At 52.1% G+C, this 115,343-nt stretch carries 111 protein-coding genes, 4 tRNA genes and 2 pseudogenes (2 of these 117 running past the window's edge); 36 read left to right on the top strand and 81 right to left on the bottom strand.

The genetic code is table 11. The annotated features are described in order from the left end of the window. The 4 genes in view from BQ5456_RS01610 to BQ5456_RS01595 are tightly spaced (at most 7 nt apart) and all read left to right on the top strand, a layout consistent with a single transcriptional unit that may run on beyond the window. A protein-coding gene (locus tag BQ5456_RS01610; RefSeq protein WP_235858511.1) for an ABC transporter permease crosses the window boundary here: on the top strand, positions 1–301 show its 3' portion. It extends 863 nt beyond the left edge of the window; only the last 301 of its 1,164 coding nucleotides appear in the window; the start codon falls outside the window, past its left edge; its stop codon occupies positions 299–301. Positions 302–308: 7 nt separating this feature from the next. Then, positions 309–1,049, top strand: a complete 741-nt coding sequence (locus tag BQ5456_RS01605; protein WP_231725803.1) for an ABC transporter ATP-binding protein — start codon at positions 309–311, stop codon at positions 1,047–1,049. Beyond that, on the top strand, positions 1,042–1,470 hold the full coding sequence (locus BQ5456_RS01600; RefSeq protein WP_071128458.1) for an FMN-binding protein: 429 nt from the start codon (positions 1,042–1,044) through the stop codon (positions 1,468–1,470). The genes BQ5456_RS01605 and BQ5456_RS01600 overlap by 8 nt, the downstream gene beginning before the upstream one ends. A gap of 6 nt (positions 1,471–1,476) precedes the next feature. Next, a complete protein-coding gene (locus BQ5456_RS01595) occupies positions 1,477–2,373 on the top strand; it encodes an FAD:protein FMN transferase (RefSeq protein WP_071128457.1) in 897 nt (298 codons plus the stop codon). Between the two features lie 426 nt (positions 2,374–2,799). Here BQ5456_RS01595 and BQ5456_RS01590 read toward each other — a convergent pair. After that, a tRNA-Pro gene (locus BQ5456_RS01590) sits at positions 2,800–2,873 on the bottom strand. A gap of 121 nt (positions 2,874–2,994) precedes the next feature. Here BQ5456_RS01590 and uvrB point away from each other — a divergent pair. From uvrB to BQ5456_RS01570, 4 genes are all read left to right on the top strand, one after another. Then, positions 2,995–5,088 (top strand): excinuclease ABC subunit UvrB, encoded by a 2,094-nt coding sequence (gene uvrB / locus BQ5456_RS01585; protein WP_071128456.1) that lies wholly within the window; start codon positions 2,995–2,997, stop codon positions 5,086–5,088. Beyond that, complete coding sequence (locus BQ5456_RS01580) at positions 5,085–7,628, top strand: HAD-IC family P-type ATPase (RefSeq protein WP_235858510.1); 2,544 nt, start codon at positions 5,085–5,087, stop codon at positions 7,626–7,628. Before uvrB ends, BQ5456_RS01580 begins: the two co-directional genes overlap by 4 nt. Before the next feature lie 123 nt (positions 7,629–7,751). After that, positions 7,752–8,780: a TerC/Alx family metal homeostasis membrane protein gene (locus tag BQ5456_RS01575; RefSeq protein ID WP_071128455.1), complete on the top strand. Its 1,029-nt coding sequence runs from the start codon at positions 7,752–7,754 to the stop codon at positions 8,778–8,780. 199 nt (positions 8,781–8,979) lie between these two features. Further along, positions 8,980–9,054: transfer RNA gene (locus tag BQ5456_RS01570), tRNA-Val, on the top strand. A gap of 7 nt (positions 9,055–9,061) precedes the next feature. Here BQ5456_RS01570 and BQ5456_RS01565 read toward each other — a convergent pair. The 5 genes from BQ5456_RS01565 to BQ5456_RS01545 form a co-directional block, all read right to left on the bottom strand. Continuing rightward, the gene (locus tag BQ5456_RS01565; protein WP_071128454.1) at positions 9,062–10,339 is read right to left on the bottom strand and encodes a M18 family aminopeptidase; all 1,278 of its coding nucleotides are present in this window, start codon (positions 10,337–10,339) and stop codon (positions 9,062–9,064) included. A gap of 95 nt (positions 10,340–10,434) precedes the next feature. Then, entirely contained in the window at positions 10,435–11,481 is a 1,047-nt protein-coding gene (locus BQ5456_RS01560) for a DUF6308 family protein (RefSeq protein WP_071128453.1), read from the bottom strand. A 246-nt stretch (positions 11,482–11,727) separates the two neighbouring features. Next, the gene (cysE, locus tag BQ5456_RS01555) at positions 11,728–12,312 is read right to left on the bottom strand and encodes a serine O-acetyltransferase (protein ID WP_071128452.1); all 585 of its coding nucleotides are present in this window, start codon (positions 12,310–12,312) and stop codon (positions 11,728–11,730) included. Positions 12,313–12,320: 8 nt separating this feature from the next. Then, the gene (gene cysK / locus BQ5456_RS01550) at positions 12,321–13,256 is read right to left on the bottom strand and encodes a cysteine synthase A (protein ID WP_071128451.1); all 936 of its coding nucleotides are present in this window, start codon (positions 13,254–13,256) and stop codon (positions 12,321–12,323) included. 388 nt (positions 13,257–13,644) lie between these two features. After that, positions 13,645–14,274, bottom strand: coding sequence for a YigZ family protein (locus tag BQ5456_RS01545; RefSeq protein ID WP_071128450.1), 630 nt, complete (start codon positions 14,272–14,274; stop codon positions 13,645–13,647). Between the two features lie 217 nt (positions 14,275–14,491). Here BQ5456_RS01545 and rpmF point away from each other — a divergent pair, with 217 nt between their 5' ends. Next, positions 14,492–14,674, top strand: a complete 183-nt coding sequence (gene rpmF / locus BQ5456_RS01540; RefSeq protein WP_071128449.1) for a 50S ribosomal protein L32 — start codon at positions 14,492–14,494, stop codon at positions 14,672–14,674. Between the two features lie 105 nt (positions 14,675–14,779). On the opposite strand, the gene BQ5456_RS01535 is transcribed toward rpmF, so the two are convergent. From BQ5456_RS01535 to BQ5456_RS01505, 7 genes are all read right to left on the bottom strand, one after another. Continuing rightward, positions 14,780–15,637, bottom strand: a complete 858-nt coding sequence (locus BQ5456_RS01535) for a hypothetical protein (RefSeq protein WP_071128448.1) — start codon at positions 15,635–15,637, stop codon at positions 14,780–14,782. After that, the gene (locus tag BQ5456_RS01530; protein WP_071129865.1) at positions 15,634–16,407 is read right to left on the bottom strand and encodes an ABC transporter ATP-binding protein; all 774 of its coding nucleotides are present in this window, start codon (positions 16,405–16,407) and stop codon (positions 15,634–15,636) included. Before BQ5456_RS01530 ends, BQ5456_RS01535 begins: the two co-directional genes overlap by 4 nt. A gap of 61 nt (positions 16,408–16,468) precedes the next feature. Further along, the gene (locus BQ5456_RS01525) at positions 16,469–16,840 is read right to left on the bottom strand and encodes a GntR family transcriptional regulator (protein ID WP_071128447.1); all 372 of its coding nucleotides are present in this window, start codon (positions 16,838–16,840) and stop codon (positions 16,469–16,471) included. Positions 16,841–17,206: 366 nt separating this feature from the next. Beyond that, on the bottom strand, positions 17,207–18,046 hold the full coding sequence (locus BQ5456_RS01520) for a hypothetical protein (protein ID WP_071128446.1): 840 nt from the start codon (positions 18,044–18,046) through the stop codon (positions 17,207–17,209). Beyond that, on the bottom strand, positions 18,043–18,783 hold the full coding sequence (locus tag BQ5456_RS01515; RefSeq protein ID WP_071129864.1) for an ABC transporter ATP-binding protein: 741 nt from the start codon (positions 18,781–18,783) through the stop codon (positions 18,043–18,045). Before BQ5456_RS01515 ends, BQ5456_RS01520 begins: the two co-directional genes overlap by 4 nt. A 61-nt stretch (positions 18,784–18,844) precedes the next feature. Beyond that, complete coding sequence (locus BQ5456_RS01510) at positions 18,845–19,216, bottom strand: GntR family transcriptional regulator (RefSeq protein WP_071128445.1); 372 nt, start codon at positions 19,214–19,216, stop codon at positions 18,845–18,847. A 157-nt stretch (positions 19,217–19,373) separates the two neighbouring features. Beyond that, positions 19,374–19,447 (bottom strand) — tRNA-Pro (locus BQ5456_RS01505). Between the two features lie 75 nt (positions 19,448–19,522). Here BQ5456_RS01505 and BQ5456_RS01500 point away from each other — a divergent pair. After that, positions 19,523–19,596, top strand: a tRNA-Gly gene (locus tag BQ5456_RS01500). Positions 19,597–19,843: 247 nt separating this feature from the next. On the opposite strand, the gene BQ5456_RS01495 is transcribed toward BQ5456_RS01500, so the two are convergent. The 18 genes from BQ5456_RS01495 to BQ5456_RS01405 form a co-directional block, all read right to left on the bottom strand. Next, positions 19,844–21,421, bottom strand: a complete 1,578-nt coding sequence (locus tag BQ5456_RS01495; protein ID WP_071128444.1) for a recombinase family protein — start codon at positions 21,419–21,421, stop codon at positions 19,844–19,846. After that, positions 21,418–22,668, bottom strand: a complete 1,251-nt coding sequence (locus tag BQ5456_RS01490) for a recombinase family protein (protein WP_071128443.1) — start codon at positions 22,666–22,668, stop codon at positions 21,418–21,420. Before BQ5456_RS01490 ends, BQ5456_RS01495 begins: the two co-directional genes overlap by 4 nt. 58 nt (positions 22,669–22,726) lie before the next feature. Then, entirely contained in the window at positions 22,727–22,936 is a 210-nt protein-coding gene (locus BQ5456_RS01485) for a hypothetical protein (protein ID WP_071128442.1), read from the bottom strand. Positions 22,937–23,460: 524 nt separating this feature from the next. Further along, positions 23,461–24,270 (bottom strand): N-acetylmuramoyl-L-alanine amidase, encoded by an 810-nt coding sequence (locus BQ5456_RS01480; protein WP_071128441.1) that lies wholly within the window; start codon positions 24,268–24,270, stop codon positions 23,461–23,463. A gap of 173 nt (positions 24,271–24,443) precedes the next feature. Further along, positions 24,444–24,998 carry a phage holin family protein gene (locus BQ5456_RS01475; protein ID WP_071128440.1) on the bottom strand — a complete coding sequence of 185 codons (555 nt, stop codon included), beginning with the start codon at positions 24,996–24,998 and terminating at the stop codon, positions 24,444–24,446. Positions 24,999–25,272: 274 nt separating this feature from the next. Continuing rightward, positions 25,273–25,710 (bottom strand): DUF1617 family protein, encoded by a 438-nt coding sequence (locus BQ5456_RS01470; protein WP_071128439.1) that lies wholly within the window; start codon positions 25,708–25,710, stop codon positions 25,273–25,275. A gap of 30 nt (positions 25,711–25,740) precedes the next feature. Then, the gene (locus BQ5456_RS01465) at positions 25,741–28,401 is read right to left on the bottom strand and encodes a phage tail spike protein (RefSeq protein ID WP_071128438.1); all 2,661 of its coding nucleotides are present in this window, start codon (positions 28,399–28,401) and stop codon (positions 25,741–25,743) included. 13 nt (positions 28,402–28,414) lie between these two features. Then, positions 28,415–29,101, bottom strand: a complete 687-nt coding sequence (locus BQ5456_RS01460; protein ID WP_071128437.1) for a hypothetical protein — start codon at positions 29,099–29,101, stop codon at positions 28,415–28,417. 4 nt (positions 29,102–29,105) lie between these two features. Beyond that, positions 29,106–31,784, bottom strand: coding sequence for a tape measure protein (locus BQ5456_RS01455; RefSeq protein WP_071128436.1), 2,679 nt, complete (start codon positions 31,782–31,784; stop codon positions 29,106–29,108). A gap of 720 nt (positions 31,785–32,504) precedes the next feature. Further along, positions 32,505–32,933, bottom strand: a complete 429-nt coding sequence (locus BQ5456_RS01445) for a polysaccharide deacetylase family protein (protein WP_071128434.1) — start codon at positions 32,931–32,933, stop codon at positions 32,505–32,507. Positions 32,934–32,948: 15 nt separating this feature from the next. Beyond that, positions 32,949–33,557 (bottom strand): major tail protein, encoded by a 609-nt coding sequence (locus tag BQ5456_RS01440; protein WP_071128433.1) that lies wholly within the window; start codon positions 33,555–33,557, stop codon positions 32,949–32,951. Positions 33,558–33,569: 12 nt separating this feature from the next. Then, positions 33,570–33,917 carry a hypothetical protein gene (locus BQ5456_RS01435; protein WP_071128432.1) on the bottom strand — a complete coding sequence of 116 codons (348 nt, stop codon included), beginning with the start codon at positions 33,915–33,917 and terminating at the stop codon, positions 33,570–33,572. Next, positions 33,914–34,351, bottom strand: coding sequence for an HK97-gp10 family putative phage morphogenesis protein (locus BQ5456_RS01430; protein WP_071128431.1), 438 nt, complete (start codon positions 34,349–34,351; stop codon positions 33,914–33,916). The genes BQ5456_RS01435 and BQ5456_RS01430 overlap by 4 nt, the downstream gene beginning before the upstream one ends. Beyond that, positions 34,351–34,683: a phage head completion protein gene (locus tag BQ5456_RS01425; protein ID WP_071128430.1), complete on the bottom strand. Its 333-nt coding sequence runs from the start codon at positions 34,681–34,683 to the stop codon at positions 34,351–34,353. The genes BQ5456_RS01430 and BQ5456_RS01425 overlap by 1 nt, the downstream gene beginning before the upstream one ends. 15 nt (positions 34,684–34,698) lie before the next feature. Further along, positions 34,699–35,016, bottom strand: a complete 318-nt coding sequence (locus tag BQ5456_RS01420; RefSeq protein WP_071128429.1) for a head-tail connector protein — start codon at positions 35,014–35,016, stop codon at positions 34,699–34,701. A 29-nt stretch (positions 35,017–35,045) separates the two neighbouring features. After that, the gene (locus BQ5456_RS01415) at positions 35,046–36,263 is read right to left on the bottom strand and encodes a phage major capsid protein (protein ID WP_071128428.1); all 1,218 of its coding nucleotides are present in this window, start codon (positions 36,261–36,263) and stop codon (positions 35,046–35,048) included. 22 nt (positions 36,264–36,285) lie between these two features. Beyond that, positions 36,286–37,170, bottom strand: coding sequence for a head maturation protease, ClpP-related (locus BQ5456_RS01410; protein ID WP_022865310.1), 885 nt, complete (start codon positions 37,168–37,170; stop codon positions 36,286–36,288). Then, entirely contained in the window at positions 37,167–38,483 is a 1,317-nt protein-coding gene (locus BQ5456_RS01405; RefSeq protein WP_071128427.1) for a phage portal protein, read from the bottom strand. Before BQ5456_RS01405 ends, BQ5456_RS01410 begins: the two co-directional genes overlap by 4 nt. A gap of 58 nt (positions 38,484–38,541) precedes the next feature. On the opposite strand from BQ5456_RS01405, the gene BQ5456_RS01400 reads away from it, so the two are divergent. Beyond that, positions 38,542–39,009, top strand: a complete 468-nt coding sequence (locus tag BQ5456_RS01400) for an HXXEE domain-containing protein (protein ID WP_022865312.1) — start codon at positions 38,542–38,544, stop codon at positions 39,007–39,009. On the opposite strand, the gene BQ5456_RS01395 is transcribed toward BQ5456_RS01400, so the two are convergent. The 6 genes from BQ5456_RS01395 to BQ5456_RS01370 form a co-directional block, all read right to left on the bottom strand. After that, complete coding sequence (locus tag BQ5456_RS01395) at positions 38,995–40,599, bottom strand: terminase large subunit (RefSeq protein WP_071128426.1); 1,605 nt, start codon at positions 40,597–40,599, stop codon at positions 38,995–38,997. The genes BQ5456_RS01400 and BQ5456_RS01395 overlap by 15 nt on opposite strands. A gap of 75 nt (positions 40,600–40,674) precedes the next feature. Then, the gene (locus BQ5456_RS01390) at positions 40,675–40,968 is read right to left on the bottom strand and encodes an Nmad4 family putative nucleotide modification protein (RefSeq protein WP_022865314.1); all 294 of its coding nucleotides are present in this window, start codon (positions 40,966–40,968) and stop codon (positions 40,675–40,677) included. 178 nt (positions 40,969–41,146) lie between these two features. After that, positions 41,147–41,482 carry a hypothetical protein gene (locus BQ5456_RS01385; RefSeq protein WP_022865315.1) on the bottom strand — a complete coding sequence of 112 codons (336 nt, stop codon included), beginning with the start codon at positions 41,480–41,482 and terminating at the stop codon, positions 41,147–41,149. A 106-nt stretch (positions 41,483–41,588) separates the two neighbouring features. Next, the gene (locus BQ5456_RS01380; RefSeq protein ID WP_071128425.1) at positions 41,589–42,041 is read right to left on the bottom strand and encodes a virulence protein; all 453 of its coding nucleotides are present in this window, start codon (positions 42,039–42,041) and stop codon (positions 41,589–41,591) included. Further along, on the bottom strand, positions 42,035–42,250 hold the full coding sequence (locus BQ5456_RS01375; protein WP_071128424.1) for a hypothetical protein: 216 nt from the start codon (positions 42,248–42,250) through the stop codon (positions 42,035–42,037). The genes BQ5456_RS01380 and BQ5456_RS01375 overlap by 7 nt, the downstream gene beginning before the upstream one ends. Before the next feature lie 88 nt (positions 42,251–42,338). Then, complete coding sequence (locus tag BQ5456_RS01370) at positions 42,339–42,758, bottom strand: DNA cytosine methyltransferase (protein WP_022865318.1); 420 nt, start codon at positions 42,756–42,758, stop codon at positions 42,339–42,341. Between the two features lie 50 nt (positions 42,759–42,808). Here BQ5456_RS01370 and BQ5456_RS01365 point away from each other — a divergent pair. The 4 genes and pseudogenes from BQ5456_RS01365 to BQ5456_RS01350 all read left to right on the top strand — a co-directional run. Then, positions 42,809–43,711, top strand: a pseudogene (locus BQ5456_RS01365) (class I tRNA ligase family protein); the annotation flags it as partial. Positions 43,712–43,800: 89 nt separating this feature from the next. After that, complete coding sequence (locus BQ5456_RS01360; RefSeq protein ID WP_071128423.1) at positions 43,801–44,739, top strand: metal ABC transporter substrate-binding protein; 939 nt, start codon at positions 43,801–43,803, stop codon at positions 44,737–44,739. After that, positions 44,736–45,542, top strand: a complete 807-nt coding sequence (locus tag BQ5456_RS01355; protein WP_022865321.1) for a metal ABC transporter ATP-binding protein — start codon at positions 44,736–44,738, stop codon at positions 45,540–45,542. Before BQ5456_RS01360 ends, BQ5456_RS01355 begins: the two co-directional genes overlap by 4 nt. Beyond that, positions 45,539–46,432, top strand: a complete 894-nt coding sequence (locus BQ5456_RS01350) for a metal ABC transporter permease (protein ID WP_004009096.1) — start codon at positions 45,539–45,541, stop codon at positions 46,430–46,432. Before BQ5456_RS01355 ends, BQ5456_RS01350 begins: the two co-directional genes overlap by 4 nt. Positions 46,433–46,441: 9 nt before the next feature. Here the strand turns inward: BQ5456_RS01350 and BQ5456_RS01345 are convergent, their stop codons facing one another. The 4 genes from BQ5456_RS01345 to metK are packed head-to-tail and all read right to left on the bottom strand — an operon-like array spanning position 46,442 to position 50,554. After that, entirely contained in the window at positions 46,442–47,014 is a 573-nt protein-coding gene (locus BQ5456_RS01345; protein WP_231725828.1) for a hypothetical protein, read from the bottom strand. Further along, positions 46,921–48,132, bottom strand: a complete 1,212-nt coding sequence (locus BQ5456_RS10060; protein WP_235858508.1) for a DNA cytosine methyltransferase — start codon at positions 48,130–48,132, stop codon at positions 46,921–46,923. Before BQ5456_RS10060 ends, BQ5456_RS01345 begins: the two co-directional genes overlap by 94 nt. A gap of 3 nt (positions 48,133–48,135) precedes the next feature. Continuing rightward, positions 48,136–49,392 (bottom strand): site-specific DNA-methyltransferase, encoded by a 1,257-nt coding sequence (locus tag BQ5456_RS01335; RefSeq protein ID WP_071128421.1) that lies wholly within the window; start codon positions 49,390–49,392, stop codon positions 48,136–48,138. After that, entirely contained in the window at positions 49,364–50,554 is a 1,191-nt protein-coding gene (metK, locus tag BQ5456_RS01330; protein WP_071128420.1) for a methionine adenosyltransferase, read from the bottom strand. The genes BQ5456_RS01335 and metK overlap by 29 nt, the downstream gene beginning before the upstream one ends. Positions 50,555–50,669: 115 nt before the next feature. On the opposite strand from metK, the gene BQ5456_RS01325 reads away from it, so the two are divergent. Then, positions 50,670–50,873: a hypothetical protein gene (locus tag BQ5456_RS01325; RefSeq protein WP_235858507.1), complete on the top strand. Its 204-nt coding sequence runs from the start codon at positions 50,670–50,672 to the stop codon at positions 50,871–50,873. A 24-nt stretch (positions 50,874–50,897) separates the two neighbouring features. Here the strand turns inward: BQ5456_RS01325 and BQ5456_RS01320 are convergent, their stop codons facing one another. From BQ5456_RS01320 to BQ5456_RS01275, 11 genes are all read right to left on the bottom strand, one after another. After that, entirely contained in the window at positions 50,898–51,470 is a 573-nt protein-coding gene (locus BQ5456_RS01320) for a P27 family phage terminase small subunit (RefSeq protein WP_071128418.1), read from the bottom strand. 29 nt (positions 51,471–51,499) lie between these two features. Continuing rightward, positions 51,500–52,477 carry a phospholipase D-like domain-containing protein gene (locus BQ5456_RS01315; protein WP_071128417.1) on the bottom strand — a complete coding sequence of 326 codons (978 nt, stop codon included), beginning with the start codon at positions 52,475–52,477 and terminating at the stop codon, positions 51,500–51,502. A 254-nt stretch (positions 52,478–52,731) separates the two neighbouring features. Beyond that, on the bottom strand, positions 52,732–53,109 hold the full coding sequence (locus tag BQ5456_RS10055; RefSeq protein ID WP_083378491.1) for an HNH endonuclease: 378 nt from the start codon (positions 53,107–53,109) through the stop codon (positions 52,732–52,734). A gap of 166 nt (positions 53,110–53,275) precedes the next feature. Then, entirely contained in the window at positions 53,276–53,509 is a 234-nt protein-coding gene (locus BQ5456_RS01310) for a DUF2283 domain-containing protein (RefSeq protein ID WP_071128416.1), read from the bottom strand. A gap of 21 nt (positions 53,510–53,530) precedes the next feature. After that, positions 53,531–53,992 (bottom strand): DUF4258 domain-containing protein, encoded by a 462-nt coding sequence (locus BQ5456_RS01305; RefSeq protein ID WP_071128415.1) that lies wholly within the window; start codon positions 53,990–53,992, stop codon positions 53,531–53,533. A 273-nt stretch (positions 53,993–54,265) separates the two neighbouring features. Continuing rightward, the gene (locus tag BQ5456_RS01300) at positions 54,266–54,730 is read right to left on the bottom strand and encodes a hypothetical protein (protein WP_235858506.1); all 465 of its coding nucleotides are present in this window, start codon (positions 54,728–54,730) and stop codon (positions 54,266–54,268) included. A 9-nt stretch (positions 54,731–54,739) separates the two neighbouring features. After that, a complete protein-coding gene (locus BQ5456_RS01295; RefSeq protein WP_071128414.1) occupies positions 54,740–56,098 on the bottom strand; it encodes a DEAD/DEAH box helicase in 1,359 nt (452 codons plus the stop codon). Further along, a complete protein-coding gene (locus BQ5456_RS01290; RefSeq protein ID WP_328585294.1) occupies positions 56,079–56,465 on the bottom strand; it encodes a VRR-NUC domain-containing protein in 387 nt (128 codons plus the stop codon). The genes BQ5456_RS01295 and BQ5456_RS01290 overlap by 20 nt, the downstream gene beginning before the upstream one ends. Before the next feature lie 19 nt (positions 56,466–56,484). Beyond that, positions 56,485–58,740 carry a phage/plasmid primase, P4 family gene (locus BQ5456_RS01285; RefSeq protein WP_071128412.1) on the bottom strand — a complete coding sequence of 752 codons (2,256 nt, stop codon included), beginning with the start codon at positions 58,738–58,740 and terminating at the stop codon, positions 56,485–56,487. After that, positions 58,740–59,180 (bottom strand): DUF7768 domain-containing protein, encoded by a 441-nt coding sequence (locus tag BQ5456_RS01280; protein ID WP_071128411.1) that lies wholly within the window; start codon positions 59,178–59,180, stop codon positions 58,740–58,742. The genes BQ5456_RS01285 and BQ5456_RS01280 overlap by 1 nt, the downstream gene beginning before the upstream one ends. Continuing rightward, entirely contained in the window at positions 59,180–59,959 is a 780-nt protein-coding gene (locus BQ5456_RS01275; RefSeq protein WP_071128410.1) for a phage antirepressor, read from the bottom strand. Before BQ5456_RS01275 ends, BQ5456_RS01280 begins: the two co-directional genes overlap by 1 nt. A gap of 473 nt (positions 59,960–60,432) precedes the next feature. Here BQ5456_RS01275 and BQ5456_RS01270 point away from each other — a divergent pair, with 473 nt between their 5' ends. Then, positions 60,433–61,386: an Abi family protein gene (locus BQ5456_RS01270; RefSeq protein WP_071128409.1), complete on the top strand. Its 954-nt coding sequence runs from the start codon at positions 60,433–60,435 to the stop codon at positions 61,384–61,386. On the opposite strand, the gene BQ5456_RS01265 is transcribed toward BQ5456_RS01270, so the two are convergent. The 13 genes and pseudogenes from BQ5456_RS01265 to BQ5456_RS01210 form a co-directional block, all read right to left on the bottom strand. Next, the gene (locus BQ5456_RS01265; RefSeq protein WP_071128408.1) at positions 61,383–63,353 is read right to left on the bottom strand and encodes a DNA polymerase; all 1,971 of its coding nucleotides are present in this window, start codon (positions 63,351–63,353) and stop codon (positions 61,383–61,385) included. The genes BQ5456_RS01270 and BQ5456_RS01265 overlap by 4 nt on opposite strands. A 76-nt stretch (positions 63,354–63,429) precedes the next feature. Then, complete coding sequence (locus BQ5456_RS01260; RefSeq protein ID WP_071128407.1) at positions 63,430–63,984, bottom strand: DUF2815 family protein; 555 nt, start codon at positions 63,982–63,984, stop codon at positions 63,430–63,432. Between the two features lie 6 nt (positions 63,985–63,990). Continuing rightward, positions 63,991–65,148, bottom strand: coding sequence for a DUF2800 domain-containing protein (locus tag BQ5456_RS01255; RefSeq protein WP_071128406.1), 1,158 nt, complete (start codon positions 65,146–65,148; stop codon positions 63,991–63,993). Continuing rightward, positions 65,141–65,551, bottom strand: coding sequence for a hypothetical protein (locus BQ5456_RS01250; protein ID WP_071128405.1), 411 nt, complete (start codon positions 65,549–65,551; stop codon positions 65,141–65,143). The genes BQ5456_RS01255 and BQ5456_RS01250 overlap by 8 nt, the downstream gene beginning before the upstream one ends. After that, complete coding sequence (locus BQ5456_RS01245; RefSeq protein WP_071128404.1) at positions 65,548–65,793, bottom strand: hypothetical protein; 246 nt, start codon at positions 65,791–65,793, stop codon at positions 65,548–65,550. Before BQ5456_RS01245 ends, BQ5456_RS01250 begins: the two co-directional genes overlap by 4 nt. Positions 65,794–65,798: 5 nt before the next feature. Continuing rightward, complete coding sequence (locus tag BQ5456_RS01240; protein WP_071128403.1) at positions 65,799–66,539, bottom strand: sigma factor-like helix-turn-helix DNA-binding protein; 741 nt, start codon at positions 66,537–66,539, stop codon at positions 65,799–65,801. A 512-nt stretch (positions 66,540–67,051) separates the two neighbouring features. After that, positions 67,052–68,650: an ImmA/IrrE family metallo-endopeptidase gene (locus tag BQ5456_RS01235; RefSeq protein WP_071128402.1), complete on the bottom strand. Its 1,599-nt coding sequence runs from the start codon at positions 68,648–68,650 to the stop codon at positions 67,052–67,054. Then, complete coding sequence (locus BQ5456_RS01230) at positions 68,613–69,359, bottom strand: M48 family metallopeptidase (RefSeq protein WP_071128401.1); 747 nt, start codon at positions 69,357–69,359, stop codon at positions 68,613–68,615. Before BQ5456_RS01230 ends, BQ5456_RS01235 begins: the two co-directional genes overlap by 38 nt. Next, positions 69,352–72,504: a type I restriction endonuclease subunit R gene (locus BQ5456_RS01225; RefSeq protein WP_071128400.1), complete on the bottom strand. Its 3,153-nt coding sequence runs from the start codon at positions 72,502–72,504 to the stop codon at positions 69,352–69,354. The genes BQ5456_RS01230 and BQ5456_RS01225 overlap by 8 nt, the downstream gene beginning before the upstream one ends. Continuing rightward, positions 72,501–73,466: a restriction endonuclease subunit S gene (locus tag BQ5456_RS01220; protein WP_235858505.1), complete on the bottom strand. Its 966-nt coding sequence runs from the start codon at positions 73,464–73,466 to the stop codon at positions 72,501–72,503. The genes BQ5456_RS01225 and BQ5456_RS01220 overlap by 4 nt, the downstream gene beginning before the upstream one ends. A gap of 93 nt (positions 73,467–73,559) precedes the next feature. Further along, positions 73,560–73,712 (bottom strand): annotated as a pseudogene (locus BQ5456_RS10710) (restriction endonuclease subunit S); the annotation flags it as partial. After that, positions 73,706–76,369, bottom strand: a complete 2,664-nt coding sequence (locus BQ5456_RS01215; RefSeq protein WP_071128398.1) for a type I restriction-modification system subunit M — start codon at positions 76,367–76,369, stop codon at positions 73,706–73,708. The gene BQ5456_RS01215 and the pseudogene BQ5456_RS10710, both read right to left, overlap by 7 nt. 25 nt (positions 76,370–76,394) lie before the next feature. Further along, a complete protein-coding gene (locus BQ5456_RS01210; RefSeq protein ID WP_071128397.1) occupies positions 76,395–76,601 on the bottom strand; it encodes a type II toxin-antitoxin system Phd/YefM family antitoxin in 207 nt (68 codons plus the stop codon). A gap of 683 nt (positions 76,602–77,284) precedes the next feature. Between BQ5456_RS01210 and BQ5456_RS01205 the strand changes: the two genes are divergently transcribed. The 7 genes from BQ5456_RS01205 to BQ5456_RS01180 all read left to right on the top strand — a co-directional run bounded on the left by BQ5456_RS01205 (position 77,285) and on the right by BQ5456_RS01180 (position 83,809). After that, entirely contained in the window at positions 77,285–78,169 is an 885-nt protein-coding gene (locus tag BQ5456_RS01205; RefSeq protein WP_071128396.1) for a D-alanyl-D-alanine carboxypeptidase family protein, read from the top strand. 74 nt (positions 78,170–78,243) lie between these two features. Further along, positions 78,244–79,137 (top strand): ABC transporter ATP-binding protein, encoded by an 894-nt coding sequence (locus BQ5456_RS01200; protein ID WP_328585293.1) that lies wholly within the window; start codon positions 78,244–78,246, stop codon positions 79,135–79,137. Further along, complete coding sequence (locus tag BQ5456_RS01195; RefSeq protein WP_071128395.1) at positions 79,131–80,282, top strand: ABC transporter permease; 1,152 nt, start codon at positions 79,131–79,133, stop codon at positions 80,280–80,282. Before BQ5456_RS01200 ends, BQ5456_RS01195 begins: the two co-directional genes overlap by 7 nt. Positions 80,283–80,318: 36 nt before the next feature. Next, on the top strand, positions 80,319–81,674 hold the full coding sequence (locus BQ5456_RS01190) for a sensor histidine kinase (protein WP_071128394.1): 1,356 nt from the start codon (positions 80,319–80,321) through the stop codon (positions 81,672–81,674). After that, the gene (locus tag BQ5456_RS01185) at positions 81,671–82,354 is read left to right on the top strand and encodes a response regulator (RefSeq protein WP_071128393.1); all 684 of its coding nucleotides are present in this window, start codon (positions 81,671–81,673) and stop codon (positions 82,352–82,354) included. The genes BQ5456_RS01190 and BQ5456_RS01185 overlap by 4 nt, the downstream gene beginning before the upstream one ends. 478 nt (positions 82,355–82,832) lie before the next feature. Beyond that, positions 82,833–83,126 (top strand): hypothetical protein, encoded by a 294-nt coding sequence (locus BQ5456_RS10525; protein ID WP_235858591.1) that lies wholly within the window; start codon positions 82,833–82,835, stop codon positions 83,124–83,126. Beyond that, positions 83,063–83,809 carry an Abi family protein gene (locus BQ5456_RS01180; protein ID WP_235858504.1) on the top strand — a complete coding sequence of 249 codons (747 nt, stop codon included), beginning with the start codon at positions 83,063–83,065 and terminating at the stop codon, positions 83,807–83,809. The genes BQ5456_RS10525 and BQ5456_RS01180 overlap by 64 nt, the downstream gene beginning before the upstream one ends. A 439-nt stretch (positions 83,810–84,248) precedes the next feature. Here BQ5456_RS01180 and BQ5456_RS01175 read toward each other — a convergent pair whose 3' ends face one another. From BQ5456_RS01175 to BQ5456_RS01155, 5 genes are all read right to left on the bottom strand, one after another. After that, positions 84,249–84,761 (bottom strand): hypothetical protein, encoded by a 513-nt coding sequence (locus BQ5456_RS01175; protein WP_205407837.1) that lies wholly within the window; start codon positions 84,759–84,761, stop codon positions 84,249–84,251. 263 nt (positions 84,762–85,024) lie between these two features. Next, entirely contained in the window at positions 85,025–85,858 is an 834-nt protein-coding gene (locus BQ5456_RS01170; protein WP_071128391.1) for an ABC transporter ATP-binding protein, read from the bottom strand. A 2-nt stretch (positions 85,859–85,860) separates the two neighbouring features. Continuing rightward, the gene (locus BQ5456_RS01165) at positions 85,861–86,187 is read right to left on the bottom strand and encodes a PLD nuclease N-terminal domain-containing protein (protein ID WP_071128390.1); all 327 of its coding nucleotides are present in this window, start codon (positions 86,185–86,187) and stop codon (positions 85,861–85,863) included. Beyond that, a complete protein-coding gene (locus BQ5456_RS01160) occupies positions 86,184–86,879 on the bottom strand; it encodes a DUF5808 domain-containing protein (RefSeq protein WP_071128389.1) in 696 nt (231 codons plus the stop codon). The genes BQ5456_RS01165 and BQ5456_RS01160 overlap by 4 nt, the downstream gene beginning before the upstream one ends. Beyond that, complete coding sequence (locus BQ5456_RS01155) at positions 86,879–87,205, bottom strand: PadR family transcriptional regulator (protein ID WP_071128388.1); 327 nt, start codon at positions 87,203–87,205, stop codon at positions 86,879–86,881. Before BQ5456_RS01155 ends, BQ5456_RS01160 begins: the two co-directional genes overlap by 1 nt. 197 nt (positions 87,206–87,402) lie before the next feature. On the opposite strand from BQ5456_RS01155, the gene BQ5456_RS01150 reads away from it, so the two are divergent. The 3 genes from BQ5456_RS01150 (at position 87,403) to BQ5456_RS01140 (ending at position 88,589) form a co-directional block, all read left to right on the top strand. Next, positions 87,403–87,588, top strand: a complete 186-nt coding sequence (locus BQ5456_RS01150; protein ID WP_071128387.1) for a sodium:proton antiporter — start codon at positions 87,403–87,405, stop codon at positions 87,586–87,588. Then, entirely contained in the window at positions 87,585–88,208 is a 624-nt protein-coding gene (locus tag BQ5456_RS01145; RefSeq protein ID WP_071128386.1) for an alpha/beta fold hydrolase, read from the top strand. Before BQ5456_RS01150 ends, BQ5456_RS01145 begins: the two co-directional genes overlap by 4 nt. Before the next feature lie 198 nt (positions 88,209–88,406). Continuing rightward, positions 88,407–88,589: a hypothetical protein gene (locus BQ5456_RS01140; RefSeq protein ID WP_071128385.1), complete on the top strand. Its 183-nt coding sequence runs from the start codon at positions 88,407–88,409 to the stop codon at positions 88,587–88,589. Positions 88,590–88,919: 330 nt separating this feature from the next. On the opposite strand, the gene BQ5456_RS01135 is transcribed toward BQ5456_RS01140, so the two are convergent. Next, positions 88,920–89,621, bottom strand: a complete 702-nt coding sequence (locus BQ5456_RS01135; protein ID WP_071128384.1) for a TetR/AcrR family transcriptional regulator — start codon at positions 89,619–89,621, stop codon at positions 88,920–88,922. A 93-nt stretch (positions 89,622–89,714) separates the two neighbouring features. Here BQ5456_RS01135 and BQ5456_RS01130 point away from each other — a divergent pair, with 93 nt between their 5' ends. From BQ5456_RS01130 to BQ5456_RS01120, 3 genes are all read left to right on the top strand, one after another. Beyond that, a complete protein-coding gene (locus BQ5456_RS01130) occupies positions 89,715–90,938 on the top strand; it encodes an MFS transporter (RefSeq protein ID WP_071128383.1) in 1,224 nt (407 codons plus the stop codon). 161 nt (positions 90,939–91,099) lie between these two features. Beyond that, on the top strand, positions 91,100–91,798 hold the full coding sequence (locus tag BQ5456_RS01125; protein WP_071128382.1) for a GIY-YIG nuclease family protein: 699 nt from the start codon (positions 91,100–91,102) through the stop codon (positions 91,796–91,798). A 20-nt stretch (positions 91,799–91,818) separates the two neighbouring features. Continuing rightward, entirely contained in the window at positions 91,819–92,340 is a 522-nt protein-coding gene (locus BQ5456_RS01120) for a methyltransferase family protein (RefSeq protein WP_205407836.1), read from the top strand. A gap of 9 nt (positions 92,341–92,349) precedes the next feature. Here the strand turns inward: BQ5456_RS01120 and BQ5456_RS01115 are convergent, their stop codons facing one another. From BQ5456_RS01115 to BQ5456_RS01090, 6 genes are all read right to left on the bottom strand, one after another. Beyond that, positions 92,350–94,587 (bottom strand): BspA family leucine-rich repeat surface protein, encoded by a 2,238-nt coding sequence (locus BQ5456_RS01115; RefSeq protein ID WP_071128381.1) that lies wholly within the window; start codon positions 94,585–94,587, stop codon positions 92,350–92,352. Between the two features lie 166 nt (positions 94,588–94,753). Continuing rightward, positions 94,754–96,520 (bottom strand): ABC transporter ATP-binding protein, encoded by a 1,767-nt coding sequence (locus BQ5456_RS01110; RefSeq protein WP_235858503.1) that lies wholly within the window; start codon positions 96,518–96,520, stop codon positions 94,754–94,756. A 1-nt stretch (position 96,521) separates the two neighbouring features. Next, positions 96,522–98,336 carry an ABC transporter ATP-binding protein gene (locus BQ5456_RS01105; protein ID WP_071128379.1) on the bottom strand — a complete coding sequence of 605 codons (1,815 nt, stop codon included), beginning with the start codon at positions 98,334–98,336 and terminating at the stop codon, positions 96,522–96,524. A 13-nt stretch (positions 98,337–98,349) separates the two neighbouring features. Beyond that, a complete protein-coding gene (locus tag BQ5456_RS01100; RefSeq protein ID WP_071128378.1) occupies positions 98,350–99,813 on the bottom strand; it encodes an ABC transporter ATP-binding protein in 1,464 nt (487 codons plus the stop codon). Further along, a complete protein-coding gene (locus BQ5456_RS01095; protein WP_071128377.1) occupies positions 99,810–100,619 on the bottom strand; it encodes an energy-coupling factor transporter transmembrane component T in 810 nt (269 codons plus the stop codon). The genes BQ5456_RS01100 and BQ5456_RS01095 overlap by 4 nt, the downstream gene beginning before the upstream one ends. Beyond that, positions 100,619–101,185, bottom strand: a complete 567-nt coding sequence (locus tag BQ5456_RS01090; protein WP_071128376.1) for an MptD family putative ECF transporter S component — start codon at positions 101,183–101,185, stop codon at positions 100,619–100,621. Before BQ5456_RS01090 ends, BQ5456_RS01095 begins: the two co-directional genes overlap by 1 nt. 304 nt (positions 101,186–101,489) lie before the next feature. On the opposite strand from BQ5456_RS01090, the gene BQ5456_RS01085 reads away from it, so the two are divergent. The 4 genes from BQ5456_RS01085 to BQ5456_RS01070 all read left to right on the top strand — a co-directional run bounded on the left by BQ5456_RS01085 (position 101,490) and on the right by BQ5456_RS01070 (position 106,461). Further along, positions 101,490–103,337 (top strand): phosphoenolpyruvate carboxykinase (GTP), encoded by a 1,848-nt coding sequence (locus BQ5456_RS01085; protein WP_071128375.1) that lies wholly within the window; start codon positions 101,490–101,492, stop codon positions 103,335–103,337. A 149-nt stretch (positions 103,338–103,486) separates the two neighbouring features. After that, positions 103,487–103,870 carry a hypothetical protein gene (locus BQ5456_RS01080; protein WP_071128374.1) on the top strand — a complete coding sequence of 128 codons (384 nt, stop codon included), beginning with the start codon at positions 103,487–103,489 and terminating at the stop codon, positions 103,868–103,870. 97 nt (positions 103,871–103,967) lie between these two features. Then, the gene (locus BQ5456_RS01075) at positions 103,968–104,594 is read left to right on the top strand and encodes a hypothetical protein (protein ID WP_071128373.1); all 627 of its coding nucleotides are present in this window, start codon (positions 103,968–103,970) and stop codon (positions 104,592–104,594) included. Positions 104,595–104,667: 73 nt separating this feature from the next. Next, on the top strand, positions 104,668–106,461 hold the full coding sequence (locus BQ5456_RS01070) for an NTP transferase domain-containing protein (protein ID WP_071128372.1): 1,794 nt from the start codon (positions 104,668–104,670) through the stop codon (positions 106,459–106,461). Positions 106,462–106,479: 18 nt separating this feature from the next. On the opposite strand, the gene BQ5456_RS01065 is transcribed toward BQ5456_RS01070, so the two are convergent. Both BQ5456_RS01065 and BQ5456_RS01060 read right to left on the bottom strand, forming a co-directional pair. Further along, positions 106,480–107,148: a potassium channel family protein gene (locus BQ5456_RS01065; RefSeq protein ID WP_071128371.1), complete on the bottom strand. Its 669-nt coding sequence runs from the start codon at positions 107,146–107,148 to the stop codon at positions 106,480–106,482. Beyond that, positions 107,141–108,475, bottom strand: a complete 1,335-nt coding sequence (locus BQ5456_RS01060) for a TrkH family potassium uptake protein (RefSeq protein WP_205407835.1) — start codon at positions 108,473–108,475, stop codon at positions 107,141–107,143. Before BQ5456_RS01060 ends, BQ5456_RS01065 begins: the two co-directional genes overlap by 8 nt. Before the next feature lie 348 nt (positions 108,476–108,823). On the opposite strand from BQ5456_RS01060, the gene BQ5456_RS01055 reads away from it, so the two are divergent. Then, the gene (locus BQ5456_RS01055; RefSeq protein ID WP_071128369.1) at positions 108,824–110,461 is read left to right on the top strand and encodes an L-lactate permease; all 1,638 of its coding nucleotides are present in this window, start codon (positions 108,824–108,826) and stop codon (positions 110,459–110,461) included. Between the two features lie 133 nt (positions 110,462–110,594). Here BQ5456_RS01055 and BQ5456_RS01050 read toward each other — a convergent pair whose 3' ends face one another. Together BQ5456_RS01050 and BQ5456_RS01045 are read right to left on the bottom strand one after the other, a co-directional pair. Further along, a complete protein-coding gene (locus tag BQ5456_RS01050) occupies positions 110,595–111,485 on the bottom strand; it encodes a DMT family transporter (RefSeq protein ID WP_071128368.1) in 891 nt (296 codons plus the stop codon). Between the two features lie 85 nt (positions 111,486–111,570). Then, positions 111,571–112,140: a nitroreductase family protein gene (locus BQ5456_RS01045; protein ID WP_071128367.1), complete on the bottom strand. Its 570-nt coding sequence runs from the start codon at positions 112,138–112,140 to the stop codon at positions 111,571–111,573. Between the two features lie 404 nt (positions 112,141–112,544). On the opposite strand from BQ5456_RS01045, the gene BQ5456_RS01040 reads away from it, so the two are divergent. After that, positions 112,545–115,343 carry the 5' portion of a Rib/alpha-like domain-containing protein gene (locus tag BQ5456_RS01040; RefSeq protein WP_071128366.1) on the top strand. The gene runs 2,514 nt beyond the window's last position, so the window shows 2,799 of its 5,313 coding nt (coding positions 1–2,799); it begins with the start codon at positions 112,545–112,547; its stop codon lies beyond the right edge, outside the window.

Raw genomic sequence — 115,343 nt, 5'->3', positions numbered from 1 at the left:
GGAACGCGCTCGCGAGATTGGGCTGAAAAAGGCATTGGGGGCTTTGAGCAAGGACGTATTCACGGAACTTATCGGGGAATCGATAATGTTAGGGCTGTTCGGAGGCTTCTTAGGGGTCTTGCTGGGAATCGGTCTGGCCGATTACATATTGCAAAAAGTTTTCCTGGCACGAGTAGAAATTAACTGGATAATTTTAGTCCTCACGATTGTTTTTTCGGTAGCGGTAGCGGTTATCGGTTCTCTGTGGCCGGCTAAACGTATTGCCCGGATTAATCCTATAAATGTTCTTGGTGGAGAGTGAGAATGCTATGGCAGATAATAATGATGAACAATTGATTTATCGAGTTGAGAAGGTGTCTCGAAAATACGGCGAGTTGGCGGCGCTGGATAATGTCAGCCTCGACATAACTCGCGGCGAGTGGCTCTCGGTAGTGGGGCCGTCCGGTTCGGGCAAGTCAACTTTGATGAACATTCTGGGCTGTCTGGATTCCCCCACCGAAGGACTGGTTTACCTGGAGGGCGAGCGTCTGGACAAAATGGGTGAACTGGAATTGGCCGCGGTGCGTCGCCGCAAGATTGGCCTCATCTTTCAACAGTTCCACCTGGTAAAGCACCTCTCGGCGGTAGAAAACGTGATGATGGCCCAGTACTACCATTCCCTCCCCGATGAAGCCGAGGCAATGGAGGCACTAGACCGGGTGGGCATGTCCGCTCGCGCCACCCACCTCCCTCATGAACTGTCTGGAGGGGAGCAGCAGCGCGTGTGCGTGGCTCGTGCCCTCATCAACCACCCCTCCGTCATCCTGGCCGACGAACCGACCGGAAACCTCGACGAGGCAAACGAAAACATCGTTATCGACTTCTTTTCGCAGCTGCATCGGGAGGGCACCACCCTGCTGGTCGTCACCCATGATGCCAACGTTGCTCGGCAAGGGCAGCGCCAAATCATTTTGGAACACGGGAAAATCGTCAGAGAAGTCCACAACCAATCGCAAACCGCAGAAAAATGTGACCCACAAATGCTTGAGACGGGAGGAAATGATGCGTAAAGCGACCGCGGGGGCGCTACTCGCAATCGGCATGGTCGCCCTCAGTGGCTGCGGGTCTTACCCAGCGGCGTCGACCTTGCCGGACGGGCAATACGCGGGCAGCTCGCTGCCCGACGAGGACGGTACAGTCGGTAAAGTTCAGTTTACGATTAAGAACGGTCAGGTGGTTGACGCTGAGTTTCGTCTCTATGACAAAGACGGGACGGCACATGACGAAAATTACGGGAAAACCGCTAGCGGCGGGATAGACACGGAGTTTTACCAGCGCGCCCAAGCCGCTATCAGCGCTGAACAGCGTTATGTGCAGCAGTTCCAGAAGACCGGGGATCAAAATAAGGTCGATAGGGTGTCCGGGGCATCGTTGTCACATCGGCTGTTCCTCGATGCGGTTCAGACGGCTATGGAAGCAGCGCAAAAGTAGGCGTTCGTGTACCTAACGCCGACTCCACCAGGAGAAACCACTATTACCTTTGCGGCGATGGGGACGCTGGTGTCGGCATCGTGGCGCAGCACTCCCCAGGTCGCGGAGGTTCTCCGGGTGAGTCTGCCGCAAAGGGTGGCGCAGTTGGAGGATGACCTGTCGCGGTTTCGGGCGGATTCTCCCGTGAGCCGCTTGGATACCGAGTGGAGGGATGTCGGGCCGCACTGTGCCGCGGTGTTTGGGGCTGCTCAGGAATGGGCGCAGCGTACCGGGGGTTTTTTTAAACTATTTCCGTGCCTGGGCTGGGACGCCGAAACGCTGCAGTTGCGGGGCGAGCAGGCTCGTCTCACCGACGGTGTGGGGGCTGGGGGCCTAGATTTGGGAGGTATCGCGAAAGGTTACGCGGCTGCGCAGCTGGCTTCTCTCATTCAAGAATCAGGGGGTAGCGGCATCTTGGTGTCCTTCGGGGGTTCGTCGATTGTGGCGCCGGACCGCCGAGCCATCATCAGAGTGCAATCTCCCTGGACAGGCCGGGAATTCTTGGGAGACCTGCAGATAGAAAACGAGTCCCTCTCTAATTCAATGCTGCCGCAAACCCAGATTGTCCCCAGTCTGGTGCGCAGCCACATTCGCGGTCTGGACGGGCAGCTCGCGTTTACCGATATTTGTGCGGCACTTGTGGTGGGACCTGACGCGATGAGTTGCGAGGCTCTCTCTACCGCGCTGATTGCGGGAGGAAGCCCCCTGCTGCACGATTTGACTCAGAAGGGCGTTCTGGGTGGGGCGTATCGCGCCCTCGCGATGACTTCCAATGGGAGGGTGTTTGCCGACCCCGCGTTACAGTTGAGTATCACAATGGATTTGCCCGAACCGTTGTCACTGAGCCCCGTGTTGCCGGACTGACGCCGCAACGGGCTTGTGCGACCCGGCGGCGCGGGTAAAACATATGAGCTTCGAACATCAGACCTAAAAATGATCCACGCTTTGCGGTGAAACTTTGATACCTTGCGATTCCAGTCGGGTCGCAATCCGCCCTGTTGAAAACCGCGCAAGCAGCAGAAGCAAGCTCAGCGAGGCGAAGCGTTCACGCTAGAGAAGCAGGAGGTATTAGACGCGATTCGCGCCCGTGCTGCTGTCCAACAGAAGGTGAATGAACTGGAGCTGTAATCACCTCCAAAACCGGGTTAATACCCAAAATCACCCATCCATAACACCCACCATGTGGGAAAAGCATCTTAATTTTTCGGGTAATGAGAGTGGTTTTGAGAGTAGAGTTACTATTTAGCTGGAAATCTTGTTGCCCTAAACAGTATTTTACCAGCGCATTTGTCGGGCTGACAGGATTTGAACCTGCGACCCCTTGACCCCCAGTCAAGTGCGCTACCAAACTGCGCCACAGCCCGTTACCTCCCCGAGTTTATCGGGGGCAGCTAGTTTCCAGCAAATCACCAAGACGTGATTCTTAACGCTTACCGCGTCCTCGCTACCATCCTTAGTGCCTCCGCCCCTAGTAGACTGGGGGACGTGAGTGAGCAACTGGATCTGCGTCGCGCTAAGAAGCCTTTTAAAGTGCAGGCGTCCTATCAGCCGTCTGGGGATCAACCGCAGGCGATTGCCGAGCTCACGCAGCGGATTAACAATGGGGAAAAAGACATTGTTCTGTTGGGGGCAACCGGGACCGGAAAATCGGCGACCTCCGCCTGGCTGGTAGAGCAGGTGCAGCGTCCCACTTTGATAATGGAGCCCAATAAGACTCTGGCTGCCCAAATGGCGGCGGAGTTGCGCGAACTTTTCCCCGATAACGCGGTGGAATACTTCGTTTCCTACTATGACTATTATCAGCCAGAAGCCTACGTACCCCAGTCCGATACCTATATCGAAAAAGATTCTTCTATAAACGACGAGGTCGAGCGGCTGCGGCACTCTGCCACTAACTCTCTGCTGACGCGCCGAGACGTAATCGTGGTGTCTTCGGTTTCCTGTATCTATGGCCTGGGCACTCCCCAAGAATATGTGGCGCGGATGGTGCCCTTAGAAGTGGGGATGCAAATAGAGCGTAATGAATTACTGAAACGCTTTATCACCATGCAATACACGCGCAACGATATGGCGTTTACGCGGGGAACTTTTAGGGTGCGCGGAGACACTATCGATATCATCCCCATGTACGAGGAAATGGCGATCCGGATTGAAATGTTCGGGGATGAAATCGATTCCCTGGCCACCTTGCATCCCATCACCGGGGAAGTAATCGACGAGGAAGACTCGGTGTTTATTTTCCCTGCCTCTCACTATGTGGCCGGCCCAGAACGGATGCAGCGCGCCTTAGACGGAATCGAGGACGAACTCGGCGAGCGGCTGAAATACTTCCATGAACAGGGAAAACTTTTAGAAGAACAGCGCTTGCAGATGCGCACCACCTACGATCTGGAAATGATGCGCGAGATCGGTACCTGCGCCGGTATTGAAAACTATTCCCGCCATATTGATGGGCGCGGACCCGGTAGCCCTCCCAACACCCTCCTCGACTATTTCCCCGAAGACTTCCTGCTGGTAATCGATGAATCCCACGTCACGGTTCCCCAGATTGGAGCCATGTTCCATGGGGATATGTCCCGTAAACGCACCCTGGTCGATTACGGCTTCCGCCTACCCTCGGCGATGGATAACCGTCCTTTGAAATGGGAAGAATTCCAAGAACGGATCGGGCAAACCGTTTATCTATCGGCGACCCCGGGGCCTTATGAATTAGAACGCTCCGATGGGGTAGTAGAACAAATCATTCGACCCACCGGCCTCGTTGACCCGAAGATTGTGGTTAAACCCACCGCGGGGCAAATCGATGACCTGATGGAAGAAATCTTGGTTCGCAGTGAAAAAAACGAGCGGGTGTTGGTCACTACCTTGACCAAGAAAATGGCTGAAGACCTCACCGAATACCTGGCGGAGCGGGGAGTGCTAGTGGAATATCTGCATTCCGATGTGGATACTTTGCGGCGAGTGGAACTGCTGCGAGAACTGCGGCTGGGCAAATTTAACGTGCTAGTAGGGATTAACCTGCTGCGAGAAGGGCTAGACCTGCCGGAAGTGTCGCTAGTTTCAATCCTGGATGCCGATAAGGAAGGGTTTTTACGCTCTACCACCTCCCTGATTCAAACCGTAGGGCGCGCGGCTCGTAACGTATCCGGGGAAGTACATATGTACGCTGACCAGGTCACTGATTCCATGCGGGCGGCGATTGAGGAAACCGAGCGGCGGCGAGAAAAACAGCTGGCCTATAACCGGGAGCACGGGATTGACCCCCAACCGCTGCGTAAGAAAATCGCGGACGTTACCGATATGTTGGCGCGCGAAGAAATTGATACCGAATCTTTGCTCGGTACCGGATATCGGGGGGCAGGGAGCGGACCGGATGCGCAGACCCGCCGGCAGACCGGGCAGGACGTGCGAGAACGGCTGGCGAATCAAAACGAATCTAGCCTAGCAGAGCTAATCGCGGAACTCACCGCGCAAATGCAAGAGGCCGCCCGGCAGTTACAGTTCGAGGTGGCGGCGCGGCTGCGCGATGAAGTACGAGACTTAAAGAAAGAACTGCAACAAATGCGGGAGGCGAATTGAGCGATAGCAATAGACAGTCAGACCCTTCCGCCCCGGGTGATGCGATAAGTGCCCGTCCCCTTCCCGTCTCTGGAAACAGAAAAGGAACGCTAGCGCCCACGCATAGCGGGGAAGCGTGCAGCGAAGAACTGGAAGATCAGCTGCTAGGACTGAGCGAAACCGAGGTCGCGAAATTGAAAGCCGCGGGGCTGGTCAACCAATTCACCCCCCGAGCCAGTCACACTGTGCGACAAATTTTGCGTGCCAATGTGTTTACCTTGTTTAACGCGATTCTCAGTATTTGCATTGTGGTCACATTGATTTTTGGGCATTGGGCAGACGCGGTTTTCGGGATAGTGATGGTGGTTAACGCCCTGACCGGCATTGTTTCTGAACTTCGCGCTAAACGCGTGTTAGAGAAAATCAGTATTTTGCAAGAAAATCCGGTGATGGTGGTGCGCGGCGGGGCAGAAAAAGAAATTTCTCCCCGCCAGATTGTGCAAGGAGACTTGTTGCATTTGCGGCGCGGTGACCAGGTGCCTGCCGATGGGAAAATCATTGCCACCGGTGGAATCTACCTGGACGAATCCAACCTCACCGGGGAGTCAGTTCCGCGCGCCCGGCAAAGGGGAGAAGAAATTTTTTCTGGCGCTGCGGTAGTAGCTGGTGATGGATATGTAAAGGTATCGGCGGTAGGCAGCCAGTCGTGGGCGAATGATATGGCTATCCAGGTTCGCAAATTCAAGATGGCACATTCGGAGCTGGAAGCCGGAATTAATAAGATCTTGAAGGTCATCACCTATTGTTTACCTCTGGTTATCGTCCTACTGGCGGCGGCGCAGGTTCGTAACCTGGGAGGACTAGGGGAAGTTAACTGGGTAAATATTGGCCCGGTAGTGGTGGCGGTAGTTGCCGGAATGGTAGGGATGATACCCCAAGGGCTAGTCTTGCTCACCTCTATTAACTTTGCTGCTGCTTCTTTAAAGCTGGTGCGCCAAGGGGTGCTAATGCAAGAGTTGCCCGCAGTAGAAGTCCTGGCCAGGGTAGATACTCTCTGCTTAGATAAAACTGGTACTCTTACAACCGGTGAGATTGGGGCGCGCGGCTTCGTGCTACCCGGGAAAGAAGAGTTAGTTCCCGGCGGCGCCCTGGATAAAGACGCGCAAGCAGCCCTGGCAGCTTTGACTAAAGAGAGCGATAACGACACGTCGGCAGCCATCTATCAGCGTCTAAATGGCGATCTGGCAACCCTTCCTACAGATATTGAAAACCCGCAGCTAGTGCCGTTTGATTCCGCTCGCAAATGGTCAGCGGTGGTTAGCGGCGCAGATACCTGGGTGCTGGGCGCTCCCGAAATTGTGTTGGCTGCCGATAGTCGAACCCAAGAGCAAACCGGAACCTGGGCGGGGCAAGGCGCGAGGGTACTGGCCTTGGCACACAGTCAAAATGAACAGATTTCGCCAGAGAACCCTGCTTTGCCTGTCGGTTTACAGTTAAGCGCGCTAATAGTGCTGGCCGAACGCCTCCGCGAAGACGCTGCGCAAACCCTGGATTTCTTTAGGGAAGAAGGGGTGGAAGTCCTAATCATTTCCGGGGATAACCCGGTCACGGTCGCGGCTCTAGCGGGAAGGGTCGGGATAGAAACCACCGGGTTTGACGCCCGGAAGCTGCCGGAGGACGCGGAAGGGATTGCCCAGGTACTCAAGGAACACCGGGTATTTGGGCGAGTCACCCCGGAGCAAAAACGCGCCCTGGTGCAAGCCTTGCAGAAAGCAGGGAAAACCGTGGCGATGACCGGGGACGGGGTAAATGATGCCCTGGCGCTCAAAGACGCGGATTTGGGGATTGCGATGGGAAATGCCGCCCAAGCCACCAAGTCCGCGGCGAAAGCCGTCCTCATTGATTCCAAGTTCTCTACTTTGCCGCAGGTACTCCGGGAGGGGCGTCGCGTGCTAGGAAACATGGAACGGGTATCCACCCTGTTTTTATCCAAAACAACCTACGCTGCCCTGTTAGCGCTGGTAGTAGGGGTTCTAGGGATACGTTATCCCTATCTGCCTCGACACTTGACCTTGATATCTTCTACCACCATCGGGATTCCCGCGTTTTTCTTGGCGCTCGCGCCCTCGAATCGACGCTACCGTCCCGGTTTCTTACGTCGGGTGGGGCAACTGGCTTTACCGGCGGGGCTGCTTTGTGGCGCCACCTCGATTGCCGCTTACCTGTGGATAGGGCGTACTGAGGCGGCAACCTCGGTCGCCACCATCGTCTTAGCTATTGGGGCGCTAGGGTTGCTGGCGATTTTATCCCGACCATTACACAGTTGGCGGGGAGGCTTAGTTATCGCCATGATTGCCTTGGTAATCACGGCGATTGCGGTGCCGGTGGTGCGTAACTTCTTCGCCTTAGAGATTCTAAGTTTCGCGCAATGGCTGGTAGTTGTAATTTGTAGCCTGATTTCCCTATCGGGACTGGTAATTATCGGTACCAGATGGGAACGGCGGCATTGGCCAGATCACGGTTCGGGGTTGCGACTAAAACACGTTAGAATAAGAAGGTAATCGCGGAAGGGGAGTACTTCCACTAACAAACCAGCCGTCATCACGGCAAACTTGCCCGGCTGGTTGGGCCGGAAACGGCGGAAGAAGACCTTGGCATAACAGCAACGAAATGGAGAACGCTGCATGGGTCTGGTACCTACGCTCAATGCCACCCCTGGTCACGAGGTAATTCATTGGTGGAACTGGCTGCTGTTAGCAGTCATTATTCTGGCTTTATTGATTATTGATTTTCGCGGACACGTCAGTAAAGCTCACGAACCTACCATTAAAGAGGCCGCCGTATGGTCCGGTATCTATATGGCGATTGCGGCCGCTTTCGGGTTGGTGGTTTGGCTGCAATGGGATCTGAATCTAGCTGCCGAGTACTGGGCAGGTTGGATCACCGAATGGTCACTTTCCCTGGATAACCTATTTGTTTTCATCATTATTCTGAACGGTTTCAAGGTTCCCCGTGCTTACCAGCAAAAAGTAATCATGCTGGGAATCGTAATCTCGATGGTGCTGCGCCTAGCATTTATTCTGATTGGCGCTGCTTTAATCAACGAGTTCGCCTGGATTTTTTACCTTTTTGGGGTGTTCCTGATCTATACCGCCATCAGTCAGGCACGGGAAGGAATCACTAAAGAGGACGAAGGGGAGTCTGCAGAGGGCTACCAGGAAAACAAGTTCACCTCGCTGGTGCGGCGGGTACTGCCAGTTTCGGAAGGTTTCCGGGAAGCTAAACTACTCTACCGTCACCGGGGGAAAACCTACGTGACCCCCATGTTCTTGGTGATTATGGCGATTGGCTCTGCGGATTTAATGTTTGCTTTTGACTCCATTCCCGCAATCTTTGGTCTCACTAAGCACCCCTTTATTGTATTTGCGGCTACTGCCTTCTCTCTAATGGGGCTGCGACAACTATTCTTCCTAGTAGACGGACTGTTGGAGCGCCTGGCATTCTTACATTACGGGCTGGCACTGATTCTAGGATTTATCGGCGTGAAGTTAATCATCCATGCTGCCCACGAGGCTCCCTTCCTGGGGATAGAGAAATGGGCACAGATGGTTCCGGAACCCTCTATCGGTTTTTCCATGGGTTACATCCTGATTGTCCTGGTGGGAACGGCGCTGCTGTCGATCTGGTATTCACGGCGCCAACAGGCTAAATAGTCGCTGCCTTTGGTAGTCGCTGCCAAATTGGTGACCGCCTAGAACTTGTTTTCAGACTAGAAGCTGCCTTTGGCGGTTAGTATTGCAATGAATATGGCTTCTGAATTCGAAAGAAAAATTAGGGTTGGAAAATAATCACAGCAGATACAGCAGATTTGGATTGCACCCGCAAAATCCGGTAACCTGGTCTACGTTCACCGGGCCATTGGCGCAGGGGTAGCGCGCTTCCTTCACACGGAAGAGGTCACTGGTTCGAAACCAGTATGGCCCACCACTAACAGTTATTTCTGCAGGTAGGCCTGCATTATTTTCGCCATCTCCACCTGGTCGCTGAGGGCGCACATTTCTCGGGCAGTATGCATCGACAAAATAGGTACCCCCACATCAATAGTGGTTATCCCCAGGCGGGTAGCAGTCATGGGGGCGATAGTTGACCCGCAGGTGACGGCATTGTTTGAGACGAAGCTTTGGGTTTTAACTTCACTTCGCCGCGCCGCGTCCTCCCAAATATGCCAGCCCTGCGCATCGGTGGCGTACCGCTGCGAAGCATTGAGTTTGAGTACCGGCCCGGCTCCCATTACCGGTCGGGTATCGGGGTCGTGTTTTTCCGGATAGTTGGGGTTTACCGAGTGGGCAACATCTGCTGATAGACACGAGGACGCTGCCAGCATCCGTTCAAAGGCTTCCACTTCACCCGTGGCGAGGGCGCAGCGGCGCAACACCTGTTCTAACAGGGGACCGGCGGCCCCGGTTTCGGTGTGGGAACCGACTTCCTCATGGTCAAATGCCGCGCTGATCAGAATATTTTCTCCCTGAAAGTCCGTTTCTGCCAGGCTTAATAGGGCTTTAGTGGCGCTGTAGACCGATAGCAGGTTATCTTGACGGGCAGAAGCCAGGAACTCTCCGTCAGTTCCCAGCCGCTGCGGGGCGTGGGTATCGAAAGTATAGAGTTCGTGGCTAGTGATTTCATCGGCGCTGCTAAGTCCCGCCTGCTGTGCTATTAGGTCCAGAATCTTCCTCGAGGATCCCCCTACGTACCAGAGGGGACGCAAGTGTTGCTGCCGGTCTAATTGCAGTTTGTTCGCGGAATCCCGATCCAGGTGGGGAGCTAGCTGGGGGATAATGGCGATCGGTCCGGTACGCACCGGGTAGCACCCTTCGGAGCGGTCATAAACGATTCCGGCGATCCCTAGTTCCCGATTTAACCAAGAGTTAGGGAGCATTCCTCCATAAACTTCTACATTGAGCTGCCCCCAGCCATCGGGGCTGAGGCTATCGGGGGTGGGTTTTAGTTTAAAAGCCGGAGAATCAGAATGACTGCCGATGATTCGGAAACCTTTGGGGGAGCCGGCAGGTACAATCCAGGAGATGAGGGCGCCTTTACGGCGTAAGAAGTAACGGCCAGGGTTTTGCGGCCAAGGCTGCGAGGGGTCAACTTGTTTGAACCCCTGGGAGCTGTATAACTCAGCCAGAGTGCGGGCAGCGAAGGTGGCACAGGGAGAAGCAGAAATAAAGTCAGTTAAACCTTGGGTGTAGGTTTCCAAATCAAAACTCGTCATAGCTCCATTTTAGGGGTGAAGGGTTAAAAAGTTCCTGCCCCTTAGCTGCAGGTGCCAGCTAAGGGGCAGGAAAAAGATTAGGGAAGTAGGAAAGCTTATAGAGATACCGGGTCGGTAGAGATGAACCCCTCATCTGCGTCCTTGCCCCGCACGTGGCGTCCCCGCCGGCTGCGGGCTGCGCGGGAGTTACCCAGGTCGGCAGGTTCCTCCCCTCCCAGATGGCGAGCGTTTACCGGACGCTTTGCCTGGTCAACCTCGCTAGTTTCCTCACCTTCCTTGCGCTGAGCTTTTTTCGCCTTAGCCTCGGCAGCTTTTTGCGCCTGACTTTGCGCCTCTTGCTTTTTTGCGAGTTTCTTGCGCTGTTTCTTGGTGCGTTTAGCGAGTTTCTTGCGAAGTTTTTCTTCCTCCCGCTCTTGACGGCGAGCCGCTTTTTCTTGACGGAGCCGTTCTTTTTCCGCCGCGTGATTGGCCTGCCAAGCCGAAAACACTAGCGCTTGCAAAAGCTGTACTTGCGAAACCCATTCGGGCAGCTCCAAGGCTTCCCGCAGGTAATAAAGCTGGTGTGCGAGCCGTCCGCGGTCAGCCAGTAGCAACTCATGGAGATCTTGACAGAACTGCACGTAATCGGTGACGTCCCCCCAGGGACGACGGTCATCCTTAGAAAACAGGGGAAGCGCCGCCGGACGTAGCCGAGCTAAAAGTGCCGCCGCCGCTTTTGGTTTTAACACCAGCGGATCTTTAGTTAATGCTGTCCACAGCTGCGTTAGAGCCCCAGTTTCGCTGTCGAACACCTGGGAAGGAATATCTACCAACTGGGTTTCGGCGGGGATTTGCTCCATTAGTTCAGGCAGCGGTTCAGAGGCAAAAAGCTGATCCAAACCTTCACTGTCGACTGCAAGATCTAGGTTTGCCAGGGCTAGGAGATCGCAATCTCGTAAGCGGCAGGCACCTTCCCAAGAGGAATCATCGGTTTGTGGTTGCAGAGGAAAACTAGGGGAAAACTTGGAGGTGAGCGAAAACAAGGTAATTCGCGGATTGTGTGCTTGACAGTAGTAGTCAGTGAGTAGGAAGCGGGCCTGCTCCCAGGCGTCAGAGTCCCCGCGAGTAACTCCGGTAACGATTTCCGGAACTGTGTTAATCATATTTCCTCCGTACCTAGCTGGTTACCCTTAAATTGTAGTCGAAAATACATCCGGCATGGCGTTTGCGTTCATCAGAAGGACTTTTTTACCTGCTGTTAAACCGATTCTGCCCGGTTAGGAAGGCTTTAAGCCCTGGGGGGAAACTTTTCTCAGGGCGCCTTTCTTGGCTGCAAAGACGCTCTCACTAAAGAAACTCAGCTGCTTTTCCGAGGGCGTGCAGGCTGGCTTTACCAGCGGCTCCGCGTCCTAGATGAACAAAGTGGGGTCGATAATCAGTTCAGCTGTCTTTTGTTGCTTGCAGCCCGGAGAAACTCGCGCCGGTACCCCAATGGCGGAACATCCTGCGGGCACGTCCCGTACTACTACCGCATTGGCGGCAATCCGCGCATCAGAGCCCACGTGGATAGGACCGAGTACTTTGGCGCCGGCTCCCACCATTACCCGATCCCCGAGGGTGGGGTGTCGCTTACCTTTGGTCATTGACACCCCACCTAATGTGACCTGGTGAAACAGCACGCAATCGGTGCCAATTTTGGTGGTTTCCCCGATAACTACTCCGTCCGCATGGTCGATAAACAGACGCCGCCCCAGGCGGGCTCCGGGGTGAATATCCACCCCGGTATAGCTGCGAGCAATCGAAGAAACTATCCTGGCCAGTAGTTTCAAGTTTTTCTTGAACAGCGAATGCGCCAGGCGGTACGCCCAGACTGCATGCACCCCCGGATAGGTTAGTGCCACTTCTAGTTTGTTGCGGGCAGCCGGATCCGAATTAATGGCAGCCGCTAAATCTTCTTTACATAGTTGCACCAAAGTTGGTTCCGGCTTCGCCATTTTTGCTCCTAGTCCATCAAATCTTTAAACAGCGGGGTAGTGAGGTAACGCTCGCCAGTATCGGGTAGCAAAGTCACGATACGTTTACTCTTCATATCAGGGCGCTGCGCCAAACGCAACGCTCCCGCTAAGGCCGCTCCCGCGGAGATTCCCACTAGCAGCCCTTCTTTAGTGGCGGCTTCGCGCGCCATCGCCACTGCATCCTCAGTTTTTATGGTTAGGATTTCGTTCATTACCGCAGAATCTAGAATCTCAGGCACAAAGTTAGCCCCGATTCCTTGAATCCCGTGCGCGCCGGCCTCTCCCGTAGTGAGCAGGGCAGATTCTGCCGGTTCAATCCCAAAAACCTGGATATCGGGATTTAGTTCCTTTAGCCGGCTGCCTACTCCGGTGACGGTACCGCCGGTACCGATTCCGGCGACGAAGGCGTCAACCTGGCCGTCGGCGTCTGCCCAGATTTCCTCGGCGGTGGTTTCAAAATGAGCCTGGGGGTTAGCCGGATTGGTGAACTGGGAAGCTAATATGGCTCCTTCGCGTTCTGCCACCACTTTCTGGGCGGCGTCCACCGTTCCTTGCATGCCTGCTGCTGCCGGGGTCAGAACCAACTCCGCTCCGAAGGCGCGCATCAGGGCGCGGCGCTCTTTCGACATAGATTCGGGCATAGTGATTACCACTTTGTAGCCACGGGCAGCGCCCACCATCGCTAGTGCCACCCCGGTGTTTCCAGAGGTGGACTCCACCAGAGTGCCGCCGGGCTTTAACTTTCCAGAGGCTTCGGCGGCGTTTACCATCGCTAGCGCCACTCGGTCTTTAACTGAGGAGGCGGGGTTGAAGGATTCAACTTTGGCGACTACTTCGCCGTCAAAATCGGCTGGCAGCAGGTGATTGATTCTAACTAGGGGAGTGTGGCCTACTAATTCAGTTACGTCTTTTGCGATATTCATGCTTTTCCTTTAAAGAGTTTTAGTGGTGAGGGATGCTGGGAAGCCAGCTATAAAAGTCGGGAATCGGGGCGAAAATAGTTTGCTGCCCCGAGGGACAACCCGCGCCTGGCGGTCGGCGGGATGCCCCTAGATACATAGCCGACAGCGAGAGATGGCGGGAAAACGCATTTGCCTCTCCGATCTGTCGTTAAAACTTGGTTACTTCAAGTTTTAACATCTTCGGTTTTAGAGCCGCAACTTTTATGCGCTCAGTAAAATTGGGGATAACTGCTGGATGCCCGGGCGCTCCTACCCGGGGCATGCCGGTTGGCTGCCCGATACCGGCGTTAATAGCCGGACTAAGCAAGGTAGCGTCAAGATCTAATAAACCCGCTGGGCAGGGCGGCGATTATTCTCGCACTTCGCAAGTTATCTCCGGCGCCTTCTCTACGCTGATTTCCCGCCCGCTGATGCTCGATAAGTAGCTTTCAATCTGCGACTGGGTAGTTTCCAGGGGGGCAGAAAAGCGCAAGGTGGCATCTTGGGCAAAGTCGCGCGCCAGGATCTGGTAACCGTTTTGGGTAAGTTTTGCCTCGATTTTTCCGGCTTCGCTGATCGGTAGCTGCAGCTGGTAGGAAGGTTGGGTAACCATCCGCACGGTTTGGGCGTCCTCCAATACCGCTTGCACCGCGCCAGAATAGGCGCGCACTAACCCGCCGGTACCCAGTTTGGTACCCCCGAAATAGCGGGTAACAACACAGGTCAGATTGGTTAGCCCCGATTCGGTTAATACCTTTAGCATCGGGTTGCCAGCAGTTCCCGCCGGCTCCCCATCATCACTGCTACGGGCGGTATCGGGGCCAGAATCCTGGTGAATGAGGAAAGCGGTGCAGTGGTGGCGAGCATCGGGGAACTCGCGGCGAATCTGGGCGATAAACTCCCGGGCGGCCTCCTCACTATCGGTACGCGCACAGGAGGCGATAAAGCGGGAACGTTTAATCTCGATATCACTGCGGGCAGGGGCATAGATAGTGCGCATAGCTCGATCCTATCTATTTTGTTAGGAGGGGGAGGGGGAAGCTCTGGCTTTAGAGCCAGCGCGCCCTCGGAAATAAAAATTGCTTTTCTTGCCCCGTTTTTACCCGAAAGAAGGTGCTCGCGGTACAAATCACATGGTTGAAACTGGAATCTTTCCGTCATAAATGGCACAGTTATAGAGGTTATTTTTGTATTTGTATTAGTTAGAGGAGTCCGTGATGGCAGTACCAAAGCGCAAAATGTCTCGTGCGAATACCCGCACTCGGCGGTCTGCTTGGAAAGCCAAGGCACCCCAGCTTACTACGGTCAAAGGCAATGATGGGCGTTCCTATGTGGCACCTCGTCACCTGACCAAAGCGGTAAAGCTGGGACTGTACAGCCCGGCAGACGATTTCGAGTAAAGCTCGAAGTTAAGAAAGCGCCCCTAGCAGTTATCCTGCTAGGGGCTTTTGATTTATTCTTTTATAGTTTCCTACTAGAGGTTATTTGGGTATTAGCCCAGTTATTTAGCGCAGCGAAGTTCCTTTCTTGATGAAGTCGGCGGTGAAACAGCCCATAACGATAGTGGCTAGGATGCTGCCAATAATCGTCCAGATCGAGATAGCTAGATTAGCGTCTGACGAGGGGCTGCCAATACTAAACAGGTTGAGTAGTCCGCCTCCCCAATCAAAGGAAACTATGGGAGAATTTGGCTCGAAAAAGAGTATTTGTCCAGGTGGAATAATCATTATGGCATTGAATATTTGCAAAGCAACGTAGGTTAGTACTGCGACTAGCACCGGGCCGCCGATACGCCCAAAACGATCCAAGAAGGGAGCGTGGTTACCGGTGGTGATCACGAATTGCAGGCCGATAGCGCCGGTGATTGAGGTAAAGATTAAGAACAATGCCACTAGCAGGATAGTTTGCCAAATGGTATTCCAACTATCGCCGCTAAGGCCCCAATCGTCGTCTGTAAACGGGGCAATCAGGTTTACTATCCCCGCGGAGAGCAGAAGGAAACACCCCAACATGACCAGGTGGGACACTATCAGCACTACCGAGTTGAACAGGGTTTTTGCCCAAAATATCTGGTGGGCTTCTGCCGGTATCGACATGGTGAAATATCCGGTTTTCCCGTACATAGAGCGGTAATAATGGATAACTATGAACACCCAGTAAACCACCGGAACGGCGATAACTGTTATGAAGCCCAAGACGGTAAAGGTGGTAGCGGTGGGAATCATGACCCGATTGCTGGCAATGGCCGGCATTAGTAGATCTATTCCCGTTATTACCAGCGAGGTTATCACTGCTACTGCCAGGGTGATTCCTAGCGGTTTACGTAGCGCCAGGAAATCGTGTTTCATTATTTTTTTAATCATCGGTACATCCCTCTAAATAGTCCGTCCAGACTGGTTTGGTAGGTGCTGCGGAGTTGGTCTGCGTCTCCGCTTAAAAATATTTGTCCTGCGGACATAAATACTGCGGTGGAAATCACCGGTTCGATATCACTGATTAGGTGGGTAGATAGCAGCATGATTGCCTGCGGGTTGAAACGAGAGATAACTGCCCGCAAGATTACTTCCCGTGCCGCCGGGTCCACCCCGCTGATGGGCTCGTCTAGCAGGTAGATGCGAGCGTTTCGTGACATTATTAGTGCCACTTGTAGTTTTTCGCGCATCCCCTTGGACATGTCGGAAAGTTTCCGATCAGCAGGTAGGCGGAAGAAATCTACCATTTCCTGTGCTTTGTTGCTGTCAAAATCAGCGAAGAAATCCTGGTATTGGGTAATCGCTGCCCGGGGAGTGAGGTTATCTGCCAGGAGGGAAGTATCCGGCAGGTAGGAAGTGAAGGCCTTGGTTTTGGGTCCGGGGGTTTGTCCGAAAAGGCGCACCTCGCCCTCATAGTCCTGCATTACCCCCGCCAAGATTTTCAGCAGGGTGGTTTTGCCGCAACCATTTGGTCCCATCAACCCCACTATTCCTCCACTGGGTAAAGTTAAGCTCGCATTGGAAAGACCGATTTGGGAACGGTAGAACTTCGATACTCCTTTGATTTCGATAGCGGCCGGTTCTGAAGAGTCACCGCTAGGGGAGTTTACTGCCGGCGCTGGAGTAGCATCGGGGTCGCTAGCTGCGGTGAGGAATTCCATCTGCGCGGGGTTTCCGGCTGTAGGTGTAGACGGAGGGTGTGGGAACTGGTTTAACTGATTTTCAGTCATGAGATTCTCCCTTTTTCCATTGTTTTTCTACGAGGTCGAGTGTTTGGGGCAGGGTAGCCCCAGCTTTTTTCATGGTGGCGGCGAACTGTTCGCTGTGTTCCAGGAATGCTTTCTGGCGAGTAAGCAAGATTTTGTCCTGGTCTTGGGTGACGAACCGTCCTGCGGTACGCTCTGATACCGCCAGACCTTCCCGCTCTAGTTCCGATAGGGCACGCTGCACCGTATTCGGATTAGCCCCTACCATTTGCGCGAGGTCGCGCACACTGGGAATCTTGCTTCCCGGTGACCAGCTTCCAGAAGTGATGCGGCGAGAAAACTCGTCGCGCAGCTGGCTCCAGATCGGAATCGCTGAGTTTAGCTCCATGTCCCCTCCTTTCTGTCCTTTCGGTTACTGTATCAATGTAGTAATACAGTAACTCCGCTGAGGGTGCTGTGTCAAGTGGTTGATACAGATTTCTTTTATGGTCTTTAGGAGGCGGGCACCATAGTTGCCATACCTGGAGTTCAAGCAGGGGCATTGGTTTTCCTCCTGCCCAAAGATAGGGAGTTTTCTCCCGTTTAGTAACCCCGTGCTGGTAGTTTTTTAGAGGCGGGAAAACGAGTTAGTTCCACACGGATTGACCAAGAAAAGCGCGGGGAAGAAGTTTGGGTATTAACCCTAGATTTTGTGCTTCCCGAATGAAGACTACCTCGAGGTCTCCTGAGGGAATCTGCTTTCAATACCTCATTTTTAGCGCAGGGAAGTACCTTTCTTTAGGAAGATAGTAGTGAGATAACCGGCGACTGCCGTGAGGATGGCGGTGATAAACAGCCACCAGATTGAGATCGACGGGGGTTGTACATCTATAGCCCGGGTATCGTCAAAGGGAATCACCTGGTCGAGGACGCAACCTCCCCAATCCAAAGAGATGAAGGGGGCGTCAGGAGCAAAAAATATCACCCGTCCGGGGATGAACAGTAGCAGGAAGCCAATAATTTGCATTCCCACGTAGAGCAGCACCGCCACTAATATCGGGCCGCCAATTTTTCCGAAACGGTCCAGGAAAGGTCTGCCGTTGCCGGCGGTAACTATGAACTGGAAGAAGAAAACACTGGAAATAGAAGATAGTAGCAGGGTCGTCAGAATCAGAAAAGCTACTTGCCAGACTTCTTTGGTTGTGAAGAAGGATTTTAGATCGGCGACAGTGGAATCCGGGTCCCCCCAAATCGCAGCTGTGAGTAACAGTAGCCCTCCGCCAAAAAACAGCAGGGCGGAGAGGCGGAGCGCTGAAAGGTTAAATAGGCTTTTTGCCCAAAACAGCTCGGCGGGACGCGCCGGGATCGACATGGTGAAATACCCAGTTTTGCCGTACATGGAACGGTAATAGTGAACCAAAAGGATTATCGAATACACCAGGTAGGCGGCTATTAGTCCTGGAAAAGCTAGGGTTACTAGGAGGAGTGCTAGGGTGTTACGCAATATCACCATGATTATCGCGGCTAAGATTGCGGTCGACAAGGTCAAACCGATGGTAATACCTAGCGGTTTACGCAGCGCCAGGAAATCGTGTTTCATTATTTTATTAATCATCGGTACATCCCCCTAAATAGTCCGTCCAGACTGGTTTGATAGGTGCTGCGGAGTTGGTCGGCATCTCCGGTTAAAAATACTTGTCCTGCAGACATGAAGACGGCAGTAGATACTACGGGCTCGACATCGCTGATCAGGTGGGTAGACAGCAGCATCACCGCCTGGGGATTGAAGCGGGAAATAACGGCTCGCAAGATTACGTCCCGCGCCGCCGGGTCCACCCCGCTAATGGGCTCATCCAGCAGATAGACGCGCGCATTTCGCGACATAATCAGCGCTACTTGTAGCTTTTCGCGCATGCCTTTGGACATGGCAGATAACTTCCGATCGGCTGGCAGCCGGAAAAAATCTACCATTTCGTAGGCTTTCGCCGAATCAAAATCGGTGAACAAGTCCCGGTATTGGCGGATTGCCGAGCGCGGAGTGAGGTTATCTGCCAGCAAAGAACTATCGGGTAGGTAGGAGGTAAAAGCTTTGGTTTCCGCTCCCGGGGTTTGTCCGAAAAGCCGCACCTCGCCCTCGTAATCTTGCATTACTCCAGCCAAGATTTTCATGAGGGTGGTTTTTCCGCACCCGTTTGGTCCCATCAGGGCGACTATGCCGCCACTGGGCAGGGTTAAGTTGGCGTTAACTAGTCCGATCTGGGAACCATAGAACTTTGATACTCCCTTTATTTCGATAGCGGGAGCAGCCTGCTGGGGAGCGGCGGTAGCGGTTGAAGGGTTCGCCATTGCCATCTGCTCGGGGTATCCGCCTACAGGTGAAGACGGTGGGGGTGGGAACTGGTTTAACTGGTTGTCAGTCATGAGATTCTCCCTTTTTCCATTGTTTTTCTACGAGGTCGAGTGCTTGGGGTAGGGTAGCGCCCGCTTTTTTCATGGTGGCGGCGAACTGTTCGGTGTGCTCCAGGAATGCTTTCTGGCGAGTAAGCAAGATTTTCTCCTGGTCTTGGGTGACAAACCGTCCCGCAGTACGCTCTGATACTGCCAAGCCATCACGCTCAAGTTCGGATAGGGCGCGCTGTACCGTATTGGGATTGGCTCCCACCATTTGCGCTAGGTCGCGCACACTGGGAATTTTGCTTCCCGGTGGCCAGCTTCCAGTAGTAATGCGCCGAGAAAACTCATCCCGCAGCTGGCTCCAGATTGGTATCGCTGAGTTTAGCTCCATGTCCCCTCCTTTCGATTACTGTATCAATGTAGTAATGCAGTAACTCTGCCGGGGTGCTGTGTCAAGTGTTTAATACAGATTTTGGGGCCGTGTATTGGGGTGTGGATAGGAGAAATCCCGCGACATATGCGGACATATGTCGCGGGACATCACATAGTCGGGGCGACAGGATTTGAACCTGCGACCCCCTGCTCCCAAAGCAGGTGCGCTACCAAACTGCGCCACGCCCCGTCAGTTTTAGTTTCTGACCTCTAATAGGTTACACTGTTTCTCGCGCCTTTCGTTAACTCGAAAGGAAAGCTAGTTGCGAGTGTAGCTCAATGGTAGAGCCCCAGCCTTCCAAGCTGGTCATGCGGGTTCGATTCCCGTCACTCGCTCCATTTAGACGTTGGATTTGATAAGTACCCTTTTGCGTTAGCGAGTATCGCTTAGGGGGGTGTGAAAAATCGCTTGCGTTAGCGGGTTTGGGTTTTGCGTTACCTAGTATCGTGTTTTCCCTGTTCAGGTAGGGGTTTGGGGTTTAACTCGCTAACGGAGATGAAAAATGCGCCTCTCTTAGTCGCAAATAACGCTGTTCTAGCGGTGTCGGTTCGAGTCTGGTGCTCTAGCCGCGTTTAGGGTGTGGGATTAGAGATTGACCATGATTTCTTTCCCGGTTCTGAAAATGAACCGGATCTGGTTTGCGCCGATGATGGCGTGGTCGATTAGGGCGTTCCATTGACAGGCCGTGAAGTGTTCGATGGGTTTGTCAGCTAGCTGGGAGTAGGCGGTTTTGATTGCGGTGGCTTTGGCGTTTTTGGCTGTTATCTGTGCGTTAACGGCGTGTTTTTCTGCGAGTGTTTTCTGGTATTTCGCGTCTAGTTGGGTGTATTTGGCGAGGTATTGTTCTTGGTCTTGCGCTAGGCGTTGATTCTCAGCGATCAGCTCCTCGATCTGGTTGGCAAGAGCGCGGATCTTGTCATCTAGGTGGCTGGATTCTGCCTCGAGCTGGTCAGTATTGAACATTTCGGTGATGGCTTGTGGTAGGTGATCTTTCCCGCGATAGTTTTTAGCGAGCTGGTCCAGTGCTGAAAGGAACGCGGTCTGGATTTGCTGATCACGCAAGGTAGCGGTCTGGCAGGGACGGGGATGGTCGTATTTGTGGTTGCATCGCCAGATAGTGTGTTTGTATTTAGTGTTGGATGCCCAGGTTTTGCGTCCGTACCAGGATCCGCAATCTGCGCATTTTAGGCGGCTGGCGAACAGTCCGATTTTGGCGGTGTTGGCCGCGTGGCGGGTGGCGAGTTCGTATTGAACCTGGTCCCAGACTTTCGGGTCGATGATGGGTTCGTGGTTGCTGGTCACGTAGTACTGGGGGAGTTGTCCTTGGTTTTCTTCGATGCGTTTGGTTAAAAAGTCAGCGGTGAACGTCTTTTGTAGTAGCGCATCTCCTTTGTATTTTTCGTTCGATAGGATGGAGCGCACGGTTGAGGTAGACCATTTGGTTTTACCGCGAGGAGTCAAAATGCCACGGTGCTGTAGTTCTTTGCGGATTTCGGTGATGGACAAGCCAGACAAGAATAACCGGTATATAAGGCGCACGGTTGGTGCCTGGGTTTCGTCGATGACTAGGTTGCCGTCCGCGCCTTTCTTGTATCCGAGCAGTGAGGAGTATGGCACCATGACTTTTCCGTTTTGAAAGCGTTTGCGGTGTCCCCAGGTGACGTTCTCGCTGATGGAGCGGGATTCTTCTTGGGCGAGGCTGGACATGATGGTGATGAGTAGTTCGCCTTTAGAGTCAAGAGTCCAGATGTTTTCTTTCTCGAAATATACCTCCACCCCGGCGTCTTTTAGCTGGCGGACGGTGGTGAGGGAATCGACGGTGTTACGAGCAAACCGTGATACGGACTTGGTGAGGATGAGGTCGATCTTGCCGTTCAAGGCGTCAGTGATCATGTTTTGGAAGCCTTGGCGGTGTTTGGTGGAGGTGGCGGAAATACCTTCATCGGTGTAGATGCCAGCAAATTCCCAATCGGAGCGGGATTGAATATGGGTGGTGTAATAGTTGATTTGAGTCTGGTAGCTGGTGGCTTGTTCTTCCAGGTCTGTAGAGACTCGAGCGTAAGCTGCGACCTTCCGTTTGAACAGTGGGTTACAGGCGGTAAGGTTGTGGCCTGGTTTTTTGGTAGCGGGTATAGCGGTAACGCTGCGCGCTAGGGTGTTCATGTAAGTCTTCCTTGCTTATCTAGAGCAATCTTTATGCTCCTAGCACCGCGAAGATGGATCATAAGGTGGTCAGGGAATGCTTCGATAGTGACGATGTGGTTTTCAACAGCGTGCTCGTCAAATTCTTCTAGGTTGAGGGTCGTGGCACATATGGACTGGAGCATGGTTTCGCGTAGATTATGCCCACCACACGGGTTTCCCTGCCCCTTACAGGCGCTCCAGCAGCGCCAATAGTGGTAATAGTTTCCTGAAGCATATCGGCGGGTTTTCCGTTGATAGTTACGCCTGCATGTCCCGCAGCGAATACGGCCTGTAAACACTCCGGTGTTAAGCGATGGTGTCGCGGCAGGTCCGATCTGGCGGCGGCGAGCAATTTCTTGTTGTACCTTGTCGAAAAGGGCTGGTTCGATGATTACTGGTAGTGCCTTTTCAACCCAATATTTTGTCAGAACCCCGTCGTTGGGAGTGCGGGAGGTGGATCTGATGGTCTTGTTGAAGGTCTTCTGTAATAACTGGCATCCCTTATAACGCTCATTTTCAAGCATCCGACGAAGCACTGATCCGTGAAACACCCCACCGCCACGAGAGCGCAAACCCTCATTGTTTAGCTGATTAGCCGTCTTTTCAGGACTAATCCCTGCTAGATAATTGGAAAATAATCGTTGCACTATCTGGGCTTCATCATGATTGATAACGAACTTTACTTGTGTCCAAACATATCCATAGATAAAGAACGAATTAGTGCCACCATCCTTGTAGCGATTACGGATAGCCCATTTCACGTTCGCTGATAGTGAGGCTGATTCTTCTTGAGCAAACGAGGCCAGCAACGTCAAGAGCAGCTCACCATCATTGGTGGAGGTATCGATGTTTTCGCGTTCGAAACGAATAGAAACATTGAGGTTTTTAAGGTCTCGCACTATCTGCAACAGGTCAACAGTGTTACGGGCAAGCCTGGAAATCGATTTACACAACACAATATCCACACCGCCACCATGAGCTAGCGCCATGAGATCAGCTAGTCCTTGACGACCACGCATTTTCGTTCCTGTGGTTCCCTCGTCGATAAACACGCCTGCATAGTCCCATCCGGGTGTGGACTGGATCAGGCGCGAGTAATAAGAAACTTGCGCCGATATTGAGGAGAGCTGGCGGCGGGTACTGGTAGAAACCCGCGCGTATGCCGCGACTTTCACTAGTTTTGGTCTGGAAACAGATAGCCGTGTTATCTGCTTGATTTTCGCCACTATTCCTCCTAGTCTCACCTGATTAGCCTCATGTCTATACACGCTCTAAACGCCTGATTTATCCAGTTAGAAACCCAAGGGTGCGTGGCTGATAAACCGGGCAGTAAACAGCAGATAGATCCGCGTATAGGTCGGCGTGTTCTCTGGTAGTAATCATTCCGCTAGCTTCAAGGGCTGCCAGTATCTCGATCTCGCGAATAAAGCCGAGTTCGCGAGCAAATATCGCGTTGTCTGATAGCTGGTCAACCAAGGGTGGGGGTGGGCTCATTTGCGTCCACCTTTAGTGCCGAAACGAGCCCGGATATAACAAGCGTGCGTGCAATATTGTTGGCCGGGCTTATCGAATGCGTTGAAGGTTTGCCCGCATCCCTGACAGGTTTTTATTCGGTGCAGACCTGATCGCCAGGATTCGTGCCTGCACGCGCCGCTACAAAACCTGGCACGCGAATCAATACTTGTTAATGCGCGCCCGCACCATGAGCAAACCCGCTCCATGATTGGTGGTGCTGCAGCTTCGAGGCCGTGTTTTACGCAATAGGTGCGCACCTGGTCGCGTGATAGCCCGCAATACTCCGAAATCTTCTTATAACCCCACCCGCAGGCTCGAAGATTAGCGACGCGTTGTTGGTCTAGTTGGTTCAAAGAAACTCACCATCCTTTCAACCAACTGCCGACCATCAGATGTTTGTTAAATCCGAAATCACCCTAAAAATGACAAAAAGCCCCGCTATCACCTCAAATGTGAGGCGGTAGCGGGGCTATTTAGCTGAGGATGAATAGGTGGGGGAATCGTTAACAGCCGAGCTTTTGGTTTACTCGGGCTTGTACCTGGTTGTAAAGATTTCCCAGACGTGCCCGGCGGGTAGCGCCGTTGCCGTATTCTCCTCGAATCACGGCGTCTGCCAAGGCATCGATATTTGGCGCGGCCGGCGCAGATCCTGCCGCGAGTTTTTCGTTGACTCTGCGTTGCACAGCGTCGTAGAGTCCGCCCAGGCGTGCGCGTCGCTGGTCTCCGTTGCCGTATTCGCCGCGGATAACTGCGTTGGCTAGTGCTTCAATATCTGGTTTACCGGCAGATGGCGGGTTGGGTTTGTTTCCGCTGATTTGGTCGTACCAGTAGCCGGCTCTGGCCATGTAAGCGGCGTGTTGGGATCCGGCTATGGAGGCGGGGCATTCGGTTGCGGAAAAGTCGCGGTGTCCGAATATGTTTTTGCCCCAACAGGGTCTGCCTAGCTTGTAGTAGTGACACAGGGCGGCGAGAAGGTGCGCCCCGTTTTCTAGGCAGGCATCGGAGATACGGTAGGGGTGGGTGGATGCGTCTGCGTGTTCGATTCCAATCGAGGTGGTGTTGGCTACCCAATTTCCCGCGTGCCAGGCAGTGTCCCGATCCCAGACGAGTTGGCCGATACGGCCACTGGTTTCTACTTGGTAGTGCGCGGAGGCGGGTCGGGTTTGCCATACGTTCCAGCATCCTTGTATGGAAAGGTTTCCATCGTTGTGGTGCAGGATTATTTTGTTGATGGATCGGCCTTGTCTGCCTTTGGTGAAGTGTTTGTTCATTAGCAGGTTCAGGTCAGCTTCTAGAGTGTTCCAGTTCTTCATTTTGGGTTCTCCGTTTCTTTGTTGGTTGGTTTAGCCGGTGGCCAGGATAAAAAGTGCGAGCAGGTAGATAAGCGGGGTCAGTATCCATGAAAGGAATATGGCGAAAAGGAGCCAGATCCCGGCGGTAAGTAGCGTTAAGACTGCTAGGAGTGCCAGGAATTTAAGAATTGTTTTCATGGTTTTTCTATTTCGTCGGGGAGGGCGTGTTGGGGCAGATATTTGCCCGGGCTGGTCTGGCCTGCCTGAGGGATGGGAGGGGAGTATTTATCTGGACTGCTCGCCTTAGCGGGCGGGGTTGAGCTGGTTTTTAAGGCGGGCTGGTTTTGACCGGTTTGCTTGATTGTGTCTAATGCTTGTTTTAGTCCGCCCGGGATCGGCAGACCTAACAGTGCAGAGTTTTCCAGGACGGAGATGCCCTCGTTAGATAGGTAGAAGAAGATGGTGGCGGTGCGTAGCACTCCGGGGGTGCCAAGAACATGCACGTCTAATAAGTGGGCTAGTCCGATGAGGGCGAAGATTAGGATTTTGCGGGCGATACCGCGAAACCCTACCGAGCTGGATAGTTTGTGGGCGTTGATTGCGGCTAGTATTCCGGTGGCGTAGTCGATGATGGTGAAGGCTACGATGGCGTAGAGCAGGGAGTCGGTTCCACCGAGGAAGGCTCCTAGCCAAGCACCTATAGCGGTGATTACGCCTTGGAATAGCGTCCAAATGGTTTTGATAGACAAAATTCTTGCTGTCCTTTCAAAATAGTTAACGGGTTAGCACAAGCCTGGGTGCTTGCGGATACAGGAAATGCCTGCACAAGGCAGGCATTGAAACTTCAAACAAGGCGGTGCTATTCGGTTTGTATATATGGGCGCTTTAGGGCTTGCAGTGCCAGGCGGGTGATATCCATAGTGTTTTTTCTGGGTATCACCATTACGGGATTGTCTGTGTTTTTTGCTTTTCCTGGCGGGGCTGGTTTTGGGTCAGAGGGGATCGGGATTATCGCTTGCTCAATCATGAGTTTTCTCCTTTGCTTATGGCTTGTTCTACTGCTTCGCTTAACGCACAGAATGCTTCTGCTTGTTGCCCGGATAGCTCACCGTCATAGGTTTCTATTAGGCTTTTTACTTCTTGGAGATGGTTTTGGTAGGTAGGGCCAGATACTTCGGCCAGGGAATCGAATAGGCTTTGACGAGCGGCGAAGAATTCTTGGGCTTTTTCTGGGCATGCCAGGGTGAATGTTCCCCCAGCATCGATGCGGGGTTTGCCGTTTTCGTTTAGGGACGCGTATTGGGTTACCAGTTCGTATTCGTCATCGCTAAAACGCTTGGTGGCCTGCCGTACTAGCTCTAGCAGTTTGGTTCTAGCTCTAGAAGGGCCAGGTTTAAGACTCATAGCGGCTAATAGTTCTGTTAGTCCGGTTAGGTGCTTGTTAGCTATCCAAATTTTCATCACGTATTCCTTTCTTGAATACAGCCTGGTTTAGGCAGTGTTGGTAGACATTTGCTGATACCCGGTGTTATGGAAGTAGGTCCAGGAGATGGTGCCATCCGGTTTGGAGGTTATGGTGCTGATCCATCCCTGGTTAAGCAGCCCGATGAGCCCGTTTACCCGGCTCATAAGGTCTGATAGCCGGTCGAAAAGTCGGGTCATGTTATAGAACGTGCCGTTGGTGACGATCATGACGTCATAGGTGTGGAATACTACTTTGGCTAGCTTTGTCGGCCCGACCCATCCTGGATGCGTGCCCCTATCTGTTAGTACACAATCTTCCAAGGTGACCGATCTGTTTTCGGTGGTATAGAACTTGTAACCATTCGTGCGCAGATCAGCCCCAAGATGGATGCCAGCCGAATCATAAAACCTGCCCTTTGGGTCTAGGGTCAAACACGTGAAATAGTCCCCGTTTGGAGCGTCTTGGTAGGTCCAGGCAACATAGTCCCCCTCGTTAGCTAGCGACGTGGAGATACCCTCTATTTCCTCATGATCCTTTTTATGGCCCCTGCCTAACTGTCCGATATATCGATTCCCGTACCAAAACTGCATCCCGGTACTAGCGATTTTCCCTTCCAGTTCCGAACCGTTATACCAGGAGATTTCAGTGGGGTTGATGCGAATATTACTTGTCCACCCGGCAAGACCAACCTGGATAGCGTTAGCGGAAAGCTTATCTGCCGTAATGGATGCCGCTCCGATCCGGTTGGCATCAAGCAGACCAGTGGTGATCTTGCTGGCATCTATGTAAGCAATCTTCGCCGAGGTTATAGCAGCGTCGCGGATCATTACTGTTTGTATATATCCGTTAGCAATCGTGAGCTTATCGCTAGTGATGCTCCCGGCAGCAATCCGCGCGGACGCTAGGGTACCGGTGGTTATTTTATCGGCGGACAGCTCACCGATTTTAGCGTTAGTGATAGCCGCATCGGCAATCATTGCGGTACCGATTACGGCGTCATCTATTGAGGTTTGCCCACTGATGTGTACTTTTGCTGCATCAATCAGCACGGTTTCATTCGACAGATTGATTTGGGTAATAATCTCGGCTCTTTTAACTCTCAGGTTCACGTTGTCTGAAACCATCGTCAAGGAGGCGTTAATGTTTTTGGTTTCATCTGCTACCTGCACTTTGAACGCTTCTAGAGCATTTTGAGTGCTGGTAGCATCCTTGAGAGCTTTTTCGGCTTGAGCTTTTGCAGTCGCTGTATCGGTACTAGTTTTTATTAGCTCGCCTTGGGTTTGTTTAAGGCTTGCTTGGACTTGCTCAACGCTAGCGTTTGCTTGCGCGATCTGGGTTTTAGCTGCTTGCAGGTTCGCCGCGAGTTGGGCCCCGTTCAAATCGGTGGCAAGACTGACCCATCCGGGCTGACCAGTATCGGTGAGCTTATATATCCAGATTCCTACTTGCTCACCATTGTCTTTAAACCACACATCCCCAAGCCTGGCAGATACCGGTTGGTTGGTGCCATAGTGGTTGGTGTTTTTCCCATCCGCGCTAGCTAGCGCAATACTTGCAACCTGCTGGGCTTGGCTAGCCTCGCTGCGGGCAGCGGTGATGGTGTGGGTGATGTCGGTGAATTTACCGGCGGTGCTACCTAGCTCAATGCTTATATATTCTTGGCCAAGCGGGTTGTACTCATAGGCCAGGACCCGCGAGGTTAACTCCATGCCCGAGTCGCTATGACGTACGGTCACGCTATCACCCAAGGATAGGGTTTCTACCTCGCGCAGATCTGCGTATTCTTTAGTGGAGGCAAGGTCAACAAATGAAATCTTGTAGGAACAAGATGGCTGATCAACCAGGCCTAGTGCGTACTCGCTTTTGGCTAGGTCGCGCAGCCATGCGTGTGCTTGCTCTAGGGGCAGTTCGTCCTCACGTGGCTTGTTCGGGTCTTTGATTGCCTTGACCTGCCCATAGCGGATGACCTTGATACGCGGGCAGATATAGTCGCTGATGCGAGGGCTGTCCACATACAGTTCAGGTAGGAGCAGACCGTCGTAACCAACCGGCAAAATCCGGGTAACTATCGTGGTGTAGTCCAGGCTCGATTCGTACCCGGACAGGTTTTTACGATCCCTTATAACCACGCCATGATTAGCGCCTATGCGGGGCGCGTGGTGGATGTGCCAGTTATCGAAAGTAAGCTCTCCGCCCCAACGGGAAATAAAACTGTTGTCGCTGTCACCTAACAGAGCCGCGCTGAGTGGGGTTCTAACTATGCGTGCAGAGGCTCGACGCGAGTTATCTGAACTACTAGCGCTAAAACCGTGCGGGCTATTGGCTGCCCCTAGCAGCTGATCTAGGGCTGCTTTAGCGGTTTTGTTTACCACATAGGTGTCAGCGATAAGGTTTGCAGAAAGGTCATAAAACACGTGATGGGCAACTACTTCTAGAGTCCCGTCAAGGCTGGTGGTGACCTCGCTGATACGAAATCCTTGCCTACGGCTTATTCCTGGAACCGGGGCGGCCACGATGTTTTCTATTACCAACAGGTTCGCTGCTGGCCCATCAAAGGGGTAGGAAAATGTTAGGGAAAACTTGCCGTTTAGTTCCTGACTTACTACTGGGTCGATAAGGTGGCGATCTAGCACCGCTAACCCACTGGCAGTAAAATCCCTAGCGCTACGATCATGAATCGTAATCATGGGTTATTCCTTTCTACAAGGTACGCCAGTTACCTTGGGCTTCGATTCTTGAAATACCTGTGCCCAGCTCGATGTGGTTAGTGCCAGGAGAAAGTTGCGGGAAGGGCCCTGAAATCCCATCTGTTTGGGTTTTACCTGCAACGTGGGTTACAAGCCGGGGACTATCGATAGTTAATTGCCCGCTAGGAGCAGAAACTATCAAAGCAGTATCGTTTATTTTTAGTTCCAACTCCCCGGTACCAAAAACAGTTATTACCGGATCGGAAGCTAAAAGACCAGGATTACTAATCGTGCCCGAAGCGTTTAAAGTTAGCTGTTTAAGCCCGGTTTCCAGGTAGGTAAACGGCTGGCAGCAAAGCTCGGCTTCAAACATTACCCAAGTGGACAGCGAAGGCACTGCTGGTGATATTTTGACGTGTTTAAGATACCTGAACATGCCAGGCTCACCGCTAAAACCAATCGTGTGGGCCCCAGTCAGCGCGTAGGCGGCTTTGCGGTATGCTTCCAGCCCGCCACGCACCGCTAGTTTCAAAGTTATTTCGCCATCTTGCCACCCTTTAAAGCGGGTAAGGCTGCCGGCCCGCCCTGACACCTCAATATCATCTATCCCCATGGTGGCAGCTGGGATTTCTACGGGTGCGCAAAAACGGATACCCAGGCTTTTAGAGCTAACCTTATGGTCGAGAACAAACCCGTACATTGATTTACACCCCCGCAGCTAGCAGATTTGCTCGCCGAGATAGCCGTGATAGTTGCTGATCAATTTTGGGTGCGAGTTTGCCGACCAGCGTCCCATCGCTTAAAACAACCTTGATATCCAAACCCTTAAGAATCCGGGCAGCTGTAGCATCTGCTACCCCTTGAACATCAACGCCGTGAGTTTTAGTTTCCTTTTCAGTTTGCGATGTTTGCTTAACTGAGGCAGGGGTCAGATCAGTGTTTGGCAATGACAAATCCTCCCTGACCTTGATAGGTACGTTAACCCCGTTAGTTAACCCCTCCATAGCGTCCATGGTGTCTTTAGCCATGTCTTTTGCTGCATCGGCTGCCTTATGGCCGCGCGTGGTTATTGCTCCGGCTAGACCAGCAACTAGCATGTCGCCAACCCACGCCATTTGCTTAGAAGGAGAATGGATACCGAAAAATCCGAGAATCCCATTCCAGATTGAAGACACCCAGTTAGCGACCCGGTTCCACAACCAGCCCGCTAGTGACTGAATACCCTGCCATAACCCAGAAACCAGGGATGCTCCAGCTGAGATCATCTGTCCGACCCCGCCCATCACTGCTCTAACGATGCCGTAAATAATCCTCGGGATAGCCGAAACGATAGTGCCGATAATGGTCGGTAAAGCCCGAACTAGGCTGGTTAATAGTTGGATGCCAGCTTGTACAAGAAGGGGGATAGCCCCACCGATAGCAGACAATATGGCGCAGATGATTTGAGGCAGAGCCGCCACAATCGCGTTAATAATAGTTGGTAAGGCCCCAATAAGAGCCGTCAACAGTTGCACGCCCGCGTTAATCAACTGGGGGATTGCCTGGATGATCGCGTTAAGGATAGCGGTAATAATCAACGGCAAAGCCCCGGTGATAGCTGTAATAATTTCAGGCAAGGCACCAACCAGCGCGGTTAACAGCTCGATACCAGCTTCGATAATCTGGGGGATCGCCCCGATTACGAAAGAAATAATCGCACCAATCAACTCCGGCAGAGCCTCAACAAGCACCGGGATAGCCGCAATCAAACCCTGGGCAAGACCAATAATTAACTGCAGGGCTGCATCCAAAATGAGTGGCAAATTATCGATGAGCCCCTGGATCATGGTCATCAGCATTTCTACCGCCGCCGGGATTAGCTCCGGTAGAGCCTGGCCGATACCAGCTACCAAGGTGGCGATAATCTGGACCGCTGCCTCCAACAGACTCGGAAGTGCCTCAATAATCGCTTCCACCAATGCCACAATCAACGTCACGGCAGTGTCTGCCAAGGAAGGCAGAACAGCGATAATGCCCTCCAACAAAGAGGTGAGGATACTCATCCCGGTATCCACCACTTGCGGAAGCTGGCTAGAAATAAACTCCAGAGCTTCCTTCAAGATCTGTCCCAGGGTATCGATAAAGGCAGGGGCACCCCCGGTCTCGAACGCGCCGGTGAGTTCATCGACCCAACCATTAACCATCGGCATCACCGTGCCAGCCAAAGCCGTGGTCAAACCTCCAGCAAGTAAACCTTTAAGGTTATCGACCCCGTCTTTTAACGTAGCGAGTTGACCAGAGAAGGTTTTGGACTGGGCATCCATCGCCCCATAAAACCGGCCACCCTCACTTGTGGCACTAGCAAACGCATCCGCAACCATATCCGCACTGATCGCGCCCTTAGCCATTTCTTCTTTAAGCTCACCGATACTTTTACCGGTCTTACGGGAAATCTCCTCTAAAGGGTTGAAGCCTGCGTTAATCATCTGGTTCAAATCCTGACCCGTCAGCTTGCCAGTAGAACTCATTTGAGCAAACGCCAACGTGAGGGATTCGAACTTTCCAGCATCCCCCTGGCTGATATCACCTAACTGTTTGAGGCGTACCTGGGATTCTTCAGCGCTCATGCCAAACCCCATCAACGTTTGGGTAGCCTTGGCTAGATCCTCCATCCCAAACGGAGTACGAGCCGCTTCCAACTTGAGGTTATTAACCAGTTTCTGAGCCTTGGCTTGATCACCAAGCATCGTGGTAAACGAGGTGGTGTATTGCTCCATCCGGGCGTTATAGTCCAAACCATCCTTTAAAGCCCCGACCATGCCCCGCCCAATAGAAGAAATAGCATGCCCAATAGCTTTAACCCCACCAACAACAGCTTCCGCTGCCAGACTGGCTTTAAGCACATCACCAAAAATGCGGGTCTTCGAACTGGTACCATCCATCTGCGAACCCAGCTCATCTACAGCATTTTCTAAGTGCCCAGTATCCTTAGCTGCAGTTTTCGCATCATCACCCGCACCATCAGCCTCATCGCCAAACTTAGAAAGAGCAGAATTATTCTCTTTAAGCTCACCCTCAAGACCATTCAAAGTCGCCTGAGCGTTATTGAGCTGAATCTGCCAATTCTTCGTCCGAGAATCATTTTCCCCAAAACTGGTAGCAGAGTTATCAAGAGCACTCTTAAGAGTCTGAATCTTGGATTTTTGCGCCTCAATCTCCTTGCCCAAAACCTGGTTACGAGAAGTCAACGCTGAAGCAGACTTATCGTTCTTATCGAACTGAGAAGCCACCAACTTCATCTCAGATCCCAAAACCCGCATCTCACGATTAATATCCGTGATCGCGCGCTTAAACTCACGCTCACCCTCAAGACCAATCTTCAAACCAAAAGACGAATCAGCCATGAGCGTTTACCTCTTAAAATAGATATGGGAACAGGTATCGTTACAACATGGGGATAAAAAAGAACCCGTTCGGGGTCGGATATTCTGGGGGAGGCAAAATTGAGGAGATTCGAACTTGTCAATGCTGCCAAATCGAGTTCATCTGGACCGGAACAAAAGACATCTATTCACAAATTCCAATCTGTTCTCATTGCAGGAAGCACTCTCTACATTCACCTCAGCAAAAACTCGATGCTCTTTCAGAACACCAGCAACGTCTTGTAGAAGCCGTGCAGCGAGCAAGAAAGATGGCTAGGAACCTGAAACGCGAAAACGAGGAGTTAGAACAAGAGATACAAAACAGAAGACGTCAGACCGCTGCCGCACTCGAGTCTCGAAATCGATACCAGGGAGTGGTGGAGGAACTAGAGGCAATCCATTATGCGAAAGACGGTCACTGTGCTTGCAAAAAAAGACATTGTGACGTGCTTCGAATAATCAAAAAACACTCCGAATCGTATTATTACTAGCCACGCAACGCTGTCCGCTAAACCCCCGCAGGAATAATATCGTCAATAAACCAGATGCGTTTCGGTACGGCTCTACCTGTTTCGATGCGCCAGCAGTCCACCAGATCTAAGAGTTCACCGAATATGGTCAGGTCGATTTGCCTGCGGGTCAGTCCCAGGTGGGCGAGCCCGATATAGGTCAGGCGGGTAAAGATTGCCTCGTCACTATCTATTAGGTGTCCTTTTTCTTGGTTTGCCCTTTTGGGTTAGGGGTCTCGGTCATGATTGCTCGCCGGGTGCCGCGCTGTAATGCCTGGGCGATAGCCTCTCGATAGTCAGCTAAATCTGCAGGCACAGTTAGTAGCTCTACTGCTTCTTCGGTTAGCTCTGGGCGCTTATCGTCTGGATGGGTGAGGTTGTGTATTTGTACGGACTGGTTAGCGAGCAGGGCGATTAGCCAGATTACCTCACCGAGTGACTTATCCATATCTTCGCTAGTTTCCAGGGCTTGACCTAAATGTTCTAGACCTCCGTAACGTTGAGCTATTAGGCGGGTAGCGCGGGTAGTGAGGACGAGTTCGTATTCTTGACCTGCGATAGTGATTGTCGCGCTATTTAAAGTGGGGCTATCGGCCGGGCTTGTTTGGGTTTTTGCTGTCATGGCTTACCTGCTTTTCTAGTTGTTTGTCGGTTTAATGCTGCTTGTAGCGGCAGGCTCATACACCTGGGCGTACCAGCCAGTAATGGTTTCCGGCTTGACGCCGATCGCTCCTTCGGTGACTTCGGCTTTCCACGGGTGCTTGCCGGTAGCGTCGGGTTTGTTACGTCGCAGGATCGTTCCCTCAATAGAAGGCGTAGAGAACGTGATCGAATCAGCTTTGGTTGCCAGCGTGGTTCCCGGCAGAGCAAATTTGACGCGGTAAAGCCAAAAATACTGGTACTTCCCGTTAGAGCGTGCAGCTCTAAAACCAATAGCCACGGGTGTACCACCATCCTCAGAAGTGCTGATAAGTACCCCGTTAGCGTCCAGTCTCGCACCAGTTAAGGCAGCTGCAGCCTCAGCCCCAAGATCATCAACCCCAAGAGTGAGCGTTCCAGATTTGAATTCCTTGACAATCTCGGATGCCCCGTCATCGGCATACAAAATTGCCTCAGCTACCTCCACAGATAATTCTGCGGATATTGCTTTAGCGAGCGGTTTAGGTTTGGCATAGGTTTCCTCACTGCTAGTGGGATCTTCGCTAATGCTCGCGTAGTAGAGCTTGTCTAAACCAATAGTTGCCATGGTGTTTCTCCTTTATAGGTTGTAAGAATGGTAGGTGGCGATGTCGATTGAATAGTGGTGGTAGCCGGTATCGTCCTCGTATCCGATATAGCGCCTGCCTGTGATAACCAGGCGAGCGCTAATTAGAGCTTTCGTGATCTGGTCTCTTAGAGCTAAGTAGTTGGTTTTCGTGAACAGGCTGATTCGGGCTTGTTCTATTTCGACGCCTGGGGTGTTGTCGGCGAAGATCTCGAAATAATCTGTTAACGGGGTGAATACTAGATACGTGTTTGGGGCTGGGGAATCGGTGTAGCAGCTGACTGCATAGGCGAGCCCAAGTTGTTTAGCGATGTGGCTTATGTTTTCTAAAAGCCCGCTCATGGCTTTACCTGCTGGATTCGCGCGGCTAGGGTTTGTTTCATTGCGGTGATTGCGGCTCGCTTGGTTTGTGAACGCGTGGGAGCTAGGAAGGGTCTAGCGGGCTGGTTGGAGCGCCCGTGTTCAAGAACGTTAGCGATTAGTGCGTTAGCTCTACCATCGTCTCGGTTCTCGGCGAAACCAACTTTGACGTTGTAGTCTCCTCGGCTATTGACTTTTACTGGCGCGGTTCCTAGCGCTTTGGCGAGCTGACCGGTAGAGCGGGAGGGCTGTTTCGTTGAGCTGCCGATGGCGGCAGACAGGTTAGAGCGCATACGCGGCTCCACTATGTTAGCCCCGGCTTTAAGTACTTGCTCAGCGGAGTTATCAATGATGTTGCTGGCTGAGTCGAGTGCGTCAATGAAATCGTTGGGAAGCTTGATTTGTACTCTAGCCATCAGGGTGCTCCTTCTGGTTCGATGCGGTGGGCGAGGATCTGGAGGTAGCGGCCGATAGGTTCAACAGCATCAATAACGTACCTGCCACGTGCGGAGCTGATTTGCATGGCCTCGGTTATTTTTATGCCGGGTATTGCTCGGATCCTAAATAACAGGTCTGCTTTGGTGTAGGCGGCGCGGTTGACCCAAGCCGGGGAAGCATGGCGCACCTGCATAAATGCGCGCACCGAAGCAATAACCTCATCACGAGTCGTGGCGAACCCAGCAGCGTCTTTAGTAACCACTGGCCGTATCAAGTCGATATGCTCGCTCATTTTTCCAAGCGTTGCCACAGGGCGCGCCTTTCTTTAGATTTTCCAGTCCCGATCCAGACGAAGCAGGGTGTTAACCGCGTTCCACACGGCGCGGGCAGCATCGGTTTTGTCTGCCCAAAACCCGGCGGTTGCTCCATCTCTGGATTCGTAAAAATGGGTGGCGAGCATGATAATGCCTTGCCGGGTTGCCTGCGACATGGGCTGCGTTTGGTAGTAGCCCTCGGGCAAATGTTGGTAAGCGGTGGCATAGGAGGTGGCAGCCAAAACAAACGAGGCAATCAAAGAATCATCCTCGCTATGGTTGACCAGTAGATTCTGCTTGACTAAAGCCATGAGTTCGTCTGTTTTCATGGCTGCCACCTCCTAACTATTTTTATGGTTTACCCGGCGGTTTTCTGGGTAAGCACCTTGATCGCTTCGGGCAAGACGAGCTTGCCGTCTAGGCGTTGGGATGCGAGGAACCCGATCTGCCCGGTGGTTGCAAATAGCTCGTTTAGGCGTTTGAAGGAGCGGCCTTGCCGGTCAGCAATCCAATAAAAACCGAGGTCACCGAACGCTACTGTGCGCGCCCCCGCTTTAAGCTCAGGTGCAAAAACACTGGTGTAGACGGGGCGGCCAAGGATCATGTCCGGGGTTCCAGCAGTCAGGGCTGGCTGCCACAGGTACTGCCCGTTACCATCCTTGAGCTTGCGCACGGTCTTTACTGTTGCATCGTTCATCAGCCACACCGCACGCGCCCGGTACGGGGAGCGCAAACTATAGTGCAGATCGATGAGTTCATCAGCGCTAATATCGGTAGGCTTGGCGCTGGTCACGCCTAAGTCTGCACCGCCGGTGGGGTTGAAGATACCGGTGGGTTTACCTTTACCATCGCCAACCAGGAAGGCTTCTTCTTCAGCAGCTCCAATACGGCGAGCAAACTCGCTCGCTAGGTATTGTTCAACGTTAAACGCTGCATCGTTGAGCAGTTCTTCACTGATTTTGAGGAAGGTACCCAGCTTGAACGCCGACAGGGAGATTTGGGTGAAGGCTTCATCGGATTCGTTGTATGGTTTGCCTTCATCCAGCCAGGTAGCGGTGCCATGGGTAGACACGACAGGGATTTTACGATCCCCGCTAGTGGTCTGAATAACCTTGGCGAGGATGCGCATGATGTTTTGGTCGGCTAAAGACTGCACTAGGGTGCGTTCGAACTCGTCAGGCACTAGGTATCCGCCCTCAGAATCCACCCCCTCGCTTAGCGCATTCCTTACTTCCATGGGGGAGGTGTTAAGCCGCATCGCATCCCAAAACGCCCGCTTGTAGGAAGCTGTAGCACGGGCAGGCTTGACCTTACTGTCTTCGCCCATGCCGCTTCCAGGAGCGGAAGTGATGGGATTACAGGTCGCCTTGGCAAGAGTGTTTTCTAGGCGTTCGGCTCGCTCACATCGAGCAATCTCGCCGCTAAGTGCCTCAATCTCAGCTTCCATTTTGGCGTAGGCCGCGTCATCTTCGGCGTTTAGACAGCCAGTGTCGCTATCGCGCCGCTCGTCTAGAAACTTCTTAGCCTTATTCCAGGTTTGGGCACGCCGGGTATACAAATCAGTAACAGTAGTCATAATGGAATATTTCCTCTCTTAGTTAATGGGGTTGGTTGGTTAAAAGGGCGTATAAATCAACAACCCGCCGACCACAAGAGACAGCGGGCTTTAGACAAGGATGTTCACTTACAGGAGGCGGCGGCCCGGGAGGGGCAGCACTTTTACCGTGCATAGCTAGTTGGGCGACCAGCCGTTGCTCGGTTACTTTTCTGGAAAACACCACACCACCCTTGTTTTTGGGCGGCAACGGCGGCTTCTTACGGGCAGGGCCTTGCTCGTCATCCCCGCCGGAATCGTCCTCATCCGGCTCGTCTTCACCCGGCTCTTCAGATTCTTCGTCCTCTTTGTCTGGGGTTGGTGCTCGTTTACCAGTCAGCAGCTCGTCGGCGAACCCAAGTTCGATGGCTGCAGTTGCGTCCATCCAGGTCTCGGCATCCATCAACTTCGACAACTTCGCCCTGCTCAACCCAGTCTTGAGCTGGTAAGCATTGATAATCGAGTCCTTGACACTCTCAAGCATGTCGAGGGCACGCGAGAGTTCGGTTTTATCGCCCATCGCCAACGTTGCTGGGTTGTGGATCATCAACATCGACACCGGCGACATCGCCACATGACTTGCTGCCATAGCGATCACGCTCGCTGCGGATGCTGCGATGCCATCAATATTGACTGTCACGGTTCCTGGGTAGTCCAGAAGCATGTTGTAAATCCTGGCTGCCGCAACCACATCACCACCAGGGCTGTTAAGCCAAACAGTGACCGGACCCGAGCCAGCATTTAGTTCAGACTCGAAAACAGCTGGTGTTACATCGTCGTCGAGCCAAGATTCCTCTGCGATAGCCCCGTTAATACGCAAAACCCGAACATCCTCTTGGGTGTCCGGGTTGGTTGTTTCTGGTGGTATCCAGTTCCAAAAACGCTTCACATTCTCCTCCTCAAAACTTGATTCTCTCCAGGTTGTTCTTCCAGCTGCTCATCTTTAGCTTCAACAGCGTCGGCTTGTTTGGTTGCTGCATAAGCGCCTGCCATGGGCAACGGGAGCATGTTGCCGTTGACCAGGTAGAGATCACCGCCATCGTCCTGGTCGATGCGGTCAAGGTTTTCTAGCTCGCGGATATCGTTTGCGCTCATCCAGCCGTTCTGGCGGGCTACCGCATAGCCCTCCATACGCGACTGGTAATCCCCGCGCAGCAGCCCCTCAACATTGAACTTCACAAACAACTGCTGTTTCTCACGAGCGCTTAGCAGTGTTTTGGTGATTGCTTGTTCCCAGCGGATCACCCACGGGTCGAGGGTGTATTTCACAAATTCGAGACTCTGCTGCTCAATATTGCTGAAGCTAGATTTTTCGAGGTCGCCGATCATGTGCGGCGGAATACGAAATATTCGGGCGATCTCGTTGAGCTGAAACTTTCTCGTTTCAAGAAACTGCGCCTGCTCAGGCGACACACTAATCGGCGTGTACTTCATCCCTTCTTCCAAAACAGCGACTTTATTGCCGTTTTTCGCGCCCCCGAAGGTTGCCTGCCAGGACTCACGCACCCGGGAGGGATCTTTTATCGTGCCCGGATGCTCCAACACACCGCCCGGTGCCGCCCCATTAGCAAAAAATGAAGCCCCATAATCCTCAGTGGCTTGTGCCAGGCCGATAGCATTACGAGCCATCGCAATCGGGGAATAACCAACCAACCCATCGAAACCAAGACCTGGAACATGAAGCACATCATTAGGGGTAAGCCGAATGGTTTGGTACTCTCCTGCGGGTTCGTCCCAGCTGGTTTGGTACTCGTAATACAAGCTCTTGGTGTCCAGATCCCTGCCTACGCTCATCCGATTCGGTTGCAACGGATACAGTCCAATGACTTCGCCGAGCCCGTTACGCACTACCTGAGCAAACGCGTTACCCCACAACAACAAATGCGTCATGAGCGTTTCTCTAAACACGAAGCTCGTCATCTCGGGGTTAGGTTCATCGTGAAGCAGGCGGTACAAACCATGATCGACTGCTTTTTCCTTGCCGCCACCGTCCTTGTAACGGTATACGTGCAGTGGTAGGCCGGCTATCGCCTCAGCCAAAATCCGCACGCACGAATACACGGCCGTCATCTGCATCGCCGATCGTTCCGTCACCGTCCGACCCGCCGACGTGGGGCCAAACAGGAACGAATACTGGCTCGTGAGATGGTGGTTCGAGGCGCGGCGAGGGTTGGCGGCGCGTAGCCAGTCGAGGAATCCCATGATGGTGGCTCCTTTCCCTGTGGGATAATTGGGTAACGTTCACACGAGGAGGTGCGTGGTGGGTTGGCCAGTCATTGTGTTTGTGGGTCTATTTTTGTGGCACGAAATCGAGGAATACTTCGTCCTGGTTCCATGGCTAGACGACAACACTGCCCGGTTGCCTGAACCTGTTCGACACATCAACATGACCCGCACACATTTCACAGTGATCGCAACAGAAGAACTCGTTCTGCTCATCGCGGTCGCTATCTGGTGCCAGCCAGTATGGATAGCAGCCATCATGGTCGCCTACACCATCCACCTGGTAATCCACTGCGGCCAGTTGCTCTTTACTTACCTGAAACGAATCCCGCTACGGTTATGGAGCGCCCCCATACAGCTACCCATCATGATCTGGCTCATCACCATCACACCCACCTGCGGAACAGTAGGGCTTCCACTCGCTTCGCTCGTCATGGTGGCAGCCATGGGACTCAACCTTGTAGCCATGCACTGGATCACCAGCAAAACGCTAAAACACCAATAGTCCCCGCGAATCATAAACTGAGCTCGCCTCTGGGGTGTTGCCGCATCTTATTGCTCGATCCAAGGCCATGATGGTGGCGACGACTCCGTCGATTTTTTCCGTGGATTTTTGCTTATCTGGCTTGATGTTTCCTGCTGGGTCGGTGCGTACGTGAATGTTATCGACCATCCAGGCCAGCACCGGGTGCCCGCCATGAGCCAGCTTGCCCTCCAACGCCAGCTTCATCAGTTCTTTGGATGGTGGGGACATGTCTTTGAAGCCTTGCCCGAAAGGCACCACCGTGAAACCAGCATCCTCAAGGTTTTGGCTCATTTGGATCGCACCCCACCGGTCGAAAGCGATCTCTCGGATATTAAACCGGGTGCCAAGATCCTCAATGAACTTCTCGATATACCCGTAGTGCACCACGTTGCCCTCGGTCGTCTCCAAGAAGCCTTGACTGTTCCACAAGTCGTAGGGGACGTGATCCCTAGAAACTCTGAGTTTGAGGTTGTCTTCGGGAATCCAAAACCAGGGCGCGACCGTGTATTTGTCATCGTCATCCGTGGGTCGGAATACGAGAACGAAAGCAGTGATATCGGTGGTGGATGCCAGGTCGAGCCCGCCGTAACAAACCCGGCTCTCCAACTCCGATAAATCTACTGGGGTGTTGTTTTGATTCCAGACGTGCATAGGCATCCACCGCACGCTCTGCTTCACCCACTGATTGAGCCGCAATTGTCTGAAGGTGTTTTCTTCAGCCGGATTCTGCCTGGCACTATTACAAGCGTCCCTAACTTTCTGGATTGGCACCGTCACGTCCAAGGATGGGTTGGCTTTATGCCACACGGCTTCATCGGTCCAATCATCATCTTGCCCCGCCCCATATATGACTGGATAAAAGGTGGGGTCGATCTTTTTGCCATCGAGAATGTCTTGGGCTTTTTGGTGTTGCTCGTAACAAATCGAATGAGTGTCGGTGCCGGCGGTTGTTATCAGGAAGTACAGCGGCTGGGTGCGAGCATCCCCACTGCCTTTGGTCATCACGTCGAAGAGCGCCCGGTTGGGTTGGGTGTGTAGCTCATCGAATACCACTCCGGAAATATTGAATCCGTGTTTGGAATAGGCCTCGGCCGATAGTACCTGGTAGAAGGAATTGGTGGGGGAGTAGATGATACGTTTTTGGCTTCTAAGGATCTTTACCCGCTTGGCTAGTGGGGGACACATTCTCACCATGTCGGCTGCCACTTCGAACACGATGGATGCTTGTTGCCGATCGGCAGCACACCCATAAACTTCAGCGCGTTCCTCGCCATCGGCGCACGTGAGCAACAATGCGACGGCAGCAGCCAGCTCACTCTTGCCTTGCTTCTTCGGAATCTCCACATAAGCAGTCGTGAACTGGCGGTATCCATCGGCTTTGAGGGTGCCGAAAAGGTCGCGAATGATTTGTTCTTGCCAATCAATCAACTTAAAAGGTTTTCCTGACCACCGTCCTTTCGTATGCTTTAAAGCTTCGATAAACGCGACTGCAAAGTCGGCTCGGCGCTTGTCATAGCGCGAGCTTTCAGCCATGAACCGTGTCGGTTGATATTCAGCTAGCTGACGCATACGAATCAGTTACCTTCTATTGGTTAAAAAGTCAGTTACTACCAGCGATAACAGGTACCCTCATACCCGGCGGGGCTAGGCTTCGGGCAGATTAGCTAACGCCCAGGCGATCGCATGTCCGGCGTCAGCGAAAAGGTGGTCTGACTTCGCGATGAGTTCGAGTTCGCATTCTCCGCGGCTCCTCGAGTTAGGCCCGAACCCGCTGACGGGTTCTTCCATCAACCGGTAGATTTGGGCGTTATTGCCAAATCCTTCAGTCTTGGTCCAGGTAGCAAAACTTGCTAGCGTGTAGTTCCCGTAGGCAAGAACCGTCCCGTAGGAATCAACGCGCATCTGGAGGGTTTCGCTGGTGACCTTTGTGCTGTTCATGGCTGGTGCCTTTCTGTTGTGTACCGTTTCGGTATGTATATACAGCCATAGACCCGCCTATTTATCCAGTCATTTTCCGCCTATTTTCAAGAAAACTTAGAGATGTACATCTCTAGGTCATAACGCTTCACGATAAAGGAAAACCCCACGCCAGGTGGGGTTGCCTGTGTGTTTAGTTTTAACGGGTCAGGTGGTAGTTGACAACGTTTCCTGGTGTAGCATGTTCAAGTTCACGCACCATCGCTGCTGCCCGCCCGTATCCCTCGGTGACTTGTTCGATGTTGTCTAGGTTCAACGCTCCGTAGGCGGTGGTTTGCACCCGCCATTGATCGGTTTCAAAGTCTCGGTCAAGCTCCGGGGTGTAGGGGAACAGCGGGGAAGGAACAATAGAAATCGCGACCCGGCCAGGTTCAATCTCAATGCTGGTGATGGTGTATCCCAACCGGTTAGCACGTCCGATAAGGCGTTCGGTGTTTTCTTCCTCGACGCTGCATTCAGCTTCTTTGGTGTTCATGGCTGTTTCCTTATGTGTTGTGTACCGTTTCGGTATGTATATACAGCCATAGACTTCGCTACTTATCCAGTCATTTTGCCGCCTATTTTGCCTAATAAATAGTGGTTTACATCTCTTGGTTAGTGTTTATTAGTGGCGGGGTTTTCCACGCAGAATCACCGCTTAATGGTGCAAGTAAGATCTTGCGTACTTCCTTATGTTCTTTACCAGAAAGTCCGATGCGGTAAAGCAGGGAGCGCAGTTCATACTTCTCATTCACCACCTTGTCACTCGCGGCGCGGTGGGTGGTGAGCCCGATGCGTTTCGCATATGCGACCATTTTGCTTAGGAACTCGGTGTATGCCGTGATCTTCTCGAACTCTGGCAGCTCATCCCACCACGGGAAACTCAGCCCCTCACTACTGGTGGTGATGCTAAGCTGGCTCGCGCCGAGCGCTTTAGCGATCAAGTCTTTCTTGGCAGCGATAAGTTCATGCAGCCTTGCCAGCTCAGTCTCATCAAGCGTGGCGGGCAGGGTGACTACGAGCCCGTAGTTTTCAGCCTTTTTGGTGTTCACCATTGCTCATCCTCCTCACCATCAAATTCGATGCTTTGAACGTCCATCCATGTGCGGATGAGGCGCAGGTAGTTGTCTGGAAAGTTGGAGACGATCATTTCTACGTGCTCGTAGCCGTGGTCTTTGGCCGCATTCCACACCGCACCAATATCGGTGAGGTCGACTCCGAGGTTTTCGATTTCTTCTAGATCGACATATAGCTGTCCGATCATCACCAAACCCTCTCTTTCTTGCTGGTTGTTTGGTCATGTACATACAGCCATAGGAGCGCGTACTTATCCAGTAATTTTTGCCTTAAAATCAAGGAGTTTTAGTGCTCTCGGCGACTATCTGGGAAAGCACGAGTTTGGCGCACGGCAAAGCTATCCCGTTTCCCCACAGCTTGTAGAGTGCCCGGTCGGACGCTGGATTAGCCAGCCATTTGCGTACTTGGTTGCGGGTTTTAGGTTTTTTCAATCCTTGCACCTTGGCCCAGCTAGCCCAGACCTGCCACCAATAATCCAGCACGTCTTCGCTCGGGTTCTCGATGGCGAGTCCGTCTGTCCAAGTATCAGGGAATCCTTGTAGGCGGGCGCATTCGGTGGGGGTTAAGCGTCTCACGCGGTATTTGGGCATGCCAGGGTCAGTGACCAGGGGCGGCTCAGTTGAGTCCGAAGCCAACAGAGCGCCAGCAATATTGACGTTGCCTCGGCAGAAGAAGTCTGCCTTCGAGGCGCTCACAACGTCGGGTTCGACGATGGCGATGCCGCCTTGGTTGCAGGTCGGAGAAACACCTGCTGTACGCGCGTTTTTGGCACAAGGTCCTCTACGACTTGGGATATGTGTCCAGTTCAGAGCCGTTCCATCGCCTGTTCAACCAGGGCATGATTGAGGCTTATGCCTACACGGATTCACGTGGGCAATACGTCCCGGCTGACGAGGTGGAGGGTAGCGAGGAGGACGGCTTTACCTGGCAGGGTCAGCCCGTCAACCGCGAGTTCGGCAAGATGGGCAAGTCGCTCAAGAACATTGTCACCCCTGATCAGATGTGCGCGGATTACGGCGCGGACACGTTCCGGGTTTACGAGATGTCGATGGGACCGCTGGATATGTCCCGTCCGTGGGACACGCGCGCGGTGGTCGGTTCCCAGCGTTTCCTGCAGCGACTGTGGCGCAATATCGTCGATGAGAACACCGGCGCGCTCACCGTGACCGATGACGCCCCGGATTTGGCGACCGCAAAAGTGCTGGCTCGCACCATTCACGATGTCACCGTGGAGTACGACAATCTGCGCGTGAACACGGCTATCGCCAAGATGATTGTGCTGAATAATCACCTCACCGGGTTACCCCAGGTGCCACGTGAGGCCGCAGAAGCGTTGGTCGTGATGGTCGCCCCCATCGCTCCGCACATTGCGGAGGAACTGTGGGAACGTTTGGGTCACCAGGGCGGAATCGCCCGGGCCACGTTCCCGGTCGTGACCGATGAGTCGCTGTTGGCGGCTGAGGAGGTCACTTGCGTGGTGCAGGTGGCGGGCAAGGTGCGCGCGAAAGTGTCGGTGGACCCCGAGATTTCCGAGGCGGATTTGCAGGCGAAGGTCCTGGCGGAACCGGCGGTGGTGAAGTTGCTGGACGGGCGGGAGCCGAAACGGATTATCGTGCGTGCTCCAAAGCTCGTATCCTTGGTTTTTTAGGATTTGTCAGTACAAAAAAATCGCTAAATTACGGGATTTCAACGGTTTCGGGCTTGCAAACTTAGGTATGCCTAACTTAGGTTATACCCATGAAGAGATTTAAAAACAAGCAAATTAAAGAAACCTTGACCGTAGCCGCGCTTTTGTGCCTGGGAGCCTCTCTCAGCGGGTGCGGCGGGACCCCCAGCTCCAGCTCGGATTCAGCCGCACCAGGCAAACCCCTGGTCCTCACCACATTTACCGTGTTGCAGGACATGGCTCAAAACGTTGCCGGAGACCATCTGGAAGTCCGCTCTATCACCAAACCTGGGGCGGAAATCCACGATTACCAACCCACGCCCTCGGACTTGAAGTCGGCGCAGAAAGCGAAACTGATTTTAAATAACGGGCTGGATTTGGAACGCTGGTTCACGAAGTTTACCGCCGATCTGGATGCCAAAAAGGTCAATGTTTCGCAGGGCGTAGAGCCCATTCCGATTACCGAAGGCGACTACAAGGGTAAGCCCAATCCGCACGCTTGGATGAGCCCGAAAAACGGCGCCCTCTACGTGAAGAATATGGCAAAAGCCTTCTGCGATTTAGATGCAAAGAACTGCTCCGAGTACCAGGAAAATGCCAAACAGTATGGTGCCAAGATTGAAAAAGTCGGCGAGGACATCACGTCCACGCTTTCTCAGCTCGACCCGTCACAACGTACTTTGGTCAGCTGTGAGGGAGCATTCTCGTATCTGACTCGCGACTATAACCTCAACGAGAAATTCTTGTGGGGCGTAAATGCCGAAGGAGCCCTCACTCCCTCTCGCGTAGCGGAAGTGGAAGACTACGTGAAGCAAAACCACGTTCCCGCAGTTTTCTGCGAGTCAACCGTGGGAGACAAAATGCGACCCGTTGTGGAAGCCACAGGTGCGAAATTCGGTGGGGAATTGTATGTTGATTCCTTGTCAGACTCAGATGGAGACGTTCCGACCTATCTGGATCTGTTGCGCTACGACGCAGATTTGATTACCCGAGGATTGACTCAGAAATGAGTGATGCTCTCGACAACCGCATAGAGCCAGGCGGGGCTGAAGCTGAGTCCAGCTCAAATTTAGCCCCGCCTATATTAGAAGTCTCAGATTTGCATGTTCGTTACGGAGCTAATGTGGCACTGGAGGGTGCCAGTTTAACCGTGTCGCGCGGTCAAATTTGTGGTCTGGTAGGGATGAACGGTTCGGGAAAATCAACACTGTTCAAATCCATCACCAACAGCGTTTCGTATCAAAAGGGCAGTATTAAAGTTGCCGGAATTGACGCGAACCAAGCCCGCAAACAGCGACTGATTGGTTATGTTGCGCAAAATGAGGAAATCGATTGGGACTTCCCGGTTAACGTAAACCAAGTCGTCATGATGGGACGGTATGGATTTATGGGACCGACCCGTCGTCCCAAATCTGCAGACGTGGCAGCGGTGCAAGCCGCGTTAGAAATGGTGGAGTTGCAAGATTTGCAACAGCGCCAAATTGGGGCGTTGAGCGGCGGTCAAAAGAAAAGGGTGTTTATCGCCCGCGCGATTGCCCAAGGCGCGCCCCTCCTGCTCCTCGATGAACCGTTTGCCGGAGTAGACAAATACTCCGAAACCAATATCGTCGATTTGCTGCGCAAAATCTCGGCAAAAGGCACCACGGTGGTGGTTTCAACCCACGATTTGGCTTCTTTGGAAAAGCTCTGCGATGAAGTGGTTTTGCTGTATCGTCGCGTAGTTTATCAAGGTGATCCCGCCGGCGCCTTAGACCCGCAAAACCTCGCGAAAGCGTTTGGATTAAATCCCGCCGCGTCAGGAGGTGGACAGTGAATTTTTATGAAGCTTTCATCGAAATGTGGACGCAGCAGTTTATGCTCCGGGGCATCATCGTCACCGGAGTCGCGGCGGCGGTTTGTGCCGTGTTGTCCTGCTGGTTGGTCTTGATTGGCTGGTCACTGTTAGGTGACGCCCTGTCCCACGCAATTCTTCCCGGAATCGTCGTGTCCTACCTCTTGGGAACGCCCTTCGCAATAGGCGCCCTCGTGGCAGCTTTGCTGGTGGTGGGATTGATTGGCGCAGTGCGGGGGCGCGGACGGGTCAAAGAAGACACGGCTATTGGGGTGGTATTCACGACAATGTTTGCCTCCGGTCTGGTCTTAATCAGTCTGTTCCCCAGTCACATTGATTTGCACCACATTTTGTTTGGCGACATGCTCGGCATTACCAGAGCCGATATGTGGCAGGTCTTGATATTGAGCCCACTCGCTCTGGTGCTGTTGTTATACAAAAAACGGGATTTGGTGCTGTATGCCTTCGACAAGACTCACGCCCACGCTATCGGCATCTCTACAAGCTGGTTGGCGACTCTGTTGCTGGTAGCTCTGTCTTTGACAGTCGTGGTGGCGATGCAAGCAGTGGGCGCAATCCTCATCGTGGCACTGGTGATTACCCCTGGCGCAACCGCCCGGCTGCTCACAAACCGGTTCAACGCTATGCTATGGATAGCTCCCTTGCTTTCCGTATCCTGTGTCGTGCTGGGAGCCTATATTTCCTACTGGTTCGATACCGCGTCAGGAGCCACAGTCGTGCTGCTTGAAGGCGTATTGTTCCTGATTGTTTGGCTGGTGGATTTGCTTCGTCAACAGCGTCTGCAGCGCTATCATGGCGCGCAGTCTGCCGCCCCCGGCTCTGACCCGGAACCTCAACAGGTTGCTTCTTGAGGCAGCCCTCTAGGGTAGGCCGAGGTAGCGCAACACTGCCTTGGCACTGCCCTTGTTGAGGTCACCCAGCTGCGCCAACTGACCCAACCCTGACCCCAGGACAAACGTATCCCCGGTGGTGGCAGCTCCTTTCAATGGCGGCGCGACGCCTTCCCAAAGGAATTTCCCGTCGACCACCCCGTAACTCAGCAGCCCCCCGTTGCCCTCCGTAAACACGGCTTTTGTCGCGTCGGAGGTCAACGGAGTCCCCGGAGCTTTCAGATTGAGGGTAACGCCGTCCCCGGTGGTCCAAGTTTTGGCAGCGCAGCCGGGCCAGGACGCACAGGTTTCCCCGCGGTCTGCCAAAAAATACGTCCGATTGGGCATGAGGACAGGGATTTTCCCAGATTTTAGAGCTGCCATAGCGCTGTCAGTGTCCAGCCGAAGTCCGGCGCGCAGTTGAGTGTGCAAGGCTTGTACCGCCAGGGCGGGGCACTTGCCCTCCCCCACTATCGCACCGTCAGAACCATAGACCTGCCAATCAATCTGCCCGTCGCCCTGCGGATCTGCCGACGCGAAAAATCCGGCTTCCAGCATCGACATCTGCGCGGCAGGGCCAAGTTTAGAGGTGTCCAGGGAACCGATTTTCGTATTAATAATTTGAGAATAGCTCCAGACGTATCGAGCGTCTTTGATACCTCGGTGGGATAACCGTACCTGCCTACTGCTGCGCCGCGTCCCTCATGCAACGCATTGAAACCGTAGGCGGTAGCGATGATGGGAGTATTGCCTCCGTCAGTGCCGTAACGAGCGGTCACGGTTGGTGCTATCTGGCATGGTCCGCCCACCCTGGCATCATGAGGATGATGGTCAAACAGTAGCGGCTCAATAATACTCTGGTCGTTACTGCATCCGAGCGTGCCCGAAAGGTTTGTTTGCACGAGCGGGCCTTTACCGCCGCCTGGTTTACCTGCCCGCATCCGCAAGGCGAACACATCTAAAGATTTGCTTGCCTCGTGAGTGCCTGCTCGAGGATTGGTGGGAGGGTTTTGCCTTTCACTGCAGCCCGGCGCAAGATCCCGGAACACGCGTTGGGGCTCAAAGAGTATTTGTCCGGCACGCCCGCTTGCAAAATCGCAGATAAGGTAGATTCTTTTGCGTCGTTGGGGTACTCCGAAAAATTGCGCGTCCAATACTCGCCACGCAATACTCCATTGGTCTGCCACGATCGCTCCAGCTTTATGCCACTTTTGTACTCGAGGTAGGTCAGCCGCTGCCGTTTCGTCGACAACCGAGATGAGGTTTTGCAGGACGCTGTGGAAGTCTGCCCCTTTATTGCTTGAGAAGGCTCCGGGCACGTTTTCCCAAACAGCGAATCTTGGATATAGACCATGACTTGCCTTTCTCATTTCTCTGATGACTCTGACGGCTTGGTGGAATAGACCCGAGCGTTCGCCAGCTAAACCTGCCCTTTTACCTGCTACCGACAGGTCTTGGCAAGGAGAGTCAAACGTGACCACATCCACCGGCTCTAGCTGACTGCCGTCAATGTCGCAGATGTCGCCTAGGTGTTGCATTTGCGGAAGGCGCGTGGTGGTGACCAGGATCGGGAAGGGCTCAATCTCACTTGCCCACACAGGTTCGATACCAACCTTTGTTGCCGCTAGTGGGAAGCCACCTGAGCCATCAAAAAGCGAGCCAAGCCTTAAAGTTTTTGTCAAGGGTTAGCCTTTCTGCTTGGGGCGCTCGACTTCTTTGACCAAATCGAGGTAGGCGTATTCTTTGCCGCCACGGGTACAGGTGATCCCAGCTGCGTCTCCGGTTGCTTCGGCATAGCGGCGCACAATCACGGAAGCGTATTTCTCATCCAGCTCCATGCAATAGCAAGTGCGGTCTGTGGCTTCTGCAGCCATGAGTGTGGAACCAGACCCAGCAAAGGTATCGAGGATGATTGCGTTGGTTTGGGTGGAGTTACGAATCGGATAAGCCAACAGGTCTAGTGGCTTGGAAGTGGGGTGATCGGAATTCTTCCTCGGCTTGGCGAAATTCCACACCGTGGTTTGTTTGCGATTCGCATACCAAGCGTGAGAGCCGTCTTTCTTCCACCCATACAGCACTGGTTCGTGCTGCCACTGGTATGGGGAACGGCCAAGTACGAGGGAGTCTTTGACCCAAATACAACAGCCCGACAGGTAGAAGCCAGCGTCTTGAAAAGCGCGACGGAAGTTCAATCCTTCGGTGTCGGCGTGGAAGACATAGGCTGACCCTCCCTTATCTAGGGATGCCGCCATGTTGGTGAATGCAGCTAGTAGGAACTGGTAGAAGGTGTCTGTGTCTTGTTTGTCGCCTGCGATTTTCAGGCCGCTGTTCGATTTGAAGTCCACGTTGTAAGGCGGGTCTGTGACCACCAGATTAGCCTGTTTGCCATCCATCAAGGTTTCGACATCGGCCGGGTTCGTGGCGTCCGCGCACATCAGGCGATGCCTACCAATCCTCCAGATATCGCCTTTTTCGACGAAAGCTGCTGCTTCAAGGGCGGCGTTCAGGTCGAAGTTATCGTCTTCGATACTGTCGCTATCAAGAGAACCTATTAACTGTTGTATTTCGGATTCGTCGAAACCGGTGAGTTCAACGTCGAAATCGGAAGCATCCAGGTCGGCTATGAGTAGGGCGAGTTTGGAATTATCCCAATCGCCACTGATCTTGTTTAGAGCAACATTTAAGGCTTTTTCGCGGGTTTCGTCGAGTTCGACGACCACGCAGTCCACCGTTTCGTATCCCAGATCGGCGAGTACTTTCAGACGCTGATGCCCACCCACAATATTTCCGGTTGTTTTGTTCCAGATGACTGGCTCCACATACCCAAACTCACTTAGCGAGCGTTTGAGTTTGTCGTAGTCCGCGTCCCCGGGTTGTAGGTCTTTGCGGGGGTTGTAGTCAGCTGGGGTGAGATCAGTTAGCGCTATTTGCTTGATGCGCATGATTTTTCACCGCCTTAACAAGCTCACGGCTAGTAGTCCAGGTGTCTTCCCACTTGCGTGTGTAATCCCCGAAATGCCCATACGTCGAATAGCGCACATAGCCGGGTGCTCGCAGCCCAAACTGGTCGATGATTGCTGCTGGCCGAAGATTGAACACATCTTGAGCTGCAGCCGTGAGGATCTGGTCGGTGTATTGGCCGGTGCCGAGCGTGTCCACACTGAAAGCAACCGGGTCGGCTTTGCCAATCGCGTAACTAATCGCCACCTGGCACCGGGATGCAAGATCCGCATCCACCACGGTTTTCGCGATCAGCCGCGCCATATAAGCACCCGACCGGTCAACCTTCGACGGATCCTTACCGGAAAACGCTCCACCACCATGCCCAGCAAAACCGCCATAGGTATCAACCATAAGTTTTCGACCAGTGAGGCCGGTGTCAGCTTTAGGGCCGCCTTCCACGAACCGCCCGGACGGGTTGATCAACACAACCGTGTTCGGGCTTACCGGTAGATACCGCTGGCATGCTGGGCCAACAATCAGCGAAGTTATTTCACGGCGCAACACCTCGAAATCCTTGAATTTATCGTGCTGGACGGAAACCACCACCGTCTCTACGGCTTGCGGTTTGCCTACCTCGTCGTAGCGCACCGAAACTTGTGCTTTACCATCCGAAAAGATCCCAGTAATGGTTCCTTGCTTGCGCGCATCATCTAGCCGCTTACAAATCTCGTGGGCTAAAACAAGAGGCAACGGTAAACGCTCAGGAGTATCAGTGCAGGCATAACCGTAGACCGTGCCTTGATCACCAGCCCCCTGAAGACAATAAGCGGACTCATCGCCATGGCGAGCCTCTAAAGATGTGGTCACCCCGTCGTTAATATCGCTAGATTGACGCCGCACCCACACGTACACCAAAAATCTCCACGGCTTATAGCCAGCTGCAGTAAGTGCTGTGCGTACGCAATCACGCAAGTCCACACGAGCATTAGTGCTGATTTCACCAGTGACAATAATCCGTCGCCCAGTAGCCATGACCTCTACCGCGACGCGGGCGTTGGGATCGGCGTAGAGAATTTCGTCGAGAATCTGATCAGCAATTAAATCGCACAGTTTATCGGGGTGACCGATACACACTGCTTCAGCGCTGCGAACCATAGTCATAGGAATGCCCTTTCAGTAGAAAAATCAAAAGAAATAAAAACTCCCCACCATGTCAGCCAGGAGTGGGGAGCGAAGATAAAGAGGCGAACCCGAGTCAGGTGTTACACTGGAATACGTGCAAGACGAAACGAGTAAACCTAATCCGCCAGAGCCTTCCGGCGGCGATGGTAGGGCCGTGGTTTACGGGATGATTGCTGGGATGATGGCCGGCATTATCTTTGGGTTCATTATGAATAATATTGCCTTAGGGGTAGGTATTGGCACCGGAGTTGGAATCGCGCTAGGGGCAGGCTTTAGCGAAACAAAAGGCTCCAAATAGCCCCGGGAAACAAGTAGGACGCATCTACGAGCGTGCTTTCAACAACTGCTCCATAACCTCATCACCCGGGGCCGGCCCCGAATAGTCACTAGTGCAGTTAGCCCGCACAATCTCAAAAATCTCATACCAATACACATTCGCTTGCTTACCAAAAGACTGGCTCATCGCAACGAACGGGGAAGCGATAGCAGCCCCCGTGGTTGGGTGCTTGCCGAGCAAACCGAACTTGGAGATCGCTTGCTCACACTGCACATACCGGGCGAAAGCCTGGGCGTAGGCCTCAATCAGACGCTTAGAAACAAACCTGGTGCAGCCACGTTCATCAAGCCAGCGCCACGTCTCCCGATACACCAAATCAGCACCCAAGGGTTTGCCATCGCGCTGAACCTCTGACAGATACTCGGAAGGCTCGGGCATCACCTCACCAGCAAGTACCGCGCCCGCGCCAACATCTGCGCCCTCGAAATCGAAAGGGGTCGCTAGCGGATCTTCCAGGCGAGTAGCGGGCAGACCTTTAGTGAGTTTTTCGTTGAGCGGGTCAGGTTTCGCGCCAGCCCTCACGCGGCGCCCACCGCGATTGGTTCCGTCTTTCGCCACTGGAACCTCCTTAGTAGGCGTGGGTCGTGCTACTTTGTGGTTAGTCTGGCGAGGGCGCGCACTCCTGCGGTGAATTGGTCAAACTTTAGGCTGACATGACCGTTTTGAAGGCCTCCGCCTTTTACACCTAGTTCCTCACGGGTGAGTTTGACTAGATGATCAGGAACAAGGCGCGGCTTTGTTCGATTAATCCAAGGCCACCGTTCGAGATTACTTTGATCTACGGCAGCGATGTAGTCTGCCGGTTTCTCTTCTGGTTCGCTGGTGACTTCAACAACCGCGTAGCACTCTTGAGTATCTTTAGCGCAGATGAATACCAGGTCTCCGGGTTTGAAGCTGGGTTTGCCTTTCTTTGGGCTAGCGAAATACGACGGTTTACGCCAGCCCTCTAAAGCAGGTTTTCCATATTCCAATTTCAGCCATAGCTTGCGGTCAGGATCGCGCGCATCGATAAGTAACTGTTCTGCTTGTTGCGATGCAAGCTCAGGTGTTAAATCAGAGTCTGCGGGCTTAGAGGGGCGCGAGAGTGATTTGGCTTTTGCTAACAGTTCGTCGAGGTCGTGAGTAGTGATAGTTCTAGCGGGCCAACTTACAATCTCCTGATGGGCTTTTTCTCTGCCGGAAGCGTCGAGAGTTACTCCTAGCTCACGGTTGCTTTTATCGGCCAGTCCTAGTCCTGGTCTTGTTAGATTCGCGGAGCCGAGCATGGCTTGAGATCCGACGATGAAACATTTAGCGTGTAGGCGGTCTACCTCTCGTACCTCAATACCGGCTTCGAGGAGATCGCGAAGGCCTTGAATCATTAGATAACCGCCAGCCACCGCGCTCGGATCAAGTGTCGTGATAACGACACCATGGAATCGGGACTTTGCGAGCGAATCCGCGATTAGACGACACACCCCTGTAGTCAGATAAGGGCTAGTCAAAAGCACGTCTCCGTCGATTGTTTCTAATGCTTTGCTCAGCCACTGGTGTGCGCTAGGTATGATCTGTCCGCCCGAAGTCATATCTGTATCCTATAAAAACCCAATATGAACTCGAGATGGACTCGCCGAGGCCCGGAGCTAGGTTAATACCCTGTTTGATTCGGTCTTTTTGCGTACGGTTGGCCCCGCCCGCTGACCTTCCCCGAAGCTGTAGAGATTCGAGGGCCCCAACCCCTAACCGAATCCTCGAATGGTTCCGTAACTTGGCGTGGGAACAAGGTCAATATTTTTAGGGTGGGGAAGTACCAGTGGTTATTTCGCGTTTTTCAAAAAATCTAGTAGGTGTAGACCTGAAGGGCTTGCCTCCATCTGTCACCGTCTAACGCGCTCTGCCTGGAGTGGCAGGGTTTGCACAGGCTACGCAGGTTAGAAAAGTCGTGGCTGCCGCCATGGTCTAAGGGTAGGACGTGGTGGACTTCGGCCACTGGGGTGGTCATTCCTTTGTCCAGGCAGTCTTCGCACAAAGGATGCTGCGCGATGTATGCGGCACGAATCCGGCGCCAGCGCGCACCATAACGCTTGTTGATTCTCGGGTCACGTTGAAACCTACGGTAGTTCTTGTCCGTTTCCTTGGCGTGGAGCGGGCAGAACCTTTCGCGGGTTAGTTCGGGACAGCCAGGCGCCGAGCAGGGACGTTTTGGTTTGTTAGGCATACCCTCCACCGCACCTTCTGCCTGAACATAGTGAAACCCTCGCGGCCTAAGCGGCTTTGAGGGTTCCCCATGGTTTTTATATTTCTATCCATTTACAGTATCTCAGGCCTGAACCTGGTTTTCCATCGCAGGGTTCGGATACTCGCTAATGAACCTAACGGCGTTATCACTGATCAAGGCGATGCGCCTCAGCTAAAACAGCCTCTGGTAGGCACTCGGATGCTCCTAATATTTCAAGTCCTAAAAGCGTACCCTTGGCATTGAAATCTGCATTGATTGCGACAGTAGACTCTAATCCTTGTGGATAGCAGCACTCGGTTTTCATTACCTCACCAGCTTCAATCGAATCTTTGAGGTACAGGTATGCTGCATCCACCTCAGGATCATAAGTGATTTTCACAAGTGCCTCCTACTGCTATAGCTACCCTTTGGTGACGGTAATAACCTTGCCTGTTCTTTTGCTTACGATAACTGTGATTCTATTTTTCCCCTTGCCCATGACGTATTTCCATGCTCCTTTATTAGCATGTGATCTAGCGCCTTGGGCTATGGCCTGTTTTACTAGAGCCTGAGATATTCCTCTAGCAGCCATCTGTCTAATCGCATGCGCGCTAAGGCGTACAGCTATTGCCCCGATCCAAGCGATGATAGGGGCCACTCTAGTCTCTACTTTCGTTTCTAAAGATTCACCAAGATAGGCACCAGTCAAAGGATCGACATACAATAAAATCTCGTCGTCACGTTCGAGGAAAAGAGTGTTTACTGTGGCAGTGCGGGTGCTAGGGCTCAGTTCCGCGTTTTTATCGGAAACGTTTATAGCTCCAGCTCCTACGAAAGTTAGAGAATTAGCAAGGATAAAAGAAACGGCAGTTTTTACAAGCAAAACAAAACTCCTGTCGTGTTGGGCAGCATGTGCCGCGCGGCAGGATGTCTCCTGGCACCCCTCGGTTAGGTTACCACTTAAGTCCCAGTGAATATGTCCTGAATGCAACTCCTTGCAGCCCCGGTCTTTTCCCTAATAAGACGAAACCCTCCGGGCAGTGATAACTGTTTGCCGGAGGGTTCGTTCCTATATTTTCAACTACATACAGTATTTCAGGGTTAAATAATGATTTCCATAGCAGGGTTCGGATACTTGCTAACGCATGGGTGCAAGTTAGCGTCTGCCATACAGTGCTACTGCCAGGCGATCTAATGCTCGGTTCTTTCGCCGGTAGACACTGTCTCGTTCAATATAGAAGTGGTCACCGATCATTTGGACTCGTTCGTCTTGATTGCCTTGGCCGAGGAAGAAGTTTTCCAACACGAACTGGTCATCGGTGTTGAGTGCTTGCCAGGCGGGCAGGAACCAGTCCAGGTACTCTTGGGCTTGTTGGCTGCGGGCGGCGAGCAGATCAATCTTGTCGAGGGTGGCAGCTATGCGGCGTTCACCAGCGTGGGGGTCTCGTGAGCGGGGCATGCCAGTGATTTTGGGGCTAGTGGGGCTGGCTAGGTCTTCGCGTAGCTGGTTTGCCTCAGCTTGCGTGTCTTGGCTGGCTGCTTGTTCCATCAGTGGGTAGTCCTCTAGGGCGCTGATTGCTGCCTTGCGGGTATCTAAGTATTTCGTCATCACATGCATCATGATTTTTCCTTATCTAGAGTGGTTTGCCAGTTGTGTTTTGATTGCCTCGATCAAGGCGCTCTGGGTGAGGTTCTTGGCGTCTAGGGCTGTAAGTACTGCTTCATCGAGGGTTTTTTCAGCGACCAGGTGAGTGATCGTTATTGGCTGGGTTTGGCCTTGCCGGTAAAGCCGGGCGTTGGTTTGTTGATACAGCTCCAGACTCCAGGTCAGGGAGAACCAGACCAATAGGTGCCCGCCTGCTTGTAGATTCAGGCCGTGGCCGGCAGAGGCCGGGTGAATCAAACCGATAGTGATCTCGCTATTGTTCCAAGCCGCTATATCCTCAGCGGTCTTTAGGGGCCGGGCTTGCGGGAAGCGCTCGATGATGCGTTCCAGGTCGTGTTTGTACCAGTAGGCAACGAGGAGGTTTTGCCCGTTCGCCGCCTCAAGCAAATCTTCGAGTGCATCCAGTTTCGCGCCATGAACAGCAATGACATCTCCGTTTTCGTCGTAGATAGCCCCGCTTGCCAGTTGTAGAAGTTTTCCAGATAGGACTGCCGCGTTAGCCGCATCCACTACTTGCCCGTCTAGCTCAATCACTAAATCCTGCTCTAGACGTTCATATACTGCCCGCTCCTTGCTAGCGAGTTTTACCTTCGTGGTTGTTAGCGTCAGCTCAGGCAAAGTGAGGTGGTCAGTGGTGCGCATCGACAATGTCATATCCGAGATCGCTTCATAGATCTCGTCCTCAGCACCTGCTCGCGGTTTATAGGTAAACACTTGCATGCCGGCCCGTTTATCAGGTACGAACCAGCGATCCCTAAACCGGGTGATATAGCGCCCCAGTCTGGTGCCGCCATCTAGGAGCCGGAACTGTGCCCATAGATCCATCAAGCCATTAGAGGCTGGGGTTCCGGTTAACCCAACCCAACGGGTTACATAGGGCCTTATCTTCACCAGCGTGGTGAAGCGCTTTGCACGGTGGTTTTTGAAGCTGGAGAGTTCGTCAATGACGACCATGTCGAAAGGCCAGGCCGCGCCGTAGTGGGCGACCAGCCAGGGGATGTTTTCCCGGTTGATCACCGTTACCATTGCAGATTTCGCTAACGCGTGAAGGCGGTCTTGTTTTGATCCGACGGCTACCGCCAACGTGAGCCCCGTAAGGTGATCCCACTTGGCTGCTTCTTGTGGCCAGGTATCGCGTGCCACGCGCAGTGGCGCGATTACTAGTACTCGTTGTACGAGGAAGTAGTCGAGGACAAGCTGCCAGATCGCGGTCAGCGCAATGACGCTTTTTCCTAAACCCATGCCTAAGAACACTGTGGCTTCGTCATGGTTGATGATGAAACTTGTTGCCTGGGTTTGGTAGTTATGCGGCTTGTAGCGCATTTGCCACCTCCGCAATCCCATCCACGCTGTCTACTACGAAGACTTGGAAGCCTTGATTTTGCAGCTGCTTGATACGGCGATTCTGGATTGGTCTAGGTTTGGCTCCTGGTGCTTTTACTTCAGCGAAAACAACTCGTCCGCTCTTTAGACAGATCCGATCTGGGACGCCAGAGACTCCGGGGCTGACGAGTTTCCAGCAGATCCCGCCGATGCTTTCGACTGATTTCTTCAGTTTGTTTTCTAGGTGTTTTTCTTTCATGTCACGTCTTTCATAAGATCTGTGACACTCGTGTCGGTCTGTCCCTAAAACCCTATATAGGACTGTATTTTTTATTTTCCTATAGAAAGGGCTAGTAACGACTGACACGACTGTCACTATTGGCCACTTACAGGTCGAATTCGCTGATCAAGGCGAGCCCGTCTACGAATCGTGCCCGAGCTGTTCGTCTCCGCTTATATCCGCTTTTATCGACGGCGGCATAAAAATCGCTAGTGGAGCGCACATACTCGCCCCTACCTATTGCCCAAGACCGGTACGCGTCGTAGAGATCCTTGGACTGCTCTGATAGGCCTTGACCTACCTGGCAGCAGTCCTCAAGGAAGTGAGCGAACCAGTCGTTAGCAGCCCGGTATGCCTCCGATGCGGCAACGACTTGTTTAGGTGGGGCCAGGTGGTAGTTCTCGGAGTGGATTAAGCGAGCACCTTCCATAATCCATGCCAGCACTGCTCCGCCTGCTTTGGCGTATAGATGGTCGGCATAATTTTTGATGTCCTGTTTTGGGGTGATGGTTTGCTCGAATGGAATCACAATTAATCTGCGCCAGATGCCGGTATCCATAGCTCCCACTCGCGGTAGATGGTTCGTGTACAAAACCAAGGTGTGGGAAGGGGTGAAGGAGAAGGGGTCTTTGTATTTCTTCTCTGCGGCGATCTTGTCAGTCGAAGCTAATTGTTTGGTTGATGAGGTTGATAGGCGCACGCCTTCATCGTTTTCGCCGGCTATCAATAAGCGTCTAGCCCTGGTTTCTGCCATCTCGTGTTTGGCGTTGTTTTTCTTACCGGCGATCAGCACTTCAGAGGAGATAGTCTCCGCGTATGAGCCCAACACGCGGGCGATGGTATTCCAGAAAGTGGATTTGCCGTTGTTTCCATCCCCGTAGGCGATAATCAGGGCTTCGATGAGGACTTTGCCGATTGCTGCTAGCCCGCATACCCTTTGCACATACCCAATCAACTCTTTGTCCCCGCCGAAAGTGACGGCGAGGCTGTCTAGCCATATCTGCATCCCCTCATCGGATGGGTCAAGGGCAGTTTGTTTAGTCAACATGTCAGCGGGGCTGTGTTCGTGCCGGGAGGTATCGCGCAGATCAAAGGTGGCGCTTGGGGTGTTGAGCAGATAAGGGTCGGCATCGAGCACCTGTGGGTTAATCAACGCTAACGGGCGTGCTTGGCGCATGACCGCCAAGATTGTGCGATCTGAGCGGCACTTGTATATGAACTTTAACCATTCTTGCGCTGCCATCATTTCCTGGTAGACCTGGGATTGCTCCCGGGTGAATGCAGAGAGGGCTTTGGTCTTGCTCATCGCTACCAGCATTGCTGTTACTCCCAGCCGGCTTGCTTGCTGGGTGGCTGTATCCAGTTCTTTTTGGGCTTGTTCTATTTGCCGGGAGGTGAGTTCTTGGACAACATGCTGGGCTTTAGGCTCGTTTTCCTCCCATACACCCTTGTCGTAGACCATCCACGCGGTAGCAGGCGAATAACAAATCCGGTCAGCATACTCACCAGCAAGAATCATCGCCTGACCAACATCGGTAAAATCATCAGGGCGCAGACTGGTCAGCTGCTCATAAACCTCCGGCGGCACATAACCGGGCTCGGCGGCAACCTTGGCAGCGAACTTACAGGCGCTATCCCAAATCAGGCCCAACTCTGCATCTGGTAGTGGCGGGTCACAAAGGGTGGCTTTACGATCAAATAACTCCCTTGCCTGGGCGGTGTTGCCGTAGCGGATCAAGACCTTGCCCGCGAAGCGAGAGAGCGTGGCATTACGCGAGCCCTCGCCGATAGCAATCGTTGCGGCATCGAAGGCGGCAAACATGTCCTGTTCATCAGCTGCCGTGATCCATTCATCCAGTAGCTGTTCACCCTCGAAAACATGCACTTCGGCGGTGGGGTTGCCGTAGATGAACCTGCCAGCGTCGAGTGCGTTATGGTCAAAGAAATCAAAACGAGCAGCCAGGTGTTTCTTCATCCCTGCATACTCGCTAGCGTCGCTAATCTTGTTTATGGGGTAGTAGACATGGAAACGCGGCCTAGCCGACTCGCTGCCCTTGATTCTCATATGGTTGCGGGAGGTTGCGGTCATAAACTCGACCCCTGCCATCACCTCACCCAACGATTCGGGCGTGACCCATTCGTCGGGGTTTTCGCTGTGGTCGTTGTCGATATCCATCACCACGCAATCCGAAACCAGGAAGTTCGCGCTCGAGCGATGATTATTCTTGTAGGTGGCTGCGACATGATCAAAGCGCACCGTCATTTCTAAGTCGGGTCTGCTGGTGATCTCGTGGCGGTTAGGGTAGTGGCTGTTGGTTTGCTTGCCTGCCATGTCAGTGGCGTAAAGCGTGAAGGGATGCATCAAAAGGTAACCTCCTGGAAATCAGCGTTGAAATAGTGGATGGGTAGTTCAAGTTCGCGGGCCCACTCGATCTCGGCGCGCATACCTCGGCTAACGTGGCCGGTGTAAACCCACATGGCCTCACATTTGCTTAAAAGTACGCGGTTAAACGCCATGGCTAGTTCTCGCTCATCAGGGTCGGTATCATCCATGAACTGCGGGAAGAACAGGTGTGAGGCTAGCGGGATCTGTCCAGCGGCTATCGCGAAGGCGCAAAACTCCCGCGCTAAAGCCTGGTTCTGGCGGACATTGCCGGAATAAGGAGAGCAGATATATGTAAGCGGGCGAGCTTCGCATTCAGCTCCTTGGATCTTCTTCAAAGCCTTGTAGCTGGTCGGGTCAGCATAACCGTGGGCATTTGTGCGCGAGAGCCCAACGACTTGATCTGTTGTAGCGCTCATCAGGCTTCCACCTGCCCTTCGCGTTCAATGACTGGCAGAATCCCGCAGCGGTTTTTGAGCAGGTCATAGAGGAAAAGCCGTCCAGCTTGGGTCCATTTGGTATGCATCCACACGTGACCGTCCTTACTGGTTCCGGTCTCAGACTTCGTATAACCGTTAGCGGCATGTTCTTGGTAGAGTAGCCACTGGTCGCCCTGCTTGTACTGGATACCAAGATCATGAAGGAGCTTGTTGAGGCGGCGTGCGCTCATCCCGTAGTCTTTAGCAATCTTAGAAATCGCCACCGTACCCGGAGCGCGCAGAACTTTCTCGTAGTACGACAACTTCGGGCTAGCCTCAAGGAGAAGTTGGGCTTGGGCAAGATTTTGTGCCTCTAGCTGTTCCCCGCGTTTTTTCTCGGCGATAAGAGCCTGCAAAGCAGTCAGCAGCATTTCAGGGTTTTCAGCAACATCTGAAATCGCATACAAGCCGTGCTTGCGGATGGCCGGGAGCACTTCGTGGGTGATCCAGCGCTTGAATGCCCGAGCTTGGGGTTTTCGGCATGCCAGCACCAGCGAGTACAAGCCTGGCTCGTTAACGCACCAGGCAGGTCCACCGGATAACCCTAAGTTGAACTTAGCCTTCTCATCCTTATCGAGACGGCTTACCGTTACAGTGGGGTTGGCAAGCTCTAGGGATGCGCAGACATCGGCAGCGACAAACCATGACTGGCCATAGTTTTCGATAGTGCGGATCTGGCCGAACTGGTTGCTGGTAAAGACTTGTAGTTGCTTACCCATGGGGGTCTCCTTCCTGAGAGCCCGAGGTAGGTAAAATAGATGCGCCGGCGGCGCGAAAAGAGTAGGGCTCTTACCCGACTGCCGACGAACCCGAAAGTGTTAAATCAAGCTGTCATGCAACTGCCACGACGGGCAGCGGAACCAGAAACGAATAGGGCATATACGTTGTAGCGATGCTGGGTTTATCCCGTGGAACAATCCCTGACCTATTGGCTTGATCAGGGGCGTGAAAAATATTGATAAGCAAAGCGCGTGAACTAGAGCGCGCGACGGCGCAGCAGTATCTAGGAACAGCTCTATGGTTGCGTTCGAGAAATACTGGTCGCAGACGGGCTGGGTTTGCTACAGACACAAGATGTTTACTGGTTGTTATTTTCGTTGTTCTCGCTTAGAATGGTGGTATCAAGACCGGTTCCGCCCGTGAGGGTCCAGGGCCGGTCCTCATTGTTTCTACGGCCGAGTAGGAGTTGGTGATGCCACAGTCTCTAGATGCTCCTTTGGCTAAGCAGTTCAAAACGCATGGCGAGCAGATAGCTTTGCTGCGTGAACGCGGCATGCTAATCGAATCTGATTCTGAAGCGTGCTGGCTACTCGAACAAGTGAATTACTATCGTCTTTCGGGATATTGGTATTCATGGCGCAAACTGTTAGCACCTGGAAAACGCGCTGATAGTTTTGTTGCTGGCACGACCTTGGATGATGTAGCTGCCGTCTACATGTTCGACTGCAAGCTTCGTGAGATTGTGTTTGCCTGTCTTGCTCCGATAGAGCTTTCGGTGCGCTCCATGCTTGGGCACGAACTCGGTCGCATCGACACTTTCGCGCATCTACACCCAAATGTTCTCGGGCCGCTAGCACAAGCATCCGACGGCGAGGGGTCGTCTGCCGGGTACCAAAAGTGGCTGGCACGTTACGAAAAAGAACTACGTGCATCGCGCGAAGACTTCGTTGCTCACCACAATAAAAAGTATGGTGGCAAGCTTCCTATTTGGGCTGCTGTAGAAGTGATGGATTGGGGTTCACTGACCTACTTGTACCAGTTAGCTCCCATCGGTGTGCGAGACACGATCGCGGCTCGCGTAGATTTGACTGCAGCCCAATTCGGTTCGTGGTTGAAGGCGCTAAATATTTTGCGTAATTATTCAGCCCATCACGCGCGCATGTTTAACAGGGTTTACACCATCAAGCCCCGGTTACCTAGAAAAGGCCGCCATACCGAACTGGACATGATTGCAGGCGTGGTAAACCGCACTTTCGGGCAGTTAACTTTGATTCAGTATCTTCTCGTTCGCCTAGACCTAGGGAACACAACTCGTCTTCCTAAACTCCTTGAAAAGTACCCCCAGGCTAAGCCGCTACCGATAAGCCACCTTGGCATGCCCGATAACTGGCAAGAAAATCCTCTCTGGGCAACCCAAACCGTCTAGTCTTTGCGGTAGTAGGCGCACTCGTATCCGTCTGCGGTCAAGGGCAAACCTTTAGCCCAACCTGGCAGGCGTGACATCAGCTGGCAGGCGTCTTTTACCGTGAAGCCGGAATCTAGAGGCTCGTCGATGACGATTTCGTCGTGAACATGCATCACAATCTGGCGGCCGGATTCAGCAATGTTTTTCATACCGTTGACGAGTAGGTCGCGGGCTATGGCTTGAACGATATTCTCTGTGAGTTTGCCGCCATAGGTTTCCAGGCGTCCCCACTTGCGTCCGCTGTTGATTCCCCAGTAGGTGATGGAGGTGCCACCGAACCGGTTTTGACCCAAACCTGGTTTCACGTATGCCAACCTTCTACCGGACGGCAAGGTGATGAACAAGATGCCCGATTCGAGCGTGAAGGTGAGATTACCAAGCCGAACAGGCTGTCTAGTGGTGATGGCTTTGAGTGCTGCGTCTTCTACTTCTTGCCACAACCAGACGATATGGGGGTTAGCTGCGCGCCAAGCGTCCACGATGGGTTTGAGCTCGTCCTCGGCCAGCCCCATGCGCAGCGCGCCCATTGCTTTAAGTGCACCGACGGAGCCGCCGTATCCGCAAGCCAGTACCGCTATTTTGCCTTTTTGTCGTAGCTCGCCGTTTGGCCCGTGTTTTTCAACTGGAACTTTGAACATGCGACTAGCAGTCTCGCAATATAGATCCTTGCCATCACGGAACGCCTCGAGGGTAGATTTCTCACCTGCGAGCCAGGCAATCACGCGGGCCTCAATAGCGCTGTAGTCGGAGACAATAAAACGGTTACCCGAGGTGGGTATGAAGGCGGTGCGAATCAACTGAGAGAGCGTGTCTGGTACCGAATCGTAGAGCAACTCCAGCGCCTCAAGATTCCCGGTCCTTACAAGGGTACGAGCTTCATCGAGGTCAGGCAGATAATTGCGAGGTAGATTCTGCACTTGAACTAACCTGCCTGCAAAACGTCCGGTACGTCCTGCTCCATAAAACTGCAGTAGCCCACGCGCCCTGTCATCGGTGCCTGCCACGTTTTGCATGGCCTGATACTTCTTGACGGAAGATTTTGCGAGATCCCCGCGCAGCTGAAGTATTTCTTTAACTACCCCAGTAGCGTCCTCGAGGGCGGTTGCCACTTCAGCTTTCGTAAGCGAATCGAGAGGGCAACCGTTTTGGGTCAGCCAGTCTTTAAGCTGTATCGGGCTATTCGGATTCTCCAAACCAGTCAGCTCTTGGGCACGAGCCAAAGTGGCATTGCGGTGTTTTGCATCGAGGGTAACGGCGGCATCCACGAGGGTCGTATCGAGCTTGATCCCAGCATCGTTAATGCGCTGATCCAGGGCATAGGCTTTCCACTCCTCATCCGGTACGGGAAACTTTGCCAGGCGGGTGTGGATGGCTTGTTCTACTTCCACGTCGCGGCGGTTATATTCCTTGAATGCCTTCCAGCCTTCCGGATCTAAGGACGGTAGATTACGCCGCGCGCCCTTGTTAATCAGGTTTGGGGTCGCTGGCGTGCAGAACTGCTTGATTAGTTTCTTACCGGCCGCGTCTTTCTTCACCGGCAAGTCAAGGACGCGAGCTACTTGGTCTAGGCTCATTGGCATCCCAAGATATGCAGCCCATACCATGGAGCAGCGCCACTGAGCAGGATCCAGGAAACTGCCTTCAGGTAATAGTTCTGGGTGGTAGCGGTGTAACCAAGATGAGAGGCAGATGCGTTCGAAGGACGCGTTGAACGCCCACTTAACCACACCAGGATCCACCAGAGCGGCAACTATCTCATCGGGTAGTTTTTCTCCGCTCGCCAGGTCAACCACCTGCACTGGGCCATCATCTACGGCATAACCAAACAACAGAATCTCAAAGTCTGGGTGAGCAGCATAGGGGTAGACCCCAGTCTTGGAGAGATTAAGGGGGCTGTAAGTTTCCAGATCAATACTTAGATATTTCAAGGTTTTATCCTTCAAAATCAGGTGTGGTGGGCAGCAACCATACAGCTACTGCCCACCACTAATATGTACTTACCAGCTAGTTAAGGAAGTCCTCGTTAGCAGTGGAAAACGCAGCGAAGTCTTCCTCAGCGCTGACATGTCCGCCACCGAGCGGTTCACCATCCCTAATCTTTTGGACATTCCCCAGTCCGCAGGCGATTCCCTTATTGCCATTGGTGTTGAAGGCATAGAAAGTAATACTCGCGCGGGCGTAACACCCGGAGTAGACCTGGGAGCGATCCAAGATTGGGGAGAGCGACTCGTCTACCACTTGAGGTGGGGTAGTGGAGTTAGCGTTAACAAACATCGAGTTCGCGTAAGCTTCGTCATCGCGCTCTGTATCCCCGTCACGCAACGGTAACTTCAGCGCAGCCTTATTAGGACGTTTACCCCCGAACTTGGCTATGCCTGCTTCAATGGCTGCATCGATAGCGGCCTCAATCTTCGCCAACGTCACTTTGTCAGACTTCGGGATAATCAGGCTTACCGAATATTTCGGTTTGGATCCTTGGATGGATTTCGCCTCGAAAAGATTCGCGTACGAAAGACGTACTTCGCCGGTGATGACTCGAGTTGGATTCTTTACTGACATGGTTATTTACCTACTTTCTGTATTTTTCTTGGTTTCAATTTTTTGAAATTCTTCAGCCGCGCTGAGTGCTAGCGCGGGTCGTTTATCGGTTTCAGGCACCAGTGCAGGTTTACCGGGCGGCTTGATAACCAAATCTCCAAGGAGTTCGCCAAAGCGCCGCTTACCCAACTGTTTCTCCAACGCCGTAATCGTCTTGAGCTTGCGCTCAAAAATGTCGTTAATCCCGGCAGCCTGGGCTGTCTCCACGACTTTTATCTCGTCGACGTATTTGCGGATACTTCTGCCTTCGACGAGTTTGAAACCGGCCCAGGTCTTGCCTTGATTGACCGCAAGGGACAGTGCGTAGGACTCTACATCGGATGCCCATTTCTTTAGCTCAGGTAGTTTCGCGAGTACCTGGGCAATCTCCGCATCAGAGAGTTGGGGTGGGGGAGCGAACTCGAGTTTGGCTAACTCCAGATTCTTTTCGGCTCTCGTGCGGCAGGTAGGGGCTATTTTGCAGAACCGACACCAGCTACCTGCAACAAAAGAGCCTTCGCCTTTCGCAGCCAGCTTCGCTGTAGGGCGCACAACCTCTTCAGCCCAGGTTTGAAGATCAGCTACGCTGACATGCCAGGTCGCTACGTTGGAGCGTCTGGGCTGGAAGATCGTCACCGCAACCTCTTCAATCTCGTAAAGAGCATCGAAAGCATGAAGCGCACCGATGGCATACAGCGAGAGCTGCGGATTCTTCTCAGCCTCAACCAGTACGCCTTGCCCGTACTTGAAATCAATAATCTGCAACAAAGGCTCGGCAATAAGCACGCAGTCCCCGGTACCAAACCCGCCAGGCACCAGATGAGAGAAATCCAAACGCTGCTCGACGAGCGCAACCGGATCCTTGCACGTCTTGCGCGCCTCACGCAGGCGCTCTTGCACGAAAGCAAGATAATCGTCGGTGAGAGTCTCCATTTCACTGTCAATCCAGGTGGACTCTGGTTTCATGGTTGGTGAAAGGTTTAGGGCGCGGCGTAGCTTCCACTCCGCCAGCGCGTGAGCGATGGTGCCTTGTTCGGCAGCAGCCGAAGTAGAATCCGGCAAGCCCACCTCCACTAGGGCTGATGGCGGACAATTCAGCCACCGGTGCGCACCAGAAGCCGATAAGAGGGCATGTTGCTCAGGCATCAGCAAGTCCCTTCGCCCGCGTAAGCAACCACCCATAATTAGCTGGATCTACTTCCGAGAGACGATCAGCCCCCGCATCCACAATCAGCTGACGCACCTGCTTGGTCAGTCCTTGACCGGAAAGATCAGAAAGAACCGCGCGTACATCCTCAAGTGAAAGCGCCAAATCTGGAGTTTCAACCTGAGCCGAATCCTCTGCTTGCGCCTGGTTATGTTCAGCTGCTGCAGCCTCAAGGGATGGCTGAGCGAGCTGGGCAGCAGCAATAGGCCGCGTACCTGGCATGCCGGCATGATCCTCGATGCCTTGCCAGGCAGCCGATTCCACATCAGCCGCTAGGCTAGTAACCAGCTCGGCAACACGATTAAGAGCAGCAATAACGTTGTTTGCTTGCGTGATGTTCACTTCGCTTCACCGCCTTTAACCACACCGACAGCTTCAGCTAACGCCATCAAAGAGTCATCGGGTTTTTCACGAATATTAATCTCGTCAACACTGTCGCCAGGGACGATGATCATCATCCTGCGCGGAGCACCAAACAAAATCCGTGCTATTCGTTCGCGTATTTTTACGATTTTGGTGCCAACGATTCCCGGATCGGCCGGGATTCGATTAGCGATGGAAAGTCTTAAGCCATGAGATGTCATGATTGCTAATCACCTTGCCTTTCAGTTATGGGAGCCGCCTGATTGGTATCTCCCTCTAACTCACTGCCGACCGGGTGCAAAGTGTTAAATCCGCTCTCCGCTAGCGCCTTGCGAAGCATCGCGAGAGCCTCTTTATAAAGCTGGGAAACCCGGGCTCGAGTAAGACCAAGCGCACGAGCCACGTCAGCTTGAGAGACTGGCTTGCAAACATAGGAGTCAGAGGTTTCTGTGCCGGGCTTTTGGCCGTAATCATCTGGATGCATCAGGTCAATGACCTGGCGATGCTTACCAGTTAAGTGCTCACGCGCCACCCTCAGGGCATCAAGTAAAACTTGGGAATAAGCATCGGCGTGCTCTAGAAACATTTGGTTCTCAGCAGAGCATGAGGCAGCTTTTCCATCACGGTTTTCTTCCATCGCAGTATCGAAAGACTCCGGAAACGATTCCGGTGCTCTGCAGCCCTGACGTTTCTTGCAGCCATGACCACAGGTACACCTCTTGCGACCTTTGCCTCGATCGCCACGCTTCGCACCGTGGGCAACCGATTCCTCTGCCCGCCACAACTCATCGCAAATCTCCTGCGCACTGCGGGGCGCAACCTCGTTGAGTGGCAACCCCTTTTCTTGGGCTCGTCGGCGACGGTCAGTATCAATCATCACCGCGAAATCACCAGCATCAACATCAAAATTCGCAACCTGACACTCGTTCTTAAACGTATTTACTTCAAACTTGAGTACGACCTTCACGGTCTCGTCTCCATTTCTTCGGCATGACGCCGAGGTATGGAGACCTGTCGGTGGGTGGGAATCTGTGGCGGTTAAGCGAAAACAAAACGAGCCACCCGACCAGCCCAGCTAAGGGGCGGTCAGGTGACCCGTCGAGCGCTTACCGAACAGGTCCCACTAGCGAAAAGTAGGTGTGCTTACAACCAGGAATGCACAAGTCCTGGAGGGTGTCCCACGTGCGAGGTGGGTTCCCATGAGGTGATTCGGCTGCGTTGGCCACCGCAGTACGTCCGAACTCATCCGTCTTCCTTGACATCCACTTTTTTCGGATATCAAGAGCAAGAAGAGTGCGTTGAGGCGGTGCGCGAACCCTTGGTGAACTACTCATGTAACTGAGGATGCTTGCTTTTGAGAGGTATATCCTGACTTGGCAAGTCAGACTAAATTGCCTGTTCAGACGGTTTGTGTGGAGTGTTAGGGCATGAAAAAAGCCCCTTTCGGGGCGTTATTCTGACTTTCGGAGTTTTCGAGTTTTAGTTGGTGCGGGATTTGCTTCCGAGTAAGTCAAGACCGTGGGCCTCTAGGATGCCGTTAGCCTCGTGAATCGAGATACCTGGGAAGCGCTCAAGCATGAATAGATAGACGTTGTCTGGGGAAATGTCCCGGTTCAGGTGGATTCCCGACTTTTCCATTAGTTTGGTGGTGGCGTGGGCATTCAAGCCTAGGCCAACAGCGATCGCCATGAGCGTCTCTCGCTTCATCGTGGTCAGTTTGTCGTGCTGAATCTTGTTGAACAGCGCGTCGTAGAGGCCGGTACGTTCCGTGAAAGTCTGCGGGTAACGGATACCTCGATACTCAAGGAGATCAGCAATGACTTGGCAGAGAGACGCGCGGCGGTTGCTAATGATGTCACCAAGCTTGCCAGCTTCTTCAAACGCGGCACTCATTGTCTTGGCTGCTGCTGCGTAGACTTTCTCATTGTCATGATCGTCAGGTGTTGCCTGGTGGGTGGGATCGATATAGATGATGCGCTTGTCGACCCCGTGTCGGTGTTCTAAGTGGAACAGGGAGTCGAGATCTTTATCGAGACCGACATAGTCTTTGGTTGTGACCGATCGGATGCGCAAGAAAGCTTTCTTGGGGCTCTTCTTCGCAGCTGGCTTAAGCCGGTAAGCGCCACGGGTATCGATACGCACATATTTGGTGGCGTTTCTAACAAAGTAGCCTTCAACAAATATGTAGTCGCCTGCTTGTACCCATTGGCGTAAGCGGGGATTTTGACTGAGCAGGACGGCAGCTTCAGTGTGGGTGATTGCTATGAAGTCCTCTGTACCTTCGCCCATGAATCTGTAGACCAGGTCATACTCGGGAAGTTTCGAGATGCGGTTCTTTAGCCCCACTTCGAGGAGTCGGTATTTCACCGCAGAGCGGGAGACCTGGAAGAGGTCAGCAAGTTGATCCAAGAAGGCTCCACAATTCACCTCAGGAGAGGAGTCCAAGATGTCGGTGGCCGCCTTGGTGAACGTGGGCTTAGGCATGAGGACTCGTGGCGCTAGGCGGTGAGCCTGCCACTCGAGCCACTGCAGCTCGGTTTCCTTTCGCCTAGACTTTTCCGAAGGCTCGAAAAATGTCGTGGACACCCGAGATTTCATCGGCTCCATGCCTTCATCGACACTAGGGAGTCGCGCGTGGTGGATTTGGAAGAATGTGCGATCCTTCTCCCAGTGCAGGATCTCGTGCATGAGAGCGTTACGTCGCGCTCCTTCACCCATCGACCACTCTGACTGGGGATCAATCACAATAGTACCTGCCGGGTAAAACGTCTGAGTGTACTCACCGGTGGTGGGCTCATAGGTGGTGACCTCACCGTCAACAAGTACACAGCAGGCAAACACATCTGAGCTCGCAGATAAGCAAGCCTTTTCTATCCGCAGACCACTTTCTTCGACAAGTTCATCCACTGGGATAGCCATCGGCGTTTCGAGGGCGGGTGGGTAATGCTCGGAGAGATACTTTTCGGCATAGTCGTCTAACCGGTTCTTGCCCAGAATCAAAGCGCCGGTTCGTGGGTTAATGTCAAATACATCAGAGCGACTACGCGTCGTTGTTGGCAACTGATGTTTCTCCTTCATTGATGTAGTCCAAGGGCATCTCCTTCAACGCCTTGTCGGCTTCTCGCCAGTTCGGGCAGTACTTTTCCACCAATTCGTGAAACCGGTGCGTGTGGTTTGGCTCAACCAAGTGGATCAATTCGTGGATGAGCACGTAATCGAGACATTCAGGTGGCTTCTTCACCAATTGGAGGTTAACCCAGATGCGGCGTTGCGGAATATTGCAGGTTCCCCAACGCGTTTTCATGTTCTTGATCCGAAAATCGTCAGCCTCGATTCCAGTAATCTGCACACAACGCCGAGTAGCAGACTGAAGCACCCGACGAAGCTCTCCCCGGTACCACTCCGTCATGACGCGCTCACGTTGCTCGACCGTGTAACCGTCTGGAACCTTCATCACCAGCTTGTTAGCCTGCTTCGTGACCGATGTACGTGTTCCTTCGTAGACCACTTGCAGTCGGTAGGGCTTGCCCCAGAGGTAGTGAGCTTCGCCCGAGACATAGGTTCGTTCTGATTGCCGAGGCTGTGAACGCATCCGTTCTTGACGCACATAAATGTCGGGTAGCTTTGATAAAAGAAAGTTAGAAAGCTCTGCGTTAGTCACATAAGACGGTGCGCTGACAGTAACCTGACCATCCGGAGGAAGGATACGCAAATACACGTTCTTCAGGTTTTGTTTGCGAAGCACCGTCACAGGAACATTCCCGATTTGAAGCTCCTCTTTAGTCATCGAAATACTCTTCCTGCCTAGTTGCCATCTCGTAGACCTGGTCGACAAGATTGTCGATCTGATCCGCTGGGCACCCATATTCCCTCAAAGTGTCGGCAATAGCACGCTTAATGCGCTGCTGTTTTTGCCTGTTTGCCAACCAGCCAGTTTCGAGAGATTCGATGATTCCATAATGCAGGTCAAATGCAAGGTCACCTAAGTCAGCTTCACGCAGTGCGTCCTGTTCACCGACGAAGTCATACATCGCTCGGCCTGCTTGAGTGTCCCGGATCTGCTTTGGGTAGTTCTCAGTTTCTTCCGGATTATGAATGCGCCGAGCAAGCTCAGTAACTTGACGCAGGTATTCGGCATACGACAGAGCGCCAAGGCGACGCTCGCCAATGATCTTCTTCAACAGCTCAGACATTTTGCCGTAATAGGTCTGGTTCATTGGCATTTTGCGAATGATCTCGCTGGTCAAGTTCGCATCAATGATCTCTGCTTTGGCATTGTCGTCCCCGGTGACAGTGCTCAAGATTTGGTCAACCGGAGTGGTCGAGGCATTGTTCAGCAGCAATTCGACTAACGGGGTGTCGTCCAGCTTAGAGACGAGCGTGCTGTCTTGCGCGGTCACGTACGTGTCCAAGATGAAGCGCATGTCTTCTTGATAACTACGCAGGTCGATCCAGTCTTGGGCAGCCAACATGACAGCATCTTTCAACTGGTTGTAGTTATGCACATCCGCCCGAATCTGCTCGACGTCCTGTGACGTGTAATCGAAGTCTTCAACGAGCCGGTCTGCACAATCAGAGAAAGAACGTGTCAGAGCCGAGACCAGGCCATAGAAGGTATTGCGTTTACGAGAATCAGCGTCCGCTTCGTCCTCGGCAGCAGGTGGCTCACAGAAGAACTGAATGTGCGCAGCATCGTCACGCGGAGCAGGAACTTCAGATAGAAGCTGGCGCAGCGAGTCCCGCGCACCTTCCATCTTGGCTTTCGCCTCAAGAGCACGCTGCTTGATCAGCCCTTCCACATCTTCGGGGGCAAAACCATCGAACGCTTCGCTCGTATAGTCAGCAAACGCGGACTGCACGGAACGGAACAAGTCCTTGTAGTCCACGATGTAGCCATAGTCCTTGGACGGGTCATCAGGACGATTCACGCGACAGATCGCCTGGAAAAGGTCGTGATCCCGCATTGACTTGTCAATGTACAAGTAGGTAGCGCTAGGCGCATCAAAACCAGTAAGCAGCTTGTCGACAACAATCAACAACTTCATCCGAGCGGGCTCGTCCTTAAACAGGCGCTTTGCCTCGTCCTCGAAGTCCTTGACTGATTTGCCATCAAGCATGCGCTCATAGATACGCTTTTTGTACTCGTCCTCGCTTTCCTGATTTGGATCAGTCGCAGATGTGCGAACAGATGCGTCGGTCGGCTCATACGAGGTAACGACAGCGCAACGCTTGAAGCCGCTCATCTGGAAAAGCTCCCAGTAGCGGCATGCTTGGTAGATGCTGCCCGCGACGAGCATGGCGGTGCCACGATCTTGTTTAAGGCGCGGCTTGGTCTGCATGTCGAAGATGACGTCGGAAACTATCTTCTGCAGGCGCTCTTTTGACGAATAGAGCTTGTTCAGTGTTGACCACGAGGCCTTCAGCTTGTCTTTTGCCGTCTCGGTCAGTCCAGCAGTGCGACTGTCGAACCACTGGTCAACCTTTGCTTCATTGGACAGCTCTTGATCAACGTCACGTGCCTCATAGCGCAGATCAAGAATAACTCCGTCAGCAACACCTTCGTTGAACTTGTAGGTATGAATATAAGGGCCGAAGACCTCTAAAGTGGTCTTTTTGTCTCGCTTCAACAGTGGCGTGCCCGTAAAACCGATAAGTGTCGCGCCGGGCATGAGCTGCCGAACTGCCTCGTGTAGCTTCCCTGAATTGGTGCGGTGTGCCTCATCTATGAACGCGACGATGTGGCCCTTCGCCTGGTAATCCGACGGCAGACTATCCAGCAGCTCTCGCCGATATGCCTCAATGTCCGAGTTCTTGCCAGCACTGTGGCCGTACTTGTGGATCAGAGAGCACACCACCCTATCCTCTGACTTATTCAGGATCTCCCGCAGATCTGCGCCACTAGTAGCGCGGCGAATCTTCTCTCCGACGTCAAAGAACAAGTCCTGGATCTGTTTGTCCAGCTCATCGCGGTCAGTGATGATCACAACGCGAGAATCGTCAATGCGTTCGATGATCCACTTGGCCAGCCAGGCCATGATCAGCGATTTTCCCGAACCCTGTGTGTTCCAAATGATGCCGCCTTCAGCGCGCTCGATGAAGGGACGAGTTGCTAGGTTAGCAAAGAACTGATTGGGGCGGGGAACCTTCTTGATTCCAGCATCGAAAATGATGAAGTCGTGGATGATCTGAAGCAGACGGCGCTTCTCGCACAACGAGATAACGCCATGTTGCAAGGGATTCTTGGCCTGGTCGTGTAGACGGCATACCTCAATGGACGTTTCGTCCAAGGCCTTGGGATCCTCACGCCACTGGAGATAGAACTTCTCAGGTGTTTCGATGGTTCCGTAGAAGAGACCCTGAGCCTCATTACCGGCAAACAAAAGCTGCTGAGTGGTGAAGAACCCAGAAATATACTCAGGTTTTTGGTTCGTGATCAGCTGGCGAATGCCTTGGGAAGCCTCCACGCAAGACTTCTTCAACTCGAACGTACCAAGAGCAATCCCGTTCACATACAACACGATGTCAGGTCGTTTAGACTTCTTACCAGTCGTGTAACGAACCGTGACCTCTTCGGCGACGGCGAAGTGATTGAGCTCGGGTTGTTGCCAGTCGATGTAGTGAAGCCGCTTATCCTTTTGCCCGGACTCGCGATAGGTGATGCCGTAGCGCAGGAGCGAATAAATCTTCTTGTTCAGCTCGTAGAGCGAAGAGACCCGATCCTCAGTCAGATCCTTCAGCTCCTTGATGGCCTTAACTACAGCAAGCCTCGGATAACCCCGACTGTACAGGTAGCGCTCTAGACGTTCTTCGTCAACAGGCTTATTTGACTGATCATGCAAGTTCCCAAGGTATTCGTAGCCCAGCTCGTTGATCAGGCAATCCTTGATCAGTCGCTTCTGCGTATGAAACTCGCTACTCACTACGACGCTCATGCCGCTTCCTCCTCAACAGGCAGGCGCACCCGCCCAGTCAACAAGTCATCCATTGCACCCAGTTTAAGCGCCTCAATCTTCGACCGTTCTGCTTTTAGCACGCTAATCTCCTCGTCCATACTGAAGAGTGATTCTGCGATCATCCGCTGCTCAGTTAGAGAAGACGGAATCTTAAAACTGAACTCTTTAAGATCCTTCTGGTAAAGATGCTTAATGGTCGATCCTGCAGACAGAGCCTCAATAAAATCTGTAAAAACTGAAGATGAAAGTACCCAATAAAGGTAATCGCGTCTAAGATTTTCATTTGGCCTGAAAACGAAAACACCACTGTTTAATGTGGCGGGCTTATCCAGTTCAGGGACGAGAGCTACTTTGCCAATTGTGCCATCCTTGGTAACTAAAACGTCACCAGATTCGACTTGGATAAAAGGGTCTAACTCAAACCGTTCCCGGTCAACAAAGCTGATTTTATCGAGTGAAATAGTCCCCGAACGAAAATCTGTGCCACCTATAAGGTAGCTATATCCCATAGGGAGGTATTCTTCCGCTTTTAGACCTTGCCAACCTATCCTGGCTTTTGGCGTGATGGAATCACCGAAGCTGATTTGCACCCAAGGATCTCTTGAATCAGAGATGCGAGTATCACCTGTAATCAGCTGATCCAATGCTCCGTCGCGGATCGCCTTCTTCTTCACAATCAGTTCATCCAGGTTCGCCAAGTGCTCATCAAACCCAGACAACACCCCAGCAATCACACGTTGCTCATGCAGAGGAGGTAGAAGAATCTCTGTACTAAGGATTAGATCATTGTAGAGCCTATTGATCGTTGTTCCTTCCATGCCTTTCCATGGAAAGCTATCAAAGACATACATGAGGAACTTGTTGTCGACAAGGGACTCGTCAGTATCCAGCCAGACAATATTTGAATCTTGGAAGTAAGAGGGTTCCCCTTTGTACTCCACAGTCCGCCCTACGGTCCCGGCCGCAGAGATGAGGATCTGCCCACGTTTTGGGTACGAATACTTAGACCGGTACTCTTCAAAAAGCCGCTTTGAGATAAAAGCGTCGGGCGCTTTCCCAAACGTTCCAATCTTGTAGAAGGGAATAGGGCCGATCTCATTAGTTTGATCTTTAAAGATTCGCCGACACATTTTCACGGACCCCAAGTCGCTTAACGTGCAAACCGTCCAATTACTAGGAACTACCATGTGTATCCCATTTTCTTTAGGCTATTCAAAACCGACTCGCGAGAATAATTAACTGCGGTTTGGATGCGAGGCAGGGTACGTTCGTAGCGTCGGGCGACGTTGGTGATTCGCGTGGCGTAGGCGTTGACTTGTTGATCGAAGAGACTTTCTATTTCGGATGCCAGATGAACCAACCATTTGCGGTCGAATAGCAAGTGCTTGATCTCGTCTTCAGTAAGTTTGTCATATTTCGCGATTACCTTCTGATCGAGTTGTTCGCGGGCTTCCTTGGCTTGCTTCTTCAGAGCCTTGATCCGTTCCAGTTTGTTCCGATAACCAGTTAGGGCTTCATATTCGTCTTTGTAGGCTTCCGGTACTGGCGTGAATGATGCTAGTTGCTGGCGTGCTGCCGTGAGTTTCGTCTTGATTGGTTTTCCGGTCTTGCCATATAAATCGAGGTCTGCGATGTCTGGATGCTGCTTGAGCACCCAACTGACACGTGTGTTATGTTTTGCGGCAAGGTGTTCGAGTAACTCATCCAGGATGTTGAGTTGTGCTGATGTTTTCATACTGTCGAGAATTTTGAGGCGAGCGGTGAGCTCCTTTTCCACGACTTTCCCTGTGTCACTGAGCACTTCGGAAAATGGGGTATCTTCTTCAGACTGGTCTTCCAGTAGTGCCTCTAGTTCGGCTTCGATGTCGAGAATTGCTCGGTTGAGGTTGGCTAAGAGCGTCTGCGTTTCGGGATAGTACTCTGCCTCGATGAGTGTTGCCGGGATGAGAATTCCTTCGAAGCTCTCAACTTTGCCAGTATCGGTGTTTTGGCTGCTGGTGCTCTTCTTGTGGGTGTAATCGACTTCATGGCCTGCTTGATATCCGGAGGCTTTGATGATGTAGATGTCGTCTTGCAGGAGTGCGTTCCAGTAGTTCATCAGCACGTCGAAAACATCGAATGGGTCGAGTACTTTCGCTGCTGCATAGTGTTCAAGGAGTTCCTGCCCGATCTGACGGATCATCATACGTGGGTCTGTGTCGCTGCCCACGTCAAGAAGTGCTGGCCTAGCGCAGGCTTGTGCCCACGCATCTAGTAGCGCCGAGGATTCGATAACCTTCTGCGCAGCCAGGCTCTCGTCGGTCGTGATTTCTGCCGCTAGTTCATCCGGGGCGTGAAGGAGTGAGAACCTGCCAGATTGTTGTTGGGAGAACAGGAGTTGCTTCAGGTTGGGTGCTACTTGCCACAGTTCATCCAGGGAGTCGACGTCGTCAGCTGGGATTCCGCCTTGAAGGTGGGCAGCGATGTCCTGTGGGAGCTCGGTGTTTGAGCGTTGGATGTAGCGAGGGACGTTTAGGTTGCCGTCGTTTTCCTCGAGGATTTCGTCATAGCCGACCATCCGGGAGTATCCGTCATCCTCGAGGCGGTTATTGAATGTCAGAACGATTCGTTCGATGTCTTGTTCGCGGAGCCGGTTCTTGTTGCCGTCTTTCTTGCAGCCTTGGCTGGCATCGATCATGAAGATGCCCTCGTGTTCGTCCGCGTCCTCCTTGTCGACTATGACGATGCACGCGGGGATACCAGTGCCGTAAAACAGATTCGCCGGCAGGCTAACGATGCCAGTTATGTACTTGCGTGCCAGGACTTGCTTGCGGATCGTCTCTTCAGAGTTTCCTCGAAACAAGATGCCGTGCGGCATGATAATCGCTGCTTTACCGTCCTCGGTCAGTGATTTGAGCACGTGCAGGAACCAGGCCCAGTCGCCGTTCTTTTCTGGCGGTATCCCATACCCATCGAACCGGTGGTAAATATCGTTTTCAGGCGTGATGCCGTCAGACCATGACTTATCGGAGAACGGCGGGTTCATCACGATGAAGTCGAACTTGCGGAGGTGCCCGTATTCGTCGAGGTATTGGGGAGACGTCAACGTCGAGTGCGTTTTGATTTCGCCGGTGCCCTTTTGGTGAAGCACCAAGTTCATCTTCGCCAAACCAGCCGTCGAGTTGTCTTTCTCTTGACCGTAAATCGACACGATCGCATTGCCTTGACGGTTCACTGGAGCCTCATCGGCTGCCCGAATCAGCAGAGAACCGCTGCCAGCAGCAGGATCATATAGAGTCCATGGGCGGCCTTTGCGGGGCTGGATTTTTGAGATTCCTAGTAGCCGCGCCATGGTTCGGGACACCTCGGACGGGGTGTAGAACTGACCTTTGCTCTTACCGGATTCTTGAGCAAACTTCATCATGAAATACTCGTAAGCATCACCGATGATGTCATCGCCACTCGCGCGGTTGGTCTTGAAATCAATCGCCGGGTTTTCAAAGACCGCAATCAGATCAGTGACCTTGTCCACCAGCTCCTTGCCTCGCCCGAGCTCGTCCTCATTGTTGAACGAAACGTCTGGTAGCGAACCTTGCAGTTGGTTCTCTTCTAAGAAAGCGGACAGGATCTTGTCGACGCGCTCACCGATATCCTTCTTTCCCTTCGCGGCAATCAGGTCATCAAACGATGCGCCTTCTTCCACGATGAAATCGCCGTAGCGCTGACCCTTGTACCGGTCGGACACGTACTTGAAGAACAACAGGGTCAGCACATAGTCCTTGTAGCGAGCAGGCTCCACCCCTCCACGAAGCTTATTAGCTGCTTCCCACAGCAACGAGTAAAGCTCTGTCTTTTTCACTGCCATCCAAAATCCCTCGTAGAAAGTAATATTAGTAATCAGTGATGTCTATGCCGGCCTTCATCAACCGCTCATACCGGTCAATCGACATCAACACCGCCATGGGTCTGCCATTCTTCAACACAAAAGCCGCCTCATCTTCCTCGGACAGCTTCGTGATGATCTTCGATGACTGGCCACGCAGAAAATCCGACATGTTATAGAAATCCATCGTCGTCTTCTCAGGTTCCGCTTCCATTCACGCCTCCCTCACCTAAATAAGAAGGTAGTTAAGTTAGCGACCCTAAAAGTCATTACAATCCTCACTATTCTACGCAAACAAAGAGGACTGTGGAAAGAGCAACGCCCCCCTTAGTTGATACCCGCTAACGGAAACCGAAAGCCACACCCCCTGAGCGCCAAGAGCTAACCGGAGTTAGGCTTGAGAACGGCCCCAGAACGGGAAGAAGTGCAACCTGAGACCGAATGAACTTCCCTCAGAAACAATAAAATCCCTGTTCAACAAGGATTCTTAATCTCAAGCAGCTGTTATCAAATCCGACGTCTTAATATCCACTTAGACGTCGGATTTGATAAGTACCCTTTTGCGTTAGCGAGTATCGCTTAGGGGGGTGTGAAAAATCGTCTGCGTTAGCGGGTTTGGGTTTTGCGTTAGCGAGTATCGTGTTTTGCCGGGGCGAAGTTTAACTGAGTGAAGTAATTCCTGACTGCAGTGATTCATCTGAATCATGATTTCCCCGTCCTGGGTTTGGTCGGAGCCGAACTCGTACCACATTTACTCGTACCAAAGTCTTATTTGCGATGTACTTTGGGGCGGCAGTTCGGCTCGTTGTGACGATGTATGGCGGGAAGTCGCGAACTTAGAATGCTTAACAGGTCGCTATTTGTAGGCGACTAGTGGATTCTCTAGGAGCGCTTGGGATGCAGCATCGAAGAAAACGCAGACGCCTTGGCTGTCTAGTTTTGACAGTCGCCATCGTTGCGATGTTCACCGTTTCGTCGGTGGTCAAGGACGCGCTACAGCATTTCGCATCGCCCTATAACTCCGAGAGCGTTTTCGTTTATAACTTGTCAGATCAGGTTGAAGTGATCAACATCCAGGGCGATAAGAAGAGGGCTCCGGCGTCTTTGGTGAAGATTGCGACCGTTTATGCCTCATTGCAGCACTTGGAGGATTTGTCAGTATCTGCGCCAGTAGATCAGGCATCGTACGAGTTGGCTGTCAGGAATGACCTTGCCATGGCTGGTTTTGTTCCCGGGGAACGGACGACATATCGGGATCTGCTGTATGGGACGATTTTGGCTTCTGGTGGGGAAGCAGCTAATGCGTTAGCCACGAATGTGGCTGGTAGCTCTGAACTGCTGGTTCCTGACATGAATCGACTTGCTAAAGAACTCGGGTTACGTAATACCCGGTTCACCAACGTGGAAGGTCGAGACGAGTTCGGTCAATGGATGTCGGCCAGAGATATTGCCTATTTGACTGAAGCTGCGCTACAGAACGGGCATTTTCGTGTGCTTTTCACCACATCGACGTTCACAACAAGCAACACGTCCGTGCATCCGAGTGGAATCCGACTTGAACATTCGGTGTTTTCCAAAGTCAATCTCGCACCGGGAAGTGACTTTCGCATTCTCGGCGGAAAATCTGGAACGACAAAGAAAGCCGGATTGTGTTGGGTCGTGCTCGCTGAAAAAGCAGGAAAGCAGTACGTCATCGTCACGATGGGTTGTCCTTACGACGACATCAACAACCCGGGTGATGGGCATATCCAAGACACTCTACGTATCTTGCGAGATCTATGACTCGATGAGGAGCTACCAGGAAAACGGGCATATCTGGCTGTCACACCGGAGAATGCCCACTACGAGAAAGAGAAATGCTAATGGCGCTATCACTACATAACCTCACGAAACGATATGGGAAGACTGCTGGTGTCAAAAATGTGAGCTTGACTTTGACAACGGGCGTGTATGGTCTTCTTGGCGTCAATGGGGCCGGGAAAACGACGTTGATGCGGATGGTCTGCATCTTGACCCGGCCTACGAGTGGACGTATCACCTTTGACGGCCAAGATATTTTCACGATGGGTGAGGCGTACCGGCAACAGTTAGGTTATCTTCCGCAAGATTTTGGTTTCTATCCTGATCTCAATGTCGTGGACTACTTGATGTACATCGCAAGCCTCAAAGGGTTACGAGCCGATTTTGCGAAACGAAGAACATTCGACCTCCTGGAACAGGTCGGCTTGAAAGACTCTGCGAAGACGAGAATGCGTAATCTTTCCGGCGGCATGGTCAGACGTGTCGGAATTGCTCAAGCCATGCTGAATGACCCGAGAATATTGATTTTGGATGAGCCTACAGCAGGGCTCGACCCCAGTGAAAGAATCCGTTTTCGCAACCTCATTAGTGAACTCTCTGGCAACAGACTGGTATTGCTGTCCACTCACATTGTTTCTGACGTCGAATTCATCGCAAACACCATCATCCTTATGAACCAGGGGCAATTTATCTTTACGGGAACATCTGAAGAAATCGTCGCCTCCCTCGATAAGAGAGCGTGGGTTTTCACGGTACCCCAAAGCCAAGTGGGTCACTATCTTGAGCAGTTCTTAGTAGCGAACGTCAAAACAGCTCCCCACGGTGCCACCGAGCTACGCGTGCTCTCTGGCTATCCGCCAACACCGCAAGCTCAAGAAACAGGTGTGACCTTAGAGGACGCATTTTTGATCTATTTCGGCACGAAAGCAAAGGAAATCCAATCATGCTGATGTACGAGTTGAAAAAAATCGTGAACAACCGAGTCAACCGCGCATTGTTTGCTGCTGTTGTTGTGCTCGCAGCAGTCTTCAGCGGTTTTGCGATCAGTAGTTTCCAGTTTGTAGATTCCAGTGGTGAAACCCATACCGGTATCTCTGCTGTCCGCTCCCTCGTTGCTGATAAGAACCGGTGGCAAGGCGAACTCACCCCAGAGACGATCAGCACGATTGCGACCAAAGAAAGTAGTACTGATTGGCAGTCCCGCTCTGACATTATCTACTTGACGAGCGAGATGCTCGTCGGTGAATTCAGCGAATTTGATGACTACAAAGCCGTACTATCTGCTGAGCCTTCACAAATAGCATCGATTTATGACATCTACCAGGAAAACCTTCGGGTGATGAGCCACGAGTATGGTGACACCCCAGCGAAGGCACAATACCTGCAGAAGCAATACGACGCTATTGAGACTCCCTTCTATTATGAAGCGTACGATTCCTGGGACACCATGCTTTTATATGGCACAACGTTCAGCCTGATCCTCATCATCGTCATAAGTTTCATTACCCCCGGTATCTTTGCCGACGAGTTCCGCAACCATGCGGACGCCGTCTTCTTCTCCACCACATACGGACGAAGTAAAGCCATTCGAACAAAGATCTTTGCAGGGTTGATCATCACAACAGGGGTTTATTGGGCTGGTATTGCTTTGCTGTCCGCCATATCGTTTGCGGTCATGGGAGTCAGCGGCGCAGACACCGCCTATCAGTTTTCGCAACCTTACGCTGTGTATTCGGTGACGTTTAGCCAAATGTACGGCCTGGTTCTTGTCGGTGGGTTTGTCGCCAGTCTTCTTTCGGCTTCCATCTGCATGTTGGTCGCGTCCCGAACACGAAAAATGAGTTTGGCTGTTGCTGTTCCTTTTGTGCTGTTCTTTGTCTCTCCGTTTGTCGGACGAGCCCTGCCTTTCCCGACATTTTTCACTCTGACGCCTGATCAACTGACCAACATCATGAACTGCGCTCGTATCCCCTACATTTACGAAATAGGGGGCGCAGTTTTTCGGCAGATCCCTTTCATCCTCGTGTTGTACACCGTTGTTGCTGTCGTCCTTCTGCCACTTGTTCATCGAAGCTACAGCAGGACAATGACATAATAAAGATTGGCTCGACGATTCTAGGTGAGGTGCGAGATGACTTCTGACAAGCAAGAAGCACCCACTCTCATGCCCGACGAAAAAGATGTGGGATCTGCTGTGGGTAGCGACCGGGCTGTGGTCAAAGGACGTGGGCTGATTCCACGAATGGTTGTGACTGGATTGCTACTTCTGCTGGGGATCGTCGCATCTATCGGGCAAGATCCAGGCCCCTATCACGATCTGACCTTGGTATTCATCATCATGCTCGTTGCGTTGAGCGTACTCGTTGTTCGTTACGTTCCGTTGCTTGGGTACGCATTGAACTGGCTAGCCTTTATTATCCAAGTGATGTTTGAGACAGATTTCACCCTGGCGCAAGCAGGCGTGGTCTACACCATGTGGGTGGTCTCCTGTTACGGTTCACGATTGATCGTAATAGTAACCGGAGTGACTGCGCCTATCGGGCTCGTTGTGGGTGCCTTGGTCGTATCAAGCAGGGTCGGGGGTGATTCACTGACTTCGTCGTCGCCTTTGTCTGGTCCGCTGTGGAGATTAGTGAGCGAAATTAGGCCTGGTACGACGCCACGCGCGGTATATATCGTCGCCGCCGCTTGCCTAGTCATTTTGCCGTGGCTCTTGGGTCTGATTAGGCGCAGCCGAATCCGTGCTCTGCGCGTAGAGGAGCAACAGCGACAAGAACACGAGGAACGTTTAGCTGCTGAAGAACGTGCCAGACTCTCCGATGAACTTGCTGAAACCCAAAAGGCTAAAGCACAGCTTGCTAGAGATGTTCACGACGTGGTGGGACACTCCTTGGCCGTAATAGCCGCCCAAGCACAAGCAGCATCGTGCGTTGACGATGTCGAACAAATCCAACAGATTCTGTCCACCATTTCGACAACCGCCAAAACGTCACTCCAAGAAGTTCGAGCAGTCGTGCACGACACTGCTCACACAAACACCAACCCGTTCGCCCCGATCATCCAATCAATTCAAAGCACTGGTATCGACGTGCGAACTACAATTGACGGAACACCACGTCCGCTGGCACCAGAGATCAATCAGGTCGCCACCTTGGTGCTCAAGGAGATACTGACCAACGCCCTCAAGCATGGCGACAACTCCGCCGTCATTGATATCGCACTCAGCTGGGACAACGGCCTAACGATGTCTGTCACAAACACCGCTAACCCGCAGAATGGTGAACCAAAACTAGTCTTCGGTTTCGGGCTGGCCGGAATGCGCGACAGGCTTTCCTCAGTGGGTGGAACCTTGAACATCACCCCACAGCAAACACCGTCCGGCTGGAGCGTGACAACATCAGCCTGGCTACCATTCCAAGGCGTACAAACCCCGACCCAACCCCCAGTACAGACGTCGTCCGCCCACTCGCAAGGACAAACCGCATGAGCCAAACAGCAACCAACCAGATCAGCGTTTTACTCGTTGATGACCAAGAGCTATTCCGGCACGCAATCGAGATCATGGTCAACTCTCAACCCGACATGCAAGTTGTAGGGCACGCAACCAACGGCCTCGAAGCCATCAAAGAAACCACGAGACTGCAACCAGACATCGTGATGATGGACATCCGAATGCCCGACATGGACGGAGTCGAAGCAACCAGACGAATTCTGCGCGGTGAACGAGTCGAATCACCCGGAGTAGGACCGCGAATCATCATCTTGACCACATTCGACTTTGACTCGCTCACAGCACAAGCAATTCGCCACGGGGCAAGCGGTTTCCTCCTCAAAGACGTATCCCCGCACATGCTCCAAGAAGCAATCAGAACCGTTCACGCCGGTAATTCCGTCCTGTCACCAGAAAACCTCGACAAACTGCTCACCGGTGACATTCGCATGACACCCGCGCTGCCAGAGGAATACGATTCACTCACCGAGCGAGAACGTGAAGTCCTGCTTCTCGTTGGCCAAGGTCTATCAAACAAAGAAATCGGCCAAACCCTGTACGCATCAGAATCCACAGTGAAAACACACGTAGGCCAAATCCTTCGCAAGCTAAACCTTCGCAACCGCACCCAAATCGTCGTCTTCTGCTTCGAACACGAGCTGCACTCGATTAATTAGCATCCGGTGAACTTGGGACTGTTAGAGCGAACGGTTTTAGCAAGCACGTAAGACTTATCTCTTAGGATGTCGTATCGTTCCTGATTTTGATTTCGATTCTGCCTTGAGCCCTAACGCGAATCACCGAGAGAAACGTTGGTCTTCATGCCGGTTCTAAAGATGAACCGGATCTGGTTTGCACCGATGATGGCGTGGTCGATTAGGGCGTTCCATTGACAGGCCTGGAAGTGCTCGATGGGTTTGTCAGCTAACTGTCTGTAGGCGGATTGCGGTGGCTTTGGCGTTTTTAGCTGTTATCTGTGCGTCAATGGCGTGTATGCAGACAGCTGGGATTGCTTCGTGGGGTAATCCAGCATTGAACATTCGCGGCTAGAATCCCGTCGGATGCGTGTGATAGGCTGATACTAATCGTTCAGCCCGCTGCGACTTTTGGTTGCAGACGGGCTGGATTTCTTTCTGCCAGTAAGGGGGAGTGCAGGTGACTGTTCTGAAACCGGCAACAATCATTGATCAGCAGATTGAAATTTTACGTGAACGCGGGATGGCGCTTGATGAGTCGCTTGCCCGGCAGTGGCTCGCGAACGTGTCTTATTACCGCCTTTCTGGCTATTGGTATTCTTACAGGTACTGCCCGCAGATGCAGATCCGAAAAACCCTCACCGTCTCGATATATTTGAGACGAAAACATCGTTTAGCGATATTGCTCGATTGTATGAGTTCGACCGCAAACTTCGGACACTCATTCACGATGGTATGGAGCGTATCGAAGTAGGGTTGCGTACCCGCATTAGTGATCGACTAGCTCTCACAGATGCATTGTCTTATCTAGATTCCGCGCTTTTTCGTCCGGAGTTTGATCACAGCACCTGGCTGGATACGGCACTTGCACGGGTAGAAAGAGCGAAGAAACGTGACTCCGCGATAAAACATTACGCCAGAAAGTATGGCGAATATCCGATTTGGGTTTTAGTTGAGGCTCTCGATTTTTCTGATATTTCGCAGCTCTTTGATGGGATGGTACTTGCCGATCAGCGTGCTATCTCTGAGTCCTTAGGGCTGGTAGTGGATTCCGATAGGCTCACCGCTAAGCAGAAGGGCAGCTACTACAGGCAAGATCCGCTGGCTCGTTGGTGTGAGCAATTTACGGTTTTGCGTAATATATGTGCTCATCATGGCAGGTTATGGAACAGGTTTCTTACCCCGGCGTCAACCAACGCACTGCGCACAATTACTGACCTTTCTTCTCTTCCAAGGGGACAAAGTGACCGGATTTTTGGAGCAATCCTCCTCATGTCTTTCCTGCTGCGCCAGATTTCTCCGGGAACCAGTTGGCCGAACAAAGTCCGCCACCTCATTGAGTCTGAATACTTACCTCTAGAATCCCGATCAATAACAGAAATGGGAATACCTCAAGAGTGGCAAAAATTATCTTTATGGAATAACCCCACCAGTTAGTCTGTAATAGTCACCCTCATGCCCATCAGCAGCTACATTTCTGATACTGGACCAGCAAATAGCCGGAAAGATCCACCCGTGAAGTGTTAAGGAGCCAACACGACTCGCTAAAATGGCTCGAAAATTATAAAAGTCTGCTCAATAGAGATGCCTTCGCAGACGCAGTGAGTATCAAATCCAACGCCGAAGTCTCCACTTAGACGTCGGATTTGATAAGTACCCTTTTGCGTTAGCGAGTATCGCTTAGGGGGGTGTGAAAAATCGCCTGCGTTAGCGGGTTTGGATTTTGCGTTACCTAGTATGATGTTTTCCCTGTTCGCGTAGGGTTTTAGGGTTTGACTCGCTAATGGATGATAGGTGGCGTTCGCTCCCGTGCTTGCGATGGTGGTTCTATTTCTATTTTTCGGTTGGATCTATTTTTCTCGCCCGTGTTTGGCTTTTAGTTAAGTTCTACTCTGTTGTATACGTAAGTGGCGGTGAAAAGTAGCGCAATGATTAGCAGTAGGCTGCTGGTGATTGGCCAGACCCAAGGTGCCTGGAGTGTGTCTTGAGCGAGGTTGTTGATTATGGGGGCGAGGCCAAGGGGAGTTTTGTTGCCCTCCTGGATAAATATCGCTGACATTGTTATTAGTAGGTAGGCTCCAAATCCGGCCGCAAGGGGCGTGCCGATGCCTGGTTTAAAAGTGGCTGCGACCGTTTGTGTTGCGTGAATGAGAATGATTTGTAGCGCCCATACCAAACTAGCCAATATGATCGGGGCGGGATTAGCGCCTGGGAATAACAGTGATGTTCCGGCCCAAGCCAGGGTAGCGCTGAAGACGGCAAGGAATAGGGTAGATAGCCAGCTGCTGATAGCAAAGCTGATGAGGTAGTGTGAGCGCTGCACGCTACCAGGGAAAATAAAAGGAATGTCACCATTGCCGGTAAGCACGCTGCAACGAAAAGAGTTCATTGCAACAAGGATTACGGTAAGAATTTGGGTAAGGTTCTTTATCCATCCCGCGTAGGCTTGCTGCCAGGAAGGTTCTGGCAGTGACTGTATTAGCGTGGTTACTTCTGATCCGGCCAGAAATCTGATGATTCGCGGCGTGTATTGGGTAAACAATCCTTGGGTGAGAGCAAGGATAACGAATACCCCACCTATAATCCATGTCCCATAGGAGCGTAGGAGCCAGACAGCTTGATAGCGCCAGATCAATCTGAAACTCGAGGTATTCACGATTTTTTACCGTCGTCCTTAGTTAGTTTGGTGAAAAGTTCATCTAAGCCGCTAAAGGTGGGGTGAATCTTTGCGGCAGAATCGAGGCTATAGATAGCCTTAGCCACGGCGGTGGCAACGTCTGAACGCACCGTGACATCAAGGGTAACGTGTTTAGTTTGCTGATTGACCAGCTCGCCTAACTGTCCTTGAGCTAGCAGGCTACCGCGATGCAAGATCCCCACGTGGGTAGAGACCCTTGCAACATCGCTGAGGATGTGGGAGGAAAATACTATCGTTACCTGCCCGGTTAACTCGCGTAGTAACCCCAGGACATCTGCTCGCCCGATCGGGTCAAGAGCACTGGTTGGTTCGTCTATCAGTAGTAGTTTCGGGGAAGTAACGAGTGCTGCTGCTATTCCCATCCGTTGCTTCATGCCTCTAGAAAAGGAGCCGATTCTTCCGGGGGCTTTGTCGAGGTTAACCAGATTGAGTAGTTCGTCGCTTCTTTCGGCTGCAAGGTCTGGGGAGATTCCATCAAGGCGGGCGAGAGTGATGAGCGCATCCTTGGCTTTAAGCCAGGGGCTAATCTGGGGGACATCAGTCAGGTAAGACACGCCAGGGATCGGTTTGACCGGAAGTTTGCCCCGGCTAACTCCCAGCACGGTGGCGCTGCCACTACTGGCTCCGGCCAGTCCTGCAAGGATTCTCATGGTGGTGGTTTTACCAGCCCCGTTCGCTCCCACAAACCCATAACAGGAACCGGTAGGAACTCGAAGGTTTACGTTGTTTAGTACTTGGTGCTTACCGAAGGTTTTGGACAAATCTTTAGTACAGACTGCTAAATCCATGTTCATTCCTTCGGATACAGCTTGCTTACCACTGAACTCGCATCAACCTGGTGATGCTTGGCTGTAGCCTTCTGTTCATATTCACGCTGCACCTTAAGCTGTCTTTGTTCGTGAAAGCACATAACCAAAAAAACGATTGGTCCAATCACTTGGCCAAAGAGGATAACCAAGAGCCACACTAGGCGATTTAAACCGGCAATGTGAGCTCGCTTATCGCGCAGCAAGCAAATCAAAGACCAGACCACCGCTACCAGTTGCACCCCTATAAGGATGCAAACCCCTATCAATGCTGGGGTCGGCAAATCCAACAGTTTATCTATAGTGTTCATTGCTTGTCTCCTGAATTATGTAGCCGGGTTTTTACCCTGGCTAACGCGGTTTTCACATAAGCGAGTTGGCAAGCGCCAGCAACGAGGGGCCATAAAGCAACAATGGGCACCATCGACCGGCGGGTCATTTTCCGCTTGTCACCAGCCCGACGCATTGCTGCAAGCCAGGCTATGGACATGGCTTCAACACCCATCAGATCAGCCTGATTAGCCAAACGCACGGCATCTTCGGATTCTGGGTCCTCCCGCCGAAAGACCTGTGGCGCTAGTGCTGCAACGGTCGTTAAAACCACTGGAGCTAGCGCAGCCTGCCTGCCGGTAATAAATCTTTCAGACCCTCCGCGTGTTGAGCGCTGGAGGAGAACCTGCTCCTTGCGACTGAGCAGTACCGCCAAGAACCCAACCCCAATCCCACCGGCAATAGTGGTGAGCTTAATGCCGCGCTTTAGACGTGTGGGGACATAGTTGGCCAAGTCCGGTAGAGAATCATCGGGTCGAATTAGTCCTAAACGCACACCAACAGCACCCAGATTAACGTCCCAACCCAGTCCGTATTTTCGAGGAATGAACAAGCGCGGATTCTCTGGTTCAAAACCATCCAACGCAGCATCAGAGCGCCCTAACCACAGCCCGGAGACAGGCATCCCCAAAACTCGCGCCTGCCCTTCTGCGTCCTTACCGAACCACTTCATTACCGTATTCCTTTCTGTGTTGTTCGCTTCACAGCACAATCAAGCGCCTCCCACTCGCGGCGCATCTGCAATAAGCGATTCTTCCCAGGTTTTGCGAGCTTATAAATCTTCCTCGGTGGCCCTACCGGAGACTCCTGCCAAGCCGTAACGACCAACCCTGATTTACGTAGCCGCGCAAGCAGTGGATATAACGTACCCGTCGAAATCTCCAACCCCGCTTCCTCACGAAAACGCTCTACAAGCTGCCCCCCGTAAGAAGGACGAGACGAAAGCAATCCAAGGACAACCAGTTCAACAGCGCCCTTGCGCAACTGCGACTCAGACACAACCCCTCCTTGCTTAACCATGTTCCTTGCATAACATACTACCGCGTGTCTAAAAGTCTAGCAACTACTTTTTCGCTAGGACGTCAGGTCGGATAAGTACCCTTTTGCGTTACCTAGTATCGTGTTTTCCCTCTCTTTCCGGTAACGACAGTTATGGGATAATCAGTGAACGAACACGTAAAAGGGGAAGGGCATATATGGGAAAGAACAATGCGCGAGTGCGTAACTGGTTGATGTTGGTAGCCGTTGGGCTATTATTTGCGGCTATCTGTTTTGCTGTTTTCGGGTTCACGCACGTGATTTCGCCGGTCACCGCTATCGGAAATGCTGCTGGTTTTCTGGTAACTAGCCTGGTTGCAGGTTTTTTCGCGCTGCGTAAATGAACGATGCCCAAAAGGTCGTGTTCTTGCACGGGTTAGGTGAAACCCGTGATGTTTGGAACCCAGTAATAAAACAGCTGCCACAAACCGAGTGCATATCTCTAGACGTTTTGACAAAGAAACCGCCTTTGGATTCTTGGTCGCTTGAAGACGTATGCACCCAGATTGCTAACTCGCTGACCGAACCAGTTCACCTGGTCGGGTTATCGTTGGGTGCAGTGATCGCTTTAAAGATTGCGGTCACCCATCCGGGCAAGGTGTCCTCACTGTTTGTTTCAGCTCCGCAAGCTAAACCCCCAAAACTGTTGATGAGTCTGCAAAAGACACTAATGCGAGTTTTACCAACAAAATGGGTATGTCCGCCCCAGCTAAGCAAACCTGAGCTGGTGGGCGTGCTCGATAGTTTGAAAGGTTTAGACCTCACTTCGCAGCTACCGACTTTATCCATGCCTGTAACTGTGGTTTGCGGCAGCAAAGATAAAGTAAACCTTCCCGCAGCCCGCAAAATCGCAGGTCTTATCCCCACCGCTCACCTAGAAGTCATCCAAGGTGCAGGGCACCAGTGGCACGCCACCCATCCTCAGCTATTCGCCTGTTATCTCACGAAACATTTAGCCCGCTAAACCCCTTGCGGGGATAATATCGTCGATAAACCAGATGCGTTTCGGTACGGCTCTGCTTGTTTTGATATGTCAACAATCAACCAGACCCATTGGCTCACCCACGGAGTTTTCCTTCTGTTGGGTCTTCATATTGAGGGTGATCTGTTTTTCTCGGTTATTCTTGAGGTTAGGTGCGTGTGAACGAGGGGCGTGGTTGTGATGGCGCGTGGTAAAGCGGTAGAGCTTTTTCTGGTCGATGTAACCCCAGGTGGTATGGCTACTGCGGGGATAGCGGATTGGACGGGGATCCTCACCTCTGCACGCCGCGATCAACTTTCCCAGCTTTATAAGCGAGAGGAAGCCAATAGTGGAAGATTTCGTCGGCTTTTTTCTTCACGTTGATGTTCGTCGAAGAGGTAAGCCAGAAGTCGAGATGGAGGTTTCCTCTTCGTCCATACGCAATAGGGTGGGCTCAGTCTTCAATATAGGCTGCGGATTCCTGGGAGAAGCCTGTGTGCTGTGAAGAGCGATAGCTAGTTCATTGGCGGTGCCGTATTTGACGTAGTCGTACCAGTTGTTTGGGAAGCTCTGGATATAGTGGATCTTCTTGTATTTATTGGAAAATCGCAGGAAATAGAGGGAGAGGCTGAAAGGCTCTGCTCTTAGCTGGATGCCTTGCGATTTTGGGCAATATTTTATGCGTATTGATGATTTCTCTTGTTCACGGGTTCGTTAGGCGTTTTCGCGAGGCAAGAGCGCTATCTCTAAACCAGCGAGTACGACTTCTATGATGATTTCAAAGTATTCCTGACTCATGCGGTCTTCATTTTTCGGGTTGGCTAGCGGAATTAAGTAGCCCTGGATGATGTCAGCCAGCGTTGTGGAGCAGGTAGCTAGGGGCTGAAGTTGGGTAATCATTTGGCCTAGGTCGTGGCGCTGTTCCTGCTTGGTTGGGCTGCGCAAGTTGCGAGCAGTAATGCTCCACAGTATCGTGTTGATGATAATTGAGTATGCGATGTGAATGTACTTGCTAAAACCAGCGTCCCGTAGTTTTTTGTAAGCCACCTCCAAGATTGGTATAAACGCGGCGTCCATATGTCCATACATCAGTTTGTCGGTGACTCCGGGGAATTCAAGAAAGACGGGCCTGACATTTTCTGCTAGGGAGATGAACCAATCTTTCCATTCCAGCTGCTCGTCCGGTAGTTCGATGGTGCTAGTGATCTCGCCTATTACAGAAGCGGTAATGGCGTCACGGTTTTGGTAATGGTGGTAAATGACAGAGGGAACTACTCCCAGACGCTGCGCAAGGTCACGAATCGACCATTTTTCTAGACCGCACTCTCGGGTCAGTTCCATTGCGGTGTACATGATCTTTTCCTGCGTCAGCCAGGCGCGTCTACCCGTGTTTACCCGCTTGTCTTTATTTCCCACGAAAACAGCATACCCTCAACCTCGACAATACTAGAACATTGTTCTAGTATTGTTTCAGCTTGATTGGTAGCTCACTTTGGAAAGGATGTTTTAATGTGCGCCACTAATGAACGAAACGAGAAAGTCGAATCAAAAATAACGGGACTGTTTCCCCTGTTTTTGACGGTTTTACTGGCATATATGGGGCAGATGATTCTTAATCCAATTCTGGCTCCGCTATCGCGCGAAATCGGGTTGAAGGAATGGCATATTGGTGCCACCATTTCGTTAGCTGCCATAATGTTTTCTCTTACCTCCACCAGGTGGGGACGGGTCTCATTGCGATGGGGGTCTCGGCGTATCTTGCTTATTGGCATGCTTGCCGGAATCCTGACTCTAGGCGGATTCGCTATGGTGGTGTGGCTAGGATTTAAGGGTCTGCTCACCGGCATAGCGTTGATCATAGGAGTAGTCATAACTAGGGGCGTGCTGTACGGCGGTGCCATCGCATCAGTTTCCCCAGCCGCGCAAACCTACGTTGTGACTCATACTTACAATGAGACGCAACGGGTAAAAGGTCTGGGAGTCCTGGGCGCTGCACAAGGATTCTCGTCTATTCTTGGAGCCTTATTGGGTGGCAGCCTTGCAGCTATAGGAGGTTTCATGATGCCCTTGCTGGTGATGCCTCTGGTCATGCTTTTGGGCGTTGCCGTTTTGCTGCTAACATTCAAACCCACAGGTGGTGAAGAAAAAGTCGCTCAACCGGCAAAAGTTTCCTATTTTGATTCAAGAGTATTCGTGTTCCTGGCTTGCGGTTTCCTAATGTTTACTGCTTTTTCTACCGTGGCTACACTTTTCGGCTTTTTACTGCAGGATGTTTTGAAGCTAGCGGCCAGCGCAACAGCAGGGCTCACCGCTTTGTGCATGTCAATAATGGGTGTGGTGATGATACTGGCGCAGGCCTTGGTGGCTCCAAGGTTAAACTGGGGTGCTAAAAAACTCTTTAGAAGAGGATTAATAATCGTTCTTCTCGGGTTACTACTCTTGGTTTATCCACTAAATCTTGGACTGTTCATCGTGGCCAGCATCTTGACAGGCTTTGGTCTAGGCCTGGCGATGCCTGGCTACAACACGGCGCCTACTTTGCAAATGAAGCCCGAAGAACAAGGTGGGCTGGCCGGGTTGATTAATGCTAACAATGGTGCAGCCTATGTAGTGGCACCGATAGCCTCCACCGCACTTTACGGACTCTCTCCGTGGCTACCAATGACATGTTGCACAGTCCTGATAGCTGTGGCAATTTTGCTGAGTTTTTACCATCCCGAGTTCCGCAAATAATCTCTTTATGATTAGAAGCAAAAACCATAAAAATTCCTGCTAAAGCGGTGTTGACTTCAGCAGAACTATGATGTCTAGTCGCTACGAGATTCAAACAAACTCAAACGTCTCAAAAACCCCATGCAAACACGGGGTCATTCAGCTCAATCGCTTGTAATGGTGTGTATATTCTTGTTGGTAATGACCCTGAAGCTATTGAGAACACGTGGTGCTATATAGGCAAGACAGAAAACTTTGTAGAGCGCTTACGCGATCATGACAAAAAGAAGCCGCAGTGGGAAAAGGTCGTTATTATTGCTAGCTTGCAACGATCTTTTAACGAGGGACATTGGGGTTATTTAGAAGCCCGTTTGGTTGAAATCGCCAAGAATGCTGAGCGTTGTTCTATGCCAGATAACAAACAAACCCCTCGGGTTAGGAAGCTTTCTGAAGCGCAACGAGCATCAGCAGAATCATTCTTAGACAATATGAAGCTAATTTTGCCAATCCTGGGAGTCAACGTTTTGCGATCCCCAGAAAATACTGTGCAACCAGCTACCGCTCAGATAGTTTCTTCGCCTGTTTTCCACCTGCGCAGACGTAGAGATGGCCTAGATGCCTCGATGCAGCTGATTGATGGCGAGTTTTTCCTCCTCAAGGGATCCATCGTGGTTGCTAGCTGGGAAACCTGTAAAGCCAGAAGCCAGGCAACGGTTAACTCATATGCGGCTATAGCCAGTCGTCACCAAAAACTAGTGAGTGACGGGTCAATCCGCATAGAAAATAAGCGCGGCGTGGTCACCCGGGATATTGCTTTTACTTCTCCTTCTGCAGCAGCGGCCATAGTGTTAGCTACTTCTGCCATTGCTAGAGCGGGTTAGGCTCGTGCGAAAATAGCTGTATGACTAAAACCGGAACTTCGCATTTGCCTGTGTTAGGTGTAGGTCCGATATATGTTTCGGGTATTTTTACCGTCACGATTGCAGCGAGTCTTGTCCATTTTTTAGGCTGGATCACAAACGGAACCATCGGAAATAGTTGGGTGTATAACCTCATGATTGCGGCAGGTCTGGTTTTGATGGTGGTTGCGGTAATCGTGTGGGTTTCAGCTGTTTTTGGCTCTCACATGGTCGAAAGCGTTAAAACTGGTCAGCTTATGACTAGCGGGATATACGCTTGGGTTAGGCATCCCGTATATTCTTCCTTCCTGCTATTAAACTGCGGTCTGCTGCTCATACAAGTGAACTGGTGGCTACTAACCCTGCCGTTGATTTATTGGGTCGCGTTGACTGTTTTGATGAAACACACTGAAGAACGCTGGCTTGAAAATGAATTCGGGGATGAATACATCCAATACGCTGCCCGCGTTAATCGGATTTTTCCTTGGCCGCCCCAACGCCTCAACAAACCCCGAGAGTCATAAACTGATCCACTAGCGGGTGTTGCGGCGCAAGCGGCAAACAATGCTGCCGGCGGCCCCTAGCAAGCAAGCTAGAAGCGCGATTTGGCCAACCAAAGTCCCGGTCTGAGGCAAAGTGGAGATCTGGGTTACCTGAGTAGGCTCAGTTTTCTTCACTGGAGCAATTTTAGGGACTGGCTGCACAGTGGGGTGCTTACCAGAATGCTCTGTGGGCTTAACGGAAGGCTGGTTTCCAGGTTGGTTATCAGCGCATATGTGGATTTCTTGGCCGGTCATATTCCGCGATTGACTCTCAGTTTTTTCCTTCGCGTTTGCAGTATCTAAAACCCATTCATGTTTATTGCTATCCCATTTATGAGGGGTAGTGGTGATGGTCCTACTTTGGGATACCTTTCGATCGGCACAATTTTTAGCCCCCGGGTGATTGTTATCAGCCCACTTAGAAGTATCAACTTTAGCTTCCGGTTGCTCTGGGCGAGCATTAACATTGAGAATTCCTGCGGTAAATTCTAGTGAATATGCTCCGGCTACTGCGTCTTTAAGTTTTAAAGTTCCTTGCTTAATCGCAACCTTTCCCGCCGGGGTCTCTGCCCCGTAGTCAGCTCTGAGAGCACCGGTGAGTAAATCTTTGCTATGAGCCGCATCCACCTGGTAATCCAAGACTGGCAGTGGTTCGCCTTGCCATATCTGTGTCGGAGTTGCCGTTACTTTTACTATTTCATTAGGACGAATTAGGTAGGTGGCATCATCTACGATTTTATCTTTAACTGAATCCAACATGGCAGAAACTGTTTGTCCGTCACCCGGGGTAGCGTTCAACACCGTGCCATCGTCAACATTGCGAATATGGTAAGGGCCGGCTATAAACTTAAACCAGCTAGAAATATTACGCTTTAAAGCAGCGCCTTTGATTCGTACACTCGTGCGCCCCTCAGTGGCGAAAACGTCTGCGACGGTCTCTACCTCAACCTGGCTAATATCCCAGCCAGATACGTCCAAATTTTCTATGCTGCTGGCTCCGGCAAACATGTTGTGCATATTGGTAACTTTGTTGGTCTTCCACTTTGACACATCTGGTTTCGCGGCAGTTGCTGCAGTAAAGACACCTTCCATGTTGGTGACTTGGCTGCTATCCCAATTGGCGACATCTGGGGTGGCAGCAGTAGCTCCGTTGAACATGTCGCTCAGGTCAGTTACCTGGTTGGTTTTCCAGGCTGATACATCCGGATTAGCTGCTTTCGCGTTCTGGAACATGCCACTCAGATTGGTTACATTTTCGGTGTTCCAGTTAGAGGTGTTCGGACTCGCGGCAATTGCTCCGTTAAACATGCCATGCATATCAGTGACTTGACTGGTATCCCAGTTTGATACATCCGGATTAGCTACTTTCGCACCCTGGAACATTCCATTCATTCTGGTGACTTTGCTGGTATTCCAGTTTGAAGTTTTGGGATTAGCTGCTTCCGTCGCGCTGAACATTACACTCATATTGGTGACCTTGCTGGTATTCCACTTTGCAGTATCGGGGTTTGCGGCTGGCGCTTTATAGAACATGGCGCTCATGTCGGTGACGTTTTCGGTGTTCCAGTTGGAAGTATTCGGGTTGGCGACCGCAGCCGTATGGAACATTCCGTTCATAGTGGTGACCTTGCTGGTATTCCACTTTGAAGTATCGGGATTAGCTGCTTTGGTGGCGCCGAACATGCCGCTCATACTGGTCACCTTGCTGGTATCCCAGTTAGAGGTATTCGGGTTCGCCAGCGTCGCCTTATAGAACATATAGCTCATCGTGGTGACTTTGCCGGTATTAATACCAGTATCCGGAAAGTCGATGCTGGCCTTGTCACAGTGGGAAAAAAGGAAGCTGGAATCTTGTGGGAAATCTATGGTGGTGCCCGGATTAGGAATAAATTTTATTTCCACCGGCTGCGGTTCGGCTGGCTTGGCGTTGCCATTTGCATCTTTAACAGTTCCGCAGAATCTACTATTGGGCTCATTGTGGGTAGCCGGAGTTTCAGACATCCATTTGGCTCGATCTAGCTGACCATGGCCACTGACGGTCAGGATTTTGGCTGTCGGATCCCAGGAGGCAGTGAGGTTATCTCCTACACTGGTCGTTTCGGTATCTGCTGCATAAGCTACTGCAACTCCTAAAGGAGTTAAGAATAGGCTGGCGGCAGCAAAAATGGTGCCTGCAATAAACAGGTGACGAGAAGTAGTAGTTTCCCTATAATTTGATGTATGCCTCATGATTTCCCCCAAAAACCTTCAGTGAATTCATCAATGCCGAATCAGAAAAATAATTGGCATTAATCTCTAGACTTTTTCCTTAAATATTGAAGTAATCGCCATTTCAACGACCTCTAGCCGGAAATACTTGCAAATAATTCCGTGCATGCTACCTACCTATTCCGAACTATTGTGCGGATATTTTCCATCCAGAGGCCGCTTGACGCTCATCCCAAAAATCTCGGTAAATCCCCTCGCAATTTACAAGTTCATTGTGGGTACCAATCTGAGCCACTTGCCCCTGATTATCTAGAACCACAATCTGGTCAGCCCGAGTAATCGTGTGGAGTTTATGCGCGATTACCAACATGGTGGATTGGCGACGTAATACTTCGAAAGAGCGCAGCAGATTTGCTTCATTCTCGGCATCCAGAGCGCTGGTAGCTTCATCGAAGAGCACAATCGGAGCATTTTTTAAAATGGCGCGAGCAATCGAAACTCGTTGGCGTTCCCCTCCTGATAACGCGCAGCCACCTTCACCAACGTTTGTATCCCAACCATCGGGAAGTCGGCTAACAATATCGTTGACACCTGCTAGTTCTGCCGCATGTAGTAGAGCCTCTTTGCTCGCATTGGAGTTACCGATACGGATATTTGCTTCCAAAGTGTCATCGAAAAGATAAACATCTTGGAAAACCATTGAAATCTGGCTCATTAAATCTTCAGTCGTTAGTTCTCTGACATCTCGACCTCCAACGAGTACCGCACCCGAGTTTACGTCCCAAAATCGACAAATTAAGCGGGCAATAGTGGTTTTACCTGCCCCCGAAGGGCCTACAAGTGCGGTCATAGTGTGGGGCGCAACGGTGAAACTGACTTTGTTTAGTACCTGCTTATCATTCCCGTAAGCAAAATCAACCTCTCGAAGCTCAACTTGGTGGGGTAGGGGTTGAGGTAGCGAAGTTTCTGGCTCGGGCAGAGGGTGCGCATCTAGTACTTCGTTAATAGTCGCCATTGTCGGGCCGACCGCCAATAACCCGGTTCGACAATCAGAAATCGTGGAAAGGTAATGAGTAATTTCTAGGCTTATCCCAATGACCGCCACCACTGCCAAGGGAGCAAGACTTCCAGTAAAAGCAAGATGAACACTGGAAATAATCATTACCACGCAAATCGTTTGCGAGGCAATACCTCCGAGGAAATTCCCGATGCATTCTATCCATAGTCGGCGAGTGGATCTGCGGCGATTTTCTGCTAAAGCCGTGGCCATTTGGGGGTAAATCGTCTGGTCACATGCACGGAGCATAGATTGACAGGTAGAAAATTCTACAATCCGATCAGCTAGTTCAGTAGCCGCCGGGGCCGCGTAGGCGCTGGCAGCACTGTCAAGATAGGTTAGTGCCCACATCAGAATCAGGTAACAGATTAGGCATAACGCAAAGATTGACCCCAGGATAGGGTACCACCAGAGCAGACCAGCAAGCAGCGTCAGCAAAGTGACGGTGGCGGCAGACAGTTCCGTGAGCAAATGGGCACTCAGATTGCCGAGCTCATTGACAGTAGCTGCCCCTAGACGGGACAAACGCCCGGTAGTATCAGTGGAGAACCATCCCAGGGGCAGTTTTGCCAACTGATCCCCGACGCGGCGATGGACAGAACGCATCACCGAAAACGCGCCTTCGTAGGAGAACCGATCTCGTATGTAGATACTGATCGCTCCGATAATCGCCGTGACGAGCAGGGTTAAGATCCAGAGGTTAGCGTTATTGGCGGTTTCTTCCTGCCTGCTAGCCCAGGTATTTGCGAGCTGAATCAGCGCAAGTAAGCCTACCCCCTGCGCAATGCCGCTGATGATCCGAGCTGCCCAGCTGATACTCCTGCTGTGATTTTGAGAGTTGGCGCTGAGGCGGAAATTTGTTCGAATTATGTCGATAGCTCCCGTTGACTTATTCATTTTAGTTTCGTCCTCCTTCCGTAAGCTCAACATTGGATGCCGACCACAGGCGGCGGTAGAGTTCTATATTTTGTAGCTTCTGGTGATTACCGCAGGCCACCAGCTCTCCTTTATCAAGGAGGACGATTTGATCGACGTTCTTGACTGAATCTGGGCGGTGATCAATAACCAGAACAGTACGTCCGGCCATCAGATGGTTAATAGCTTTTTGGATTTGTGCTTCACATTCCGGATCTACCATGGCTGCTGCCTCATCCAATATGAGTATCGGCGCATCCAATAGTAAGGTTCTGGCGATGGCAATCCGCTGAGCTTGCCCCCCAGATAGCTTCAAATCTTCCCCGACAACACTGTCATATCCTTTAGGTAGTGCCATGATTTCGTCATGAATCTGTGCCTGGCGAGCAGCGTTAATAATCTCGGCTTCATCTGCATCGTGTCGCCCGATAGAAATATTGTCGCGAATGGAAGCCCGCAAGAGCTGCGCATCTTGCAGGACGAACCCCAGGTGACGGTAGAGATCGGTTCTACTCAGTTCTTTAAGGTTGACTCCACCGATTAGTACTGTGCCCGTATCGGGATCCAGGAAGCGGGCGGCCAATTTGGCCAGGGTGGTTTTCCCGGCCCCTGATGGCCCCATGAGAGCGGTTACTGTACCGGGCGCACAACGTAAGGAAACATTATCCAAAGCTAGGGTATGGCCATAGCTGAGCGATACATTTTTAAATTCGATGCTTGCGTCTTGGGGTAAATGCAGTGACTGATCCGGGCAGGAGAGGGGCTTTACCCTAAGAAGATCAAGAATCCTTTTGGCCGCGGCACCCGCTAACTGGTAATTCCAAGCAAGCTGGGTTACCAGGTTAATTGATGAGGGCAGCGCGATGGCAATTAAACAACCGGCAACTACTTCTACCGGACTAACCCAATGCTTGGAGACGAACCAGGGGCCGACAATACCAAATAAGAGAACGATCAATGGGGTAGAGGTGAGGGCGGTAGTCAGGGAAGCCGCATGCACCATTGGACGATTCCATTCCTCCATATAGTCACAGGCTTCATTAGCGCTGTGGGCATACTTGCGGTGTGCTTTTCCGGTGATCCCAAAAGTTTTAACCACCTGGATGCCTTTTACAAACTCCACCATTGCGGAGGAAACCTGATCAAGTTTTGCATCAAGTTCTAAGGATTTATCGCTCATTCCCCGCATCATCACCGCGTAGGCAATGATGTAAATCGGCACCGTAACAATTACTAAAAGTCCGAGTCTTAAATCAATAGTGAAGGTATAACCCGCGCAAAATATGGGCACTAGGGTAGCGATCAGTGAATCTACGGGGCGGTGTGCTACTAGCACATGTAGATTCTTTACATCGTCTTGCAGTACTTTACGCACATGTCCGGAAGTGTTATCGCTAAACCAAGTTAAAGGAGCTTGCCCCAGAAAACGGATAATCTTTTGCTGAATACTTGCGGATAGGCGATGATCTGCAATATGGGTAACCAACAAGCCCACAAAATAGGCGAGTAGCCCTCCACAAAATGTTCCGATTAACACCTTTACCCAAAATATGATGACGCTTTGCCTGGGGGATGCGCCATTACCTAGTGAAGTTAGGAGTTCGTTGCCGATCCCCACTAGAGCAACGAAAGGAAAAACTCGCAAAATAGCGGAGATAACGGCCATTACTTGACCGACTCGCAGCGCCATTTGTACGGGAGCTAAGAGTTCTCGTAATGCGGCTTTACCTTGTTTGCTGGTCAGCTTGATATTTGCCGCTGCATCTTTTTCTGATTCGCTAACTTGGTGATCATTCACTGGGCTTCCTCTTTCAATGTTTCTCTTGGTCGGGCGCGGTAAGTTGCACGTTTATTTCACTATCGAGAGGCTGAAGTAATAGCTGATAATCGGCAACTTCATTGATGAACTCCAAGTCGTGACTAATAATCAGGATCGCTTTGTCCTTTGCGGCTAGTGAGCGAATCTGAGAACTAATCGATAGTAGGTGCTGGTAATCAACCCCCGAGGTGGGTTCATCGAATACGTAAAGCTCTGCCTGGCTCGCCAGGGCATTGGCAATAACGAGACGTTGTTTTTGTCCTCCGGAAAGAGTCATTGGGTGCCGTTCAGATAATCCTTGCAACCCCAGATCACCTAGCAGCGCCTGCACCTGCTCTTTACTAAGATTGTCATTTCCTAGTACGACCTCTGCCGCTACCGTTTCAGCAAATAGTTGCCGGTTTACATCTTGCATTACTAGCACGCTGCGTTTTTGTCTGTCTGCCGCCCGGCAGGATTTGCCGCTAAAACTAATAACGCTGCCTCCTTCCGGGTGAGCTAACCCGATGAGGGTGCGCGCAAGAGTAGTTTTGCCTGCTCCGTTCGGGCCGACTAGCGCAACTACTTTTCCCTTCGGTAAACATAGGGAAGGAATATTGAGGACGCGATGTTTGCCGTAACTGAACCTTAAATTTTTTGCGGTGATACCGTCCGCCTGCTGATCAGGATTGGTGCAAACGCACATTTTCGGTTTTTCCAGGGTGCGTAACCCTAACTCTTTACGCTGTTTAGAAGACAAACTAAAAAACTCGTCCGCAGTATACAAATGCTGGATTCGCCCTTCACCCATAATCACGACTTGATCTGCGAGACCCTTTAGAGGGTAAACGCGGTGCTCGGCTACTACCAGGGTCCAGCCCGCGCTTTTTAATCTTTGTAAGACTTCGCTGAATGCGGAGATTGCTTCAGGGGAAAGGTTAGAGGTGGGCTCGTCTAAAAGCAGGATTTGCTGCGGTCCGGCTACTGCTGCTGCGCAAGCAACCAGCTGCAATTCACCTCCAGAGAGCTTACGTAACTCTTTGCCTAGCAGTCGCTGAATGCCCCAGGTGTTTACAGCTTCCGCGATCCGGTTAGCGGTTGTTTGGGGGGTATCTCCGGCATTTTCGCTCGCGAATGCTAACTCTTCTAGTACATTTGCCGTAAAAAATTGGGAACGGGGATTTTGAAAAACTGTCCCGGCGGTACGCCCTAATTGTTGGATATCTGTTTGCACGGTATCGAGACCGGCAAGGGTAGTGTGTCCGCTGAGATTACCCTTATAAAGTTCGGGTATTAAACCGTTCAGAAGTTTTAATAGGGTCGACTTTCCTGCTCCGGAAGGACCGGTGATTAGGGTACAGGATCCTGTAGGGAAATCGAGATTGATATCGCTGACTGCGCTAACGTGAGCTGATGAGGTTTCTTCGTCCGGGTTGAACTGGTAATCGAAGGAGACATTGTCGATTAAGGTGCTCATTTGAATCCGCCCGAGAGTATAGCTAGATGGTCTGAGTAGGGGATGAGAGCTATCAGGGCGATTAGCGTCAATATCCAGAGGGCGTCTAGTCGGTTGAATCGAAGCTGTTTCAAAGTGCTTGGGCAAATAGCGGACCCTAAACCGCGCACCATGCCGGCGGCGGTCATTTCATCAGCGGTTCGGGCGCAGGATGCCAGTAAGGGAACTAAAACCATTTCTAGAAAATGGAGGGGATGTAAGAGGGCGCGCCATCCCATTTGTAATCCCCGCAGGGACATTGCTTCTCTTACTGCACGGTATTCCCGAAATACTGTCGGTATGAATCGTAATAGCACTACCAGGGGAACGGTTACAGCTATCGGTATGCGTAAGCTGCGAAGACCGGCTACGAGTTCTCCGGGGACGATAGTTTTAATCGCGTAACCTGCCAGACCGCCAACAGTGCAAATCCTTATCATCCAGTAGCCTAAAACCATTAGGAACGCGGTGAGGGCGCTTGGCCAGATTCTGGGGAAAAGATAGATGCAAGCGATCCAGGTTCCTTCCACGGCAAGAAAACCTAGCGCCCATGAATAGCAGCGTGACAATAGTAAAGCCAAGAGCGCAATACCGGCTACCAGGAAAGTGATCACTATGGGTAGTCGCGACATTACCAGGGCATTTAATACGAATATAACCAGTATTACGGTGCGCGGATCTGGCCGGGAATGCCGTTGGTTAGCTGCTAAGATTTCAGCGCTGGTGACCTGATCCTGGTGATAGCTTGCTGCTGATCCGGGGGCGCTAGTTTGGCATTGAAGGCTCATTACTTTGCGATGCCAGCTTTACGGAAGTGCCGCGCCATTAGAGAATTTCCGAAGACTCCGCCGATAAGCCCGAGAATGAAAACTCCCACGCCCCAGGCCACTATCATCCATGGTGACAAGAACCAGCGTAATGAATCTGCATAGGCGGTCCCCATAGAGTCAGCAATATATTTGTAGTAGCCCTGAGCGTCAATGAATACCGGGAACCAGGGCACCACGTACCATACGGACATGACGGCGTATCCTAGGACCCGAAAAACCGCTGATTTTTTAGCGAAGAGGAAGTCTGCGGCCAGTCCCAGCAAAGGTGCAAGCAGGGCAACAATCCAGGGGTGCCCGGTAATTACCATTAAAATCCCGACTAGTAGTCCCATTAATGCCAGGGCGCCAATCTTTGGCACCCGCGACTTAAATAGCATGACTACGGCGCCGTTAGCGATGAGGCCTAAGGCATAGCCCACAAACATCATTGCCGGATTAATAATGCCTAGCATCCCAGTGGCGAAAACTAGCACAAAATAAATTGCGGTGAAAACGCCAATGTTGATGAAGTCGCGTGTTTTCATGCGATATATCCCTTCTAATATTTAATTAGGTAAGCCTTGCCTAATAGTAGGGTAGCGTGAGTGCCCCCTATTGGGTCAAGTAGTGTCGGGGTGATCTAGCCGACGTATAGGCATGGGGAGGGGAGGGAAGGGAGTAACTAGCCCACAGATGGCTCGCCTATTAGCAGATTTACTAGCCCATACTGCAGCGTCCCAGGTTTTGTTCCTATTTATTCCAGGCAGGACTTAAATCCGGGTTTGCTTCAAAAGTTTCGGGTATCCTAAATTTAATGTTCTACTACACGAAAATTTAGGAGTAATAAATATGGATAACATTGCCAAGATCCTCAGCGATGCCGGGCTGGAAAATCCCGCAGTAGCTGAGTATGTAGCGCACTGGGCTGGAATTACCGAACCCGCTGCCATCGAAGTCATTTCCGCAAAGGATGACGACCGACTCATCGCCGAAGGCCTAGCCACCGGTGAAATCGCACCTGCGGGTGATGGACTCTACTACTCCCGCTCCTACTACAAGGACACGGCGCGCAGCGAGGAACGCACCGTCGTCGCCACCCACAATCCGCAAGAAGCCGGAATTTACAACAACTGGCACGACGCCACGGAAGTAACTGCCCGGCAGTTGGAAAGCATGAAGGGCGCGTCCCGGAGTAAAACAATGTATGTGGTGCCCTACCTGATGGCACCGCCGAAATCGCCGCTAGAAAAGTGGGCTCGCGGGGTGGAACTTACCGACAACCTCACCGTGGTTCTGCACATGATTCGCATGGCCCGGGTTGGCGTAGAACACTTGAACAATTTGGAAAATCCGGCAGAATTCGTGCGCGCAGTGCACGTGACCGGCGACCTGAAGAACTTGGGGCAGGGCACCGATAAGGATAAGCGCCTGTTTGCCACGGTAGCCGACGAACGCACAATTTTGCACTTCGGTTCCTCCTACGGCGGCAACGCGCTGCTCGGAAAGATCGCCCACGGTCTACGCCAAGCTTCTTACGACGGCTGGGCCTCCGGGGAATTCCTTTCCGAACAGTTCATGCTGATCGGGATTAAGGATAAGCTCAAGGATCACACCTACTACGTGTGCGGTGGTTTCCCCTCAGCTTCCGGTAAAACCAACCTCGCTATGATGCTAGCCCCGGACGCCTTGGGTGACCGCTACGAAGTTTACTTCTACGGCGATGACATCGTGTGGCTGCACGTTGGAGAAGACGGCAAGATTTACGGCATGAATCCCGAATACGGCGCGTTCGGCGTGGCAAAGGACACCAACTGGCAGTCTAATCCCACCGCCATGGACGCCATCAAAGAAGGTTCTAAGACGCTCTTCACCAACGTCGCCTACAACCCCGAAACCCAAGAGCTGTGGTGGGAAGGTAAGACCCCGGATTACCCCGAAGATGTTACTGGCTGGCTGGATTGGAAGGGCGAAAAGATTTCCGACCGCCCGGCCGATCGGCAGCGCTCCGAGGCCAAGGGTGACGACTGGGCACATCCCAATTCCCGCTTCACCACGTCTTTGGCTAACGTGCCCAACGTAGCCCCCGATTACGAAGAACCGCAAGGGGTGCCAATTGATGCCATCATCTTTGGCGGGCGAGTAAAGGACCGGGAGCCGCTTATCCGGGCAATCACCGACCTAACCGAGGGCGTTTACGACGGTTTGACCCTGGGCGCCCAAGCCACTTTCGCGGCGGAGGGTAAGGAGGGCGTGCTACGTTACGATCCGATGTCGATGCGCCCCTTCATGTCCTACCCCGAAGGGGACTACGCGGCCCACTGGTTGAAATTAATTGGCTCCGCGAAGGAACAGCCCATTTTTGCGCACGTGAACTGGTTCCAGCGCGATCCGGAAGACGGCCACTTCCTCTGGCCTGGCTACCGTGACAACCTGCGGGCACTGCTTTGGCTGCTAGATCTTAAGGAAGGACGCGCTGAGGGCGTGCAAACACCGGTAGGTATTTTGCCGAAGAAGGAAGAGTTGAATCTGGATGGTTTCGAAGGTGACGACGCCGATCTGGATAAGCTTCTTTCCATCGACACCGAACTGTGGAAGAAGGAGATGGGCTACCGCCGTGAACACCTTGCACAGTTCAAGAATCTACCTGAGCAGATCTGGGGCGCGCACGAGTGCATAGAGCAGGCATTTAACGCCTAATTGGCCTCCTGGTTTTGCACTAGCGACGGGTGGATTTTCTCAACGGATAGGACGAGTTCATCTGGTGGTTTTTAACGTCGCTCGGTTTGGGATGTAGCCAGTTTCCAAGCCCCATGGTTTTTCCCTTCTGGACATGAAAAAATGAGTGCATGCAAAGGTGGAAAAGACGCGGCACGTGGGTACGACTTGGTGGGCTTTTCGCGTGCTATCTTTTACTGCCTGCTCTTATTAGAGCCGCCATCAGATTAGTCAACGCCTCCGATTTAGGAATGATGGCGTTTATTCTGCTGCTTTTCATAGCGTTTCCGCTAATCACCGTCGCGCTAGCCGCCTGGGACGGAATCTGGGAAGGGTTCACCGTTTTGTGGACGTTCCTGCCGCTTCTATTTTTCATCGTGCCCATGCTCATCTTTTACAACGAATCCGCGTTGATCTACGGGATTGCCTATTCGCTGCTAGCAGTAACAGCTAACAAAATCGGCAGCTTGTTTCACTCAAAATCTCACAGCGCCAATAGTCTCCGCGAATCGTAAACTGAGCTCTAGCTTGGCTTGTTCCCGTATCTTGTTGCCCGATCCAAGGGCATGATGGTGGCGATAACTCCGTCGATTTTTTCGGTAGAGTTTTGCTATGCAGGAAGCCAGAAAACACCCATTGGGTGCTATCTATACCTCAGAAACTCAACTGACGAGGGCGTTAGCTGGCGAAATTCGCCATGCTCCCCGAGCGATGGAGCAGTATTTTCAAAGCTGCTGGAATCTTTATATTGAACGCGGAGGAGCTTCAATGCCCGGCATTACGATTGTGAGTCCCATTCATCCCAATGGCAGCCAGCTCTGCGGACAGATTCAAGTAACGGGACGCTCGATGCCAAAACTGCTCGATGAGGTCGAACTAGAGTTTTATGCGGGCACGAGGGTGTCTGAGACAGAACAATGTTTCCCGAAGCCCGAATCAAATATCGTTCCCCAGTGGGTTAGTAACGCTCGTGTCTTATACGAAAGCGTTTTAGAGAAGGATCCGGCCAAATTTAATCTGAAAACGCGCGCGCCCGGAACTTCAAGGCGACCATTAGGAAGCAGGCGAAAGCAACTAACTAAAAAATATTTGCCCGATCAGCAATGGCTAGCTCAAGGTTATATCGAATGGTCTTTAGGTGTGAGGACTTATCCTAGACCCATCAGTGAAATTGACGAACTTGCAGCCGAGACAATGAAATTATTTACCTCCTGGTTTGCGGCGCTAAAGAACAACTGACTCCCGCGAATCATAAGCCGCACGCCACTTGCTATATTGGAATCTAAACAAGCGGATTTTGAACGGATGGATTATGCTCTCAAGCCTAACTAAAGCGCAATTTGATGTTCTTTATGCCTTTTTTCGCTCCTCAGAAGCACTAAAGGAAAGCCAAATTCAATCATTGACAGGCATACCGCTAGCAACGGTGAAGTCAACAATTAAAGAGCTCGAATCGTATGGCTATCTAGCACATCAGCAGATAACAGCGGCTGGAGAGGAAGCGCTAGCGCCTTATGCTGTTGATAATGCGGTAATCATGGCTGCCGGACTCTCCTCGCGTTTTGCACCAATCTCTTATGAGCGCCCCAAAGGCACGCTCCGGGTACGGGGGGAAGTGCTCATTGAGCGTCAAATTGAGCAGCTCCACGAAGCAGGTATCACCGACATTATTGTGGTTGTCGGGTATCGCAAGGAATACTTTTTCTATCTCGCAGAAAAATACGGGGTGAAGATTGTAGTTAACTCCGAATATGCAACCCGCAACAATAACGGTTCCCTGTGGCTGGTGAGGGACAAACTAGCCAACACCTACGTGTGCTCCTCTGACGACTATTTCACTGAAAACCCCTTCGAATCACACGTTTACCGTGCCTATTACTCAGCTCAACATGTAAAAGGCGAGACTGACGAGTGGTGCCTAAAAACAGATACCGATGGGCTGATAACCGGAGTTACTGTCGGTGGACGGGACACCTGGATCATGCTCGGACACGTCTATTTTGATCGTGAGTTTTCCAGGAAATTTGTTGAAGTACTCGAAAGTGTCTATCACCTTGCAGAAACGACTCCCAAGCTTTGGGAACAAATCTATGTCGATCACCTAAACGCCTTTAATATGGTTATTCGTAAATATCCCGAAGGGGTGATTAACGAATTTGATTCTGTAGATGAGCTTCGCTCATTTGATCCCTTCTTTATGGAAAATGTGGATTCAGAAATTTTTGAAAACATTAAGAAAACCCTTGGGTGTGATGTCAACGATATTCAAGATGTCTATCCGTTGAAGCAGGGGATTACTAATCTTTCCTGTCATTTTGCCGTTAAAGGTCGCGAGTATGTCTATCGTCACCCAGGGATAGGTACAGACAAAATTATGGATCGCCAAGCCGAAAGCGAAGCCTTAAATTTGGCGAGGGAACTGAAGCTTGATTCCACCTTCCTGGCCTCAGACCCGCTTCAAGGATGGAAAATTTCGCGGTTTATCCCCGACTGTCGCAACCTTGACGTGAACAATCCTGAGGAGCTACGCAGGGCAATGAGGATGTCCAGGCAGCTTCATGAAAGTGGTAAAAAGCTGGCGCGTAACTTTGACTTTGTGGCTGAAGGTTTGCGTTATGAAGATATTCTCAAGCAATACGGCCCGATTGATGTCCCAGGCTATGAAGAACTGCGTGAAAAAGTATTGCGTTTAAAACGCTATACAGACGCAGATAATTTTCCGATCGTTCCCAGCCACAATGATTTTTCTAGTTTGAATTTTCTGGTGTCTCCCGAGGGCGATTTGGATCTTATTGACTGGGAATATGCGGGAATGTCAGATATTGCCGCTGATTTTGGCACCATGGTAGTTTCTACCCTTGACCATAATGAAAAACAGGCGGATCAAGCGCTTGAATATTATTTTAACCGCCCTCCAACTCCAGCTGAGCATCGTCACTTTTGGTCGTATGTAGTGTTCGCCGGCTGGTGTTGGTATCTGTGGTCGCTGGTCAAAGAATCTGAAGGGGATAATATCGGCGAATGGCTCTATATTTACTATTCACACGCGACTGAGAAAATCAACGATTTGCTCGCCGCCTACGAAAATGCGACCAGGGATGATTAATAGTTCTCCAGAAAATACCTACGGGCGGGGTGCGAGGCGGGCGAACTTTTCTACCTGCCTTGCGCTACCGTAAATTTGTACTTGGTCTCCCTCGGTAAGTTCGATGTCTTGCAGTACCGGTTGCCATTGGTTTTCCCGCAGCACCGCCACGATCTTTACCCCATACCGGTTCCACAGATCGACCTCATCGAGAGGCCCGACCGCGGACGGGGGAAGGATAGTTCTTACGATGGCGGTTCCGGCAGATAGTTCCACGTAGTCCAGGTTTACCCCTCGTACCAAGTGGGCTACCCGTCGCCCCATCGCCACCTCGGGATGCACAATATGAGGCACCCCGATCTGTTCCAAAATACGGCCGTGAGCAGTTCCCGAGGATTTTGCCCACAGGTTTTTTACCCCCATATCGGTAAGTAAGGAGCAGGTCAGGATCGAGGCCTCTACGTGGGGACCGCCGATACCAACTACTACGCCATCGCAATCGGCGACCCCTAGCTCGGTAATGGACGCAATATCGGTGGCATCGGTTTGCGCCACTTGGCTCAAGATACCGTTATTGCGGTTTACCACCGTTTCGTTTAAATCAATACCGATAACCACCGCATAGTCGGACATCAGTTCGCGGGCTACCGCGCTGCCGAAGCGCCCTAACCCCAGAACCGCGTAAGTAGGTTTTGAGAAGTTAACCAATGATCGGCCTTTCTGTCGGGAAGGAAATGGTGGAGGCGCTAGGTGCGAAGGCGAGTGCGGTAGCAACCGTAATCGGACCTAGTCGTCCAATAATCATTAAAGCTATCAGGATTAGTTGCGAAGGATTGTTAAGTTGCGGTGTTATTCCGGTTGATAACCCCACAGTCCCAAATGCCGAAAGCACTTCAAATAGGGTTTCCGACAAGGTGAAATGGGTTAAAAACAGGATGGCAATGGTGGCGGTAGCTACCAGGATAAACGCCAGTACCACTACCGCTACTGCTTGGTGTGCCACGTCAGCTGAGATGCTTTTACCAAAGACCACGGCTTGCCGCCGACCGCGAATAACCGCCGCTACGATAGCTAACAGGGCAAACATAGTGGTGATCTTGATGCCCCCCGCGGTACCGGCCGGTCCGGCTCCGATGAACATGAAGGTATCCATTGCAAACAGGGTGGACTCGTGCATTTGCCCGATAACAATCGAGTTAAAGCCGGTGGTGCGGGTTTGGACTGCTTGAAATATCCCAGCTAAAATCGCATCCCCGCTGGGAAGTTTCCCCAGAGTTTTGGGGTTATGCCACTCGAAAGCCGTCACCACCAGGGAGGAAAATACTAGCAGACCTATGCTTCCGGCTAGCACCATGCGCGAGTGCAAAGACCAACTATAAGGTTTGAGGGGGCAGGTGCGCAGCTCGAAGAGGACGGGGAACCCTAGACCTCCAATAATAATCGCCACCATTAGGGGCAGGCAGATTCCCCAGTCGCCGACGAAGGACGAGAGATTGTCGGAATAGAGGGCAAATCCCGCGTTATTAAAAGCCGACACTGCATGAAAAATTCCATGCCAGAGGGCGCGGGGAAACGAATACTCTAAGGATAGAAAACGAATCGTCAGGGGAATGGCGGTGAATAACTCGATCAAGAGGGAAGCGCCCAGAACCCGCCGCAGGAGGATGCTAATCCTGCCAGTTACGCTGCGGCGTTCGGCGGCGGAGGCTAGATTAGTGCTGTGGCTTTCCCGACGAATAACCGCTTGGGCGAGTACGGCGGCAAAGCTCATTACCCCGAAGCCGCCCACCTGGATGAGTACCAAGATCACGACTTTGCCAAAATCGGTCCAATAGGTGGCGGTATCAACAATCGTCAAGCCGGTAACGCAGAGGGCAGAGGTGGCGGTAAATAAGGCCGGAAGTAGCGGCAGGCCCCCGACATGCACCGTTGATAGGGGCAACATCAAGAGGCAGGTTCCTATCAGCAGGGCGATGAGGAACCCGGACAAGATAACCGCCGCATAGTTAAAATAATGGCGTTGTGTTCTAGCCACGAAGTGCATATTACGCAGCTACCCCCGCGGGTGCAAGCATTATTTACTAAACAAAATCGCCGACCTTGCCCAGCAACAAATCGGGTAGGCTCCCTGCCCGCCAGTGTCCAGTATGTGAGCAGGATACCGGGTGAAAAAACTTGCGGTTGGCTGCCTGCCTTAGCCAACCTAGATTCTTATTTGCGCTGGTTGAGGCAGGTAGTTGATGTGTGAGTACTGGGCGAGGGGAGTGCCTCGCCGCAAAAAATAATCTGTGGGCGTTATATTTTACTGGTAATGGCTCCGCTATTTTTCCGCCACGGAATTTGGTCGCTAAAATCACAAAGTAGCACCCAAAGGAGCAAGAAAATGTTTGTACCTGACGTTACCGCGATTGGGGATCGTCTCTGGTTATCTGCCCTGGTAGCAGCGCTACCAATAGGGGTATTTTTCGTCCTGGTGGGAGCTTTCCGGATGCGTTCGCATCTGTCAGGTTTAATTGCCCTAGCTACGGGTTTAATCGTCGCTATAGCCGGTTTCAAACTGCCGGTTACCATGGCTATCTCTGCCAGCCTACTAGGTGCCTTGAAAGGGCTAATCCCCATCATTGTGATTGTGATTGCGGCGGTCTGGCTGCACCGCCTGATGCAGGCCACTGGACGGGAAACTGATTTACGGAAGGTTTTCTCCGCGGTAGGAAACGGGGATTTGCGGATTCAAACCATGCTGATTGCCCTATGTTTTGGGGGGCTGCTCGAGGGGCTATCAGGCTTTGGGGTGCCGGTAGCAATTGTGACTGCTCTGCTGATGGGGCTGGGGTTTAAGCCGCTAAAAGCCGCAGTCATTGCTTTGGTAGCAAACACTTCCCCCGTAGCCTATGCGGCTTTCGGGGTACCGATTACCACTGCCGCCGCCCTCATGCGGGGGCATCACTTAAACGAAAACGCGGCCGAGATTGCAAAATATGTGTCTTTGACGGAACCAGCGGTGGCGTTGGCGATTCCTTTCGTCCTTATTCTGCTAATAGATAGGAAGAATTTTCGGCAACTATTTCCCCTAGCTCTGGTGATGGGGCTGATAGAAGGCATCGGTCAGTTCTTGACCTTGCGTTTTGTGTCCTTCGAGTTAGGTGGGGTGCTCCCTCCGATAGTAACTTTCCTGGTGGTGTGGTTGATGGTGCTGATTTATCGCCCTCCTATTCCAGAAGAGTTTGTAACTGAAAAGCCCACTGATTTACGTATAGGGCGGGTGGCGATGGCGGTGTTGCCCTATTCTTTGGTGATTGCGGTTTTGTCTTTAGGGCGGATGGTGCCGCTGTTTGCGAAAACTCTAAGCGCTACTGACCTGCAGGTTAGCTGGCCGGTACTGGCTGGGAAGGTAGCAAGCGCCGATAATCCCCAGGTGGCATCGCATATCGGTACCGTGGTAATCCCCACCCTTTCCCAACCGGGAATCCTGATTGCGGCCTCCGCGATTATTACCGGGATTGTTTTCACCGTGGTGAATGAGGAAGGGCAATATCCCTTGGGTGCTAAACGAATAGTCAAAGAATTGGGGTCAGCCATTTTTTCTATGCGTTTTTCGGCGGCCACTATTTTGGAAGTGATGGCGCTGGCCTACCTGATGAATATATCCGGTATGGTCTTGACCATCGGAACCTTACTGGCAAGCACTGGAACTTTCTTCCTGGTGCTGTCTCCGCTGATTGGCTACTTGGGGACTGCGATTTCAGGGTCAAGCACCTCCGCTAACGCTCTTTTTGCTTCTCTCCAAGAAACCACCGCCCTGCAGATCGGATTGCCGGGAGCCTTCGCAGTCGCAGTCAATACCGCCGGGGGAGTGATTGGGAAACTGATCGCTCCGCAATCCTTGGCGATTGCGGCCGCCTCTATGGGTGCGCCAGAAAAGGAAATCGAACTGTTACGCGAAGTTATTCGCTGGTCACTTGGCCTGCTACTTTTCGTAGTAATTATCTGTTTCGCCGGCGGAATGTTGCTCTTGCATTAGCTGCCGTAGCGGTTTATCGCTGATATTTCACCGCCGCCGCTACTGCTAAGCCGAAACCTCGTCCTCAATATAAAGGGGAGCTATTGCGTTATCGGAGCTATTAGGGGAGGGTGCGTATCGCTATCCCTGGGCGTTACTGCGGTGAAACTTTTTCGGCTTTGGGGGTGAGAATCCGCAGCCAGCTGGGGAGGGTAATAGCAACTAGGATCAACGCAACCGCGAGTGCACCCAGCCAGCCAAACTGTTCATGTAACACGAACGCCCCGATTACCGCTGCTACCGCCGGATTTAAAGCTGATAGTAGTCCGGTCATTTCTGCCGATACCCGCGCCTGAGCAACCGGTTGGAAAGTAAAACCGAAAACCGTACACACCACCACTAGCACTGCTAACATTCCCCATTGCGCGAGGGAGGAGGGCAAATGCGGGGATTCTAAGAAAAAACTGGCGATAGCAGCTAGGAGCGCGAGCGTACCCAGCTGAATAATGCCGACCGTAAACCCTTCCTCGGGGCTATGGGTTACTCGATCGGTAACGATGATAGTTACTGCGTAGCAGACGGCTCCCAGCAGGGCAATCAATAGCCCGGCCGAGAGATTCCCGCCGGGCAGCGTCAGCATCCCCACCCCGGTAACCGCCAGGAAAGCCGATAACAACATCACGGGATTAGGACGCATCCGCGCCAAAGCAGCAGTTGCCAGTGGCACCATCACGATGCTGGTATGTTCGGTGAGCGCTACTGGCCCAGTATCTGCCATGGTCAAAGCGGTTAGTTCCAGTGACATCACCAAGAAATATAGGAATCCAATCAGGAATCCCGCTATCCACACTTTCCGGCTGGCGCGATAGAGGCGGCGGGCAAATAGCGCTGCCAATAGCAGGAAAGCGATCCCAAACCGTAGCGCTAGAACGTTGAAGGTGCTCATGGTTTCTAGCAGAAGTTTGCTGAAAATAAACGAGGTGCCACGCGCCATCATCACCAGAGCTAACAGTATCTCCAGCCCGCGCGTACTCGTTTTATTCATCTTCGTCACCCTATCAACGAAGAGGGTGCCGAAGATGCTGATATTCCAATACTGAAATTCTGGTTACGAACCTTGGGGTATTCCGTTAGCGTTGGATTACCCGCTGGCGAATGTCTTGCAGCTGCTTGGGTGAGGGGTCATCGCTGGCCAGGCCAAACGGCATTTGCGCATCTAGTACCCAGGTTTCGGGCAGGTCGAACATTTGCTTCACCGCGTGGTCAATCACCGGATTGTAGTGCTGCAGGGAAGCGCCAATTCCTGCCTCGCGGAGCGCTACCCACAGCGAAAATTGCAACATGGCCAGGGATTGCGCTGCCCAATGCGGGAACTTGTCGGCATAGGCGGTGAACTTGCCCGCCATTTCTTCGGTGACTTCCTGGTCATAAAAGTAGAGAATAGTGCCGTAACCAGCCCGGAAAGAATCAATTTTTTCCCGCGGAACTTTACCTTCGAAAACCTCGAAAACTCTATTCCAGAGGGCGTCCTGATTTTCACCGGTAACTACCAATAGCCGTTGCGACTGCATATTGAAAGCATCCGGTACCTGCGCGGTTACCTCATCAATCAAATCCAGCAGTTCCTGGTGGCTTAAGGGTATTTTCCGCTCCAACTGGTATCGGGAGCGCCGATCCTGCAAAAGTTCCAAGGTCTTCATAGCTATTCCTTTCCTCTGTTTCCTCTTAATCTTCTAGGAGAAAGCTTGCTCCCGCTAGGGGAGGCGCAAGAATTCAGCTCCCGACACATGGTATTCCTAATTTTGCCTGCATCTGTGCTTGTTTTCCCGACTTTTATCAACGCATTTTTATGATGTCATGGGCGCGTAAGGGAATGTCGTCACCGATAGCTTAGGTGGGAAGTTTTCAGTTTTGGTGGGTAGCGCTGGAGCCGGGATCGGAGTTATGGCGGGAAACTACTTCTTAGGGCAACCTAGCTACCTTTTTACAAGGTTATCGGGTAAATTATTAAAAAAGTGTCAGGTTAGTGGCTCAGTACTCAAACTTTACCTTAATTTATAACGACGAAGTTTGATTTTAGCTGAGCAAACAGAGGGAATTAGCTATGAATAATCACCAAATGCCCCGCGTTACTACCAGCAGTTTCCGCGATAAGCTTCTCGGAAATCTCAAGAAAGTAACGGCCGTTAGTGCCGGATTTTCTTTAGTTTTATTAGGAATCGTGGCAGTGATATTCGGCGGATCCGCGTTGCCAGCTTACGCAGAGGCTCCAGCTAAATTCCAGGATGCTATCGATTCCTCTCAGTCTACCGAGGAGGCATACGCTGTCTCGGGCTCGGTGAAGAAGCTATTTGCGATTCCTCATACTAGTAATATTTCTGGAAGCGCCGAGCTAGGAGAGGGGCTAGCAGGCGTTACTGTCTACGCCCAGTGGACGGAAGGCTCTAAGTCCAAGGGTAGGTGGGCTTCTCCTATCTATAAGGGGCTCACTGATGCCAACGGTGATTTTTCGATTAAAATGTTGCCTTACACCGATGTCAACGGGGAAAAGCGTACCTTTGATGGCGAAGTTGGTTTGCATCCCAAAGGCACCTTTAACGAAAAAGTTCAGATTTGGGTAATTAACCCCGAGCCCGAAAAACTTACCCAGTTCTGGGGCTACGGACAGCGTCCCTCTCCGGACGGTTTTGTGCAGGACTCCACCGGTAATGCCTACTGGGGCAACAGGTATGGTCTCAAGGGCGCCGACACTTACTTTGTAGAAAAACAAGATCTAGCGGTCACCACGGGTAAATCCATAGACACCAACAATGCGCTTTCCCAGAGCAAGGGCGGACATATCTCGGGGAAAATTTTCTGGAACTGGGTGCAGGGCGTAGGCTCGGCACGTTGGATGGATTTAAACAACCCTGCGGATGACAAAGTAGTTAGCGGTCAGAAGGTGCAGGCATCCTACCTCAGTGATTGTGCCGTAAAACAAGTTGAAAAATATTATGCGGACAATAAGACCGCTGTCTTTAATAATCACTTATTCCGGAAATCTTCCGCTGCTACTTTGGAAAAGGACCGCTGGACTGCGGCTGACGAAGCTAACCTGCAAAAATATATCCGGGAACAAATCCCGCGAGATACCGGCTCTTGTAGCTGGATTGCAGAGACTGTGCAGACCACTACCGGCGCCGACGGCACCTATACTCTGCAGTTTAAGGGTACCTGGGGAACTAATGACCGTAGCTGCGTGAGCGTTCCTGCCGGCAAAACTTGTGGGACAGTTGCAGATGATCCCGATACTGGATCGTGGACGGGAGTTTTGGACAGGAACGACCAGAAGCATGTGAATTGGGATTACCTGAACCTGTCTTTGGTTGATAAGCCAGATGGCATTGGATATATGGATCCTTGGCGGGGCAACAACTTCTTTGACACGCGCGCTGGGTCTTCCATGTTTTCCCCCTTTGGAGTAACCGCGAATTACGCGGGTTCCAATGACCGGTGGGATGATTTGAACCTGGCGCTTATCCCGGTGCAAACCTATTTTGATGTGCTGGAATATGACACCAGTACCCATGCTGCCACCCCGGGAACTACGGTAAAGACTTCGACCAAGGGACTGGCTCCCGCCAATAAAATTGATGCTAATACCTACCAAATTACTTGGTACGACCCTAATGAGAACCCAGTTGGAAGCTGCGAACTGCAAGCTGATAACAGTGGGGTCTTAAGAACCTGCCCGTTTAAAGTTCCGGAAAATCTAAAGGAAAACACTGTTTATAACGCGGTGCTCTCTACGGTAGACGCGCAAGGAAATTCCGTGGTTCTGGGTACGGACTCCTTCCTGGCAGTGGTTCCCGATTACGATGCTAACTACCAGCAGACCAAATCAGAGGTTGGGGTGGCAACCACTTCCGCGGCTCCTACTTTCGATAAGAAAACCACCGATGAGGTAGAACAGGACACCGAATTACCGGCCGGGTATAACCCGGTCTTCGAGCTAGACCAGACCAGGATGGAGGAAATCGGTCTCAACGAGAAAGATTTTTCCATTGATGCTAAGACTGGGAAAGTTACCTGGAAGAACCCAACCGGTAAGGAAGGTACTACCGTTTCGGTGCCGGTTAAAATGACTTACTCCAAGCCATTAGAGAGCGGGGGAGCCATCAAAATTTCTGAATCAGCGAAGGTACCCTTCGTCATCAAATCTGTTCAAGATAAAGATGGTGATGGGGTAGCAGATGAAAATGATAAATGCCCTGAGACCCCCGGTGGACAAACTGCGCAAGCTAACGGCTGTACCTTTGCGCAGCAGTACGTCACCAACTATGACGAGGTAACCGCAGATCCTGGCTCCAAGGTCAGTTCCGGGTTACCTAAATTTAAAAATCAGCAGGCAGCTGGCGCTGACTATAGCAGCATTCCGCCTGCCTCAGGTATTAAGTACTCGCTGGACAAGGCTAATTTGCCGCAAGGCGTAACCGCAGATGACGTTGCAGTTGATGCCATTACCGGTGAAGTATCCTGGAATATTCCCGCAGGTACCCCAGCCAGCACCTATGAGATTCCAGTGAAGGTCACGTATCCGAATAATTCCGGGACTGCTACGGTCAAGGTTCCCTTTAAGGTAAACCAAGCTGCTCCGCCTCCTGCGGGTAGCATCACCCAACCAGGTGACCAGTCCGGCAAGGTCGGAGAAGCGATTACTCCCATCACGATTGAAGCCGAAAACGTGAAACCGGGAACTTTGCAGGTGGAGGGACTGCCTGATGGGCTGACTTTCGATCCTACGACCAAGCAAATTACCGGTACTCCCACAACCGCCAGCCCGAGCGGCGACCCCTCTGTGGTAACCATTAGAGCTGTAGGTATGGACGGTCGAGAAGTAACCGAAACCTTCAAATACACGGTT

Source organism: Varibaculum massiliense, assembly GCF_900106855.1.
GTDB lineage: Bacteria > Actinomycetota > Actinomycetes > Actinomycetales > Actinomycetaceae > Varibaculum > Varibaculum massiliense.
The sequence above is the reverse complement of the archived record's forward strand: the minus strand, read 5'-3'. Positions and strand labels throughout refer to the sequence as shown.

Excerpts from the sequence above, each read along its gene's own strand:
- BQ5456_RS01100 (WP_071128378.1), bottom strand. The coding sequence starts at position 99,813 with ATGAGCACCTTAATCGACAATGTCTCCTTCGATTACCAGTTCAACCCG.
- BQ5456_RS01080 (WP_071128374.1), top strand. The coding sequence starts at position 103,487 with ATGCAAAGGTGGAAAAGACGCGGCACGTGGGTACGACTTGGTGGGCTT.
- BQ5456_RS10055 (WP_083378491.1), bottom strand. The coding sequence starts at position 53,109 with ATGCCTAACAAACCAAAACGTCCCTGCTCGGCGCCTGGCTGTCCCGAA.
- BQ5456_RS01470 (WP_071128439.1), bottom strand. The coding sequence starts at position 25,710 with ATGAAAATTTGGATAGCTAACAAGCACCTAACCGGACTAACAGAACTA.
- BQ5456_RS01345 (WP_231725828.1), bottom strand. The coding sequence starts at position 47,014 with ATGTCGATGCTGGAAGCCGGATTTTTCGCGTCGGCAGATCCGCAGGGC.
- BQ5456_RS01520 (WP_071128446.1), bottom strand. The coding sequence starts at position 18,046 with ATGATTAATAAAATAATGAAACACGATTTCCTGGCGCTGCGTAAACCG.
- BQ5456_RS01535 (WP_071128448.1), bottom strand. The coding sequence starts at position 15,637 with ATGATTAAAAAAATAATGAAACACGATTTCCTGGCGCTACGTAAACCG.
- BQ5456_RS01170 (WP_071128391.1), bottom strand. The coding sequence starts at position 85,858 with ATGGATTTAGCAGTCTGTACTAAAGATTTGTCCAAAACCTTCGGTAAG.
- BQ5456_RS01075 (WP_071128373.1), top strand. The coding sequence starts at position 103,968 with ATGCAGGAAGCCAGAAAACACCCATTGGGTGCTATCTATACCTCAGAA.
- BQ5456_RS01215 (WP_071128398.1), bottom strand. The coding sequence starts at position 76,369 with ATGGCAGTGAAAAAGACAGAGCTTTACTCGTTGCTGTGGGAAGCAGCT.
- BQ5456_RS01525 (WP_071128447.1), bottom strand. The coding sequence starts at position 16,840 with ATGGAGCTAAACTCAGCGATTCCGATCTGGAGCCAGCTGCGCGACGAG.
- BQ5456_RS01110 (WP_235858503.1), bottom strand. The coding sequence starts at position 96,520 with ATGAATAAGTCAACGGGAGCTATCGACATAATTCGAACAAATTTCCGC.
- BQ5456_RS01230 (WP_071128401.1), bottom strand. The coding sequence starts at position 69,359 with ATGACTAAAGAGGAGCTTCAAATCGGGAATGTTCCTGTGACGGTGCTT.
- BQ5456_RS01480 (WP_071128441.1), bottom strand. The coding sequence starts at position 24,270 with ATGAAGAACTGGAACACTCTAGAAGCTGACCTGAACCTGCTAATGAAC.
- BQ5456_RS01145 (WP_071128386.1), top strand. The coding sequence starts at position 87,585 with ATGAACGATGCCCAAAAGGTCGTGTTCTTGCACGGGTTAGGTGAAACC.
- BQ5456_RS01260 (WP_071128407.1), bottom strand. The coding sequence starts at position 63,984 with ATGTCAGTAAAGAATCCAACTCGAGTCATCACCGGCGAAGTACGTCTT.
- BQ5456_RS01270 (WP_071128409.1), top strand. The coding sequence starts at position 60,433 with ATGCCACAGTCTCTAGATGCTCCTTTGGCTAAGCAGTTCAAAACGCAT.
- BQ5456_RS01605 (WP_231725803.1), top strand. The coding sequence starts at position 309 with ATGGCAGATAATAATGATGAACAATTGATTTATCGAGTTGAGAAGGTG.
- BQ5456_RS01225 (WP_071128400.1), bottom strand. The coding sequence starts at position 72,504 with ATGAGCGTCGTAGTGAGTAGCGAGTTTCATACGCAGAAGCGACTGATC.
- BQ5456_RS01055 (WP_071128369.1), top strand. The coding sequence starts at position 108,824 with ATGTTTGTACCTGACGTTACCGCGATTGGGGATCGTCTCTGGTTATCT.
- BQ5456_RS01355 (WP_022865321.1), top strand. The coding sequence starts at position 44,736 with ATGAGTGATGCTCTCGACAACCGCATAGAGCCAGGCGGGGCTGAAGCT.
- BQ5456_RS01245 (WP_071128404.1), bottom strand. The coding sequence starts at position 65,793 with ATGACATCTCATGGCTTAAGACTTTCCATCGCTAATCGAATCCCGGCC.
- BQ5456_RS01385 (WP_022865315.1), bottom strand. The coding sequence starts at position 41,482 with ATGAACACCAAAGAAGCTGAATGCAGCGTCGAGGAAGAAAACACCGAA.
- cysE (WP_071128452.1), bottom strand. The coding sequence starts at position 12,312 with ATGGCGAAGCCGGAACCAACTTTGGTGCAACTATGTAAAGAAGATTTA.
- BQ5456_RS01545 (WP_071128450.1), bottom strand. The coding sequence starts at position 14,274 with ATGCGCACTATCTATGCCCCTGCCCGCAGTGATATCGAGATTAAACGT.
- BQ5456_RS01175 (WP_205407837.1), bottom strand. The coding sequence starts at position 84,761 with ATGAACTCTTTTCGTTGCAGCGTGCTTACCGGCAATGGTGACATTCCT.
- BQ5456_RS01160 (WP_071128389.1), bottom strand. The coding sequence starts at position 86,879 with ATGAAGTGGTTCGGTAAGGACGCAGAAGGGCAGGCGCGAGTTTTGGGG.
- BQ5456_RS01120 (WP_205407836.1), top strand. The coding sequence starts at position 91,819 with ATGACTAAAACCGGAACTTCGCATTTGCCTGTGTTAGGTGTAGGTCCG.
- BQ5456_RS01575 (WP_071128455.1), top strand. The coding sequence starts at position 7,752 with ATGGGTCTGGTACCTACGCTCAATGCCACCCCTGGTCACGAGGTAATT.
- BQ5456_RS01115 (WP_071128381.1), bottom strand. The coding sequence starts at position 94,587 with ATGAGGCATACATCAAATTATAGGGAAACTACTACTTCTCGTCACCTG.
- BQ5456_RS01315 (WP_071128417.1), bottom strand. The coding sequence starts at position 52,477 with ATGACTTCGGGCGGACAGATCATACCTAGCGCACACCAGTGGCTGAGC.
- BQ5456_RS01045 (WP_071128367.1), bottom strand. The coding sequence starts at position 112,140 with ATGAAGACCTTGGAACTTTTGCAGGATCGGCGCTCCCGATACCAGTTG.
- BQ5456_RS01455 (WP_071128436.1), bottom strand. The coding sequence starts at position 31,784 with ATGGCTGATTCGTCTTTTGGTTTGAAGATTGGTCTTGAGGGTGAGCGT.
- BQ5456_RS01300 (WP_235858506.1), bottom strand. The coding sequence starts at position 54,730 with ATGATGCATGTGATGACGAAATACTTAGATACCCGCAAGGCAGCAATC.
- BQ5456_RS01095 (WP_071128377.1), bottom strand. The coding sequence starts at position 100,619 with ATGAGCCTTCAATGCCAAACTAGCGCCCCCGGATCAGCAGCAAGCTAT.
- BQ5456_RS01090 (WP_071128376.1), bottom strand. The coding sequence starts at position 101,185 with ATGAAAACACGCGACTTCATCAACATTGGCGTTTTCACCGCAATTTAT.
- BQ5456_RS01390 (WP_022865314.1), bottom strand. The coding sequence starts at position 40,968 with ATGAACAGCACAAAGGTCACCAGCGAAACCCTCCAGATGCGCGTTGAT.
- BQ5456_RS01085 (WP_071128375.1), top strand. The coding sequence starts at position 101,490 with ATGGATAACATTGCCAAGATCCTCAGCGATGCCGGGCTGGAAAATCCC.
- BQ5456_RS01195 (WP_071128395.1), top strand. The coding sequence starts at position 79,131 with ATGCTGATGTACGAGTTGAAAAAAATCGTGAACAACCGAGTCAACCGC.
- BQ5456_RS01185 (WP_071128393.1), top strand. The coding sequence starts at position 81,671 with ATGAGCCAAACAGCAACCAACCAGATCAGCGTTTTACTCGTTGATGAC.
- BQ5456_RS01510 (WP_071128445.1), bottom strand. The coding sequence starts at position 19,216 with ATGGAGCTAAACTCAGCGATACCAATCTGGAGCCAGCTGCGGGATGAG.
- BQ5456_RS01210 (WP_071128397.1), bottom strand. The coding sequence starts at position 76,601 with ATGGAAGCGGAACCTGAGAAGACGACGATGGATTTCTATAACATGTCG.
- BQ5456_RS01380 (WP_071128425.1), bottom strand. The coding sequence starts at position 42,041 with ATGGTGAACACCAAAAAGGCTGAAAACTACGGGCTCGTAGTCACCCTG.
- BQ5456_RS01295 (WP_071128414.1), bottom strand. The coding sequence starts at position 56,098 with ATGCGCTACAAGCCGCATAACTACCAAACCCAGGCAACAAGTTTCATC.
- BQ5456_RS01275 (WP_071128410.1), bottom strand. The coding sequence starts at position 59,959 with ATGGGTAAGCAACTACAAGTCTTTACCAGCAACCAGTTCGGCCAGATC.
- BQ5456_RS01600 (WP_071128458.1), top strand. The coding sequence starts at position 1,042 with ATGCGTAAAGCGACCGCGGGGGCGCTACTCGCAATCGGCATGGTCGCC.
- BQ5456_RS01445 (WP_071128434.1), bottom strand. The coding sequence starts at position 32,933 with ATGACAGCAAAAACCCAAACAAGCCCGGCCGATAGCCCCACTTTAAAT.
- rpmF (WP_071128449.1), top strand. The coding sequence starts at position 14,492 with ATGGCAGTACCAAAGCGCAAAATGTCTCGTGCGAATACCCGCACTCGG.
- BQ5456_RS01070 (WP_071128372.1), top strand. The coding sequence starts at position 104,668 with ATGCTCTCAAGCCTAACTAAAGCGCAATTTGATGTTCTTTATGCCTTT.
- BQ5456_RS01190 (WP_071128394.1), top strand. The coding sequence starts at position 80,319 with ATGACTTCTGACAAGCAAGAAGCACCCACTCTCATGCCCGACGAAAAA.
- BQ5456_RS01150 (WP_071128387.1), top strand. The coding sequence starts at position 87,403 with ATGGGAAAGAACAATGCGCGAGTGCGTAACTGGTTGATGTTGGTAGCC.
- BQ5456_RS01360 (WP_071128423.1), top strand. The coding sequence starts at position 43,801 with ATGAAGAGATTTAAAAACAAGCAAATTAAAGAAACCTTGACCGTAGCC.
- metK (WP_071128420.1), bottom strand. The coding sequence starts at position 50,554 with ATGACTATGGTTCGCAGCGCTGAAGCAGTGTGTATCGGTCACCCCGAT.
- BQ5456_RS01235 (WP_071128402.1), bottom strand. The coding sequence starts at position 68,650 with ATGAAGGAGAAACATCAGTTGCCAACAACGACGCGTAGTCGCTCTGAT.
- BQ5456_RS01430 (WP_071128431.1), bottom strand. The coding sequence starts at position 34,351 with ATGGCTAGAGTACAAATCAAGCTTCCCAACGATTTCATTGACGCACTC.
- BQ5456_RS01050 (WP_071128368.1), bottom strand. The coding sequence starts at position 111,485 with ATGAATAAAACGAGTACGCGCGGGCTGGAGATACTGTTAGCTCTGGTG.
- BQ5456_RS01415 (WP_071128428.1), bottom strand. The coding sequence starts at position 36,263 with ATGACTACTGTTACTGATTTGTATACCCGGCGTGCCCAAACCTGGAAT.
- BQ5456_RS01435 (WP_071128432.1), bottom strand. The coding sequence starts at position 33,917 with ATGAGCGGGCTTTTAGAAAACATAAGCCACATCGCTAAACAACTTGGG.
- BQ5456_RS01285 (WP_071128412.1), bottom strand. The coding sequence starts at position 58,740 with ATGCATCCCTTCACGCTTTACGCCACTGACATGGCAGGCAAGCAAACC.
- BQ5456_RS01485 (WP_071128442.1), bottom strand. The coding sequence starts at position 22,936 with ATGAGCCCACCCCCACCCTTGGTTGACCAGCTATCAGACAACGCGATA.
- BQ5456_RS01495 (WP_071128444.1), bottom strand. The coding sequence starts at position 21,421 with ATGAACACCCTAGCGCGCAGCGTTACCGCTATACCCGCTACCAAAAAA.
- BQ5456_RS01205 (WP_071128396.1), top strand. The coding sequence starts at position 77,285 with ATGCAGCATCGAAGAAAACGCAGACGCCTTGGCTGTCTAGTTTTGACA.
- BQ5456_RS01200 (WP_328585293.1), top strand. The coding sequence starts at position 78,244 with ATGCTAATGGCGCTATCACTACATAACCTCACGAAACGATATGGGAAG.
- BQ5456_RS01565 (WP_071128454.1), bottom strand. The coding sequence starts at position 10,339 with ATGACGAGTTTTGATTTGGAAACCTACACCCAAGGTTTAACTGACTTT.
- BQ5456_RS01255 (WP_071128406.1), bottom strand. The coding sequence starts at position 65,148 with ATGCCTGAGCAACATGCCCTCTTATCGGCTTCTGGTGCGCACCGGTGG.
- BQ5456_RS01530 (WP_071129865.1), bottom strand. The coding sequence starts at position 16,407 with ATGGAATTCCTCACCGCAGCTAGCGACCCCGATGCTACTCCAGCGCCG.
- BQ5456_RS01335 (WP_071128421.1), bottom strand. The coding sequence starts at position 49,392 with ATGCGCATCAAGCAAATAGCGCTAACTGATCTCACCCCAGCTGACTAC.
- BQ5456_RS01560 (WP_071128453.1), bottom strand. The coding sequence starts at position 11,481 with ATGATTAACACAGTTCCGGAAATCGTTACCGGAGTTACTCGCGGGGAC.
- BQ5456_RS01465 (WP_071128438.1), bottom strand. The coding sequence starts at position 28,401 with ATGATTACGATTCATGATCGTAGCGCTAGGGATTTTACTGCCAGTGGG.
- BQ5456_RS01375 (WP_071128424.1), bottom strand. The coding sequence starts at position 42,250 with ATGATCGGACAGCTATATGTCGATCTAGAAGAAATCGAAAACCTCGGA.
- BQ5456_RS01140 (WP_071128385.1), top strand. The coding sequence starts at position 88,407 with ATGGCGCGTGGTAAAGCGGTAGAGCTTTTTCTGGTCGATGTAACCCCA.
- BQ5456_RS01130 (WP_071128383.1), top strand. The coding sequence starts at position 89,715 with ATGTGCGCCACTAATGAACGAAACGAGAAAGTCGAATCAAAAATAACG.
- BQ5456_RS01165 (WP_071128390.1), bottom strand. The coding sequence starts at position 86,187 with ATGAACACTATAGATAAACTGTTGGATTTGCCGACCCCAGCATTGATA.
- BQ5456_RS01395 (WP_071128426.1), bottom strand. The coding sequence starts at position 40,599 with ATGCGTCAGCTAGCTGAATATCAACCGACACGGTTCATGGCTGAAAGC.
- cysK (WP_071128451.1), bottom strand. The coding sequence starts at position 13,256 with ATGAATATCGCAAAAGACGTAACTGAATTAGTAGGCCACACTCCCCTA.
- BQ5456_RS01280 (WP_071128411.1), bottom strand. The coding sequence starts at position 59,180 with ATGAGCGCTACAACAGATCAAGTCGTTGGGCTCTCGCGCACAAATGCC.
- BQ5456_RS01515 (WP_071129864.1), bottom strand. The coding sequence starts at position 18,783 with ATGGCAATGGCGAACCCTTCAACCGCTACCGCCGCTCCCCAGCAGGCT.
- BQ5456_RS01420 (WP_071128429.1), bottom strand. The coding sequence starts at position 35,016 with ATGAAAACAGACGAACTCATGGCTTTAGTCAAGCAGAATCTACTGGTC.
- BQ5456_RS01460 (WP_071128437.1), bottom strand. The coding sequence starts at position 29,101 with ATGTACGGGTTTGTTCTCGACCATAAGGTTAGCTCTAAAAGCCTGGGT.
- BQ5456_RS01440 (WP_071128433.1), bottom strand. The coding sequence starts at position 33,557 with ATGGCAACTATTGGTTTAGACAAGCTCTACTACGCGAGCATTAGCGAA.
- BQ5456_RS01405 (WP_071128427.1), bottom strand. The coding sequence starts at position 38,483 with ATGGGATTCCTCGACTGGCTACGCGCCGCCAACCCTCGCCGCGCCTCG.